Raw genomic sequence first — 112,301 nt, 5'->3', positions numbered from 1 at the left:
CGGCGATCAGCACCGCCCGCAGCCGGGCGGCGAGCCCGGCCGCCGGGAGCGGGGAGGTCGTCGGGGGCACGGCCCGATCCTGGCCCAACGCCGCGCCCGGCGACTCCCCCTGCGGCGCCCCGCTCCCCTCCCCCACGTGGGGGAGGCTGCTCGGCACCGTGGGGTGATCCGCCCGGGCCGGTCGGCCCGACACGCTCCGTGTCATGACTGCACCCCTCCCGTGGCGGCGACGCCGTCACGCCACCGACGGGCCGCGCGCATGATCCAGGTGCGCGGCCTCACCAAGGAGTACGGCACCACGTCCGTTCGCGGGACCAGCACCGTCCGGGCCGTCGACGACCTGACCTTCGACGTGCAGCCGGGCAAGGTGACCGGCTTCCTCGGCCCGAACGGCGCGGGCAAGTCGACCACGATGCGCATGGTCCTCGGCCTGGACCGGCCCACCGCCGGCTCCGCGCTGGTGGCCGGCCGGCCGTTCGCCACGCTGGCCGAGCCGCTCCGGACCGCCGGTGCCCTGCTCGACGCGGGCGCCGTCCACCCCGGGCGCAGCGGGCGCGACCACCTGCGGGTCGCCGCTCGCACGCACGGCATCCCGCTGCGCCGGGTGGACGACGTCGTCGACCAGGTGGGGCTCGGCCCCGCGGCCCGGCGGCGGGTGCGCGGCTACTCCCTGGGCATGCGCCAGCGGCTCGGCATCGCGACCGCGCTGCTCGGTGACCCCGCCGTCCTGCTGTTCGACGAACCGATGAACGGCCTTGACCTGGACGGCGTCCGGTGGATCCGCCGGCTGGTGCGCGGGCTGGCCGACGAGGGGCGGACGGTGCTGCTGTCCAGCCACCTGATGAGCGAGATGGAGCAGACCGCCGACCACCTGGTGATCATCGGCCGCGGCCGGCTGATCGCGGACGCGTCGATGCAGGAGGTCATGCGCGGCCAGGGTGCGCAGCGGTCGGTCCGGGTGCGGACGCCGTCGCCCGACGCCCTGGTCGGCGCCCTGCGCCGCCGACGGCTGCAGGTGCACCCCACCGAGGACGGCGACCTGCTGGTCGAGGGCACGACGGCGGAGACCGTCGGCGACGTCGCGCTGGAGACCGGTGTCGCGGTGCACCGGCTGGCCGAGGAGCACTCCTCGCTGGAGCAGGTCTACCTCGACCTCACCGGCGACAGCGTCCAGTACCGGGTCGCCGTCGCGCCCGAGCCGGCCGGACTGGTGCAGCGATGAGCGCGGCGGAGCTCGCCGTCCCGACGACGGGGACGGCGACCACCGAACCGGGGACGGCGACCGTCTTCCGGCGCGCCGCCGGCGCCGAGTGGCTGCGACTGCGCACGGTCCGGACGACGTGGTGGTGCCTGCTGGCGGCCGCGGTCACCGTCGTGGGCATCGGCGCCACCGCGGCCTTCGACGAGGCGACCGGACCGGCCGATCCGTTGACCGGCCTGCCGGCGACCTTCGCCGGTGAGTTCGGCGTCCTGCTGGGCCAGTTCGCGCTTCTGGTGCTGGCCCTGCTCGCGGTCACCCCGGAGTACGCCACCGGGTCGATCGGCCCGACCCTGCAGTGGACGCCGCGCCGGGGCGTGCTGCTGGCCGCGCGGGTCACCGTGCCGGTCGTCGTCGCCACCGTGGCCGGGGTGCTGCTCGCGCTGGTCGCCGACGTGGCCGCCTGGCTCATCGCGCCCGACCTGACCCTGACCCTGGCCGACCTGGCCGACAGCCTCGGCCGGGTCGCGGCGGTGCTGGCCGCCGGGAGCGTGCTGGCGATCGGCGTCGGCCTGCTGCTGCGGAGCACCGCCGGGGCCCTGGCCACGGTCTTCCTGCTCCAGCTGGTGCTGCCGGCCCTGCTGCCCGGGTTCGGTGTCGAGTGGATGGCCGACCTCGGGGAGCTGCTGCCGGGCACCGGTGCCGTCTGGCTGCTGCTCGGGGAGCCGGACATGACGGCAGCCGCGGCGGCGACGCTGCTGGTCGGCTGGTCGGGGGCGGCGTTGGCCGCCGGCGGCTGGTCACTGCTCCGCCGGGACGCCTCGTAGCCCGTGCGGTCAGCTCACCGGCCACGGCACGGGCGGCGGCCGGGGGCTCCCCCGGCCGCCGCCCGCGAGTCGTGCCTCAGGCCGAGGTGGACAGGCTGCGCACGCTGCTGGTCGTCGTGAGGGCGAGCCGGCGGCTGATCCGCAGCCCCTGGTCGGCCAGGGCGAACGTCGCCTCGATGACGTCCTCGGGCCGCACCAGCGCCGCCGGCACGATGCCGCGGACGATGGTCGTGATGCTCTGGACGAGCCCTGCGACGGCGTCCTCGCCACTGGTGGCGGCCTGCTGCAGCTGCCGCCGGGCACGCTCCTGCTCCTGGTCGCGCAGCTCGGCGAGCAGGCCGGCGCGGGCCTGCTCGAGCACGCGCTCGACCTGCCGGCGCTCCTCCGTGCCGTCGGGCCCGGACGCCACCAGCTCGCCCGCGACCAGCCGCCGGGCACGCTGTGCCACGTCCTCCTGGGTCCGGGCCAGCTCCCGGAGTTCGACGTCGGAGCCGGTGGACGCCTCCGGGGCGACCCGCTCCTCGGCCTCGGGTGCCGCGCTGGACTGGTCCTTGGTCGCCTGGCTGGACTTCGTCGTGCTCGTCGGTCCGGTCATGAGGTGCTCCTCCTGTGCTCGGTCCATCGGGACCCCCAGGCTCGGCTCGGCAGGTGAACGTCCGGGGGGCCGTGTACGGACAACCGGCGAGTCCGCTCCGAACTCGGGCGCAGCCCAGGCGTGTCGTCCGGTGTGTCGACGGCCGGCGCTCAGCCGGCCGACGGGGCCACCCGCTCGGGCTGGTGCCGGAGCCCGGCCGCCGTCCGCCGGTCGAGCAGCGCCACCACCGCCATGTGCGGGACGGTGAGGCAGAGGAGGACGGCCAGCGCGCCGGCCGTCCAGTCGGGTCGTTGCGCACTGAGGACGAGGAGTGCGATGCCGGCGAGGGCCACCCCGGTGGGGACTGCGGCCGCTGTGGCGTAGCGGAGCAGCGGGGCGCCGAGCCGGCCGGCCGCCAGGTCCTCGCCGTTGCGGGGGTCGAGCACGAGCAGGCGCCCGATGTGGCGGACGGCGTGCCAGCCACCGAAGTACGCCCCGAACGCCGCCGCCGGCGGAGCGAGGGTGAACAGCGCGGCCAGCAGGCCGGCCTCGGCCGCCCATCCGGGCCGGCCGCGGGCCAGCGCACCGAGGACGGTGCCGAGCAGGGCCACGCCGACGACGGCGAGCGCAGCCTGCCGGACGCCGGGTGTCAGCAACCCCGGCAGCTCCGGGGACAGTGTCGCCAGCACCCGGTCGGCCTCCTCGGGCCACCGGGCGAGCGGGACGGCGACGGGCACCCCGCCCAGACCCACGACGGGCGCGACGTCCCGCAGCGCGGGCCGCCACGGGGTCCCCGACCGCTCGGCGTCGAACGCCACCTCACCCATGCCGAAGTGCACCGCGGAGACGACGAACAACAGCAGCAGGCTCACGACCGGGGCCACCAGGAGGGCGCCCAGTGCGACCAGTGCGGTGACGGCGTAGCCGACCAGGACGCCCGGGCGCAGCATCCGCCCCGGTCGCCCGGCGACCCAGTCCGGGACCAGGTGGTCGACCGCACCGTGCGGCAACCCGACCAGCACCCCGACGGCCAGGACGCCCAGCCCCCACGCGGAGAGCCGGTCGGGCAGCAGCACGGCCGCCCCGACGACCGCGCCGACGACCCCGACCGACAGCCGGGTCGTCAGCGCGGTCACCCGCAGCGGTGCGCGTGCCGTCACGACGCCACCCGGCGGATCAGGCAGCCCGACCGGGAGCCGCCACGTCGGTGATGCCGCCGCGGGGCATGGTGACGTCGGAGGCGACGGCCGCGTCGTGGCCCTCGTGCTTGCTCACCTTCTGGGCGATGATCGCCAGCAGGATGCCGTAGACGACCTTGGAGGTGACGTCGGCGACGGTGTAGGTGATCTGCCGGGCGACCACGCCGTCGGCGGAGTCCCAGATCGCGGGCATCAGGTAGGCGCCGGGGTAGAGCATCCAGGAGACCAGCAGCAGCCACCACACGGCCTTGACCAGCGGGCGGACCTCCGCGGGCAGCCGGCCGACGTTGCCGTACACGGTGCGGTACACCAGCGCCAGGATCACCAGGAAGAACACCGTGCTGATCGATCCCCAGATCCAGAACGGCGCGCTGCGCTCGACCTCGTAGAACTGGCCGGCGTAGCCGGTGTAGATCATCCCCAGCCCGGCGACGGTGAAGACGATCCAGCCACGGCGGAACGCGGCGCCGGTCACCCCCAGGACGATCAGCATCTGCAGCAGCAGCACCGGCACGTCGATCGTCCAGTTCATGTACCGGTAGCCGTTGGAGAACAGCTCGCCCGTCGAGCTGAAGGCCTCGCCGTCCCAGCTGAAGGCGTTGTCCCAGCGCTGAGAGATCACCCACAGCTCCAGGAACGCCGACAGCATCACGACCGCGGACAAGGTGGAGGACAGCTGGTACCGGGGCAGCGAGTTCTTGCTGGTCAGCAGGAAGTAGACCAAGCCCGCCGCCATCGCGGCGTAGCCGAAGGTGAAGACGTGGGACACGATGGTGAACTGGAAGAAGTCGTAGCTGAAGGTGTTCTCGACGTTCACGTCGTCTCCTGATCCGGAAGGCGGTGTCGTCGCTCTTCCGTCGTCGGCGGCGCGGCGGATGCAGGCCGGCAGCCCAGCACCGGGCGCCGAGCCCGCCCGGCGCCGTGCGTCAGACGGGCAGGATGCCGCGCTCGTAGGCGGTGGCGACGGCGGCTGCCCGGTCGGTCACGCCCAGCTTGGTGAACACGTGCACCAGGTGCGTCTTCACCGTGGCCTCGCTGACGAACAGGCTCGCGGCGATCGCCCGGTTGGGCGTGCCCTGGGCGACCAGCCGCAGGACCGCCACCTCCCGCTCGGTCAGTTCCGTCCCGGACGTGCCGCGCATCCGGGTGACCACCTGCGTGGCCACCGCCGGGGACAGCACCGACTCCCCGTCGGCCGCGGCGTGGACGGCGGCGACCAGCTGGTCGCGGGGGGCGTCCTTGAGCACGTAGCCGGTGGCCCCGGCCTCGAGCGCCGCGCGCACGTCCCGGGCGGTGGCGAAGGTGGAGAGGACCAGCACCCGCACCGGGTCCTCGCGCAGCGCGACGATCGCGTCCAGCCCGTCACCCCGGGGCATCCGCAGGTCCAGCAGCAGGACGTCCGGCCGGAGGGCACGCACCAGGGCGACCGCCGCCACCCCGTCCCCCACCTCGCCGACCACCTCGACGTCCGGCACCGCGGCGAGCATGCCGCGCAGGCCGTCGCGCACCACCGGGTGGTCGTCGGCCAGCACCACCCGGACGGTGCGCCGCTCAGCCACGGGCCACCGGCAGTCGCAGCGAGACCGCCGTCCCACCACCCGGCTCGGACTCCACCAGCACCTCGCCGCCGACCCGCTCGGCTCGCTGCCGCATGCCGCGCAGGCCGAACCGGGCCCCCGCCGTCCCCGCGCCGACGGACCCGGTCGCCGGAAAGCCCACCCCGTCGTCCCGGACGTCCAGGAGGACCTCGTCGTCGAGGAAGGACAGCGTGACCCCGACGCGGGAGGCCCGGGCGTGCCGGGTGACGTTCGCCAGCGACTCCCCCGCCACCCGCAGCAGGACGGCCTCGGCGGCGTCGGGCAGGGGCCGGGCGGCGCCGGTGACGACCAGCTCGGCGCGCGCACCGGTGCGGGTCACCCAGTCCCGCACCAGCCGGTCGAGCGCGGCCGGCGCGTCGGCGTCATCCAGCTGGGACGGCAACAGCCCCTCCACGGACCGCCGGGCCTCCACCAGGGCGGCGCGGGCGAGCTCGGTCGCCGCATCCACCCGCTGCGCGACGGCGGCGGGGGCGGCGTCGCCGGTGACCGCCTGCAGCTGGGTGACCACCCCCACCAGGCTCTGCGCGATGGTGTCGTGGATCTCCAGGGCCAGCCGCTCCCGCTCCTCGTGCCGGCCCGCCTCCCGGGCGCGCTGCAGGAGCGCCGCGTGCAGGTCGGCGTTCTCGGCCAGCGCATCGGCCAGCCGGGCGTTGGTCCGCTCCAGCTCGTCGATGGTGGCGACCCGCGCCGCGGCGAGCGCGTGCTCGTCACGCTCCATCCGGACGAAGAACAGCACGAGCCCCGCGTTGAGCGCGAACAGCCCCAGGAACGCTGCGGCCTGGGTCCGGTCGGCCGGTGGCAGGCCGCCGGACTGCGCACCGGCCAGGGTGAGCGCGGTGAGGAGCACCAGCGGGGTCACCAGCCGGCGCGGCGCGTGCTCGACCGTGTCGAAGTAGCCGACGAAGGCGAAGGCCCCGAAGAACGGGTTGACCAGGACCAGGACGAAGGCGGCGACGGTGCGGGCGGAGACGTAGACCGCACTGAGCCGGTCCGGGCCGCCCGGACGGCGGTCCCACCGGCGGTCGACCACCCAGGCGTGCCCGGCCGCGATCGCGCCGACCAGCGCCGCCGCGGCAGCCCACGCTGCCGGCCCCCGGTCGAACAGGTGCATCGACGCGGCGGCGAGCGCGGAGGCCAGGGCGAGGACCAGGTAGGGGCCGCGCCGGAGCAGGAAGCGCCACCGCACCTCGACGGCGGCCGCCGGACCCGTCACCGGCCCCTCCCCTCCACGGAGCTCACTGCGCAGACCTCACTGCCAGCGGAAGCATCGCACCGCCAGGACCGACAGCACGACGGCCCAGCCGGCGACGACCAGCACCTGCAGCAGGGTCGGCAGCTCTCCGGCCTGGGCCCGGTCCAACGCCAGCGCTGCCGCACCGGTCGGCGTCGCGGCCACGACGTCGCGGACCAGCCCGCTCATCGCGCTCACCGGGTACCAGACACCGGCGGTGAACATGAGCGGGAAGAAGACGACGGTGCCCACGGTGGAGGCGGCCCGGGAGGAGGGCGCCGCCCCGGACACCAGCGCCCCGATGCCGAACACGGCGACCAGCGCGAGCAGGTAGGCCAGCGCCCAGGCCGGCAGGGCGGCGGGCAGCGGGACGCCGAACGCCAGCCGGCCGACGGCGAGCACGAGGACCACCGACACCAGCACCGCGGCCGCGTGCAGGGCGACCTGCGCACCGAGCACGTGCGCGGCCCGGGCCGGGGTGGTGGCGATCCGGCGCAGCACCTGACGTTCCCGGTAGGCGCTGATCACCGCCGGCATCGCCGTGACCCCGGCCATGATCGCGGCCAGCAGGCAGGACACCGGCACGTAGGCGGCCACGAAGCTGACCCCGCCGAACTCCGCGGACGGCTCGTCGAACCCCGGGACGAGGCCGAGCACGACCAGCAGCAGGGTGGGGAACAGCAGGATCCAGAACAGCGAGCCGGGCTCGCGCAGGAACAGCCGGGCCTCGGTGGCCAGGACGGCCCGGCCCGGGCGGGCCCGACGGCTGCTGGTGGGTCGGGTGGCGGTCACGCGGACTCCTGCAGGGTGGTAGCGGCATCTCGGCGAGGCAGGGCGGGGGCGACATCGGGACGGCGGACGAGGTCGAGGTAGGCGTCGTCGAGGGTGGTGGCGGAGACCCGCAGGCCGACCGGCTCCACGCCACGGGTCTGCAGTGCGTGGAGCACCGCGAGGACGCCGTCGTCGGTGCCGACGACCTCGAGCCGGTCACCGCGACGTTCGATCCCACCGACGCCGGGCAACCCGGACAGGGCCGCCGCGGGGAGGACGTCGGCGGGAGCGGTGAAGGACATGAGCGTCGAGTTCGCCGAGCGGGCGACCACCTGCTCGGGCGTCCCCTCGGCGACGACGCGGCCGGCGGCCATGACGGCGATCCGGTCACAGAGCTGCTGGGCCTCCTCCATCAGGTGGGTGACCAGCACGACGGTGGTGCCGCCGTCGCGGACCTCCCGGACCAGCTGCCAGGTGTCCCGGCGGGCCTCCGGGTCCAGCCCGGTGGTCAGCTCGTCGAGCAGCACCACCCGGGGCCGGCCGACGAGGGCGGTGGCGATCGCCAGTCGCTGCTGCTGGCCACCGGAGAGGTGGGCGTACCGGGTGTCCGCGACCTGCCGCAGGCCGAGGCGCTCGAGGAGCTCGCCCGGATCAGCGGGGTCGTCGTGGAAGGCGGCCACCATGGCCACCGCCTCACGGGCGGTGAGCTTGGCCTGCAGCCCGGAGCTCTGCAGCTGCACGCCCAGCAGGCGGGTGACGGCGCGACGGTGCTGCCAGGGCACGTGCCCGGCCACGCGGACCGTGCCGTGGTCGGGACGGGTGAGCCCGGCCATGCACTCGACCGTCGTCGTCTTGCCGGCGCCGTTGGGCCCGAGCACGCCGACGATCTCGCCGTCGTGGACGTCGAGGTCGACGTGCTCGACGGCCACGGCGGAGCGGTACGTCTTGCGGAGGTCGCGGACCTCGATCAGTGGCATGGCACGACACTGGCAACGGCGCCTCGTCGTGCCATCGACCGACCGGCTGGACCCACCTCCATCGATCGGCGCCGGAGCGGCTCTCCGGCGCGGCGGCGGGCAGCGATGACCCCCGCGGTCCGGCCGAGTCGAGGAGGCAGCACCGACCGATCCGACTGGAGACCCCTGTGCCCGACAGCACCACCCCCGAGCGCCTGTGGGCGGCAGCCCACGCCGAGCGCGCCGCCCTGGCGGACGACCTGGCCGAGCTGGACGAGGCGCAGTGGGTGCAGCCCTCGCTGTGCGGGCGGTGGAGCGTCGAGGAGGTGGTGGCCCACCTCAGCGCAGCAGCCAGCACCGGGCGGGCGCGCTGGCTGGTCAGCATGATCGGTGCGCGCTTCGACGCCGACGTGCACAACGCCCGACGGCTGACCGAGCACCTCGGCTCCACCCCCACCGAGACGCTGCAGCGCTTCCGCACGGTCGTCGACAGCACCACCGCCCCGTCCGGGCACACCGCGGCCTGGCTCGGCGAGGTCGTCGTGCACGCGCAGGACGTCCGCCGCCCGCTCGGTCTGCCCGGCCGGCCCCCGGTGCCCGTGGTCACCGAGGTCGCCCGCTTTTACGCCGCCCGGGACTTCGCCGTCAACAGCCGCACCGCCGCCGCCGGCCTGCGCCTGCAGGCCAGCGACGGGCCCTTCGCCGCAGGGGCGGGCCCGCTGGTCACCGGCACGACCCTGGCCCTGACGATGGCCATGGCCGGACGCGCGGCCTTCTGCGACGATCTGACCGGCCCCGGCGTGCGTGTGCTTCGAGAACGGTGCACACGCCGCTGAGCCACGGGGAACCGCTGGACCGCGTGGGGACGTTGTCCCGGGAGCCGGCACACCGCCCTGGACGAGGAGCACCATGACCACCCCGCTGCCGACCGGCCCCGCCGGTGCCCTGGACGTGCGGGCCGACGAGGAGCTGACCTGGCTGCTCTCGCTGGACCCCACGGTGATCGCCGTCCTCGGTGGCGTGCTGGTGACGTTCCTGCTGATCGCCGTCCTCGCCGGGTGGCTGGTCGTCCGGCGGGTCCGGCGCAGCCCACTGGTGGCCCGGAGCCGGGAGATCGCCGCCCGCAGCCGTGAGCTGGGCATGCAGGGCGCCACCGCCGTCGCGGCCCGCCGCCTGCCCCCGGGGCAGCGGCGCTCCTGTGCGGAACTGCAGCTCGAGGTCTGCCGCGCCCGGGATCGGCTGCGTCGCCAGGTGGCGACCGCGCAGGCCGCGGGCGCCCACCTCGGCGAGATACCGGACCTGCTGCCGTCGCTGGAGGCCGAGGGCAGTCGGTTGGAGCAGCGCCTGCGGCAACGGGCGCTGGTGCCCGAGCCGACCGCCCGGGACGACCTGGAGCTGGAGGCGCGGGCCCACCTGGACACGCTCGCCGACGTCTGCGACGCGGTCCGGCAGGCGGAGCGGGTGGCGTCCACGGCCAGGCGGCCGACCACCGAGGTCGCCGATGCGGTCACCGCACTGCGGGCGCACACCAGCGCCTACGAGGAGCTCATCGCCCCGCCGGTGGCGCCTCCGCTTCCTCAGCCACCGGCCGGGGCGCCCACCCAGGACCAGCCGCTGCGTGCCGAGGACCGGGCTCGCTGAGTCCGCGGATCAGCGGCCTCGGTCCGAGTCGGCCGGTGCGCAGGTCCCGGCACTGCCGTCTCCCGGCGGCGCCGCCATCGTGGCCAGCAGCGCGGACAACTGCCGCTGCTCCTCCCCCGTCAGGCGGCCGAGCCGGTCGGCGGGGAAGTCGAAGGAGCGCCGGACGGCGCGGTGCTCGCGGCGCCCGGCCGGGGTGATCGAGACCTGCTTGACGCGCCGGTCCGCCGGGTCGGGCACCCGGGTCACCAGTCCGCGGGCCTCCAGCCGGGCGACGAGCTGGGTGACGTTGGACGGGTCGCAGAGCAGCTCGACGGCGAGCTCCCCCATCGACCGCTCCCCCATGGTCAGCTGGCCGAGCAGGCAGGCCTGGGCAGCGCTCAACCCGACCGCCTGCGCCGCGCGGTCGTACGCCGCGTCGTAGGCGTACACGAAGTCCCACATCTGCTGCTGCAGCGTGCTCGCGTCGTCTGCCACGGCGCCGAGGTTACTTGATGGACTGAAGTAGTCGTGCCACCATGGCGACAGGAACTTGAGTGACTCAATCAATTGGAGGAGTTCCCCACGGTGGTCGAACACGCAGGCACGACGACGACCCGGGTCCTCGTCACCGGGGTCCGCGGGAAGACCGGCGCCCCGCTGGCGGAGCTGCTCGTCGCCCGGCCGGGCGTCGAGGTGCTCGGCGGCAGCAGCGACCCGGCGACGGTGGACGTCGCCGGGGTCCGGCCGACCGAGTTCTCCTGGGACCGGCCGGCCGGCTGGCCCGCGGCGACCGACGGCGTCGACGCGCTCTACGTCGTCCGGCCCGATCGTGCGGACGCGCCGGAGCTGATCGGGGCGCTCCTGGAGGTGACGCCACCCCGGGCGCACGTCGTCCTGCTGTCCGAGCAGGACGCCGACTCCACCGGGCCGGCCGGGTGGGCGCCGGCGGCCGAACGCGCGGTGCGGACCGGCGGCCACAGCTGGACGGTGCTGCGGCCGAGCTGGTTCATGCAGGTGCTCACCGACCCCCGCTTCTACCTCGACCAGCTCACCGGCACCGGCGAGCTGCCGTTCGCCAGTGGGGGCGCGAGCCTTGCCTGGATCGATGCCCGGGACATCGCCGCCGTGGCCGAGCGCGCCCTGCTCGACGAGGGGCACGCCGGTCAGGTGTACGAGCTCACCGGTCCGGCGGCGCTCTCGCTGCCCCGCACCGCGGAGCTGATCTCCCGGGCCATCGGGCGTCCCATGACCCACCGGGAGATCACCATCGACGAGGCGCTGGCCGGGAGCGAGGGCTTCGAGCGGGAGATCACCGCGGTGACGTTCGAGCGCGTGCAGGCCGGCAGCTTCGCCGTCGTGACCGACGCCGTCCTGCGCGTGACCGGGCGTCCGGCCAGGACCCTGGAGACCTTCCTCGCCGACGCGGTACCCGTCCTGCGGCGCGCCGCCTGACCCCGGCCCGGGGCGCTGTCTGCACGACCACGTCCAGCCCGAGGGACCCCGGACGATCCAGCCCCCACGGCAGGCACGCCGTGAGGGCTGGATCGTCTGGTCAGGCGCGTACGCGGTTGCGCGGCCGACGGCGGCGGGCGAAGAACCGCTCCACCCGGCGCCACCGGTTCGGCGTCTTCTCCCGGTCCATCACCTCGGACTCGGCGAGCGCACGGTCGACCGTGCCGAGCTCCGGCGGCTCGAACACCACCAGCGAGCGGCCGGTCTCCCTGCGCAGCCGCTCGATGCCGCGCACGAGCGAGCCGGTGTCGGTGATCGCGGCGGCGACCTCGTCGGGCGTGCACCCCAGGTGCTCGGCCAGCAGCCGGTGCCGGAAGTCGACGATCGTCGCGGCCACCCGGTCGGCCCCCGGCTGCCCCTCGACCGCCTCGATCGCCAGGTCGCACTCGGTGTCCAGGCCCATCGACCGGTTGTTCAGGTTGCTGGAACCCAGCCGCAGCAGGCGGTCGTCGATGACGGCCACCTTGGCGTGCACGTAGATGGGCTCGCGCTGCTCGGTCACCGGACAGTAGAGCCGGAACCGGTCGTGGACGTCGGCCTCGCGGATCAGTTCCAGCACCCGGGCGCGCGCCGTGCCCATCGCCTTCTCCGAGAGCCAGCCGTCGGCGGTCCACGGGTTGAGCACGACGACGTCGGGACCGTCGGGCTCGCGCAACCGCTCGGCGATCGCCTCGGCGATCCGGCGGCTGGCGAAGTACTGGCTCTCCACGTAGATCGAACGACGGGCCGCGGCGATGCCGGCGAGCCACAGCAGCTCGATCTCGTGGACCAGCTCCACGCCGCCGTGTTCCGGGCGGGTGCGGGAGATCGCGACGTCGACGTCGGTGAGCAGCGGCTCGACCTCCTCGGGCCAACACTCCCGCCCCTCCGGCAGCGGCTCGAGCCGCTGTCCGGTGCCGCTCTCCCACCGCGTGCGGGCGAGCTCGGCGACAGCTCGGGCGGCGGGCCCGGTCAGCATGCTGGTCGCGTCGTGCCACGGCCCGGCGAGCCTGCCCTCGGCGCGTCCAGCGGCCGGCGACCGTCGGTGCGGGTTGGTGTCGGCGTGGTCGGAGGTGTCCCAGCGGTCGGCGGTGACGTCGATGCCGCCGGTGAAGGCCAGGCAGTCGTCGACGACCACGATCTTCTGGTGGTGCGCGCCCCCGACCGGGTGGTGGGTGTCGATGGCCAGGGTGAGGCGGTCGGAGGTGCGCCGGTCCAGCAGCACGATCGGCTGGAGCCCCCGGCCGAGCGCGCGCAGCATGCCCAGGTCCCACTGCAGGACCCCGACCTCCAGCTGCGGGTTCTGCTCCACCGCGTGCTCGAGCACGGCCCCGAGCCGGTCGTCCTTCGGCCGGCCACCGGCCAGCGGGTCCAGGCGGATCCGCGGGTCGAAGTCCCAGCCGATGAACAGCACCCGCCGCTCGGCGCGCAGCACGGCTCGCTTGAGGGTGGCGAAGTACTCGGCCGCGTCGACGAAGACGGCGAAGCGGGTGGCCCGCTCGATCCGCCAGCAGGTCTCCCCGGGGATCAGCAGGGGCGCGCCCTGCTCCGGCGGTCCGGCGTCCCCGCCACGGGGGGCCGGGAGCCCGGCACCAGGGTCGGTGTCGGGGTCTGTCGTCGCCTGGCCGTCGTCCATCACGTCGGGAGTGTGCCCGTCGTCCCGCACACCTCCAAGGACCGACTCCCTCGAACCGGGGACACGGCTGCGGCACGACGCCGTCCCCCGGACGCGGAACTCAGGTGCTGATCGGCCCGGCAGCTGGGAAGGTGCTCGCCGACCGGGCCCGGCCGGCTACCGCCGGACCGGGGACCACACCAGCACAGGCAGGGAGGCCCGATGGACGGCGACACCGGCCCCACGGACGACGCCCGGTCGCTGCGCGCAGCGCTGCGCACGGAGCTCGTGGCCGCGATGCGGGCCCGCCGGGCCGACGCCGTCGCCGCGCTCCGCAGTGCCCTGGCCGCGATCGACAACGCCGAGGCCGTCGTCGCGCCAGGGACCGCGACCGGCGCCACGAGCGCACACCTCGCCGGCACCCGGACCGGGGTCGGTTCGACCGAGGCGGACCGCCGCGCCCTGTCCCTCGGCGACGTCCGCGCTCTGCTGCGCGCGGAGATCGCGGAGCGGCGGACCGAGGCCGACCGCTACGACGCCCTCGGGCAGCACGAGGCCGCCGGCCGGCTCCGGCGCGAGGCCGAGGTGCTCGACCACCACGCCGACGGGTGACCGCGCGTATCCCGGCTGCGCGGCTGACCGGCCGTCAGCGGCGGGCGAGGACGGCCATGGCCGCCGCGCACCCCCACCCGGCCACCACCACGGGGGTCTCGACCGGGTCGAACCCGCCCGGGCTGACCCGGAGGCGGGTGCAACGCTCGCTCAGGTAGCCGAACGTCAGCCCGGTGCCGAGCCACCGGAGCACCCAGCGGGCCCGGTCGTCCGGCCCGCGGAGCAGCCGGGCGGTCGCCCAGACCTGCGGCCCGAGCAGGTACGGGGGTGCGCTGAAGGCCGTGCCGAACCAGAGCCAGTCCCGGACGAGGTGGTCCGGGCTCCCCACCAGGAAGGGGACGTCGAAGTGCTGGCGGCGGCGCAGCGCGACGACGTGACCGGCCAGCTGAGCGGCCAGCTGGGTCGCCGAGACGGCCAGGAGCGTCGATCGCTGCACCATGCCCCCGCACGGTAGGGCGCCCGGGCGGTCCAGCGACGGCTCAGCTCAGCTGGTTGATCCGGATCAGGTTGCCCGTCGGGTCGCGGAAGGCGCAGTCCCGCACGCCGTAGTCCTGGTCCGTCGGCTCCTGGAGCACCTCGGCGCCACTCGCCTCGATCTTGCCGAAGGTGCCGTCGAGGTCGTCGGTGCCCAGGGTGAGGGCGGCGTAGTTGCCCTTGGCGATCAGCTCCAGGACGGTGCGGCGCTCGTCCTCGGTGATGGTGGGGTCGGCGGCCGGCGGGTGCAGGACGACGGAGGTCTGCGGCTGGCCGGGTGGGCCGACGGTGATCCAGCGCATGTCCTCGTAGCCGACGTCGTTGCGGACCTCGAAGCCCAGGACGTCGCGGTAGAAGGCCAGCGAGGCCTCCGGGTCGGTGTGCGGCAGGAACGCGTAGTGGATGGTCAGGTTCATGGCGTCGACGCTAGGGCCGGCACCGGCGCCCGGGCTTCTCGATTCCTGACCGGTCTGGTCACCTGTTTCGCCAGGCACGGCGGGATCCCCGCGCTCCCCCGGGCGGCCTGCTCGCGGTAGACGCTCGGGGGCATCCCGACCAGTTCGGTGAAGCGGGTGCTGAACGTGCCCAGCGACCCGTAACCGACGGCGAAGCAGACCTCGGTCACGCTGAGGTCGCCCCGCCGCAGCAGGGTCATCGCCCGCTCGATCCGCCGGGTCATCAGGTAGGCGTAGGGCGACTCGCCGTAGGCCCGCTTGAACTCCCGGCTCAGGTGCCCGGCCGACACGTGCACCCCGCGGGCGAGCGCGTCGACGTCCAGCGGCTGGGCGTACTCGCGGTCGATCCGGTCCCGGACCCGGCGCAGCAGCACCAGGTCGGCCAGACGCTGCTCGGAGACGGGTCCACCGGCCATGACCAAGATCGTAGGGACGTGCCGGGACAGCACAAGCCTCCCGGCGCAGGAGGTCGCGGTGGCCCCACCGCAGCGGGTCGGGCGGGTGTTGGTAGAAACCGGCCGGTGAGCACCGAGGCGACGCTGTTGCTCACCCTCGACCTCGTCGGGACGTTCGCCTTCGCGCTGAACGGTGCGCTGACCGCGCTGCGGGTGACCCGGCTCGACATCGTCGGCGTCGTCACGCTGGGGATGACCACGGCCCTCGGGGGCGGGATCATCCGGGACGTCCTGCTCGGCAGCCTGCCGCCGGCCACGTTCAGCGACTGGCGCTACCTCGCGGTGGCCGCCGTCGGCGGGCTGGTGGCCTTCGTCTTCGGGCCCGGGTTGGACCGGCTGAACACCCCGATCACGGTCCTGGACGCCGCGGGACTGAGCCTGTTCGCGGTCACCGGCGCCGCCAAGGCCCTCGCGCTGGGACTCGGCCCGGCGCAGGCGGTGCTGCTCGGTGCCCTCACCGGGGTGGGTGGCGGCACGCTGCGCGACGTCCTGATCGGGCAGGTGCCGTCGGTGTTCCGCAGCGGCCTGTACGCGATCCCGGCACTGCTCGGGGCGACGGCCACCGTGGTGGTCATCCAGCTCGACGCGTACGGGGTGGCCACCGCCGTCGGCGCGGCGGTCCTCTGCTTCACCGTCCGGATGCTCGGTGTCCGGTTCGGCTGGAACGCCCCGATGCCCCGCACGCCGCGCGCGCAGCGCCCGCTCGGCGACTGACCACGCCGGGCCCGCGACCGCAGGGGTGCCCGCGGCTCGACGAGGTCGGGAGCCGCAGCGCTGTCGCGCGGGACGTCACCGTGGCACGACACCGGCACGACACCCCGGCACCGGCGCGCCGCACGAGGGCCGGCGGGGACGACTTGACGAGAACGTCACACCCAGGGTCTTCCGACGAAACGTGAGCTGAGGCACTCTGTCCGCCACACCGCGCGGCCACTCCCCTCGTCGCGCACCCGCATTCGTCAACATCCGTAGACGTTCCGAGGTGCAGCCATGACCACCACCCAGCTCCAGCTGACCCATCCGCTGGACCCCGTCCAGTCCGAGGAGATCGAGGAGGTCCGGCGGGTCACCGCCGCGGCCGGCCTGGTCGCCGACAGCACCCGCTTCGTGTACGTCGGCCTCCAGGAACCGCCCAAGCAGGAGGTGCTGGCGCACCGTCCCGGGCAGCCGGTCGCCCGGCGTTTCCGGGTGCTGCTGCTGGACCTGGCCTCCCAGGTCTCCCAGGACGTCGTCGTCGACACGACCGCCGGCGAGGTCGTCTCGGCCGTCGAGCTGGACACCGCCACCTCCGGCCAGCTCCCGGTGCTGGACGAGGAGTTCGAGCTGGTCGAGCAGCTGCTGTCCACCGACGAGCGGTGGCTGGCCGCCCTGGCGGCCCGGGACCTGGACGTCGCCCAGGTCCGGGTGGCCCCCCTGTCGGCCGGTGCCTACGAGGAGTACCCGGACGAGGCGGGGCGACGGGTCCTGCGCGGCCTGGCGTTCCTGCAGGAGACGCCGACGGACTCCGCCTGGGCGCACCCGATCGACGGTCTGGTGGCCTACGTCGACACGATCAACCGGGTCGTCGACCAGGTGATCGACACCGGCGCCGTCCCGGTGCCCACCGGCTCGGGCAACTACGACGACCCGGCGGTCACCGGCCCGCCGCGGACCACGCAGAAGCCGATCGAGATCACCCAGCCCCAGGGGTCGAGCCTGACCCTGGAGGGCAACCTGCTCACCTGGGAGAAGTGGTCGCTGCGGGTCGGCTTCGACACCCGCGAGGGCCTCGTGCTGCACCAGATCGGGTTCGACGAGGGCGCCGGTGTGCGGCCCGTCGTCTACCGGGCCTCGATCGCCGAGATGGTCGTCCCCTACGCCGACCCCAACCCGGTGCGCTCCTGGCAGAACTACTTCGACACCGGCGAGTACCTGGTCGGCCGCTACGCCAACGCCCTCGAGCTCGGCTGCGACTGCCTCGGCGACATCACGTACATGGACGCCGTCATCGCCGACGAGCAGGGCAACCCCCGCACGCTGCCCAACGCGGTCTGCATCCACGAGGAGGACTACGGGATCCTCTGGAAGCACACCGACCTCTGGAGCGGCTCGCAGCAGACCCGCCGGCAGCGGCGGCTGGTGGTCTCCTTCTTCACCACCGTGGGCAACTACGACTACGGCTTCTACTGGTACCTCTACCTCGACGGCACCATCGAGTTCGAGGCCAAGGCCACCGGCGTCGTCTTCACCTCCGCGCACGCCGGCGGCGACTACGCGTACGCCTCGCAGGTCGCCCCGGGGCTGGGTGCACCGCTGCACCAGCACCTGTTCAGCGCCCGCCTGGACATGACGGTCGACGGCATCGCCAACCGGGTCGACGAGGTGGAGGTCGTCCGGGTCCCGATGGGGCCGGACAACCAGCGCGGCAACGCGTTCACCACCTCGTGCACCACCCTGGCCACCGAGTCCGCGGCCCAGCGCGATGCGTCCCCGGCCACCAACCGGGTGTGGCACATCGTCAACCCCGAGCGGCTCAACCACGTCGGCCAGCCCGTCGGGTACGCCCTGTTCCCGGAGGGGCTGCCGACGCTGCTGTCGGACCCGGACTCCTCGATCGCCCGGCGGGCGGCGTTCGCCACCCGACACCTGTGGGTGACCCGCTACGACCCCGCCGAGCGGTACTCGGCCGGGGACTTCGTCAACCAGCACAGTGGGGGCTCCGGGCTGCCGGAGTACGCCGCGCCCGACCGGGACATCGACGGCCAGGACCTGGTGGTCTGGCACACCTTCGGGCTCACCCACGTGCCCCGGACGGAGGACTGGCCGATCATGCCGGTCGACTACACCGGGTTCACGCTGAAGCCGTTCGGCTTCTTCGACCGGAACCCCACCCTCGACGTGCCGGCCTCGACCTCCGCGCACTGCGCGGGCGGCGCCGCCTCCTGCTCGACCACGGAGGTCTCCGGTGAGTGAGCGCCCGACCACCTCGAACGGCGCGACCGCGCTGACCTCCCCCGGTGAGCCGGCCGGCCGGGGCAGGGACGGCGAGCAGCTGAAGTCCGGCCGGCTCGGCGTCCTCGGCATCGTCTTCTTCGTCGTCGCCGCCGCGGCCCCGCTGGTCGGCATGACCGGCGCCGTGCCGGTGGCCATCGCGGCCGGCAACGGCGCCGGCGCCCCGGGCGCCTACGTCGCCGTCGGGATCGTCCTCATGGTGTTCGCCTCTGCCTTCTCGGCGATGAGCCGGGTGGTGACCAACACCGGGGCGTTCTTCGCCTACGTCGGCCGCGGCCTGGGCCTGTCCGCCGGCGTCGGCTCGGCGTTCGTCTCCGTGTTCGCCTACCTGACCATCCAGCTGGCGGTCTACGGGTTCTTCGGCGGTCTGATGGCCGGGCAGATGGACGCCACCTTCGGCATCGACGCCCCGTGGTGGCTGTGGACGCTCGCCGCCTGGGCCCTGGTGCTCGCCCTCTCGGTGGTCAGCGTCGACGTGGGCGCCAAGGTCCTCGGCACGCTGATGGTGCTGGAGCTGCTCAGCCTGGCCGTCGTCGCCGTCGCCGTCATGCTCGAGGGCGGCGGCCCCGACGGGGCGAACCTGGTCGAGTCCTTCGCCCCGCAGAACGTCTTCGTCGGCGGCCTGGCCGGCTCGGCCGGCATCGCGCTCGCGTTCGCGTTCGCCTCCTACATCGGCTTCGAGGCCACCGCGATCTACGGCGAGGAGAGCAAGGACCCCGAGCGCACCGTGCCGCGGGCCACCTACGCCGCGGTCGGGCTGATCACCGTCATCTTCGCGGCGGCCTCCTGGGCCGTGGTGAGCGGACTGGGCACCGACGACGTCGTCGCCCGGGTGCTCGAGGAGTCCTCGGTGGACGGCGTGCCGCTGGCCGACCCGGCGGCGGTGCTGTTCTCCGTCGCGGCCAGCTACGTCGGCGACTGGCTGGCCACGGTGATGAGCTGGCTGGTGCTCTCCAGCCTGTTCGCCGGGCTGCTGGCCTTCCAGAACTGCAGCGCCCGCTACTTCTTCTCCCTCGGCCGGGCCGGGGTCTTCCCCGGGGCCCTGCAGAGCACCAACCGGCACGGCGCCCCCGGCATCGGGGCGATCGTGACCAGCGTCCTCACCGGCGCGGTCATCGTGGTCTTCGCCCTGGCCGGCCTGGACCCGGTGCTCAACCTCTTCTACTGGTCCTCCGGGATGGCGGTCATCTCCGTCGTGCTGGTGGAGATCCTCGTCTGCCTGGCCGTCCTGGTGCACTTCCGCGGGACGGGGCGCGGGGGCCACTGGTGGTCGACGCTGGCCGCACCCGTGCTCGCCGCCCTCGGCCTGGCCACCGGGCTCTACCTGCTGATCGGCCGGTTCGGCCTGCTGGCCGGCACCGTCCCCGAGGGAGTCGACCCGGCCGTGACGGCCTGGCAGCTCAGCGCCACCGGCTGGACGCTGGTGCTGCTGCCCTTCGTGCTGTTCCTGGTCGGGCTGGTGGTCGGCGCAGTGCTCTCCCGGAACGCCGACCAGCGCCCGGCGCTCCGCGACGTCGTGGGGTGACCGATGCTCCTCTGAGCACCCCCGCGTCCCGAGGAGCCCCGTGCCGAAGATCGTCGACCACGCCGCCCGCCGCACCGAGATCATCGAGGCGGTGTGGTCGCTGATCGTCCGCAAGGGGTTCATCGCGGTCACCATGCGCGAGCTGGCCGCGGAGGCCGGGTACGCCAACGGTGCGCTGGCCCGGTACTTCCCGGACAAGGACGCCGTGCTCCGGGCGGCGTTCCAGCGGGCGTTCGACGCCACGAACGAGCGGGCCCGTGCCGCGATCGGTGACGGCGGCGGGCTCACCGCGTTCCGGCTGCTGTGCCTGGAGATCATGCCGCTGGACGAGGTCCGGCTCGCCGAGGCCCGGGTGGTCATCGGCTTCTGGGACTACGCCGCCGGCCAGCCGGAGCTCGTGGAGTTCTACGACAGCGCCATGGAGACCTGGCGCGAGGAGATGCGGATGTACCTGGGACAGGCCCGGGCCGCCGGCGAACTGGTACCGGGCCGGCCGCACGACCGGATCGTCGACGCGGTGCTCGCGCTGACCATGGGGATGCAGATCAACGCCTGCTTCTCCCCCCGCCACAACACCCCGGAACGCCAGACGGCCGTGCTCGAGGACTTCCTCGCCACGATCAGCCGCCCGGCCTCCTGACCTGCGCCGCCCCGGCGAGGAGCCGGGGCGGCGCGGTCCAGCGTCAGTCGAAGACGATGACGCCGCGGATGTTCTTGCCGGCGTGCATGTCCTCGTAGGCCTCGGCCACCTGGTCCAGCGTGTACTCCCTGGTCACCAGCTCGTCGAGCTTCAGCTGACCGGCCTGGTACATGCGCAGCAGGGCGGGGATGTCGTGCCGTGGGTTGGACTCGCCGAACAGCGACCCCTGGAGCCGCTTCTGCATGAGCGTCAGGTCGCCGAGGGCGATGGGGGCGCCGGTGGCGGTGACGTCGCCCAGCCCGGTGAGCACGACGGTGCCGGCCTTGCGGATCGCGGCCAGCGCCTGGGCCACGTGCTCGCCCTGCACCACGCCGATCGTGATGATGACGGCGTCGGCGCCCTGCCCGTTGGTCATCGACCGGGCGTACTCGGTGGCCTCCTCGATGCCGGCGAAGGCGTGCGTGGCGCCGAACTCCTTGGCCTTCTCCTGCTTGAACGGGACCGGGTCGACCGCGATGACCGTGCTGGCGCCGGCGTGCACCGCACCCTGCAGGGCGTTGGCGCCGATGCCGCCGATGCCCATCACGATCACCGTGGCGCCCGGCTTGAGGTTCGCCGAGCGGACCGCCGAGCCCCAGCCGGTGGGCACCCCGCAGCCCACCAGGGCGGCGGACCTCAGCGGGACGTCCTTGCTGATCTTCACCACCGAGTCGACCGAGGCGGTCGTGTACTCGCTGAAGGTGGAGATGCCGCACTGCTGGCCGACGGGGTTGCCGTCCTCGGTCATCCGGAAGCTGGTCGGGTCCTCGGCCCGGGCGCCGGTGAGCAGGGAGGCACCCAGGTCGCAGAGGTTGCTCTGCCCCTGGGCGCAGGGCTCGCAGTGCCCGCAGGCGGGCAGGAACGAGAAGACGACGTGGTCGCCCACCTCGTAGCCGGGGGTGTTCGGCCCGACCGCGGTGACCACACCGGCACCCTCGTGGCCGCCGACGTAGGGGTAGACGGCGACCGGCACGTCCCCGGTGGCGACGTGGTCGTCGGAGTGGCACAGCCCGGACGCGGCGAGCTTGACGGTGACCTCGCCCTGGCGTGGGTCGTCGAGCTCGACGGTGGCCGTCTCGTAGGTGCCGGGTGCCTTGCGGACGAGCGAGACGCGGGTGGTGACGGGCACGGGGTGCTCCTCTCCGAGCGCGGAGGATGCGGCCGGTCGGGGAGCCAGCCGCTCCTCCCGAGGTCTTCCTGACCGCGCGGTCAGGAACACCCGCAGCCTAGGTGGCCGGAGTGGCGCACGTCACTGTCCGGCCGCGTCGCCGGTGACCCCTGACGGCGGTGGGCCACCGAAGATGGCCAGCAGTTCGTCCACCTCGTGGGCCGCCGCCGCGGGGTGCCGGAACGGCTGGTGCGGCTGCACGGTGTAGTGCGTGCGGCGGCCGACCCGCGTCCGCCGCACGTACCCGGTGTCCTCCAGGTCGCGGAGGATCGCCAGCGCAGCGCGGGGCGAGATGCCCACCTGCGCGGCGATCTCCGCGACCCGGAGGTCGGGTGCGCCGGCGACGGCCAGCAGGACGTGCCCGTGGTTGGTCAGGAACGTCCACCGCCGCTCACCGGTCATCGCCCGCCGTGCCCCTCTCCCGTCGCGTCCACCCGCTGCCGTCGCCAGGTCGGCTCCAGCGCCGCCGTCTCCTCGGCCGAGGCGACCCGGAAGGGCGCAGCGGCCCCGGATGCCACCGGCGCCCGGCCCTGACCACGCGTCGCCCGCAGGCTGGCCACGACCGACACCCCGATGATCGTGGCGACGACGGCCAGGGAGACCGTCGTCGGCACGTAGAACAGGTCGACCTTCAGCATCATCTTGACCCCGACCCAGACCAGCACAAGTGCCAGCCCGGCCTTGAGGTACACGAACCGGTGCATCAGGTCGGCGAGCAGGAAGTACATCGCGCGCAGGCCCAGGACGGCGAAGGCGTTGGCGGTGAACACCAGGAACGGCTCGTCGGTGACCGCGAAGATCGCCGGGATCGAGTCGACCGCGAAGACGACGTCGGTGACCTCGATGACCACCAGCACGGCGAGCAGCGGCGTGGCGACCAGTCGCCCGCCCATCCGCACCACGAGGCGCTGGCCGTGGTAGGCGTCGGTCATCGGCACGAAGCGGCGGAAGGCGCGCAGCGCCCGCGACCGCTCCGGGTCCAGGTGCTCGTTGCGCTGCCGGGCCATCCGGACGCCGGTGACCAGCAGGAACGCCGCGAAGACGTACAGCACCCAGCTGAAGCTGGCGATGAGCACCGAGCCGGCGGCGATGAAGATGCCGCGGAACACCAGGGCACCGAGGACGCCGAGGAAGAGCACCCGGTGCTGGTACTCCCGGGGCACGGCGAAGTACGTCAGCACGATCGCCCAGACGAACACGTTGTCCACGGCGAGCGACTTCTCGATCAGATAGCCGGCGAAGTACTGCTGGCCGTACTCACTCCCCGCCTGCCACCAGACGACGGCGCCGAACGCGACGCCGAGCGCCACCCAGACGGCCGACCAGCCGGCGGCCTCCCGCACGCCGATCACGTGCGCGTTCCGGTGGGCGAAGAGGTCGACGGCGAGCATGACGAGGATGACCGCCAGCACGGCGAGCCAGATCCAGAGGGGGACGTCCACAGGGCACCTTCCGGTCAGGTTGCGACCGGAGGTCTCCCCCGCTCCCGGACACCCGCCCAGGAGCTCCATCCCGCCGGGCCACGAGGGCCGTGCTGACGACGAGGTGGCGTTGGGGTACTCCCCTCCACGACGAGGACAAGTGAAGCAGACTTCACCTGTCTGCGCCAGAGCGGAGTCCTGGCAGCTGGGCGAGCACGTCCCGGTCGGGCCCGAGGACCCTGCCGGGACGCCGCCGAGGGCTCTACCGTCGGGGACGCACCGCCGAAGGACACCGCTGGGGAACTGGAGGAGCCGTGCAGGTCAGGGACGTGATGACACACGAGGTGGTGACCGTGGGGCCGGACACCTCGGCGAAGTACGCGGCCGAGGTCATGGCCGAGCGGGGCTTCGCCGCCCTGCCGGTGGTCGACGACGGCGGCACGGTGATCGGGATCGTCGCCGAGGCCGACGTCCTCCGGGACCGCCTGCCGCCCGACCCGCGGCTCCACCTCCGCCGGTCGCCCGTGCCCGACGCGCCACCGGCCCTGCTCGTGCGCGGGGTGATGACGACGTCGGTCCACACGGTGCCGGTGACCGCGGACGTGTCCGACGTGGCGCGGTTGTTCGTGGACGCCCGGCTGCGCAGCGTGCCGGTGCTGGACGGGGAACGACTGGCGGGCATCGTCAGCCGCCGGGACCTGCTGCGCCCGCTGGCCCGCCCGGACGAGGAGATCCGGGCCGACCTGCTCCGGCTGGTGGAGAGCTACACGCAGGAGACCGGCAGCTGGGCGGTGGAGGTCGCCGAGGGCGTCGCGACCGTCCGACGGTCCCGCGGCACCCCGGACACCGACGACGAGCGGGCCACCGTCGAGACCCTCGCCCGGACCGTCCCCGGCGTGGTGGCAGCGCGCGTGCCCACCGACGTCCTCGGCTCCGACACCGACCCAGGCAGCGCCACACCGCAGTGATCTCGGGGGGGTCCCCGATGCGACGCCCTCCCCGCAACTCCCGAGCAAGGCGACTCCACGCGCTGAGACCGATGAACTGATCCGTGGCGTCGCGGATTCGCCACCCTGCACCACCCACTGGTCCTGACGCCGCAAGGCGGCTGGGTCACTCGGCGGGGACGTTGGGCGGGATCCGGTGCGGCCCGGCCTCGGCCGGCCGCGGCCGGTCCTGTGGGTGCAGCCGGACGGCGATGAGAGCCACGTCGTCGTCCGGTGTGCCCGGGAGCATGCGGGCGAGGACCGTGTCGCACAGCTCGTCGAGGTCTGAACCGGCGAGTTCGACCAGGACTGCCTGCAGCTGTGCGGTGCCGGTGTCGAGGTCCTGGTCCCGACGCTCGACCAGCCCGTCGGTGTACAGCAGGAGGACGCTGTCCCGCCCGACCTCGACCTGCGACTCCCGTCGCGCGGTGGACGGGTCGACGCCCAGCATCAGGTCAGCGCGGTCGTGGGCCAGGATCTCCACGCGCCCGTCTGGATGGATCACCATCGGTGGCGGATGCCCGGCGTTGGACCAGTGCACCCGGGTCGTGCCGGCTGCCCGTTCCTGGTCCGTCTGCTCCAGCCTGGCGACCGCAGCGGTGGCCAGGATGTGTGACTGCAGGGTCTCCATCACCTGGTCGGCCTGGCTCAGCACCGTGGCAGGTCCGTCGTGGTCATGGGCGCCCAGGGTGCGCACGATGGTGCGCAGCTGCCCCATCGCCGCCGCCGCTTCGGTGTCATGGCCGGCGACGTCCCCGATGGCGAGCACAACCGCCCCGTCGGGTTGGAGGAACGCGTCATAGAAGTCCCCACCGACCTGCGCGGCCTGGGAAGCCGGCACGTAACGCACCACGATCTGCCCGTGGTCGGGCTGCGGGGGTGCGGTGAGCAGGGACCGCTGCAGTCCCTCGGCCACGTCACGCTGCTGCCGGTACAGCCGGGCGTTGTCCAGCACCAGACCGGCGCGGTCGGCGATGTTCCGCGCGGTGACCAGGTCCTCGGGGGCGAACGCGCCACGGGCGGTGCCGTTGGCCAGGGTGAGCAGCCCCACCGGGCCGTCGCGCCCGGGCAACGGCAGGACGGCGACGGCCTCAGGGGCCAGGTCGGCGAGCAGGTCACGCACCGGGCCGGCAGTGATCATCGGCAGCACCTGCGCGGTCGCGCCGGAGTCGACGAGCTGCATCTGCCCGCTGGTCAGCGCGCGGACGAGGATGGAGTCGTCATCCAGCGAGCTCAGCCACGCCTCGGCGTAGGCGGAGGTGGTGTCCCGACGATCGGGGTCGGTGTGCCAGCACGACGCCGTGCGCATCCCGCGACGGGAGCCGGCGGCCCGGTCGTCCTCGCTGCCGGTCACGACGCACCAGTCGGCGACCGCTGGGACGACCAGCTGCGCCAGCCGCTGCGCGGCCTCATCGCCGTCCAGGGTCGCCGACAGGTCCTCGGTGATGCGGGACAGCAGCTGCTCCCGGGCAGCCACCTGCTCGGCCTGCTGCTGGGCCACCACGCGGGAGGTGATGTCGACGAAGTGCAGCACCAGACCCGACGGGCTGGGCACCGCTCTCACCTCCACCCAGATGTTCAGAGGTCTGGGGTAGTAGGCATCGAAGACCACCGGCTGTCCGGTGGCCGCGGCGGTCCGGTAGTTGTGCTCGAAGACGCTCCCCACCCCGGCAGGGAACACCTCCCACATGTTCTGACCGAGCATCTGCCACCGCGGGAGGCCGAGGATGCGCTCGGCCTCACGGTTGACGTGGGTCATCACCCAGTCGGTGCCCAGTGCTATGAACCCGACAGCCATCTCGTCCACGATCTGAGCCGCCCGCTCCTGCGGCTCGCGGGTCGAGGTGCTGTCGTGCACCACGCCGACCAGCCGCCGACCCGACTCCCCGTCGTCACCGACCACCTCGCCGCGGGCGGCGACCCACCGGTGCGAGCCGTCGGCCAGGGCGATGCGGTACTCCGCTTCGTAGGTGCCGCCGGCCTCGATGGCGTACCGCACCCCGGCGACGACGTCGTCGACGTCGTCGGGGTGGACGTGGGCGTAGACGTCGTCGGGGCGACCGGAGAACGAGGCCCGGTCCATCCCCGACAGCTCCAGCAGGCGGTCGTCGACGGTCAGTGCACCGGAACCCAGGTCCAAGGCGAAGGTGCCCACCTGACCGGCGTCCAGAGCCAGCGTCCGCACAGACCGGTCGGCGTCCTGCTCCGCCCGGAGCTCCCGCGCTTCGGCCGCGGCCACCGCGGTGCGGTGCTGGGCTTGGCGCAGCTGCAGCTCCGAGCTGCACGCCCCGGCCAGGTCGGTGAGCACCGCCAGGTCCTCATCCGTCCACGTACGCGGCTCGCTGTCGATGGCGCACAACGACCCCACGACCACACCGTCGGCGTCGGTCAGCGGGATCCCGGCGTAGGCGATGACGTGGAGGTCGGGGATCGCCAGGTTGTCCGCGACCAGCGGGTCGATGCGAGCGTCGCCGATCACCAGCGGCTCGCCCGATCGGACCACGTGCTGGCAGAACGAGTGGCTCAGCGGAGTGCATCGCGTCGATTGCCAGGGTTCGGGCAGCCCGATCGCTCCGGGGAAAACCTGCTCGTGCGCCGACACCATCGTGACCAGCGAGACCGGCACGCCCAGCTGCCGGCGGACCAGTCGGGCGAACCGCTCGAACGCCGGATCAGATGCGGCGGGTAGGGAGGAGATCAGAGGCAGCGAGCCGGTCACGCGTCCCCTTCGCGGGCGGACACCCATCAGCCGACGTCCCGTCCAGTGGCCTTCGATGTTACCGGCACGATCAAGCCGCTGGGCCGTCGGTCAGCAGGCCGAAGACCAGACCGCGTTTCCAGGAGGGACCACCGTCATCCAGGACGCCGCGCCGGTGGCACTCCAGCAGGGGGACTGGCCGAGAGCTCCGTGGTCCTGGGTGGCGGCCGTTACGCGTTCCGGCCTCATGGACGGCGGTGCAGAGCCCGCCGTCCATGACCTCAGGCGGCGGTGTCCACGTTCACGTAGGCCCACACGTGCTTGCGGTCTGCCGTGACCGACCAGCCGTAGTCACCGCACAGCCGAGAGATGAGGTGCAGGCCGAGGCCACCGAAGGCCGGATCCCGGTCCACCGCCGGGGTCGGCGCATGGTCAGGCGCGGCGTCGGTGACGTCGATCAGCCAGCCGTTGCCTGCGGCAGTGACCGCTGCCTGGACCGGCGGCTGCCCGTGCCTGAAGCCATTGGACGCGAGTTCCTCGTAGGCCAGCAGCAGGCACTCGATGTCCTCGGATATGTCACCCGGTGGCACGCCCGCGCCCAGGACATTGGCTCGAAGGTCCAACCGCGAGCGGGTCAAGTCGGCGGCCTGTTGCAGGTCCCACGCCCACGGCGGTAGTTGATCTCGTAATGGCTGCGGGAGTGCTCGTTCCGACCAGAGTGGTGCATCCATGTGTTCGCGCGCTCCAGATCCCACGATGTGGTGGGAGTTCATCCGACGAGAGAGCCAGTACAAGCTTCCCGAGCCGTAGGCTTGACTCATCGGCTGCTCGCCGTCGGTAGTTGCGACGCTACGCTAGCGGGGAAGCGGCACCGGCAGAGTCCGCTGCGCTGCCATTCCGACCTGATCCTGAGCCCGGGAGCAGGTCGACCACCGCAGTGTTCCCGCCGGACCCATCCAGAACGCCGACGCCCGGACCGTCCCGGGCGTCGTGGCCGCGCGCGTGCTGCCCGAGGGCCAGGGACAGGGCAGCACGCCCCCGCGCTGATCGCCCCGACGCAGCCACGGGTCGAAGGTCCTGGGCAGCCGGGACCCGGGACCCCGGCGCGGACCGCCCCGGTGCGCCGACGCTCGCAGGAGCACGCCCGTCCGGTCCGCTGCCGAGAGGAACGACGATGAGCACACACCCGCCGCGGGTCCTGGTGACCGTCGCGAGCCGGCACGGCTCCACCGCCGAGATCGCCGCCGCGGTCGTCCGGCACCTGCAGGAGTCGCCGGCCGGTCGTCGCTGCGGACTCCGCGCGGTCGCCGTCCCGGTGGAGCGCCGCCCCGACCCCTCGTCCTACGACGCCGTCGTGCTGGGCAGCGCGGTCTACGCCGGCCGGTGGCTGGAGCCCGCCCGGCACTACGCCGCCGAACACGCCACCGCACTGCGGGGCCGGCCGGTCTGGCTGCTGAGCAGCGGTCCGATCGGCGCACCGCCCTTCCCACCGGACGAGCCGCACGACGCCGAGCCGATCGGCGCGTCCGTGGGCGCCCGTGGACACCGGGTGCTGCCCGGGCGACTGGACCGGGCCCTGCTCGGGATCGGCGAGCTGGCCATGGTGACCGCGCTGCGCGCCCCGGTCGGCGACTTCCGCGACTGGGCGGCCACGCAGGCGTGGGCGGAGGAGATCGCCGAGGCGCTCGCCGGCGCGGTGAGCTCCTCGGCGCCGCCCTCCTCGCCGTCCTGAGGCCAGCTCCGTCGCCGTCCTGAGGCAGCTCCGTCAGGAGCGGTGGACCGGGCGCGTGGCCTGGCCGGTGGTCCGGTCGACGGGCTGGTGGCCCGCGGCGGCGGGCGGGAACACCACCGGGACGCCGGCCTCGTGCGCCAGCCGCTCGGCGACGCTGCCCAGCAGCCGGCGGGAGAAGCCCCGTCCGCGGCGCCCCAGCACGAGGACGTCGGCGGCCTCGGCCCGGGCGATCTCCAGCAGCACCCGGGCGGGCTGTCCGCAGCCGATCTCCAGCACGGCACCCTCGGGCAGCCAGCCCGCCCGGTCGGTGAGCAGGTCGTGGGCGGCCCGCCGCCGGGGGTCGTCCGGGAACTCGGCCACATCGGGGTCGAGCACGCTCACCAGGACGAAGGCCGCCCCACCGCCGGCGAACAGCCGCCCCGCCTCCCGTACCGCCTGGTCCGACTCGGCGGAGCCGTCCACGCCCACGACGACGGTCAGCCGGTCCGGGTCCTCGTTCCGGGGGCTCCCCTCCCCGCGCTCCAGCACCGCGACGTCCCGCCGGGCCCGTTCGGCGGCGATCGGGATGAACAGCGGGCCCAGCACGGCGCCCATCAGGTACCACCCCCAGTGGCGGTAGCCCTGCCGGGCGAGCAACACCACCACGGCGGCGAGCCCGGCCAGGACCCAGAGGGCGATGACGATGGCGACGTAGGCGACGGTCTCCACGAGGCGCTCCGTTCCAGTGCGACGAGTCGGGCCGGACGGCGGCGGGTGCGCTGCCGCCCGCAGCCTCCAGGCTCCCCACCCCGGGGACCGGGCACAGGGGGCACTCGTCCTGCCTGCCTGGGACGTTGGCCCCTGCCGGTCGGCACCCAGCACCGGGATCGTCGACGCCGACACTCCCGTCGTCGAAACGGAGATCACCATGAAGGCCGCCGTCGTCACCGAACTCGGTGCCCCCCTCCAGGTCCAGGACGTGCCCGTCCCCCAGCCGGGGCCAGGTCAGGTGCTGGTCCGGATCGAGGCCAGCGGCCTGTGCCACACCGACATCCACGCTGCGCGCGGCGACTGGCCGGTCAAGCCCACTCCCCCGTTCGTGCCCGGGCACGAGGGGATCGGCGTCGTCGAGGAGCTGGGCGAGGGCGTGACCTCCCGGGCGATCGGTGACCGCGTCGCGATCGCCTGGCTGGGGTCGGCCTGCGGGGAGTGCCGGCACTGCATCGGCGGCTGGGAGACCCTGTGCGAGTCCCAGCAGAACTCCGGCTACTCCGTCGACGGGGCGCTGGCCGAGTACGCCGTCGTCGCCGCCGACTTCGCCACCCCGGTCCCCGAGGGCGTCTCCAGTCTGGACGCCGCACCCCTGACCTGCGCCGGGCTCACCACCTACAAGGCGATCAAGGTGGCCGACGTCGCCCCGGCCGAGACCGTCGCCGTCTTCGGCATCGGCGGGCTGGGCCACCTGGCCCTGCAGTACGCCCGGATCGCCGGCGGCTTCGTCATCGCCGTCGACGTCCAGGACGACAAGCTGCAGATGGCCCGCGAGCTCGGCGCCGACGAGGTGGTCAACGCGGCCACCACCGACCCCGTCGCCGCGATCCAGGCGCTCGGCGGCGCCGACGTCGCGGTCGCACTCGCCGCCGCACCGGCGTCGTTCGACCAGGCCTACCGGTCGCTGCGCCGCGGCGGCCGGCTGGTCTGCGTGGCCCTGCCCGCCGACGGCACGATGCAGCTGCCGATCTTCGACACCGTGCTGTCCGGCAAGTCCGTGATCGGCTCGATCGTCGGCACCCGCAACGACCTCGCCGACGTCTTCGCCCTGCACGCCGCCGGCCGCACGAAGGTGATCACGGTCGACCGCAAGCTCGACGACGTCAACGAGGCGATGGCCGACGTGCTCGCCGGACACGTCCCCGCCCGCATCGTCTTCCAGTTCTGACCGCCGCGGCGCCTGATCGGCGCGGCGCCAGGAGGCGTCGGGTGCCGGTCAGTCGCCGAGCAACCGGCGCAGCGACGTCCGGACCGACCACCGGGCCACCCGCAACGGGACACCCGCCGCAGCGATCGCCAGGTGCACACCCCACCGCAGCAGGTCGCTGTACTCCGCCGGAGGCGCATGCCCCCCCGGTGCGGGCCGGGGATCAGGCGCCGGCTCGGCCGCGGGTGCAGCCGGCGGTGGGGCGGGGGCGAGCACGTCGAACGCGGTGCGCCGCCGTGGGTCCCGGAGCGACTCGAACGACGGGATCGCCGGCGCATCCGGCGACTCCTCCTCGACCGGCTCCGGCTCCGCGGCCCTCACGGAGCCGGTGGACGGCTCGGGCACCACGGCGCGGATCGCCGCGAGCGACCCCGGGCCCAGGCCGGCGATCGCGGCCAGCTCGGCCCGGGTGAGCGCCGCCAGCTCGGCCACGCTGTCGACCCCCGCGCGGTTCAGCACGGTCACCGTCCGCGGCGGCAGGCCCAGCTCGCGGAGGGTCGCTCCGGGCACACCGCTCGGCGTCCTGTTCGACATGGGGCCAACGTAACGCCGCCGGACGCCACCTGGACGCGCGCCCCGGCCCGCCGACGACGTCGGATCGCCGTCCGGGCCGACTCCTGCCACCCTGACCGCGTGACCGGGGTCGAGCGCGAGACCATCCAGCGGACAGCGAGCGACCGGTCCTACGCCGGTCACTCCGTGCACGCCGCCCCGGGGGTGCACGAGTACGCGGTCACCCTGGTGCAGGCGGCCCTCCCGGACGGCGGGCGGGTGCTGGAGGTGGGCGCCGGGTGCGGTGCGCTGGCGCTGCGCCTGCGGGACGCCGGCTTCGAGGTGGTGCCGACCGACCTCGAGCCGCCGCACGACTGGATCGCCCGGCTCGACCTGGACCACCCGGAGCTGACCGACGAGACGCGCGGCCCCTTCGACATCGTGGTGTGCGTCGAGACCCTGGAGCACGTGGAGAACCCGCGGCAGGTGCTCCGGTCGATCCGGTCGATGCTGCGGGTCGGGGACCGCCTGCTGGTGAGCACCCCGAACGTCACCCACCCGCACTCGCTGCTGAAGACGGTGCTGCGGGGCGCCCCGGTGTTCTTCGGACCCGGGCACTACTACCAGCCCGGGCACATCACGCTGCTCCCCGACTGGATGCTGACCGAGCACGTCCGCCAGGCCGGGTTCGACCAGCTGGAGGTCCGGACCGCCGGCTCGATGGAGTACCACGGGCTCCGCCGCCTGGTCCACCGGGTGGAGCTCCGGCTGCTCCGGCTCATCGGGCTGCGGGCACACCCCGCGGACGGCGAGGGGATCTGCGTGTTCGTCACCGCCGTCGCGGTCTGACCACCGGGCGGGTCAGCCGGGCGCGGGGAACGAGCGGTCGCCGAAGAGGATGCGCCGCGCTGCGGCCTGTCCCACCGGGGTGCGCAGCGCGGTGAAGGCCGCGGTCGCCATGGCCGGGGTGCGCACCTGGGCCAGCCCCCGGCGCAGCAGCAGCCGCCCGCGGAAGCTCGTGCGCAGCGCCGCGCCGTCGTACCGGTCGAGCGCCTCGGGCCGGCCGGTCCGCAGGGCCTCGTCCAGCACGTCGGCGGCGTGCTCGGACAGTCGCAGGCAAGGGTCGAGGCCGCCGGCGGTGAGCGGGGAGACCGCGCCCGCGGCGTCCCCCACGAGCAGCCCGTCGGCGCAGCCGATCCGGCGCAGCAGCCCGCCGACCGGGATCGGGCCCCCGCGCAGTTCGACGTCGTCCGGCCGCGGCACCCCGGACAGGCCGGGGGCACGGGCGCCGAACCGCTGCACGGCCCGGCGGAGCCCGTCGGGGAAGCGGTCGGCATAGCCGGCCACCCCCACGTGGGCGTGGTGCCCGTCGTTGACCACCCAGGCCAGGTAGCCGGGCGCCAGGGAGGGGTCGAGCACGCAGTGGAAGGCCGGGGGCTCCGCACTGCCGGGCACGGCGAAGACCTCCTCGGCGCCGACCAGCAGGTGCCGGTTGCGGTCCAGGCCCAGGTCCCGCGCGACCCGGGAGCGGGCGCCGTCGGCACCGACCACGAAACGGGCGCGCACCCGGACCGGGCCGTCCGGGCCGGTCAGCAGCGAGTGGTCCGCCCCTCGACCGGAGTACCGGGTGCCGAGCGCCAGCCGCACGCCGGCGTCGGTCGCGGCGCGGGCGGCGGCCCGGTACAGCCCGCCCATGTCGCCCACCCGGTACTCGTCGCGGCCGCTGTCCAGTGTCACCGGGCGGCGCAGTGACGGCGGGTGGAGCACCACCCGCCGGATCGGCGGCCCGAGGCAGTCGGGCGGCAGCGGGAAGTCGTCGAGGGTCTTGCGGACGAAGATCCCGGTCGTCCGGATCGCGCCGCTGAGGCCGGGACGCCGCTCGGCCAGCAACACGTCGTGGCCGCGCCGGGCGAGCAGGGTGGCGACGTGCAGCCCGGCCAGCCCGGCGCCGACGACCAGGACGTCGACCGTCTCGGCGCGCAGGGACCCGCCGGAGCCGGATCCCGGACGCCGGGACGGTGAGGCCGGGGGTGGTAGCACCGGGCGGGGATCGGTCGACATGCATTGATCCTCAACTGCAACCTATCGAGAGTCAATCGACACGCCACGACGTCGGCCTGCCCGTGGCGGCACCGGCGGGCCACCAGGGCCGCGGGACCCGCCCGTCGACGACGACTGTCCCCGGACACCGGCCCATCGGGCGGGGCCGGGCTCCGGTGGCCGGTAGCGTGCCGGGGATGTCGGCGGACACCCTCCAGCGGGACCCTGCGCGGCGACGGCTGGACGCGTTGACCTTCGGGCTGTTCACCGTCGCCCTGGGCACCAACATCCCCACGCCGCTGCTGCTGGTCTACCGGCGCACGCTGGACCTCTCCGACGCCGACGTCACTGCCGTCTTCGGCTGCTACGCGATCGGCCTCATCGCCGCGCTGACCCTGTCCGGGCCCGCCTCGGACCGGTTCGGCCGGCGGGCCCTGGTCCTGCCGTTCGCCGTGCTCGCCGGCCTGGTCTCCCTGCTGTTCCTGCCCGCCGTCGACCACCTGCCGCTGCTCTACGCCGGGCGGCTGCTGCAGGGCGTCGTCTCCGGGGTGGTCTTCTCCGTGGCCAACGCCTGGCTGCAGGAGCTGGCCGGCCCGGACGGCCAGCAGTCGGCGGCCACCCGGGGCGCGGTGTCCACGTCGCTGGGCTTCGCCGTCGCACCGGCGATGAGCGGGCTGCTCGCCCAGTACGGCCCGGCTCCGACGACGCTGCCGTACCTGGTGCACGTCGCCGTCCTGGTCGTCGGGCTGGGTGCGCTGGCCACCGTGCCGGAGACCGTGCAGGCGCGCCACGGCGGCAAGCTGATGACGCTGGGCCTGCCCCCGGAGGCCCGTCGCCCCTTCTGGGCGGTACTGGCCCCCACCGCCGTCGGGGTGTTCGCCTTCCCCACGATCGCGGCGACGCTGCTGCCGCTGCTGGTGGTCCCCGACGGGGTGGGCGTCGCCTACGCCGGGCTGGTCGCGGGGCTGGCGCTGGGCGCCAGCGCGGTCGCCGCCCGGCTCGGCCGGCGCGCGGCCCGGGGCGCGGCACCGCTGGGGATGGTGCTCGCCGCGGCCGGGCACGCCCTCGGCGTCGCGGCGATCGTCACCGAGTCCGAGGCGCTGCTGCTCCCCTCGGCGGCGCTGCTCGGCGGTGCGGGTGGGCTCTGCCTCACCGCTGGGCTGACCCTCACCGCCCGGCTGGCGCCCCCGCACGCCCGGGGCGCGATGAACAGCGCCTTCTACGCCTTCGCCTACGCCGGGTTCGGCACCCCGCTGCTGCTGGCCTGGCTGGGCTCGACCTTCGGCACGGTCCCGGCGATGAGCGGCTTCCTCGCCGTCCCGGTCGCGCTGGCCGGCTGGCTGTGGCTGGAGCTCCGGCGTCGCGGCTGACGGCCCTTGCCTCCCCGCCGTGTGGCCCACGACACTCCCGGGATGGCGAACGCACCGCTCGTGGTCGGCACCGGCCCCCGGAAGGTCCTGGCACTGCACGGCTGGTTCGGCTCGGCGACCGGGTGGGGCCCCTTCGCCGACCTGATCGACGAGGAGCGGTACAGCGTCCTGTACCTCGACTACCGCGGGTACGGCGCACGCCGGTCGGAGGACGGCGAGCACACGCTGGCCGAGATCTCCGCCGACGCCCTGGCCGCCGTCGATGCGCAAGGGTGGTCGTCGTTCGCCGTCCTGGGGCACTCGATGGGCGGCAGTGCGATGCAGCGGGTGCTCGTCGACGCCGGCGGCCGGGTCACCGGCCTGATCGGGGTGAGCCCGGTCCCCTCCACCGGTGTCCCCCTCGACGAGCAGGCCGGACAGCTCTTCCGGGGCGCCGCGGGCGACCGGGGCAACCGGTACGCGATCCTCGACCTCACCACCGGCGGCCGGCTGAGCCGTACCTGGCTCGACCGCATGGTGCAGTTCTCCCTCGACCAGTCCGACCCCGCCGCCTTCGGCGCGTACCTGGACGCCTGGGCGGGCACCGACTTCTCCGCCGAGGTGCAGGGCAACCCAATCCCGGTCCGGGTCGTGGTGGGCGAGCACGACCCGGCGCTGAGCGCCGCGGTGATGGAGCAGACCTTCCTGCAGCAGTACCCGAACGCCTCGCTGGAGGTGCTGACCAACGCCGGCCACTACGCGATGTTCGAGACGCCCGTGGCGCTGCTGACCACCGTGGAGCGCTTCCTGGACGACCTGTGACCCAGCCGCAGGAGATCGCATCCCTCCTGGACCCGGCCACCTACGAGACGGGCCCACCGCTGGCGGAGCTGGCCCGGCTGCGCGCGGCAGGCCCGGTCGCCTGGGTCGACGAGCCGGCCGGTCCCGGCTGCTGGCTGGTCCTCCGGCACGCCGAGGTCGAGCAGGTGTTGAAGGACCCGGCCACCTTCTCCTCCTGGCTCGGGGCCACCCAGGTCCAGGACGCCGGGGACCTGCCCTGGGTCCGCCGGATGATGCTGAACATGGACCCACCGGACCACTCCCGGCTGCGCCGCCTGCTGACCCGGTCGTTCACCCCGCGCGCGGTGGCCGCACTCACCGCCTCGATCGAGGCCACCGCGGCCGCACTGGTCGACCGGATGATCGACGGTGCCAGCGAAGGCCGGTGCGACTTCGCCAAGGACGTCGCCGCCGACCTCCCGCTGGTCACCCTGGCCGACGTGCTCGGCGTCCCGGCCGAGGACCGCTGGCTGATGTTCGACTGGTCGAACCGGGTGATCGGCTGGCAGGACCCCGACTACGCCTCCTCGGCGGCGTTCGACGCCAGCAGCGGCACGGCCATGGCCCGGCAGGCGGTGGCGCTGCGCCCGGTGCCCGACGCCGACGGGCGGCTGCCCGACCCGCGCACCCGCGCCGGCATGCCGGACCTCTACGCCTACGCGCGGCTGCTGGCCGAGGAGAAGCGCCGCGCGCCCGGGCGGGACGTCATGTCGATCCTGCTGGCCCAGACCGACGGGGACGACCCGCCGGTCAGCGACGCCGAGTTCGAGAACATGTTCTGGCTGTTCGCGGTGGCCGGCAACGAGACGCTGCGCAACGGGCTGCCCGGCGGGCTGATCGCGCTGCTGTCCCACCCGGAGGCGCTGGCCCAGCTGCGCGCCGACCTCGGGCTGCTGCCCGGCGCGGTCGAGGAGATGCTGCGCTGGTGGACGCCGGTGATGGTGTTCCGGCGGACGGCGACCCGCGACGTCACGATCGCCGACACCCGGGTGCGGGCCGGGGACAAGGTGGTCGTCTCCTTCACCTCGGCCAACCGGGACGAGCGGGTCTTCGCCGAGCCGGAGCGCTTCGACGTCCACCGGGCGCCCAACCCGCAGCTGTCCTTCGGCCACGGGCCGCACTTCTGCCTGGGCGCCCAGCTGGCCCGGGTGCAGATGCGGTCGCTGTTCGCCGAGCTGCTGCGGCGCACCAGCGTGCTGGAGCCGGCCGGGCCGCCGGCGCTGCTCCGGTCGAGCTTCCAGCGCGGGGTGAAGCGGCTGCCCATCCGCTGGGTCGTCGGCTGAACCGGGCATGCTCGTGGCCGCCGGGTGTCACATCTGCGGCCCCGGCGGTGCTGTGAGGGCATGGACCTCGTTCGGTACGGAGCCCCGGCGGCGGTACGGCTGCCGATGCCCGGGCGCACAGCGGGTCGGGTCGAGAGGGAGGACAGGACGGTGGCGGGTGCCGTGTCCGGTGCCGTGCGGTCCGACCTCGGCGAGGTGTTCCGGCGCGACTACCCGCAGGTCGTGGCCGTGGCCGCCCGGGTGCTCGGCTCGCGGGACGAGGCCGAGGACGTCGCCCAGGAGGTCTTCCTGGCCTTCGGCCGGTCCACCGTGCCGGCCGCGGAGGCGCCCGGCTGGTTGTCCGTCGCCGCCGTCCACACCGCACTGAACCTGATCCGCTCCGGGCGCCGCCGCGCGTCCCGGGAGGAGACCGTGCACCGCCTCGGCGACGTCACCACCCCCGACGTCGCCGAGGCGGTGCTCACCCGCGAGGACCGCAGCCGCGTCCGGGCCGCGCTCGGCGGGCTGCCTCACAAGCAGGCCGTGGCCCTCGTGCTCCGGCACAGCGGCCTCAGCTACGCCGAGGTCGCCGCGGCACTCGACATGTCCCCCGGCAGCGTCGGCACCACCGTCCGACGCGCCGAATCCGCACTGCGCAAGGAGCTGACCCGTCATGCGTCATCCGACTGAAGGCACGCTGCGCCGCCTGCTCGACGAGCCGGCCGGCGTCCCCGACCCCGACCGGGCGCACGTCGCCGGGTGCCCGCAGTGCCTGGCCACGCTGGCCGCCACCCGCCGGGACGCCGACCTCGTCGGCGCCGCGCTGGCGACCGAGGGCAGCTCCGACGTCGACGCCGGCTGGCGGCGGCTCACCGCGGCCCTGCCCGCTGCCGCGCCGGCCGCCCGTCCCGAGCGGGTCCGGCCGAGCCGGTCCCGCGGGTTCCTGCGCCGGCCGGCCGCCGCGGTGCTCGCGGTCGGCGTCGTCCTGGCCGGTGCCGGGACGGCGGCCGCCAACGACTGGCTGCAGGTCTTCCGCACCGAGGAGATCGCCCCGCTGAGCCTCACCACCGACGACCTGGTCGCGCTGCCGGACCTGAGCGCCTACGGCGACGTCGAGCTCACCGGCGACCCGGACGTGCACCAGGTCCCCGACGCGGCCACCGCCGCGGAGGAGTCCGGGCTGGACGTGCCCGAGGTGGCCGACCTGCCCCGCGGGGTCACCGGCGAGCCGATGATCTCGGTGGGCGGCCAGCTCAGCGCCACCTTCACCTACTCGGCCGAGCGCGCCGCGCAGGCCGCCGCCGCGGCCGGTGAGGTGCTGCCCCCGCCGCCGCCCGGCCTGGACGGCAGCTCGGTGCGGCTGGTCGCGGGGCCCGGCGTCGCGCAGGTCTGGTCCTCCGAGTCCGGGCTCCCGGCCCTCGTCGTGGGCCGCGCCGTCGCCCCGTCGGCGTACTCCTCCGGCGTCCCGTTCGAGACGGTCCGCGACCACCTGCTGTCGCTGCCCGGCCTGCCGGACGACGTCGCGGCGCAGCTGCGGAGCTTCACCGCCGACGGCTCGACCCTCCCGCTGCCCGTGCCCGCCGAGCTGGCCACCAGCTCGACGGCGGAGGTCGACGGCGAGGAGGCCACGGTGCTGACCGGCAACGACGGCGCGATGGCGGCCGTGGTGTGGGTCTCCGACGGCGTGGTGACCGCGGTGGCCGGTTCGCTGGACGCCGACGAGCTGCTGTCCGTGGCGCGGGACCTGCGCTGAGCATGAGCACCGTGGACAGCGGTGCCGGGGTGCAGGCCGCCGCCGACCTGGTGGCCGGCCTGCCCCCGGCACCGGCGGCCTGGTGCACCGGGCTGCGCAAGCAGTACCGCAAGCACCTGGCCGTCGAGGACGTGTCGCTGCAGGTGGGCCGGGGCGAGATCGTCGGGCTGCTCGGGCCCAACGGTGCGGGCAAGACCACCGTGATCAAGATGCTGCTCGGGCTGGTCCGCCCGGACGCCGGGGAGGCGATGCTGCTCGGGCAGCGCTCCGCCGACCCGGCCGCCCGCGCCCGGGTCGGCTACCTGCCCGAGCTCTTCCGCTACCAGCCTTGGCTGACCGCGGCGGAGGTGCTGGCGCTGCATGCCCGGCTCTCCGGCGCCGGGGTGCCCGCCGCCGAGCAGCGCGACTGCCTGGCGCTGGTGGGCCTGTCCGGCCGGGGCGACGACCGGGTGGGCGGGTTCTCCAAGGGCATGCAGCAGCGCCTCGGGCTGGCGGTCGCGCTGGTGGGCCGGCCGGAGTTCGTGGTGCTGGACGAGCCGACCAGCGCCCTGGACCCGCTGGGCCGCGCCGACGTGCGCGACATCGTGCTGGAGCTGCGGTCCCGGGGGGTCGCGGTGCTGCTCAACTCGCACCTGATCGGTGAGGTCGAGCGGGTCTGCGACCGGGTCGTCGTCCTGGACCGCGGCCGGGTCGCCGCCTCCGGCACGCTCGCCGAGCTGCTCGGCCAGCGGGAGGTGCGGCTGCACCTGACCGACCTCTCCCCCGCCGCGCAGCAGCGGCTGGCCGCCCTCGGCCGGGTCGACCGGGAGGGCGAGTGGTCCACGGTCGCGCTGTCCGCCGACGACGACGGGACGGCGGTGCCCGACCTGGTGCGCGACCTGGTCTCCCTCGGGGCGCGGGTGCACGCGGTCGAGCCGGTGCGGATCAGCCTCGAGGAGCGCCTGCTCGGCATCCTGCGGGACGGCGCCGCGAGCCGTGCGGCGGGCCCGTCGTGAGCACGGCCCGGACGGTGCTGACCATCGCCGCGCTCACCCTGCGCGAGGCCTCCCGCCGGCGGGTGCTGTTCGCCCTCGCCGCGCTGACCGTCGTCCTGCTCGGGCTGAGCAGCTGGGGCTTCTCCCGGCTGGCGGCCGAGTCGCTGACCAGCGGCGAGGCCCGGCTGACCGCGTCGATCCTGCTGAACCTGGTGATGTTCGGCTACAGCCTGGTCGCCGCGCTGGGCACCGCGTTCCTGGCCGGTCCGACGCTGTCCGGGGAGACCGAGTCGGGCATCGCGCTGTCCATGCTCGCCCGGCCGATCCGTCGCTCGGCGTTCCTGCTGGGCAAGTGGCTGGGGCTGGTCGCGTTCGGCAGCGGCTTCGTCGTCCTGGCCGGGCTGGCCCAGATCGTCGTCGTCCGGGTGACCGTCGACTACTGGCCACCGGCGCCGGCGACCGCGCTGGCGCTGCTCGCCGCCCAGACGGTGGTGCTGCTGACCCTCACCGTGCTGCTCGCGACCGTCATCTCGCCGATGGCGTCGGGCGTGGTGGCGGTCGGCCTGTTCTGCACCACCTGGGTGGCCGGGGTGGTGGGCGCGATCGGCGAGGCCCTGGGCAACGACGCCGTCGGCCGGGTCGGGAGCGTGTCGCGGGTGCTGCTGCCCACCGACGGGCTCTGGCGCGGGGCGATGAACGCCTTCCAGGACCCGTCGGCGATCGTCCAGTTCGGCGGGGCCGACGAGGGCGCCGGGGCCTTCCCGTTCCTCAGCACGGCGCCGCTGACCCTCACCTACCTGGGCTGGGCGGTGCTGTGGGTGGCGATGGTGTGGGCGCTGGCCGCGATGTCCTTCGTCCGCCGGGACCTCTGATGGCCGACCCCGGCGCGGTCGTGCTGCAGCTGCCGTTCCGGGGCACCTGGCGGGTGGAGAACAGCCCGGCGCGGCGGGTGCCGAGCCACGGCACGCACCTGTTCGCCACCACGTACGCCATCGACTTCACCGCCGTGCGGGGACGGCGGACGGCGACCACCCGGGACTGGCGGTCGCTGTTGAGCACCGAGCCGGTGGACCGGTTCGTCGCCTTCGGGCAGCCGGTGCTGGCCCCGACTGCCGGGCGGGTGGTGTCGGTGCTCGACGGCGAGCCGGACGGCGTGGCGCGCCGCTCGCAGGCCGCCCGGGTGCCCTACGCCCTCACCCAGGCGGGCCGCGCCCGCGGCGGCGCCGGCGCCCTGGCCGGCAACCACGTCGTGCTCGAGCTCGAGCCCGGGGGCGCCCACGTCGTGCTGGCCCACCTGCGCGAGGGGTCGCTCCAGGTGCGCCCTGGTGACCCGGTGACGGCCGGTCAGCAGCTGGCCGAGTGCGGCAACTCGGGCAACTCCACCCAGCCGCACGTGCACGTCCAGGTCATGGACTCCGCCGACCCGTTCACCGCGCGCGGGCTGCCGCTGGCCTTCCGTGACCACCGGTCCTGGCCCCGGGACGGGGGCCCGCCGGTCGTCGTCCCGCTGGGTGTCCCCGCGGAGGGCGCGGTGGTCGAGCCGGTGTGACGGCGCCTCACCAGCTGCCGCCGCCCCCTCCCCCGGCCGCGCCGCCGACGTAGGTCGAGCCGCTGCCCGCGGTCGCCGGCGGGGAGAGCGCCGGGTTGTCCGGGGCGGAGAACGCCAGCAGCGCCGGCCACACGCCGACGTACCCGGCACCGTGCGCGGGCACGTACCAGGCGGGGGTGGCCCCGCGGCCGTCCGCCTGCACCGCGGTGGTCCACTCCTCCGCCACCCCCAGGGCCACCGCGTGCGGTAGGTACCGCACCCGGAGGTCGGTGCGCGCCTGGTCGGCAAGGCCGGCCAGCTGGTCTGCGTCGGCGGACCACGGCCCGTCGGAGGTGGCGAGCTGGTCGCGGAAGGCGGCTGCCCGCTCGTGCACCAGGGCGCCCTCCGGGGTGCGCTGCGGCATCCGCCCGGCCAGCCCCAGCAGGACCAGCCCGGCCAGGACGACGCCGGTACCGGCCAGTGCCCAGGTGCTGGTGACGGCCAGGACGACGGTCAGCACGACGCCGGCGACGAGCACCCCGGTGCCGAGGGCGTACCAGCGACGCCGGACCGCGGCCGGGTCGGCGCGGAACCAGCCGAGCTCCACCACGTCCCGGTACATCGCCGCGCAGGCCCGGGCCGCGATGGCCGGGAACCGTGACTGCAGGTCCGACAGGAGGACGACCTCGCCGTCGGCGAAGACGTCGTCGAGCAGCAGCTGCTCGTAGGGGCGCAGCCCCCGCTGGTCGACCGGCGTGCGGACCAGCCGCCAGTCCGGGGCGACGTCGGTGTCCGGCTCGTCGTCGGCGGGGTCGACGGCGACCTCCTCGATCCGCAGCTGGCCGCGGACGGCCAGGTCCAGCAGGGTGGCGAGGACCTCGTGCCGCTGGGCGTGGCCGTCGAGCACCGTGCCCAGCTGGGCCGGGCGGGCGTCGTGCGGCGGGGTGAGCTGCGGCGCCAGCGGCCCGGATCCGGCCGGGCGGCTCCGCCGTGCCCGCAGCAGCGGCGGGACGACGAGGAGCAGCAGCCCGCCGACGGCCAGCCCCGCGGTCGCCGGGGTGAGGCGGAAGGCCTGCGCCGGGCTGAACGTCTCCTCGAGCACCGGCTCCGCGCCGGCGAAGGTGCCCGCCGGGTAGGTGGCGCTGACCGTCACGCCCTCCCCCGGGTCGAGCCCGGTGGCCTCCGCGCGCAGCGCACCGACGGCCTCGATGTCCATGGGGCAGGCGATCAGGGCGTCGTCCGTACCGACCACGCAGTCCCCCGCGACCGGCGCCGCGCCCGACGGGCCGGTCAGCCGGACGTCGACCTGCTCGATCGGCACCTCCCAGCCGGTCCCGACGGCGTTCCAGGCCAGCCGGTCGCCGTCGTCTCCCGGGTCGGCGACCCCCTCGACCCGGTAGCTGAGCACGTAGGTGTGTTCACCGGTGACCTCGGTGTCCTCGTCCCCGACCCGGACGGTCAGCACGCCGTCCTCGCTGGTGACCTCGGTGTCCGCGGGCGCACCCGTGGGGCTCTGCACGACGACGTCGCTGATCGGGTAGAGCCGGTCGCGGGTCTGCTCGAAGGGCGCCCGCTCGGGGATCAGCCGCTCGATCCCGTGCCGCTCCTCGTCGCCGAAGTCGTAGGCGATCGTCTCCTCGACCTGCAGCGAGCCGTCGGCGTCGGCCACCAGGTCGACCTCGTAGGAGCGGATGGCCTCGGCCTGGCCGTCGCCCGTGCACCCCGCCAGCAGCAGGGCCGGGAAGGCCAGCCCGGCCACCCTGGCCGCTGTCCGCCGTCCGTCCGCGCTCATGTCCCACCGTCCTCGTCTCGACCGCCGTGCCCAGGTGAGGGCGGGCAGAGTCTCCCGGACGTCCGGGGTGTCCGGGGACGAGGCGCGGCCGCGCGCTCGCCGGAGAACTGTCGGCACCCCGTGCTGGCATGGCCGGGTACGGCACAGCACACACGCATCCACCGGAGGCTGTCGATGAGGATCGTCGTCACCACCCCGACCGGGCACGTGGGCTCCCGCGTGGTCCGGCTGCTCCTGCAGGCCGGGCTGCGGCCCACCCTGCTGCTGCGCTCCCCGGAGAAGCTGGACCCGCAGACGCGCGAGCTGGTCGACCTCGTGGTCGGTGACCAGGGCGACCTGGACACCGTGCTGCGGGCGACCGAGGGCGCGGACGCCCTCTACTGGGTCGACCCGCCGACGCCGGACGACGACCCGGTCGCCACGTCCACCCGGATGGGCGCGGTCGCCGCCCGCGCGGTGCGGGAGAACCAGGTGTCCCGGGTCGTCTTCCAGAGCAGCGTCGGCGCCGAGAAGCGCAGCGGTGTCGGGATGATCGACGGGCTCGCGCGCACCGAGGAGCAGCTGGAGGAGACCGGCGCCGCGGTGCTCCACCTGCGCTGCGGGTACTTCTTCAGCAACCTGCTGTCCGACCTCGACGGGCTGCGGGAGGGCGTGCTGCGCACCACCATGCCGATCGACCGGCCGATGCCCTGGGTCGACCCCCGGGACATCGGGGAGGTGGCGGTGGCCAACCTGCTGTCCCCGGGCTGGTCCGGCCGACGGGTGCTCGCCGTGCACGGGCCGGAGGACCTGAGCTTCGAGGGAGTGGCCGGGATCGTCGCCGCCGCCACCGGCCGGGCGGTCCGCGCCGAGCAGATCGGTGACGACGACCTGCGCGCGGGCCTCCGGGCGGCGGGGCTGACCGAGGCCCAGGTGGAGGGGTTCGTCGGGATGTCCCGCGGCCTGCGGGAGGACTTCGTGCCCGCCGACCCGCGCTCGGTGCTCAGCACGACGCCCACCACGCTGCGCTCCTGGGCCGTCGACCAGCTGGCGCCGCAACTCTGAGCCGACGCTGCGGCGACTGGCCGCTCCCGGGATCCGACGTAGCCTCGGTGGGGTGAGTCTCGCACCGGCACAGACCCTCAGCCTGGATCACCGCTTCGCCCGGGAGCTGCCGGAGCTGGCCGTCGCCTGGCAGGCCGACGACGCCCCGGATCCCCGGCTGCTCCTGCTCAACGAGCCGTTGGCCGCCGAGCTCCGGCTCGACCCCGTCACGCTGCGGACCGCCGAGGGGCTGCGCCTGCTGGTCGGCACCGCCGTCCCGGCCGGGGCCACCCCCGTCGCCCAGGGCTACGCCGGGCACCAGTTCGGTGGCTTCGTCCCGCGGCTGGGCGACGGCCGGGCGCTGCTGCTCGGCGAGCTGACCGACGTGGAGGGCCGGCTGCGCGACCTGCACCTCAAGGGCTCGGGGCGAACCCCGTTCGCCCGCGGCGGCGACGGGCTGGCCGCGGTCGGCCCGATGCTGCGCGAGTACGTGATCAGCGAGGCGATGCACGCCCTCGGCATCCCCACCACGCGCTCCCTGGCCGTGGTCGCGACCGGACGCTCGGTGCGCCGGGAGACGCTGCTGCCCGGCGCCGTCCTGGCCCGGGTGGCGAGCAGCCACCTGCGGGTGGGCAGCTTCCAGTACGCCCGGGTCAGCGGGGACGCCGAGCTGCTGCGCCGGCTGGCCGACCACGCGATCAGCCGGCACCACCCGGACGCCGCGCAGGCCGAGAACCCGTACCTGGCGCTCTTCGCCGCGGTGGTCACCGCCCAGGCCGAGCTGGTGGCCCGGTGGATGCAGGTGGGGTTCGTGCACGGGGTGATGAACACCGACAACGTGACCATCTCCGGCGAGACGATCGACTACGGGCCGTGCGCCTTCCTCGAGGCGCACGACCCGGCCACGGTGTACAGCTCGATCGACCACGGCGGGCGCTACGCCTACGGCAACCAGCCGATCGTGGCCGAGTGGGACCTCGCCCGGCTCGCCGAGGCGCTGCTGCCGCTGTTCGCCGAGGAGCAGGAGCGGGCGATCGAGCTCGCGGTGGCGGCACTGGGCGAGTTCCGGCCGCAGTACGACGCGGCCTGGTCGGCCGGCATGCACGCCAAGCTGGGCCTGCCGGAGGGGCTGGACGACGAAGTGGCCGCGCCGCTGGTCGAGGAGTTCCTGACCCTGCTGCAGGCCGGCCACGTCGACCACACGTCCGGGTTCCGGCTGCTCGGCGCTGCCGCCCGCGGCGACGTCGACCCGGTCCGCAACCTCTTCCTCGACCTGGCCTCGTTCGACGCGTGGTCGGAGCGCTGGCGCGCACTGGCTCCGGATGCCGACGCCATGGACCGGGTGAACCCGCTCTACATCCCGCGCAACCACCTCGTCGAGGAGGCGCTCACCGCAGCGACCGCAGGCGACCTCGCCCCGCTCGGTCCCCTGCTCGACGCCGTGACCCACCCGTACGCCGAGCGGCCGGGCCTGGAGCGGTACGCCACCCCCGCCCCCGCCGACTTCGGCGCCACCTACCAGACCTTCTGCGGCACCTGACCCGCGACGACAGAAATGGCCATTTCTGTCGGTCAGGGGTCGGTCGTCAGGCGGGCCAGTTCGACGACGGCGGCGACCAGCTGGTCGCCGTCCAACAGGACGGCGTCGTTGTGGTCGGCGCCGGGCACCTCGACCATGCGGTGCAGCTGCCCGGCGGCAGCGGCCACCGCCCTGCTCTGCTCCGGCGGCACGATCGAGTCGGCGGTGCCGAGGACGACGGTGGTGGGCACCTCGACCCGGGCGACCTGCTCGGCCACCGGGTACTGGTCGCGCAGCAGCAACCGGACCGGCAGGAACGGGTAGTGCTCGCTGCCGACGGCGGCCAGGTCGACGAACGGGGAGCGCAGCACGAGCCCGGCCGGCGGGTGGTCGACGGCCAGCTCGGTGACGACGGCGGCGCCCAGGCTCTCCCCGTAGTACAGGAGCCGCTCTGCGGGGACCCCGCCGTCGGCCAGCAGCCAGTCGCGCGCCGCGCGGACGTCGAGCGCCAACCCGGCCTCGGTCGGGCTGCCCGGGTTGCCGCCGTACCCGCGGTAGTCGAACAGCAGCACCGCCAGCCCCGCTGACGACAGCGCCCGGGCCAGCGGCGCCCGGACCCCGCGGTGGCCGCCGTTGCCGTTGGCCACCAGCACGGCCGGTGCGTCGGCCGTCGGGCCGGGCACGAACCACGCGCCGAGGGTCAGCCCGTCGGCGGTGGTCAGCTCGACGTCCCGGCCACCGGGGACGGCCTCGGCAGCGGGCGGCACCGGACCGGCGTCGGGCAGGTACACCAAGCGGCGCTGAACCGTCCAGAGCAGGCCGACCACCACGACCAGCACGATGGCACCGATCAGCGCGGCCCGGAGCACCGACCGCAGCACCACCCCATGGTGGCGCGCTGGGGGCCGGCCGGGCCAGCGCCGTCTAGCGGTAGTTGACGTGCGGGTGGTCGAAGTGGTTCGCCGTCACGCTGCCCCGGTCCTCCATCTGCTTCCAGGAGCCACCGGGCGAGGAGAGCATCCGCTGCTCCCAGATGATGTAGTCGACGCCGAGCTCAGCCCAGTTGGCCACGTGGTAGGCGACGATCGCATCCCCGAGGGCGGCGTTGGACATGACCATGTAGTCCACCGCCAGCCCCGACGGGTGACCGTGCGGGTCGGCAGCGCTGGGCCGGGTGCCGCCCAGGGTGATCGAGCCGGCGCCGGGCACGTTGCTGACCACGGCGTTCGCGGCCGCCTGCGCCTGCGGCTTGATCGGTCCGGCGGAATTGTTGATCTTGGCGATCGCGGACACCGCGGTGCCGGGGCTCGCGGCCGCCGCGGCGGAGGGCTTGGCCGCGGCGGCGGCCCGTGCCGGAGCGGCGGCGGCTGCCTGCGCCTCGGCCTCGGCCGCAGCAGCGGCCTCGGCGGCGACCCGAGCGGCCTCGGCCTCCGCGGCGGCCGCGGCCTCGGCGGCGAGGCGTGCTGCCTCCGCCTCCGCTGCCTGCTGGTCGAGCACGGCCTGGTCGGCCGCGGCCTGGGCCTGCTGGGCGGCGGTCTGCTCGGCCTCCCGGGTGGCCCGGCTGGCTGCCAGCTCCTCGAGCGGCCGGAGGTCCTCGGTCCCGTCGACGGCGCCGGATTCGGCGGCCAGCCCCAGCTGCTCGGCGACGCTCACCGGCTGGGACGCCACGGGGTCGGCCTGGGCCGCTGGGCCGACGCCGACGACGACGTTGACCAGGACGGCTCCGGCCGCCGCGATGCCCAGGTACAGCCCGGGGCGGCGGATGCCGGCCGGCGGGCGGCGTCGGCCGGTGGCGGCAGAGGTGGTGGTGCGGGCGCGCATGGGCAGGAGTGCTCCGTACAGGTGTCTTCCGTGTGCCGCCTACCAGGTCAGCTGACGGGTTCGGGCGGGAAGCAGCCCTACCCGGCCCGGACGGTCGTCCGGGCGCGGGATTCACCCCAGTGGTGCGGTGGGTCCCCGGCTCGCCCCGGAGGGCGACTCGGCGGCGTCCGGCCGGGCTCCCCGGGTGGGGACGTGGCGACCGACTGGACCCGGCCAACCTAACGGCGTTATGTAGTCGTGACAATCGGTTGCGGGCATTTCATCGGGTGACGGTGGTCGCGTCACTCTCCGGACACACGCGTCCCATCCGTCACCACCGGCGGTGTCCGGTCAGCGCGCCGACAGCTCGACGACGGACCGGCTCCCACCCCCGGCGGCGGTGGCCGCCCAGGCCTCCTCGACCCGCGCCAGCGGGAGGACGGCGTGCTCCACCCGGAGCTGCCCGGCCGCGGCGTGCCGCAGCACCGCGGTCAGCGCGGCCGCCCGCTGCTCGCCGGTGAGCGCGTTGTTGGTGTAGCCGAGCACGTCGATGCTCCGACTGCGCAGCACGGCGGAGGAGAACTCGGCGGCGTCCCCGGCCGCGCCACCCAGGTTGACCAGCCGCCCGCCGGGCGCCAGCACCGAGCACGCGGCCGCCGCCACGGCGCCGAACACCGGGTCGACGACGAGGTCGACGTCCGAGCCGACCGTCTGCCGGATCCGCGCCGCCAGGTCGCCGCCGTCCCCGGTGAGGACGACGTCCTCGGCGCCGGCCCGGCGGGCACGGTCGGCCGCGGACGGCGACCGGCAGACCCCGACCACCCGCCCGGCCCCCAGCGCGCGGGCGGCGCCCAGCGCGGCTTGGCCGACCGCGCCCCCGGCGCCGAGCACCAGCACCCGCTCCCCGGGCTGCAACCGGCCGCGCCAGGTCAGGGCCATCCAGCCGGCGACCGCCGACAGGCCCAGCGCCGCCACGACCGGGTCGGGCAGGTCCCCGGCGAGCGGGACGACGTCGGCGTCCGGCACCGCGCAGAGCTCACCCAGGCTGCCGTCGCCCGGGCTCATCCCCGCCGAGGTGGCGAACCAGACCCGGGTGCCGGGCGCCAGCACCGCCGACGACACCACGACCCCCACCCCCTGCACGCCGGGCACGTAGGGCACGGCCGGGCGGCCGAAGTACGACGTCCCGGAGGCGCAGAGCAGGTCCAGCGGCACGACCGGGGCGGCGGTCACCCGGACCAGGGTCCGGCCCTCGCCGGGCACCGGGTCCGGGTGGTCCGCCAGGGCGGGCGGCTCGCCCGGCGAGGTCAGGATGGCGGCGCGCACCGGCTCAGGTCGCGATGTCGGGGTAGGGCATGGAGACGTGCTCCATCGCCTTCCCGTAGGCGCGCTGGTACTCCATCGGCCCGTGGTCGCGTTCGAACAGCGCGATGAAGAGGGTGAGCGTCAGGAACGGGTGCGCGCCCATCTGGAACAGCGCGACGTGGTCGTGCGCGGCCAGCGCCCGCCGCTCCTCGTCGGTGAAGGCCAGCCAGGTCGTCTTCTCCGCGGGGATGCAGTTGAGGACGGTGTTGGCCATCTCGGCCTCCCACCAGGTGACCGTGCCGGCCGGGTCCTCCCGGTAGCGCTCGGTCAGCTCGGGGTCGCGGTCGACGGTGAACAGGAACTTGTCCAGCAGGTACTTGCTCATGCCGACACCCCCGCGCTCGGGACCCCGTTGGGGTACCAGGTGAAGTACGCCTCCATGGTGTGGAACAGGTCCAGGGTGTCGACGTGGTCGGCCTTCGCGCCCTCGCCGGCTACGCCCATCATCAGCATGAAGTCCATGAACCCGTGGGTGGCGTTGCCCGGGTGGTGCAGGGACTCCAGGGAGACCTCGGCCAGGCACCCCTCGATGTCCCCGCTGGCGATCCACTCGACGGCCTTGCGGTCGAACTCCGGGTCCGGCCCGTGCTCGCCGAACTGCCGCGGCCCGCCCAGCTCCAGGGACAGGTGCCCGGTGCCGATCACCGCCACCCGCTTGTCGCTCTCCCAGGACTCGACCATCTCCCGGATCGCCCGGCCCAGCTGGACGAAGCGCTTCGGCTGCGGCAGCGGCGGGGCGAAGATGTTGGTGTAGACCGGCACGATCGGCAGGTCGGCCTGCGGGCGCAGTGTGATGATCGGGCAGGTGATGCTGTGGTCGATCCGCAGCTCGTTGCTGAAGGCCAGGTCGAAGTCCCGGTCCAGCCCGTCCCGCAGCAGGTGCGCCGCCAGGTCCTCCTCGCCGCGCAGCGTCATCTTCGGCAGCCCGAACTCGCGCTCCTCGTTGTGGAAGTTGGCGTCGAAGAACGGCGCCTTGCCCACCAGGAACTGCGGCATGTTGTCCAGCCAGAGCTGGTGGAAGTGGTCGCTGCCGACCATCACCAGGACGTCGGGCTCCGCGCGGGTCAGCGTCTCGCGGAACGCCTCGATCTTCGCCACCCACTCGTCGGCGAACGGCGGCCGGTCAGCGCCGGTGGCGGTGCTGGCCCGGTAGTAGAAGGGGTGGTGGGTGGACGCGATCACCGCGGCCAGTTCAGCCATGACTGTCTCCGTTGAGGTCAGGGAGGTACGGGTCGGGGGCGACGGACCGGTTGTTGAGGTCCACGGACAGGAAGACGTCGTTGGCCACCGGGTGCCGCAGCTCCTCGGCCAACTGCCCGATCAGCCCGGCCGTGCGGGCCAGCAGGGCGAAGCCGCGCAGCAGCTCCAGCGGCAGGCCCAGGTCGGCCAGCGCGGCACCGCACACCCCGGCGCCGTTGAGCGGCAGGGTCTTGCCGAGCACCTGAGGGTGCACCCGGCCGATCGCGGCGAACAGCGACAGGTGCGGGCCGAACAGCCCCTCCTCGGTCGCGATCTCGAACAGCCGGGGGGTGCGCGGGTCGCCGTCCTTGTGCACGTGGTGGCCGAGCCCGGGCACGAAACGCCGCGCCGCCCGCTGGGCGGTCACCGTCTCCAGGGCCAGGGCGTCCCAGCCGGCGTCGTCGGTCGGCAGCTCACCGTCCACGCCCTTCAGCACGTCGTCCAGGAACCGGCCGGAGTCCTCGGTGACGCCGAGGAACCGGGAGCCACCGCCGAGCAGGCCGGCGGCGAGCGCCCCCTGCACCGAGTCCGGCGCCGACAGGTAGGTGAGCCGGGTGACGATGGCGGTCGGGGTGAAGCCGTGGTCGGCGAGCGCGGCCAGCACCGCCTCGAAGACCCGGGTCTCCCCCGGTGTGGGCCGCCGCTGGGTGGCCAGCCAGAAGGCCAGCTCACCGAAGCCGACGGTGCCCATGACGTCGCGGGCCAGGTCGGTGCCCAGCAGCGTGATCGACTCGCGGCTGGAGGCGCCCAGCGCGGTCGGGTACTCGGGGGTGGTCACGCGTCCTCCTCGGTGGCCAGCCACCGTCGCAGCTCGGCGCCGTGCTCGTCCAGGGCCGGCGGCGGCAGCCGGTAGTCGGCCGGGGTCTCGGAGAAGGTGATCGGGTGGCGGACCGACGGCACTGCCGCCTCGCCCTCCCCCACGGTCACCACCGGGTCCAGGCCGATCGACTCGGCGAAGGCCACACCCTGGTCGACGGTGTTGATCGGCCCGCAGGGCACGCCCGCGGCGATGATGTCGTCGAACCAGTCCCGCTTGGACCGGGTGCTCAGCCGCTCGACCAGCAGCGGGCGCAGCTCGTCCCGGTTGGCCGTGCGGTCCTCGTTGCGGGCGAACCGCGGGTCGTCGGCGAGCTCGGGCACGCCGAGCACCTCGACCAGCCGGCGGAACTGGCCGTTGTTGCCGGCGGTGATGATCAGGTCGCCGTCGGCGCACGGGAGCGGCTCGTAGGGGAACAGGCTCGGGTGGCTGTTGCCCATCCGGAACGGGACGACGCCACCGGCGACGACGGCGCTGGCGTGGTTGACCAGCCCGGACAGCGCCGAGGACAGCAGGTTGACCTCGACGTGCTGGCCGCGGCCGGTCTCGTGCCGGACGTTCAGCGCCGAGAGCACGCCGATGGTGGCGTGCAGCCCGGCCATCACGTCGAAGACGGAGATGCCGGCCCGGAACGGCTCGCCCTCGGGGTCGCCGGTGAGGCTCATCAGGCCGGAGATCGCCTGCACGATCAGGTCGTACCCGGGCAGCGGCGCCCCGGCCGGCCCGCTGCCGAAGCCGGTGATCGAGGCGTAGACGACCCGGGGGTTGGTCGCGCTGACGCTCGCGTAGTCCAGGCCGAAGCGCCCCAGCCCGCCGGTCTTGAAGTTCTCGATCACGATGTCGGCGCGGCGAGCCAGCTCCTGCGCGGCAGCGGCGTCGGCGGGGTCTTTGAGGTCCAGGGCGATGGAGCGCTTGTTGCGGTTCACGCCCAGGTAGTAGGTCGACACCCCCTCGCGCACCGGCGGCGCCCAGCTGCGGGTGTCGTCGCCGCCGGGGCTCTCCACCTTGACCACCTCGGCCCCCATGTCGGCCAGCAGCATGGTGGCGTAGGGCCCGGCCAGGACCCGGGAGAAGTCGGCCACCAGCAGGCCGGAGAGCGGCCCCCGGCCCGGCGAGCTGCCGGGCGGCAGTGGGTGTCCAGTCATCGGGTGTGGCCCCTCGAGCGGTGCAGCGCCGTCAAGCGGACGGGCGTCCGGAGTGACGCCGAGTCTCGACACGTCCGACAGCCGCTGTCAACTGGAAGTCGTTGGAGCCCCGCTTGTCTTGACATGTGGTCGCAGTCACCCTGACAGTGGGCCGGTCGCCAGGCTGACCGTTGTGCGGACATTCGTCCGCGACAGTCCGGTGACGGCCTGGAGGTAGACGATGTCCCAGCCCGACACCGACGTCGCGGGGCAGGCGACCGACCGCCCGGTCGTGCTGCGCAACGGCACCGTGCTGACCATGGACGAGGCGCACACCGTGCTGCCCGACGCCGACGTGCTGGTCGTGGACGGGAAGATCGCCGCCGTCGGTCAGCAGCTCGACGTCCCGGCCGGGACGCTGGAGATCGACGCGCAGGGCGGCGTCGTGATGCCCGGCATGATCGACACCCACCGGCACATGTGGCAGACCGCGATGCGCGGCTACGGCGCCGACTGGACGCTCACCCAGTACTTCGTCTGGTACTACCTCGAGCACGGCAAGGCCTTCCGCCCCGAGGACGTGTACGCCGGCAACCTGCTGTCGGCCTGGGACGCCGTCGAGGCCGGGGTGACCACCACCGTCGACTGGTCGCACGGGCTGCAGACCGTCGACCACGCCGAGGCCGCCGCCGACGCCCTGCTCGCGGTTCCGGGCCGGTTCCTGCTGGCCTACGGCAACATCCAGGCCGGTCCCTGGGAGTGGGCCACCGACCCGGCCGTGCAGGCGTTCCTGAAGCGTCGCCAGGACGAGGGCAAGCTCGGCCTGCAGCTGGCCTTCGACGTCACCGGTGACCCGGCGTTCCCGGAGAAGCCGGCGTTCGAGGTGGCGCGCGAGCTGGGCCTGCCGGTCACCACGCACGCCGGCGTCTGGGGGGCCACCGGCGACGAGGGCATCCGGCTGATGCACGAGAACGGCTTCATGACCCCCGAGACGGTCTACGTGCACGCCGCCACGCTGACCACCGACTCCTACCACCGGATCGCCGCGACCGGCGGCTCGATCTCGGTGTCCACGGAGTCCGAGCAGAGCGCCGGGCAGGGCTACCCGCCCACCTGGCAGGTGCGCCGGCACGGCATCCCGGTCTCGCTGTCCATGGACACCAGCGTGTGGTGGAGCAGCGACCTGTTCTCCGCGATGCGCAGCACGCTGGGCGCCGACCGGTCGCGGGAGCACCTGGAGGCGCACGCCCAGGGGCAGACGGTCACCCAGGTGCACCTGCGGGCCGAGCAGGTCGTCGACTGGGCCACCCGTGGCGGCGCGCTGGCGCTGGGCCGGGACGACCTGGGCAGCCTGGAGCCGGGCAAGCAGGGCGACGTCGTGCTGATCAAGAACGACCGGTCGCCGGTCTCCTTCCCGCTGCTGAACCCCTACGGGCACGTGGCCTTCCAGGCCCAGCGCGGCGACGTGCACACCGTGCTCGTCGGCGGCCGGGTGGTGAAGCACGAGCACCAGCTGGTCGGTGCCGACCTGGCCGCGGTGCGGCGGACCGTCGACGCGACGGTCGAGCACCTGCAGTCGACCCTCGGCCCGGAGGCGTGGGCGGCGGGCATGAACCCGGCGCTGCCGGACGACGACGTGCTGGACAACCCGTACACCTACACCGAGTACAAGTCCCACTCCACCCACGGAGCGCGGGGCAACGTCTTCGGCGAGCCCTCGCTGGACCAGCACAGCTCGCACTGAACACCCGTCGCACCGCGCCGGCCCGGCGCGGTGCGACGCACCAGCAGCAACGGGACGGGGAGGTGGCACACAGTGGCAGGACGGGGCACGGGGCCGGACTTCGTGGAGGCGCTCGCGCGCGGGCTGGACGTGCTGGCCTGCTTCGACGCCGACCACCCGGTCATGTCACTGAGCGACGTCGCGACCGCCGCCGGGCTGGCCCGGCCGACCGCGCGACGGCTGCTGCTCACCCTGGAGGAGCTCGGCTTCGTCCGGTCTTCCGCCGGTGCCTTCCGGCTCACCCCGAAGGTGCTCACCCTCGGCATGGCCTACGTCGGGGCGCTGGGGCTGTGGGAGATCGCCCGCCCGCACCTGGAGGCGCTGGTCGCACAGACCGGCGAGTCCTCCTCGATGGCCCAGCTCGACGGCTCGGACATCGTCTACGTCGCCCGGGTCGCCGTCCCGAAGCTCATCACGCTGCGGGTGGAGATCGGGACGCGCTTCCCCGCCGTGCAGACCTCGCAGGGCAAGGTGCTGCTCGCCGGCCTCTCCCCCGCCGAGCTGGAGGCCACCCTCGCCCAGCCGAGCCGGGCCGGGTTGCCGACCTACATCGGTCGCTCCGCCGACCACCTGCAGACCGAGCTGACCGAGGTCCGCGCCCGTGGCTGGGCACTGGCCGACGAGGAGCTGGCCCCCGGCGTCCGCTCGGTCGCGGTGCCGGTCCGGGACGGCGCCGGCGCCGTGCGCGCCGCGATGAACGTGACGGTGCACGCCGCCGAGACCTCGACCGACCGGCTGCTCACCGAGCACCTCCCCCGGCTGCTGCGCACCGCCGGGGACATCAGCGCCGAGTGGGCGCTGTGGCAGACCCGGCCGCACGTCGAGGTCACCCGCCGGCCGGACGGCTCGACCGCCGCCGGCTGACCGCGACTCCCGCGGGGAGGCGTAGGACCGCAGGCCGTGGACCGGGTCAGCGGGTCCCGCCCGGTCCAGGGCGCGTCACGGAACAGGGCCTACTGGCCGGTGGCGGCAACCGCCTCGGGCGAGGTGCCGTCGGCTGCGGTGTGGACGAGCCGACCGGCGAAGTAGGTGCGCAACACCCGGGTGGCGTGCACCTGGGCGATGTCGACCTCGAAGAGGTGCCGGTCCAGCACGATGAAGTCCGCGGACCGACCCGACGTCAACCGGCCGGTCACCTCACCCAGCCCCATCGCCTCGGCCGGGGCGCTGGTGAAGGCCGTGATCGCCTCCTCCAGGGTGATCGCCTGCCCGGGGTTCAGCGAACCTTCGATCGACGGATCGGGACTCCGCCGGGTCACCATCGTCTGCAGACCCGTCCACGGGTCGGGCGTGGGGGCCGAGCACGGCCAGTCGGAACCACCGGCGACGGCCGCGCCGGAGTCGAGCAGGCTGCGGAACGGCCAGGAGGCCGCCACCAGCTCCCCCGGGACCTGCTGCTGGATGCTCTCCTGCAGCACGCTGGGGAACCAGATGAACGGGGAGGCGTCGGCGACGACCCCCAGCGCCCCGAACCTCGGGACGTCGTCGGGGTGGATGAACTCCACGTGGGCGATCTGGAACAGCGGCCCCGGGCCACGCTCCCCGCGCACCTGCTCCACGGCATCGAGCACCAGGCGCACCGAGGCGTCACCGGTGGCGTGGAACTTGGCGCCCATCCCCAGGTCGTAGCACCGCTCCACCTGCGCGACCAGGTCCTCGAGGGTCCAGTAGATCTCCCCGGTGGTGTCCGTCTGCCCGTGGGAACAGAGGTAGGGCTCGAGCAGGGCTGTGGTCCGGGTCATCGGCACCCCGTCGAGCACCACCTTGACGAAGTCCGGCCGCACGATCGTGCCGGGCCTGGCACGGACCTCCGCGATCAGTTCGTCACCGGTCGTCCCCTCCTCCAGGAACTGGCGGACGGGCGCGGACGTGACGACCCGGGCGGTGAGCTCTCCGGCGTCCTCCAGGTCCCGCAGCATCGCGTAGGCCAGCCCCATCGTGGCGGCGTCCTGCGCGGCGGTGATGCCGTAGGAGTTCAGCACCTGCACCGCGGTTGCCACGGCGGTCCGGGTCCGGGTCCGCTTGTCCGGGATGGAGGCGGCGAACGCGCTCTCGGCCACCGAGGAGGTCAACTCGTACAGCAGCCCGGTGAGATGTCCCTCGGCGTCCCGGACGTAGCGGCCGCCCTCCGGGTCCGGGGTCGACGGGCCGACCCCCATCAGCTCGAGCGTCCGGCTGCTGACCCAGCGGTTGTGCATGGAGTCGTCGCGCAGCAGCACCGGCCGACCCCCGCTGGCCTCGTCGAGCAGCTGCAGGAAGCGCCGGTCCGCCAGCGTGTCCAGCAGGGTGGCGCCGACGATGCCGCCGACGACCCAGTCGTCCGGCCCGAGCCGGCTCGCCCAGTCGCGGACCTTCGCCAGCACGTCGTCCAGGCCGTCGGTGGGGAGCAGCGGCAGCTCGAAGGCCGCCTGGGCGCCACCGAGCCCGAGGTGCACGTGCCCCTCGCTCAGGCCCGGCATGACCATCGCGCCGTCCAGGTCGACCACCTCGGTGTCCGCACCGACGTGACCGGCGACCTCCTCGTCCGCGCCCACCGCCACCAGGGACCCGCCCCGGACGGCGAGCGCCGTGGCCCACGGGCGCTCAGGGTCCTGCGTCCAGATCCTGGCGTTGCGGACCACCAGTTCGGCGCCGCTCTCGGTCGTCTCGTCCATCGGATCTCCTCTCTGGACCGGGCAGCCACCTGCTGCCGCGGGGCGTGCTCGAGGTGGTTCCCGTTCCCGGGCGGGGGTAGAGGCTCGCCCCGGATCGACGCCCGGGTCATCGACTGGTCGCTGTTCGTGCGATCGGGCCGACCGCGGTCGTGCGACGCGGTCGGCCCGACTGCGGGCGGGAGGTGCGGTCAGCTCAGGCCGAGCGCCCGGTCGACGCTCGCCTGGTCCCAGTACCGGTCGGTGGAGGTGATGCGTCCGTCGCGGAGCCGATGGACGTCGCAGAACGGGACGGCCAGGCTCCGGCCGGTGGCCGGGACCTCACCGTCCGGGCCGGCGAGGGGGCCCGAGTTCACCCCGCGGGCGATGAAGCGGCCGACGGCGAAGTCCTCTGCGGCCAGCACCTCGATCTCGGTGCAGAGGCCGTCGGGGAAGGGCTTGTCCCAGTTGCGGTAGTTCTGCGCCATGCCGTCGGGCCCGGTGAAGGTCTCCCCCGACGGCGCGTTGTGCCAGGTCGCGTCCGGGGTGAACGCGCCGACCCAGCCGTCGAGGTCCCGGCGGTTCCAGGCGTCGTAGAGGGCGCGGACCGCCTGCTCGTTCGCTGCCGCGCTCACGCCTGCACCGCCGGCTGGTCGGTCGCCTCGAAGACGGTCCGGCCCTCGAAGACCGTGCGCAGCACCTGGGTGCCACCGATCTCGTCGGCATCGACCTCGAGCAGGTTGCGGTCCAGGACGATGAAGTCCGCCGACTTGCCGGGCTCGATCGAGCCTTGCCGTTCGGCGCGTCCCACTGCCTCGGCGCCCGCGATCGTGAGCGCCCGCAGTGCGTACTCGAGGTCGACCGACTGGTCCCGGCGCTGGAGCATGCCCTGGAGGGCGGGGAACAGGTTCGGGTCCGGCGTGATGATCCAGTCCGAGCCGACCGTGAGCCGGGCATCGGCCTGCCGCAGCGTCGCGAAGCGGTACCCCTCCCCCAGGACGGCGTCGTACTCCGGGATCTGCCAGATGGCCGGGGACATCTCGGCGACCACGTCCAGCTCGGCGAACCGCGCGTAGTCGGCATCGTCGATGTACGTGCAGTGCGCGATCTCGTGCGTCGGTCCTCCTGGGCCGTTGACCCGACGCACCTCGGCGAAGGCGTCCAGCGCCACCCGGACCGACCCCGTGCCGGCACAGTGCACCTTGATCTGCAGCCCCTGCGCGTCGAAACGCTGCAGCGCCGGGTGCAGGTCCTCGTCGGAGACGACGATCTTGTCGCGCACCACGTTGCCGTCCTCGTCCATGCCGGCCTCGGTGAAGTGCGGCGGCAGCGGGGCCCCGTCCAGCCAGAGCTTCACGAAGCGGGTTTCCACGTGCGGGGAAGCGAAGTCGGCCCGCTGCTCGATGAGGCGCTCGAGGTCGGCTGCGGACGCCATGCCGAAGCCCTCCTCACGCCAGACCAGGTGTGCGGCGACCTGCAGGGGCAGCTCACCTGCGGCGTCGAGCTCGTTGAGCGCGCGCAGCTCCTGCCAGCCGGCGGACGCCTCCTGCACCGAGGTGATGCCGACGGAGTTGCAGACCCGGGCCGCCCATGCCACGGCGTCTCGGTAGGTCCGGGCCGGGTAGTCGGGGATGGCGCGCTGGACCGGCCACGTGCCCCGCTCGACCAGCTCGCCGGTGAGCTCGTCCGAGCCCTCTCGCCGCATCAACCGGCCTCCCGCCGGGTCCGGCGACTGCGCGCTCAGCCCGGCCAGCTCGAGCGCACGGGAGTTGGCCAGACCGTGGTGGATCGAGTAGTCGTAGAGGAAGACCGGCCGGTCCGGGAACGCCTCGTCCAGGGCGGCGCGGTCGGGCCGCCCGTTCTCGAAGGCCGGCGGCATGAACTCACCGCCGACGATCCAGCCGCTGAGCTGCCCGTGGTCGTGACCGGAGCAGTCGGTCAGGTCGGCCACCACCTGCTGGGCGTCGGCCATCGGGGTCAGCCGGCACTCGTGCTGGAACTTCAGGCCGCTGAACAGCAGGTGGGTGTGTGCGTCGTGCAGACCGGGCATCGCCATCCGCCCGTCGAGGTCCACGAACTCCGTGCCCTCGGGTGCGACCGCACGGATCTCGTCCTCGGTGCCGACGGCGGTGAAGACGCCGTCGGTGACCAGGACCGCCTCGACCCAGGGCGCCCCTGGGTCCACGGTGTAGATCCGGCCGTTCGTGTACGCGGTGGGCATCGGGTACCTCTTCCTGTTCGGGCGGACAGGGTGTCGCGCCTCGTGGTGGACGAGCGGTCCGGACGTCCCGGGTGGACGACGGGACGGGAGACGGACCGCGGCCGGGCGGAGGCCCCGGCTGCGACCCGCCCGGTCAGGGGGTGGCCACCGGCGCCGGGGCGTCGGCACCCACGGCGACACGGGGGTCGAAGCCGATGGCGCCCGGCTCGACGGCGACGAGCCCCCCATCGACCGGGAGGACCGCGGCGTTGACGTAGGAGGCCTTCGGCGACAGCAGCCAGGCGATCACCTCGGCGACCTCCCGGGCATGCGCCGCCCGTCGCGACGGGACGAACGCGGTGGCCAGGCGGTAGGCCTCCTCCCGGTCCACGCCCGCGGACGTGCCGGCCTCGGTCATCTCCATGTCCGCCATCTCCGTGCGCGTCCACCCCGGGCACACCGCGTTGGCGCGCACGCCCATCGGCCCGTAGTCGACGGCGACCGACTGCATGAGCATCGCCAGGCCGGCCTTGGTCGCGTCGTATCCCGCGATGCCGGCAGTCGCTCGCAGCGCGGCCGCCGAGGCCACCCCGACGATGGCGCCGCGGACTGCGAGCAGGTGCGGGAGTGCCTCCCGGGTGAGCAGGAACGGGCCGGTGAGGTTGGTGCTGACCATCGCCTCCCAGTCCTCGTCGGTGAGGTCGCCGACCGGACCGGGGAGGACGATGCCCGCGTTCAGCACCAGGCCGTCGAGGCGTCCGTACCGTTCGACGGCCGCGGCGACGAGTGCCCGGATGTTGGCCGGCCGGTCCATGTCGGCGACGACGGGATGGGCACCGGTCTGGTCCGCCACCGTCCGCAGGGCCGCTTCCCGGCGGCCGCAGATGACGACGTCCCACCCGTCGGCCGCCAGCGCCGCAGCACTGGCCGCGCCGATGCCCGAACCGCCCCCGGTCACGATGGCGGTGCGCTGAACTGGATGCCTGGGTTCCATGGCTGTTCCCGTCGTTGGGATGGGCGCGGTGGCGATACCGCGGCACCGCGAGGAGAGCTGATGTTCCGTCCGGTGAGCAGTCAGCCGAGATCGGCCGGTGCAGCGGTCCTGGGATCCGGCTGACCCACCAGGTGCGTCGTGTCGTTGAAGCTGCGCAGGCGCCAGACGCCCCCGGATGACCGGATCAGCGTCGTGAACGAGGCGTTCTCGACGTGGATGAAGGCGAACCGCTCGCTGCCGGTCACCTGGTGGCAGAGCTCGGCGATCACGCCGCCGTGGACGACGGCCACGGCGGTGGCATCCGGCCCGGTGACCTCGGCGACACGCTCGAGGCCACGGCGAACCCGCTGTGCGAAGGCGTCCATCGACTCGGCACCGGGGATCACGTCCCATCGCTGCGCGGCGAAGGCCTCGGCCAGCACCGTGTCACCGGCCCGACGTCGCCGCTCGAACTCGCCACCCTCCAGCACCCCCAGCGAGACCTCCCGCAGGTCGGCCACGACCTCCGGGGACAGCTCGAGCGCCTCGGCGAGCGGGGCGGCCGTCTGGTGCGTGCGCTGGAGGGTCGTCACGAAGAGACGGTCGACCGCGACCGGCGCCAGCCGTCGCGCCACGGCCCGCGCCTGGACGACACCGGCCGCCGTCAGCGGAGAGTCCGCTTGGCCCTCGATGGCGCCGTCACCGCCCGGCGACGGCGCGACCCGGTGCTCCGCAGATCCGTGCCGGACCAGCACCACCTCGGTGGCGCGGTCCGGGCGGAGGAAGGGTGCCTGCAGGTCCGCCGGCACGTCGGGGGGCGGACCGGTCGGCGCCGATGAGCTCACCGCCGGACCCGCTCGAGCTGCCGTCCGAAGTCGTCGGCGTCCAGAGCACGTCGCAGTCGGCGGCAGCTGCTCGCCAACTCGCCTGCGTAGTCGTAGTCGTCGTTGGTGTCGGCCATCGAGAGCGCGACCATCCAGAGCCCCAGGGAGGCCCAGTCGGCCGCGACCGCGAACAACCGCGTCCGGGCCACGGTCTGCTCGTCGACGCCTCCGACGTAGGACTCGCAGAGCCGGTTGACCTGGTCGACGTCCATCTCGCAGTAGGCGCTGGCAAAGCCCAGGTCATAGCACCGGTCGCCCATGCCGGACAGGTCGTAGTCGATCAGCCGGATGCCCTCGGCGCACTCGAGGATGTTGGCGCCGTAGAGGTCGTTGTGGCAGGGCACGAACTCGTTGACCCGCAGGTCGAGCACCTGCTCGACCCGCGCGACCTCGCGCTGCAGCTCGGCGATGTCGTCGGGGAAGGCGGCACCGCGATGCCGGGCGACGGAGAACATCTTCCGGTTCTCCGCGAACGGGTTGTAGTCGTTGGCGAACTGGATGCCCGAGTCGTGCAGCTGGCGGGTCTTCGCCGCCAGCCGGGGGATCCAGCCGTCGCCACCACGGTCCATGACCTGACCGGGCAGGAAGTCGATCACGAGCGCGAGTGGCTCCTGGACGACGGCGACCACGGGGGCCCCGATCCCGATCGCGCCGGCCTCCCGGGTGTTGTGGAAGACCACCGGCGCGGGAGGCACGACCGCCACGCCCTCCCACATGCAGTTCCACAGCTTGACGACGACCTGCCGGTCACCCGCGGTCACGAGGAAGTTCTTGTGCGCCCCTCCCCCGCTCAGCCACCTCCAGCGCGTGTCCTCGCCCTCGAAGCCGGGCAGCTGCGCCAGTACCGACCGGATCTCCTGTTCCGCCTGCGCCTCCTCGGCCGAGGCTGTGGCCGTCGTCCCGGGCTGCTGGGCCTCGACCTCGTCGGTCGAGGCTGGGGGCGGCGTTGCGTGGTCCATGGGGGTCTCCTGTACGTCCACGACGATGGGGGCGGAGCCGGGTCAGGCGGTGACCGGCGAGATCTCGAACCGGGTCGGCTCGAAGATCCCGAGATCCGGGCGGGCCGTCCCGGCGGACAGGTCGGCGAGGGCCTGCCCGACGACCGGGGCGTACCGGAAGCCCCGGCCGTTGCAGGCCGCTCCGTAGGTCACGCGGTCGCTGTCCGGGTACCGGCCGATGAGCCAGTGCCCGTCCGTGGCCTCGGTCCACATGCAGACCGTCGTGCGCAGCGGCTCGCCCGAGACCTCCGGCACCCGGTCGCGGACGACGGCGAGCACCCGCTCGAGATCGGCCGGCGTCACGTCCTGCGCGAGGTCCTCGGGGGCGATCACGTCGCCCTTGCCGACCACGCTGAACTTGAACGTGCCGTCCGGTTCAGGACAGCCGTAGCTGGGCGCCGAGTCGTCTCCCGGGGGCGCTGCGAAGTACATCGAGGGCAGCCGCGGGGCGCCCGGGTCGACCGCGAAGTTGGCCAGGACCTGACGCTCGACGCTGGTGGGCAGGTCCAGGCCCAGGAGCTGGGTCGAGAAGGCGCCGGCCGTCACGATGAGCCGCTCGGCGCGGTAGGTCCCCTGCTCGGTCCGGACGGTCACGCCCGACTCGTCGGTCGCCCAGTCGCGCACCGGCTCGTCGAAGCGGAACTCCGCACCCGCCTCACGGGCGAGCCGCTGCATGGCGCGGAGCGCGGCGGGCACCTGCCCCACCGAGCCGCGCGGTTCCCACACGGCCAGCTCGCCGTCGCCGACGCGCAGCCGCGGGAAGCGCTGCCGGGCCTCCGCCGTCTGGAAGACCTCGTGCTCGAAGGGCGAGGCCGCGAGGTTGGCCAGCGTGTTGTCGAACCACCGGGAACCCGGTGCGCCGACGAACACGTTGCCGGTCTCGATCATGACCTCCTCGCCGGTGCGCGCGGCGATCTGGTCCCAGATCTCGAAGGCGCGCTGGGTCAGCTCCACGTACTGCGGTCCGGTGCTGTTGGACTGGCGGACCAGGCGCGTGGCCCCGCCGTGCGAGCCGTGCTCGTGCGGCGGGTGGAAGGCGTCGATGGCGAGCACCCGCTCCCCCCGCTCGGCGAGGGCCCATGCCGTGGCCCCTCCCCAGGTCCCTGCTCCGATGATGATCACGTCGTAGGTGCTCATGGCGGCTCCTCCTCGTTCTGCGTCTTCGGTCGGTCGGTCACCCGCGGAGCGCGAGCACTGGGTCGAGGTGTGCCGGGTCGTGGGTCCAGTCGCCTGCAGGCGCGAGCGACTGGAGCCGGGGAGGTGCTGGAGGTCAGTTGATCTTCTGCCGACCGATCCGCGCGTAGACCTCCGGACGCTTCGACCGGTAGAAGAGCGCGAGCAGGATGCCGCCGAGGAACACGGCCCAGATGACGACCTGCAGGGCGATCGCCGTGCCGCGGTCCCCACCGGTCAGCAGCGCGAAGTTGGTGAACGCCAGGTAGAGGGCGGTGCCCAGGGCGGCCATGGCCAGCAGCGGAGCGATCAGCGTGTGCCAGGGGGTGGAGTCGTCGATGTCCGCCCGCGACCGGTGGAAGAAGACGACGACGGACACGCTGGTCAAGAACATCAGCAGCAGGAGGGGGAAGCCGCCGGCTCCGGCCAGCCACGAGTAGGAGATGGCCGGATCGGTGCCCGAGAAGGCCAGTACCCCGATGAGGAACAGACCGGTGAGCACCAGCGAGCTGATGTAGGGGGACCCGTGGCGGGGGTGCACGCGTCCCAGGACCGGCGGCAGGGCCCGGTCGACGCCGAGCGAGTAGCCGTAGCGGGCGACGATGTTCTGGCAGGACAGCACCGCCGCGAAGGCGGATGTCACGACCAGGACCGAGATCACGTCGCGCGCCCACGTCCCGACGAACTGGTCGGCGGCGTCGGTGAACATGCCGGGCGCGTTGGCGCCGGCCACGTCCGGGGCGTTCGAGGTGCCGTAGGCGACGATCATCAGCCAGGTGGTGAGGATGTAGAAGAGGCCGATGAACACCACCCCGAGGTAGGTCGCCCTGGGGACCGTCCGCCGCGGGTCCTTGGTCTCCTCGCGGAAGATCGCGGTGGCCTCGAAGCCGATGAAGGTGACGACGGCGAAGAGCACCGCGACCCCGACCGTCCCACCGGTGAAGGACCCCCAGGCGAACGGGGTCAGCGAGCGCCCCTCGGGGCCGCCGTCGGCTGCAACGGCGACGTCGAAGACCAGCACGATGGCGATCTCGACGACCATGACCACGGAGAGCACTCGCGCCGAGAGGTCGATCCGGAAGTAGCCGAAGACGCCGACGACCACCACGAGGGCGAGCGAGTACAGCCACCACGACAACGTGGGCCCGCCGAAGGTGGTGGCCACCAGGTCCTGGGCGACGATGCCGAAGAACAAGGTGATGCCGAGGCCGATCATCAGGTAGCCGAGGACCGCGATGAAGCTCGCAGCCAGCCCGAACACCCGGCTGATCCCAGCACTGATGTAGGCGTAGAACGCTCCCGGGTTCGGGAGGTAACGGCTCATCGTGGTGTAGCCGACCGAGAACAGGAGCAGCATCACCGTCGCGGCGGCGAAGGCCAGTGGCGCTCCGACACCGTCGAACAGGATGACCAGGGGCAGGACGCCGACCACGCTCGCCAGCGGCGCAGCGAAGGCCAGGACGGTGAGCGCGAGCTCGACCACCCCCATCCGGCCGCGGAGCTGGGGTGCCGAACCGTCGTCGGCAGCGGTCGCCGGCCCGGCGGCCGTGGCGCCCAGAGCTGTGCTCTCACTCATGTCAGGTCCTGTCTCGCGGGTCGGGTGATCGGGGGGAAGAGGACGTGGACGACGTCGTCGCGTGCTGCCGTGGACGCGCCGGCTGAGCGTGGTGCCGGGACCTGCCGCACCGGCCCCGGGTGCACCGTCGGCCGCGCGGCGGTCAGACCAGCTGGGCGCGCTCCGACAGGAAGTCACGAGCGAGCCCGACCACCACCGGCGTCACGTGCTCGGCGATGAACTCGGCGGTCTCGTCGCCGCGGCGCTCCGCTGCCCAACCCAGGTAGGTGAGCCCACGGGCGAGGAGCATCCCGGTCCACAGGCGCAGCTGGTCCTCACCCAGCGGGCGGCGGGACCGGTAGCCGGCGATCGCGGCGTCGGAGTACTCGGTGAACCGGGGGTGGGGGCGGTAGAAGAAGAGGATCGTGGCGAGCTCGAACAGGTGCCAGCCCTCGCCGAAGTCGTCGAAGTCGATCACCACGAGCTCGTCGCCGCGGACCAGGATGTTCTCCGGGGTGAAGTCGGCGTGGATGACGCCGTACACCTCCGGCCCGGAGCCCAGCGTCGCGAGGTCCACCGTCAGACCGGCGATGGCACCGCTCAGGACTCCCCGGTCCCCCGCCGACATCCCGTCCAGCGCCATCGGGTTGCCCCACAGGGCCGCTTCGCCCACGAGCCCGTCCGTGTCCCAGGCCGCACGGCTGAACCCGGGCAGCCGACCCAGTTCCTGCAGGTGCCCGTGCAGCTCGGCTGCCAGCTGTCCCAGGCGGTGGCAGTCCGCCGGCTGCAGCTGACTGCTGCCGTCGAAGGCCGCCCCGATGTCACCCAGCGGCTCAGCCCCGTCGACCCAGCGCTGCACGTCGACCTGGTGCGAGGCGCCGGTCTCGTCCTCGACGATGCAGACGACCTCGCCGGACACGGTCGCCACCGCCCGGGACACCGGGAACCCGCGATCGCCCAGCGCGACCAGGTAGTCGAGTTCGGTCCGCACCGCGTCGGTCGAGTGGACACCGCGCCGGTGCAGTCGCACCGCGAAGGACTCGCCGCCGTGCTCAGCCCGGAAGACGTAGTTCTCCCGGTACTTCACGAAGTGGAGCGCCGCGCCGGCCAGCCCGTAGGCACCCAGCGCTGCATGGGCCAGCCGGCGGGCCGCGGTTTCGTCGATGAGCGCCACGTTGTCCTCCTGCCCGGCCACAGCCGGTCTCGCGTCGTTGCGATGACCGCGGACGTCGGGACGGTTGTGTGCCCGGCGTCACTTTGACGCGAGAAGACTGGCAGCGCATGAACGGCCCGTCAATACTTTGGACTACGCGTTCACATGGAGACATGGCGATTTAACAATCAGCGACGTCTGCGGGCAGGGGATCCCCCCGGCTGGGCAGCGTCAGCGCACCGATCGAGCACCTGGTGAACCTGCCCAGCTCCCGAGCGCAGCCCTCGGGGCGGGCTCCGGCCCGGCCGGTCACCGGTGACCGCTGCAGATCTGTCGCACCACGTCCGCCTGGATGCACGGGGCACCCGACCGACGCCGAGGCTCAGCCGGATCGGGACGGCGGCCCAGGATCGCAGCAGGTGGGACACCGCGGCCTGCCGACGCTCAGCGCAGGAGGCGTCAGGTCACTCGGCTCGGCGCAGGAGGCCCGTCGTCAGTGCGGCGATGCCCGCGAGGAGACGCTGGCTCCCCGTGGGGTCGGTGGCGACCGCGGCCAGGCCCGCGCGCATCGCGCCCACCAGCAGCACGGCCATGGTCTCCGGCTCCACCGCGGTGTCCACGGCGCCGGCGGTGCGCGCCTCGGAGATGTCCTCGGCGAGGAGCTCGACGTAGATGCGGGAAGCGTGCCCGCGGACCGGCACGAGCGCAGCCTCCACCGTGGGGTCGCTGTTGGCGTAGAACTGACCGATCAGTGGCCGGGCGCCGATCTCGAGCAGCGGCCTGGCGAGCGCGACCACCCGGTCGACCAGCCCGGAGGCTGCCGCGTGCTCGGCCTTCGCGAGCTCGATCAGCTCCTCGTTGATCTCCTCGTAGAGCTCGCGGAAGAGGTCGTCGCGCCCTGCCGGGAAGTAGGCGTAGAGGGTCACCTTGGAGGCACCGGCCTCGCTGGCGATGGCTTCGACAGCGGCCCCCGCGAATCCCTTCGCGGCGAACACCTTCAAGGCCGCGTCCAGCAGTTCCCGTCGGGTGCGGAGACGGTTGCGCTCCCGCAGCGAGCGGGGAGCGTCCGCTGGACGGGTCGCCTGCGGGTCCGTCATCCGGTCGGCTCCCTCGGTGGTGCGGGCAACGGGCGCCGGGTCGCCGCGCGCCACGGGCGACGGAGGACGAACCGGGTCCGGGCGTCGCCGGGACCCGCTCATCGTACGAACCCGGGGCCGCCACCGCGCACACGGTGGCGACCCCGGGCACGACGGGTGCCTAGAGGACGATCGTGACGACCTTCTCCTCCGTGTTGGCCAGGATGCTGCTCCAGCCCAGCTCCCGGCCGATGCCGCTGGTCTTGACGCCACCCCAGGGCAGCGCGGGGTCGATGGCGGCCCACCCGTTCACCCAGACGGCTCCAGCTCGCACCTTGTGCGCCAGCGTGTGGGCCAGCGTCACGTCACCGGTCCAGATGGTCGCCGCGAGGCCGTACTCCGTCTCGTTCGCGATCTCGATGGCCTCCTCGACGTCGTCGAAGGGCATGACCGCACCGACCGGGCCGAAGACCTCCTCACGGGCGATCGTGGACTCACGGGTGACGTCGGCGAAGACGGTGGGCTCGACGAAGTAGCCCGCACCCCGCGCCCTGCCGCCACCGGCGACGAGCCGAGCGCCTTCCTCCTTCGCCCGGTCCACGTAGGACAGGACGCGGTCCAGGTGCTCCTGGCTGATGAGCGCACCCATCGTGGTCTGCGGGTCGAAGGGATCACCGACCACCTGGCCGTTCGCAGCACCGGCAAGCGCCTCGACGACCTGGTCGTACAACGACCGGTGCACCAGCACCCGGGTGCCCGCGGCGCAGACCTCGCCCTGGTTGAAGAACAACCCCATGGCGATGCCCTGGACCGCCGCCTCGACGTCGGCGTCCGCCAGCACGATCTGCGGGCTCTTCCCGCCGAGCTCCAGGGTGACGCGCTTGAAGGACTCCGCAGCGACCCTGCCGATCTGCCGCCCCACCTCCGGGGACCCGGTGAAGCTGATCTTGTCGACGTCGGGGTGGCGGACCAGGGCCGCGCCGGCCTCCTCCCCCAGACCCGCGACCACGTTGACGACGCCCGCCGGCATGCCGGCCTCCTGGATCAGCTCGGCCAGGTGGAGGATCGACAACGGCGCGTCCTCTGCGGGCTTGACGACGACCGCATTGCCGGCGGCCAACGCCGGTGCGAGCTTCCACGCAGCGATCATCAGCGGCGTGTTCCACGGGATGATCGCTGCGACGACGCCGATCGGCTCGCGGACGGTGTACGAGTGCGTGGGGCGGCCGAAGTAGCCATCGGTCGGGATCGTGCTGCCGGTGATCTTGTCGGCCCATCCGGCGAAGTGGCGGAAGGTGGCTGCGGCGTTCGGGATGTCGAGCATCGCCGGCTGGCCCACCGGCTTGCCGATGTCGATGGCCTCCAGGCGCGCCAGCTTCTCCGCGTCCCGTTCGATCAGGTCGGCGATCCGGTGCAGCACGGCAGCCCGGGCGGTGCCGGTGGCCTGCCCCCACTCGCCCTCGAACGCCCGGCGGGCGGACCGCACGGCGTCGTCCACGTCCGACTCGTCGGCCGCCGCGACCCGGGTCAGCAGGCTGCCGTCCGCGGGGTTGAGGACGTCGAAGGTGCGGGAGCCCGAGCGCCAGCGACCGTCGATGAACAGGCCGGTGCTCACCCCGACGTCGGGCGTTCCGGCGTCCGATCGGACCGCGTCGGGCGTCCCGGCCCTGGACACGAGCCCTCCGTGCGCCTCGACGTGCTCGAGCTCGTCGAGGCTCGCGGTGAGGCGGTCGACCAGCAGGTCCATGTGCTCGTGCTCGAAGACCATGGGCGGCCGGATCTTGAGCACGTTCTCGCGCGGACCGATCTTGCTGATGAGCACGCCCCTGCGGAGCATGTCCTCCACGACCCACTTGGCACGCGCGGCGCCGATCCCGCCTTCGTCGTCCTCGAACTCCAGGCCGAAGAAGAGACCACTCCCACGCACCGCATGGACACTCGGCCGCTCGGCCGCCAGCTTGTCCAGCACCTCCCGGGCGTGCCGGCCGAGCTCGGCGGCGCGGCTCTGCAGCTCCCGCGTCGCCGTCTCTCGGAGCACGGCGATCCCGGCCGCCGCGGACACCGGGTTGCCGGCGAAGGTGTTGAAGTAGAGGTTCGCGCCGCCGAACTCCTCGAGGAGCGCTGTCGTGGTCACGACCCCGCCCAGGGGGTGCCCGTTGCCGAGCGGCTTGCCCATCGTCACCAGGTCGGGACGGATGCCGTGGAGGTCGTGCCCCCAGAAGTGCGACCCGGAACGGCCCAGGCCCGACTGCACCTCGTCGGCGATGACCAGCCCGCCGGCCTCGTGGACGAGCGCCACCAGACCCTCGACGTAGCCGGCCGGCGGCTGGAGCAGCCCCTCGGTGGAGAAGAGCGGGTCGAACAGCAGCGCGGACAGGCCGTGGCCGGCCGCCTGCAGTGACGCGATCGCCGCCGCCGCCTCCTCGATGGCCTCGGCGAGGACGACGCTCGCGGGACGGGAGTCGGACAGCACATCCGGGATGTGCAGCGCACGGACGTGCGATCCCAACGGCTCCTTGACGGGCAGGCCGGTGGTCAGCTCCGCCAGCGCTGTCGTGTTCCCGTGATAGCTGAAGTCGGTGACCAGGACACCTGTCGCGCTGGTGTGCTGCCGCGCGATGCGGAGGGCCAGCTCGTTGGCCTCCGAGCCGCTGTTGGTGAGGAAGACCTTGTCCAGGTGCGCTGCGAACGTCGCCAGGAGCATCTCCGCGTACTCGACGACCGGCTCGTGCAGGTAGCGGGTGTGCACGTTCAACGTGGCCGCCTGCTCCGAGATGGCGCGGACCACCTCGGGGTTGCAGTGCCCGACGTGCGGGACGTTGTTGTAGGCGTCGAGGTACTCGACGCCGTCAGACCCGGTCAGCCACACGTCGTGGCCGGACACGACGTGAAGCGGCTCGTCGTAGAACATGGGCGAGTACGGCCCGATCACCGCCGCACGTCGGGCGCGCAGCGCCCGGGCTTCCCACACGCTGCTGGTCGACATGACGCCTCCTGTCACCGAGCGAGCCTCCATGTGGCGGAGACCACCATCTCTCTGAACGCAGAGTACAGACTTTTAACGGCTCGTCAACGGCGCGCCTCGGCGTCATCTCTGTGGCCACCCCGTGCGCAGCACCGGCCGCAACCGCTGGCTCGGCTGCGCGACCACCGTCGCCAGGTGCCTGCCCAACGCCCGGCCGGCCCGGGTCGACAGCGCGCGGTCCGCGGGCACCCAGGAGGTGGCCCTGCGGACAGCGACAGCGCTCAGTTCGTCGGCGGCCAGGTCTTCGCGACCATGGTGAGCACGTCGTAGGTGGCCACCGGCTGCCCCTCACCGTCGACGATGACGGCGTCCCAACGGACCTCGCCATGGTCGGCATCGCCACGCGGGGTGATCTGCTTGCAGGTGAGCGTGACCGTCAGCTCCGCGCCGGGCTTCACCGGGGTGAGGAGGCGCAGGTTGTCGACCCCGTAGTTGGCCAGCACCGGGCCCGGGTCCGGGTCGACGAACAGCCCCGCGGCCCAGGAGACGATCAGGTAGCCGTGCGCGACCCGCCCGCCGAACAGCGGGTTGGCCGCGGCGGCCGCCTCGTCCATGTGGGCGTAGAAGGTGTCGCCGGTGAACTCGGCGAAGTGCTCGATGTCGGCGAGGGTGACCGCCCGCGGTCCGGCGGTGACCGAGTCCCCGATCCGCAGCTCGGCCAGCGACTTGCGGAACGGGTGCACGCCGTCGTCGGTGCGCGCGGCGCCGGTCACCCACCGGCGACCGATCGTGGTCAGCATGTCCGGTGAGCCCTGCACGGCGGTGCGCTGCATGTGGTGCAGCACCCCGCGGATCCCGCCGAGCTCCTCGCCGCCGCCGGCCCGCCCGGGGCCACCGTGCACCAGCACCGGCAGCGGGGAGCCGTGGCCGGTGTTCTCCCCGGCGTCGTCCCGGTCCAGCACCAGCACCCGGCCGTGCGCGTGCGCGGCACCGAGCACGAACTCCCGGGCGACCGCCGGGTCGTGGGTGACGATCGAGCCCACCAGGCTGCCCTGCCCGCGCGCAGCGAGCTCGACCGCGTGCGCCACGCCGTCGTAGGGCAGCACCGTGCTGACCGGCCCGAACGCCTCCACGTCGTGCGGCTCCCCGGCGGAGAGGTCGTCGCAACGCAACAACATCGGCGGCAGGAAGGCGCCCCGGTCCCGGTCGGCGCCGACCACGGAGAAGTCGTCCGGGTCGCCGGCGACCAGGTCGGCCACCCCGCGCAGCGCCTTCACCGCCCGGAGCACCTCCTGCCGCTGGTCCAGGCTGGCCAGCGCGCCCATGGTCACGCCCTCGGCGCCCGGAGCACCGACGACGACCTCGGCGAGCTTCGCCCGGGTCGCCTCCACGACGTCGTCGGCCAGCTCGCGCGGCACCAGCGCCCGCCGGATCGCGGTGCACTTCTGCCCGGCCTTCACCGTCATCTCGGTGACCAGCTGGTCGACGAACAGGCCGAACTCGGGGGTGTCCGGGGTGGCGTCGGGGCCGAGCACCGCGCAGTTGAGCGAGTCGGCCTCGGCGTTGAACCGCACCGAGTTCGCCACCACCGCGGGGTGGCTGCGCAGCTTGCGGGCGGTGGACGCCGAGCCGGTGAAGAACACCAGGTCCTGACCGGCGAGGCCGTCCAGCACCCCAGCCGCGCTGCCGGCCAGCAGCTGCACGCTGCCCTCCGGCAGCAGGCCGCTGTCGATGATCGAGCGGACGACGGCCTCGGTCAGGTAGGCGGTCTGGCTGCCCGGCTTCACCACGGTCGGCACGCCGGCGATGAAGGCGGGGGCGAACTTCTCCAGGAAGCCCCAGACCGGGAAGTTGAAGGCGTTGACCTGCACCGCCACTCCGCGCAGCGGCGTGTACAGGTGCTGGCCGAGGAAGGTGCCACCCCGGCCCAGCGGCTCCGGGGCGCCGTCGAGCACCACGGTGTCGTCGGGCAGCTCCCGACGCGCCTTGCTGGCATAGGAGAGCAGGGTGCCGAAGCCGCCGTCGACGTCCACGGCGGTGTCCCGGTCGGTGCACCCGGTGCGCCGGGAGAGCGCGTAGAACGCGTCCTTCTCCGCCATCAGCCGCTGGCCCAGCTGCTTGAGCAGCGCCGCGCGCTGGTGGAAGGTCAGCTCACGCAGCGCCGGGCCGCCGACCGAGCGGGCGTGGTCGAGCATCGCCGGCACGTCCAGCCCGGTGCTGGACACCCGGACGACGGTCTCGCCGGTGACGGCGTCGGCGATCGGCGTCCCCTCGTCGGGGGCGGTGTACCAGCGGCCGGCGACGTAGCTGGGCAGCATCGGTGCGGTCATCGGAGTGCCTCCGGGGGGACGGGTGCGGCTGCGGTGCGCAGGCCGCTGAAGGTGGTCGTGACCAGCGCGTCGGCCAGCGCCTCGGCGTCCAGGCCGCGACCGGGGCGATACCACTCGGTGAGGGAGTTGACGGTGCCGAACAGCAGCCGGCTGGTGACCGCGGGGTCGACGTCGGGCCGCACGTCGCCCTCCTCCTCGGCCGCGCGGACCAGGTCGGTGACGATCCGGTCGAACTCGCGGCGTCGGCCCAGCGCCTCCGACTCGACGGCGGAGTTGCCGCGCACCCGGAGCAGCAGGGTGACGAACGGCAGGTGGGTGGTCAGCACGCGCACCGACCCGCGGACGACGTGCTCCAGCCGGTCGATGGCCGGGCCGGTGAGCGCTCCCGGCTCGTCCAGGACGGCGAAGAGCGCGTTCAGCGCCCGGTCCAGGGCCAGCCGCAGCAGCTCGACCTTGCTCGGCACGTGGTGGTAGATCGCCGACTTGGTGACGCCGAGCCGGGCCGCCAGCTCGTCCATGCTCGTCGCCTCGTACCCGCGCTCGATGAACACGGCCACCGCGGTGTCCAGCAGCGAGTCCAGCGAGTGCCCGGGCCTCCCCCGCCGCGCCGGGATCGCCGGCGAGGTGGCGGTCATCAGCGCTCCCGGCGGTCGGTGAGCCGCTGCAGCTTGCCCACCGAGCGGGCCAACGTCTCCGGGTCGACGACCGACACCTCGACGGTGATCCCGATGGTGTCCTTCACGGCCGTGCCGACCTCCTGCGCCGCGACCGCACGACGGTCGGCCGGGCAGTCCGGCCGGGCCTCGACGTGCACGGTCAGGTGGTCCATCCGGCCGCGGCTGGTCAGCTCGAGGGAGAAGTGCGGGGACAGCCCCGGGGTCCGGAGAACGACCTCCTCGATCTGGGTCGGGAAGACGTTGACCCCGCGCAGGATGATCATGTCGTCGGTCCGGCCGGTCACCTTCTCCATCCGGCGCATGCCCGGCCGGGCGGTGCCCGGCAGCAGCCGGGTCAGGTCACGGGTGCGGTAGCGGATGACCGGCATCGCCTGCTTGGTCAGCGAGGTGAACACCAGCTCGCCCTGCTCGCCCTCGGGCAGCACCTCGCCAGTGTCCGGGTCGATGACCTCCGGGTAGAAGTGGTCCTCCCAGATGTGCAGGCCGTCCTTGGTCTCGACGCACTCCTGCGCGATGCCGGGGCCCATCACCTCCGACAGTCCGTAGATGTCGATCGCCTCGATGTCCAGGCGCTCCTCCATCTCCCGGCGCATCTCCTCGGTCCACGGCTCGGCGCCGAAGATGCCGATCTCCAGCGAGCAGGCACGCGGGTCGAGGCCCTGCTTCTCGAACTCGTCGATGATCGTGAGCAGGTAGGACGGCGTCACCATGATCACCCGCGGCTGGAAGTCCTGGATCAGCTGCACCTGGCGCGGGGTCATGCCACCGGAGACCGGGATGACCGTGCAGCCCAGCTTCTCCGCGCCGTAGTGCGCGCCCAGCCCGCCGGTGAACAGCCCGTAGCCGTAGGCGTTGTGCAGCTTGTCCCCGGCCCGGCCGCCGGCCGCGCGGATGGAGCGGGCCATGACGGTGGCCCAGGTGTCGATGTCGTCCTCGGTGTAGCCGACGACGGTCGGCCGCCCGGTGGTGCCCGAGGAGGCGTGCACCCGGCGGACCTCCTCCTGTGGGACGGCGAACATCCCGAACGGGTAGTTCTCCCGCAGGTCGGCCTTGCCGGTGGTCGGGAAGCGCGCCAGGTCGGCCAGCTCGCGGCAGTCGTCGGGGTGCACGCCGGCGGCGTCGAACGCCGTCCGGTAGTGCGCGACGTTCGCGTAGACGTGCCGCAGGGTCCACTGCAGACGCTCCAGCTGCAGGGCGCGCAGCTCGTCGACGCCCATCCGCTCGGCCGGGTCGAGCAGCTCCGGGTCGGGCGCCGAGCCCAGCCGGCGGGCGCTCTCGTCCGTGCCCGTGGTGCCGGTCGCTGTCGTCATGCGCTGTTCCTCCGCGGTCGCCGAGCGTCGTTGCCGGCCGGCCGGCCGGGCGCACGCGGCACCCAAATACCGTCCAGGTGGTCAGTAACCAACTCCTCACCGGGACGGCTGTCAACCCGCGCCGCGCCGCCCGGCCGGGACGGGTTGTGCCTCGCCGCGCGATGGTGGACACTCAATACCGACCGCATGGTCAGTAAATGATCGCCCGACGAGGGGACGACATGTCTGCACCCACGCTCGACCGCCCAGCTCCGGACGAGGCCGTGCTGCAGGAGCAGTTCGACGCCACGATCGCCGCCGACCACCGCATCGAGCCGCGCGACTGGATGCCCGAGGGCTACCGCAAGGGCCTGATCCGGCAGATCGCCCAGCACGCCCACTCGGAGATCATCGGCATGCAGCCCGAGGGCGACTGGCTGCTCGCCGCGCCCAGCCTGCGGCGCAAGGCGATTCTGCTGGCCAAGGTGCAGGACGAGGCCGGCCACGGGCTGTACCTCTACTCGGCCGCCGAGACCCTGGGCGCCGACCGGGCCGACCTCACCGACAAGCTGATCGAGCGCAAGCAGAAGTACAGCTCGATCTTCAACTACCCCACGCTCACCTACGCCGACGTCGGCGTCATCGGCTGGCTCGTCGACGGCGCGGCGATCTGCAACCAGGTACCGCTGTGCCGCAGCTCCTACGGGCCCTACGCCCGGGCGATGATCCGGGTCTGCAAGGAGGAGTCCTTCCACCAGCGGCAGGGCTACGAGCTGCTGATGACGATGATGCGCGGCACCGACGCCCAGCGGGCGATGGTGCAGGACTCCGTCGACCGCTGGTGGTGGCCGTCGCTGATGATGTTCGGCCCGCCGGACGACGACAGCCCCAACTCGGCCCAGTCGATGGCCTGGGGCGTCAAGCGGCACAGCAACGACGAGCTGCGCCAGCGCTTCGTCGACATGACCGTGCCGCAGGCCGAGGTGCTCGGCGTGACCCTGCCCGACCCCGAGCTCGCGCTGGACCCCGAGACCGGCCGCTACCGCTTCGGCGCCATCGACTGGTCGGAGTTCAAGCAGGTGCTGGCCGGCAACGGCCCGTGCAACGACGAGCGGATCGCCCGCCGCCGGGCCGCCCGCGACGACAACGCGTGGGTCACCGAGGCAGCGACCGCCTACGCCGACAAGCACGCGGCCGTGAGCGCCTGATGAGCGAACAGGACGCCGGCGGGCCGATGGGCGACGTCACCGCCGAGGGTGGGCACGGCGCCGTCCCCACCGGGCCGGGCGTGCCGGTGGCCGACCAGCCGGCGGTGAGCAAGCGCGACTGGCCGCTGTACGAGGTGTTCGTCCGCGGCAAGCGCGGGCTGAACCACGTGCACGTCGGCTCGCTGCACGCCCCCGACGACGAGATGGCCGTGCACGCCGCCCGCGACCTCTACACCCGGCGCAACGAGGGCGTGAGCATCTGGGTGGTCCAGGCCGGCGACATCACCGCCTCCAGCCCGGACGAGAAGGACCCGCTGTTCGCCCCCAGCGGCGACAAGGTCTACCGGCACCCGACGTTCTACGAGATCCCGGACAACGTCCCCCACATGTGAAGGACCCCCTCGCCCCCCACTCGCCTCGTTCCTCGGCGAGCGGGCCCCTGCGAGGGGGCCGCACGACGGCGCATCCGTTCCGGATGCGGCGGGCTGGCCTCGACGGGAAGGGAGCACCTCGTTGGCACACGAAGAGACCGTGTACGAGGCGTTGGACCATGCGCACGGGGGCGAGGGGCAGTGGGCCTTCGGCACCGGCTTCGACGAGCCGCTGGCCGGGGTCGACACCACCGTGCCCGAGGGCATCGACCCGGCTGACCTGGGCGCCTACTGCCTGATGCTCGGCGACGACGCGCTGGTGCTCTGCCAGCGGCTCACCCAGTGGGTGACCAACGCCCCCGAGCTCGAAGAAGAGGTCGCGCTGGCCAACTGCGGGCTGGACCTCCTCGGCCAGGCCCGGCTGCTGCTGGCCCGGGCGGGGTCGGTCGGCGTGCTCGGCCGCAGCCGCGAGCGGGCGACGGCGAGCATCCCCGACGAGGACGCACTCGCCTACTTCCGCGACCCCGACGAGTTCCGCCACTCCGGGCTGGTCGAGGCCCCCAACGGCGACTTCGGGCAGACCGTCGTCCGACTGCTGGCCGCCTCCGCCTGGCGGCTGGCACTGTTCGCCCGGCTGCGCGAGTCCCGGGATCCGGTGCTCGCGGCGATCGCCGCCAAGGGCGTCCCCGAGCTGACCTACCACCGCGACCACGCCGCCCGCTGGGTGCTCCGGCTCGGCGACGGGACGCCGGAGTCACACCGCCGCACCCAGGCCGGCGTCGACGCCGTCTGGCCGCTGCTCGCCGACCTGTTCACCGCCACCGACGTCGAGACCCGGCTGACCGCCGCCGGGGTGGCCGTCGACCCGGCGGAGCTCACCGACGAGGTGCGCGACGTGCTGACCCTCGTGCTGGAGCGGGCGACCCTCACCGTGCCCGAGTGGCCCACCCCGCAGCCCAGCCGCGGCCGCGCCGGTGAGCACAGCGCGGACTTCACCACGCTGCTGACCGAGCTGCAGGCCACCGCCCGCGAACACCCGGCCGCGACCTGGTGACCGGCCCCGCCACCCACCAAAATGGCCATTTTGGTGGGACCACCGACACGACTGCCCGGCCGGACGCGCGGGCGGTGGCGGAGACGGTCACCGACCCCGAGCTGCCGATGCTGACGCTGGCCGACCTCGGGGTGCTGCGCGACGTCCGGGACGAGGACGGCACGGTGGTCGTGGAGATCACCCCCACCTACTCCGGCTGCCCGGCGATGGGCGTCATGCGCGCGGACCTGGTGCACGCGCTGCACCGGGCCGGGTTCGCCGACGTCGACGTCCGGACCGTCCTCTCCCCCGCCTGGAGCACCGACTGGATCAGCCCGGCGGGCCGTCGCAAGCTGGCCGCCGGCGGCATCGCACCCCCTGGCGACGCGCCGGTACGCCACACGGGCCCGGTGCCGCTGCAGCTCGGCCCGTCCCGGCGGACGGCGACCTGCCCGCAGTGCGGGTCGGCCGACACCGAGGAGATCAGCGAGTTCAGCGGGACCGCGTGCAAGGCGATGCGCCGCTGCCGGGTCTGCCTGGAGCCCTTCGAGCACCTCAAGGAGATCTGATGACGGCCCCCGCCCGCCGGCGTCCGCAGTTCCACCCGCTGAAGGTCGCCCAGGTCGAGCGGCTCACCGACGACGCCGTGGCGGTGACCTTCGACGTCCCGGCCGAGCTGGCCGAGGACTACTCGTTCCGCCCCGGCCAGGCGCTGACCCTGCGGCGGGTGGACGGCGACCGGGACGAGCGGCGCTCCTACTCCATCTGCGCGCCGGTCGGTGCCGCGCCGCGGGTCGGGGTCCGTGAGGTGCCCGGCGGCTTCTTCTCCGCCTACCTGGTCAACGAGGTGCGGCCGGGCGACGAGATCGAGGTGCTCCCCCCGTCGGGCACCTTCACCGCCGACCTGTCGGTGCCCGGCGATCACGTCTTCGTCGTCGCCGGGTCCGGGGTCACGCCGGTGCTCTCGCTGGCCGCCACCGTGCTGCGGGACGGCGAGTCGACGGTGACCGTCTTCTACGGCAACCGGCGCACCAACACGGTGATGTTCGCCGACGAGCTCGCCGACCTGAAGGACCGCTACGGCACCCGGCTGCAGCTGGTGCACGTGCTCTCTCGCGAGCCGCGGGACGCCGAGCTGACCAGTGGCCGGCTGGACGGCGACCGGCTGCGCACCCTGGTCGACGCCTTCACCGACGCGCCGCAGGTCGACCACTGGTGGCTGTGCGGCCCGCACGGGATGGTCACCGACGCCCGCGAGCTGCTCACCGAACTGCGCGTGCCGACCGAGCGGGTGCACCAGGAGCTGTTCTACGTCGACGATCTGCCGCCGGAGCCGGTCCGCGGCGACGACCAGACCGTCGAGGGCCCGAGCAGCTCGGTGACGATCGTGCTGGACGGCCGCACCACGACGCTGACCCTGCCGCGCGGGGTGCCGGTGCTCGACTCGGCGCAGCAGGTGCGCGGCGACCTGCCGTTCGCCTGCAAGGGCGGGGTGTGCGGCACCTGCCGGGCCCGGGTGACGGACGGCGAGGTGGAGATGCGCCGCAACTACGCGCTGGACCCCGGCGAGGTGGACGCCGGGTACGTGCTGACCTGCCAGTCGCTGCCGCAGACCGACGAGGTCACCGTCGACTACGACGCCTGAGGTCGCCGGCTGCGAGTGGGGAGCCCCCACCCGCAGCCGGCCAGACCGTCAGTTGTCCAGCATGAACACCGTGGTGCTCTGGTACTCCTCGCCCGGCAGCAGCTCGGTCGAGGGGAACTCGGGCTGGTTCGGGGAGTCCGGGAAGTGCTGGGTCTCCAGCGCCAGCCCGTCACCCTGCCGGTAGACGCTCCCGCCCGTGCCCACGATCGTGCCGTCGAGGAAGTTGCCCGAGTAGAACTGCAGGCCCGGCTCGGTGGTGGCGATCGTCAGGGTCCGGCCGCTGTCCGGGTCGTGCAGCACGGCGGCCTTCTCCAGGGCGTCCTCGCTGTCCGAGCCCTCGCGCGCGCCGTTGTCCTCGCGGTCGAGCACCCAGTTGTGGTCGTAGCCCTGGCCGTACAGGATCTGCTGGTCGGCCACCCGGATGCGCTCCCCGATCGCGGTGGGCTCACGGAAGTCGAACGGCGTGCCCTCGACCGGCGCGATCTCCCCGGTGGGGATGAGCGTCTCGTCGACCGGGGTGTAGGCGTCGGCGTCGATCTTCAGCTCGTGGTCGTAGATGGTGCCGGACCCCTCGCCGCCGAGGTTCCAGTAGGTGTGCTGGGTGAGGTTCACGACGGTCGGTGCGTCGGTGGTGGCCTCGTAGCGGACGGCCAGCCGGTTGTTCGCGTCCATGGCGTAGGTGACCGCGGTGGTGAGGGTGCCGGGGAAGCCCTGGTCCCCGGCCGGGCTGACCAGCTCCAGCCGCAGCGCCGCCACGCGGTCGTTGCCGACGGGGGTCGCCGTCCACACCCGGTCGTCGAACCCGTCGGGCCCGCCGTGCAGGGTGTTCGGGCCGTCGTTGAGCGGCAGCTGGTAGGTCTCGTCCTCGATGTCGAAGGTGCCGCCGGCGATGCGGTTGCCGTAGCGGCCGATGAGCGAGCCGAAGTACGGGTCGGCGTCCGAGGCGTAGCCGGCCACGTCGGGGAAGCCCAGGACGACGTTCTCCACGTCCCCGTTCTCGTCGGGCACCTCCAGGGTCTGGATGACACCGCCGTAGGTGAGCACCCGGACCGTCATGTCGCCGTTGCTCAGCGTCCAGCGCTCGACCGGGGTGCCGTCGGGCGCGGTGCCGAAGGGCTCGACGGTCGTGCTCGCGTTGCCGCGGTCGGAGCCGCCGCCGCGCCCGTGGTGCCCCTCGCCCGCGGCGGCCGGTGCGGCCGCGCTGCCGACGAGGAGGCCGGTGCTGAGGGTGGCCACCAGGGGCCAGTGACGCCGTCGGTGCCGTCGGGTCGCCGCGGCGGCCGGCTGACGGGAGGAGGGCAGGGTGGCGCGTCCAGGCATGCGGGACTCCGGTGTCCGTGGTGGTCCACCGGCGTCATCGCGCGGTGGCGGGGGCCGTGCCCCGCAGCACCAGGAACGGCGGACGGGGTCGTGCCCTCGGTCAGTCCGGTGGAACGCGCCCGACCGTAGGGAGGTCAGCGGAATGGTGTCAATGGGACGCCTGGGGCTGCGCGCCTGGCCCGGGACCACCCGGAGTCGGCTTCCACGTCTGGATCGCGCCCGGGCTGGGCATGGAGGTGGTCGACCCGGGCGAGCCGAGCCCGGGGACCCGAGCCCCTCCGGCGGCCCGGCGTGGCCCTCGGTCCACGAGTGCGCCGCGGTGGGGCTCCCGTCCTGGGAGGAGAGACCCATGGCCGACACCCCCGACTCCGGTCACTCGGACGAGCCTGGACTGCGCCAGCAGATCGCCAACGGCGGCTGGCAGCTGTACGCCCTGGAGTTCGTCGCACTGCTGGTCGTCTTCGGCTGGCTGTTCGTCACCGTGTACTTCGGCGGCGGGGAGGGCCCTTGGTGACCCGGCGCTGCGTTTCAGGCCGATCTCCCCGGGCACGCACCCGTCGTGCGTGAGATGGACCCCAAGGACCCCAGCACCCTCTACGCCGAGGGGCCCGTCGCCGACGAGCCACCCGACGACGACGTGCCAGAGTCGTCCCCCGTCCGCGACTCCGGGGGCACCGGGCCGGGGCCGGACGACCTCGACCGGCTGCTCTGACCGACGTCCCGCCCGACGCGGACGACGCACCTGCGGGAGACTGGGGTGTGACCGAGGCACCCGTGGCACTGGCGACCACGAACTGGGCAGGCAACCACACCTATCGCGCGACGCAGCTGCACCGGCCGGAGTCGCTGGCCCAGCTGCAGGAGACGATCGCGAACGCCCGGCAGGTGCGGGTGCTGGGCTCTCGGCACTCCTTCACCGCCATCGGCGACAGCGCCGAGCTGGTGTCGCTGGAGGCGATGACCTCCGACCGGGTCGACGTGAGCAGCGACCGGCGCACGGTCACCGTCGATGCGGGCCTCCGGTACGGCGAGCTGGCTGCCGCCCTGCACCGGGAGGGTCTGGCGCTGCACAACCTGGCCTCGCTCCCGCACATCTCGATCGCCGGCGCGGTGGCCACGGCCACCCACGGCTCCGGGGTGGGCAACGGCAACCTGGCGACGGCGGTCGCCGGCCTGGAGCTGGTGACCTCCAGCGGGGAGCTGGTCCGATGTGCCCGCGGCGACGCCGACTTCGACGGCATGGTCGTCGGGCTGGGCGCGCTCGGGGCGGTCACCCGGATGACCCTCGACGTCGAGCCGACCTTCGAGGTGCAGCAGCGGGTGTTCGAGCAGCTGCCCTGGGACGCGCTGTACGGCAACCTGGACGAGGTCCTGTCGGCCGGCTACAGCGTCAGCCTGTTCACGGGGCTGGGACCGAGCGTGGACATGGTCTGGGTGAAGTCCCGCACGGACGCCGCCGACTCTCCCGCCGGCGACCTGTTCGGCGCCGTCGAGGCCGCCGCCGAGCTGCACCCGCTGCCCGGCATCGACCCGGCGCCCACCACCGCGCAGCTGGGCAGCGCCGGCCTCTGGTCGGACCGGCTGCCGCACTTCCGGATGGGCTTCACCCCGAGCAACGGCAATGAGATCCAGTCCGAGTACCTGCTGCCCCGCACCGCAGGGGTGGAAGCGCTGGAGGCGCTGCGCTCGCTGGCGCACCGGATCCGGCCGCTGCTGCAGATCTGCGAGGTCCGCACGATCGCCGCCGACGAGCTGTGGATGAGCACCGCGTACGGCGAGCCCACCCTCGGCCTGCACTTCACCTGGCTGCCCGCCCAGGCCGACGTCGAAGAGCTGCTGGCCGAGCTGGAGGCCCAGCTGCTGCCGCTGGGCGCCCGCCCGCACTGGGGCAAGCTCTTCCTCGCCGACGCCGCCACCCTCGCCCCGCGGTACCCGCGCCACGCCGACTTCCTGGCCCTGGTCGACCGGCTCGACCCGCGCGGCGCCTTCCGCAACGACTGGCTCCAGCGGCACGTCCTCGGCGACGCCTAGGTCGGCGACCTCCGCCCTGCGGCTGCGACGCAGACAGCCGGCTCAGCGCCCTGAGCGGCCCACTCAGGGACCCCGGGCGGGTCACCTCACCTCTCTTGTGCCTGGCGCAGGTGGACGGCGTCCTGCTGGACTGCCCGGGACCAGGAGTGATCTGGAGCGGTGACGGGCGGGAGGCCGATTCGATGTGGGTGTGGGCGGGACCGAGATGGACACGCCCCGGTGGTCGATTCAGCCGGGCCACGTGGCTCGCCAGCCTGCCCGTGGCGGCGCTCCTGATCTGGTTCGGGTGGACCCACATGGACGCCGGATCTGCCGCCGGGGGCGTGGGCTTCCTCGTCGCATGGACCGTGGGCATCGTCGCCATCACGGCCTGGAACTTCCGCACCATGTACCTCGGGCGAGGCGCGCGCGCCGAAGCCCTGCAGCGCGCAATCGAAGAGCATGACCCACGCTGAGTCCGTCGAGAGCACGTCTGGCGGATGTCGCTGAGGCCACCTTCGGGGTCGACATGGCCGGGTGCGGCACCGTCGACCCGGCTGAGCCTGCAGCACGAGAGGCGGCCGCCGCGGCCGGCTCAGGGGACGATGTGCTGGCTCTCCTTGGGCGGCCGGAGGCAGTCCTCCTCCACCGGCGATCGGGGCGGCAGCTCCGGCGCGGGCGGGGTGAGGCCTCATACGGCACCTGGCTCAGCGCGTGGGCCATCACGTTGAGCCGGGCCCGCTTCTTCACCTCGGCCTCGACCACCCACCGGGGCACCTCGGCGATGACGGGTCAGCGGGAGTCGCGTCGTTGGCTCCGGAGAACCCGCCCCGTCGCCCTCAACGGTCCCTACGGGACACCGCAGTCGCGCTGGTGCTCAGTCCCGCGGGCGGTCCACCGGCTCGGAGAAGCGGCCGGCGCCCAGTTCTCTGAGTGTTGACGTCCGCCGCAGTTCTTCGAGGGCCGCCTCGTCCAGCCACTCGGTCCTCGCACCCAACTCTCGCCAGAGGACGAGCCCGGGGGCGGCAGCGGCCACGGCGAACCGTGGGTCGCTCACCTTGATCGTGCCGGCGCACTTCCAGTCCGGCAGCCGCAGCCGGATGACGGTCTGTCGCCACTCATGCCGCGAAGTGGCCGCGACGAGGTACTCGAGGTCCTCCACTGACACCCGGTCGCGACCGTGCCAGTGCCAGACGGACAGGCGGCCAGCCGCGTCAGGCGCGTTCACGCACTCATGATCGGCTGCGCGATCGCGTCTCTCCAGCCGGCCGGCTCACTCGTCTCGTAGCGGGCCACTCAGGGACGACCTGACCGTCGTGGTCCTGGCTACGGCAAGACCCGAGCCAGTCCGGCGGGATCGTTCATCCAGGCAGCCGACTCGCGTTGGTCCTGCGGGACCTCGTCCAGCAGTCGGGTCGCGAAGTCGCGGACCGAGTACGTACCAGCGATGTGGCCGTCAACTGGGTGGACGGCGATCCCCACGTCGGCATCCGCCCAGCGACGCAGGCTGCTCACGAGCTCGTCCAGCGGTCGTTCGAGGACCCGCTCACCCGGCTCGCCGTCGTCCTGGTTCTCCGAGGACGCAGATGCCTCGTCAGGCCACAACGGAAGCAGTGTGTCCCCGTTGCGGTCCTCCCACGGCGTGACTCCTTCGTCGGTCCCCCAGCTGAAGCAGACACCCTGCTCGACCACGTGGCGAAAGAAGGCTGCGGCCCTGGACTTGTTGGCGGCCACCCGTTCGAGGGGCCTGGGAGGCATGCCACCGACCGTAGCCCCGGCGGAACCGTCGTCCCGGATGCCTGCGGCCCGTGTCCCTGCGCGAACCACTTCGGTTGACTCACTCCACCCGGAGGGCTGCCCTACGCCGAGCCTCTGCGAGGCGCCGTTCGAGTCGCTGGGCGGCTACCTCCCAGGCGTGCATCGGCGTGAACCCGTGGTCCTCGTACACCCACCAACCGGTTGGGTCGGCTTCCTGTGTCTCGATGGACTCCTCCAGGTAGACCGTCAGCCAGCTGGCTGACGCCTCCTCGTCAGAGAGACGGTCACCGCAGGCACCGCCTCTTTCGGCGCCCGCATCCCGCAGGAGTCGGAGGAGCTGGTCCTGCTCGAAGCGCAGTCGGATCGGCTCCCCATGACGTTCGAGTTCGACGACGCCCTGCTCAGGAACGAAGCTGCTCAGCACCTCGTGGACTTCCCGCACCGTCTCGCTTGCGCCCGCATCGACGGAGTAGGTCACCTCCACCTCACTCCCGAGCATGTCTGCGAAGCGACGCAGCACGCCCTCAGCCTCGGCATCCACGGCGACAGCGTGAGTCTTCTGCGCGGATCTGTCACTCAGGGCGATCTCTGCGTGTTGGCGCTCGAGCCACCCTCTGGGCGAGCCGGCGGTGGCGCCTCTCAGCGGCCCACCAAGGGACACCGCCCGCTTCCCATGCAAGACCGGTGTGCACCCATAGATTGACCGCATGGTGCGCCGACGTCCAACGCGCAGGCAGTCCTTCGCGCAGGTCGTGGACCAGTTGGACCCGGCGCAGCCGGGCGCAGATCAGTCAGCGCCAAACCCCAACCTCGCTCTGCAGCCCGAGTTCACCGACCGCAGCGGAGTCACGTGGATCCGGCGGGGAGGACTCATCACCGAGAAGCGTCTGCGGAAGTTGCTGCACGATCCTTCGGTGCGAGTGCTGCATGACCATCTGGGTGAGACGACGGAGGTGCCGGCCGACGGGCGCGAGACGTTCTGTCAGTCGGCGCGGGAGCTTTCGCGCCAGTCTCCGTACTCGCAGTTCACATGTTCGGAGTTCAAGAGCGAGGGTCGGCACCTCTTGGTCGTGCACGAGGACTGCTGAGCGCGCGAGTTCCCCCGAGCGTGAGGGACGCTTCCGAAGCCGCCCTCTGGGCGAGCCGGCGCTCGTGCCCGTGAGCGACCAATTCAGGGACTCCGGGGGCGTGGAGAGGCTCGCACCTCACATGCCCGTCCGCTGCTGTAGCTCGACGGTGAGCTGGGCGGCCGAGAACAGCAGACTGGTGTTCACCGTCAAGAGCGAGAAGACGTTGGTGGGCGGGTGGTAGTCGAGTTGACGGACTTGTCCGCGGACGTCCGCGGGTGTCTCGACCAGGTCGTAGTCGTCCTCCCACTGCCACACCTGTACGTCGGTGAACCGAAAGACGGCGACGGGAGTGGCGCGAGCCTCGACTGGAGTCCACTCGGGATCGTCGTAGACGAAGCGCATGGTCAGCGTCGGTTGTTGGACTCGGTAGTCAAAGCCAGCGAACTGCATCTCGTGCAGGCGAACCCAGATGCCACCCTCGGTCTGGAACTCGTAGGGCCTGAAGTCCGGGTGATCCAGACTGCTTCGTGCCACTCCCTCGTACTTGACCGGCGCCCGCTCCACCTGCGGCCACGCGTGCAGTGACGACTCGACGGGTGCGCTCGGCTTCATTCCTCGTCGGAACAGGCTCACGGTCAAGAACGCTAGCCGGTCCCGACCGCACGCCTGCCTGCCCGCGCGGCCCACTACTGACGACGCCGTCCTCGCCCTACGCTGATCGATCGATCAGCTGGCGCGCCTCACGAAGAGAGTCAGCTCGTCCGCACACCTCAAGCGAAATGCCCGTGCGACCAGATCAGGCGGGCGCGGCCGACGAACTGTGGATGAGCTCCGTGTACAGCGAGCCCACCCTTGAGCACAGATTCCGGGGCCGAGGGAGTCGCCGGACCACTGGGCGACGGGTGGAACGGTGTCGGACGGGGCGGCCCCCTGCCCCTCGCGTATGCCGTGCAGTGGAACGGGTAGCGAGTGGCATGTCCCAGTTCGAGATCACCGCCCTTGTCCTGGCCGAGCACGAGGTCTTCCGGCGGGAGTTCACCGCGCTCGACGACCTGCCCGCCGAGGAGCTCGCCGCCGCCTGGGAGGCGCTGAACGCCAAGCTCGAGGTGCACGCCGTCGCCGAGGAGCAGCTGTTCTACCCGCTGCTCGCCCAGGAGGCGGACGCCGAGCAGGAGACGGCGGAGGGCGTGCACGACCACAACGAGATCCGGCACGCCGCGGCCGCCGTCGGGGAGCAGCAGGTCGGCAGCGAGGCGTGGTGGGAGGCAGTCCGGAACGCCCGCCAGGTCAACGCCGACCACATGGCCGAGGAGGAGACGGACTTCTTCCCGCCCTTCAAGGAGGCCGTCGACGACGAGCAGCGCGAGGCCCTGGGGATGCAGTGGCTGGCCTTCCACGACGAGCACGAGCAGGCCGAGGGGTTGTCCGGCGACGACGCGGAGGTGGCCGAGGTGGTCGCCACCGAGGTGCCGGAGGGTGACCCGTCCCGCTAGGGACGCCGACCCGGCGCGGCTGCGGCGCGGAGGGCGAGCCCCGCAGTCACGCTCAGGGGACGATGTCGGGCACGATGTGCTGGCTCTCCTTGGGCGGCCGGAGGTAGTCCTCCTCCACCGGCGGTCGGGGCGGCAGCTCCGGCGCGGGCGGGGTGAGGTCCTCGTACGGCACCTGGGTCAGCAGATGGGCCATCACGTTGAGCCGGGCCCGCTTCTTCACCTCGGCCTCGACGACCCACCAGGGCGCCTCGGGGATGTCGGTGGCCGCGAACATCGCGTCCTTGGCCCGGGAGAAGTCGACCCAGCGGTTCCGGGCCTCGAGGTCCATCGGGCTGAGCTTCCAGCGCTTGGTCGGGTCCTTCAGCCGCTTCTGGAAGCGTTTCTCCTGCTCGGTGTCGCTGACGGAGAACCAGTACTTCACGACCGTGATCCCGCTGCGCACCAGCATCCGCTCGAACTCCGGGCACGACCGGAGGAACTCCTCGTACTCCTCGTCGGTGCAAAAGCCCATGACCCGCTCGACGCCGGCGCGGTTGTACCAGGACCGGTCGAACAAGACCATCTCCCCCGGGCCGGGCAGGTGCGCCACGTACCGCTGGAAGTACCACTGCCCCTTCTCCCGCTCGGTCGGAGCCGGGAGCGCGACGACATTTGCGTGCCGCGGGTTGAGGCTCTCGGTGATCCGCTGGATCGCACCGCCCTTGCCGGCGGCATCTCGGCCTTCGAAGAGGACGACGACCCGCAGGCCCCGCGCGCGGATGTGCTCCTGCTGCTTCACCAGCTCCGTCTGGAGCCGGGACAGTTCCTTCTCGTAGTACTTCGTGTCGACCTTGCCGGTGGACTCCGGCGTCTCCTCGACCGACGACGTCGGACCCGGTGCACTGACCATGTGACGAGCATCATGCGCCGACCGTCCGGCGGCAAGCGGTGTGCCGTCGGGCTGCGGGACCCCGTGGCCCCGCAGCCCGGCGGGTCAGGCGCCGCTGGAGAAGGCGGCGTCGAAGGCGGCAGCCGGCGGGTCGAACGCCAGCCGGCGGACGAACTCCAGCGCCTCGGGCGCCCCGACCAGCCGGTCCATCCCGGCGTCCTCCCACTCCACCGAGATGGGGCCGGCGTAGCCGATGGTGTTGAGCATCCGGAAGCAGGCCTCCCACGGGACGTCGCCGTGCCCGGTGGAGACGAAGTCCCAGCCGCGCCGCGGGTCGGCCCAGGGCAGGTGCGACCCCATCCGGCCGTTGCGCCCGTTGCCGACCTGCTTCTTCGCGTCCTTGCAGTCGACGTGGTAGATCCGGTCCTTGAAGTCCCAGAGGAAGCCGACCGGGTCCAGGTCCTGCCAGACGAAGTGGCTGGGGTCCCAGTTCAGCCCGAACGCCTCGCGGTGGCCGATCGCCTCCAGGGTGCGCACCGTCGTCCAGTAGTCGTAGGCGATCTCCGAGGGGTGCACCTCGTGCGCGAACTTCACCCCGACCTCGTCGAACACGTCCAGGATCGGGTTCCAGCGAGCGGCGAAGTCGGCGTAGCCCTCGTCGATCATCGACTCGGGCACCGGCGGGAACATCGCCACGGTCTTCCAGATCTTCGACCCGGTGAACCCGACGACGACGTCGACGCCCAGCGCCCGGGCCGCCCGCGCGGTCGCCTTCATCTCCTCTGCCGCGCGCTGCCGCACTCCCTCGGGGTCGCCGTCCCCCCACACCCGGGGGTGCACCATGCCGCGGTGCCGCTCGTCGATCGGGTCGTCGCAGACCGCCTGGCCGTTGAGGTGGTTGGAGATGGCGAACACCTGCAGGCCGTGCCGCTCGAGCAGGTCCAGCCGCTCCTTGACGTAGCCGGGGTCCTCGGCGGCCCGGACGACGTCGAGGTGGTCGCCCCAGCAGGCGATCTCCAGGCCGTCGTAGCCCCACCCGGAGGCCAGCCGGCACACCTCCTCGAACGGCAGGTCGGCCCACTGGCCGGTGAACAGGGTGACGGGGCGGGGCATCAGCGGTCTCCTCAGATCTCGGTGAAGGCGGAGTTGTCGGCGGCGCTGCGCTCCACGGCGGCCAGCACCCGCTGCACCTGCAGGCCGTCGGCGAACGACGGCGTCGGCTGCTCCCCCGCGGCCAGCGCGGTGACCAGGTCGACCACCTGGTGGGTGAAGCCGTGCTCGTAGCCCAGTCCGTGGCCGGCCGGCCACCAGGCCCCGACGTAGGGGTGCTCGGCTTCGGTGACGACGATCCGCCGGAAGCCGGCCGTCGTGGCCGGCTCGCCGCCGTCGAAGAAGTGCAGGACGTTCATGTCCTCGAAGTCGAAGGCCAGGCTGCCGGCCGAGCCGTTCACCTCGATCCGGATGGCGTTCTTCCGGCCGAGGGCGAAGCGGGTGGCCTCGAAGGTGCCGAGCGCTCCCCCGGTGAACCGGCCCAGGAAGACGGCGGCGTCGTCGACCGTCACCTCCCCCATCCCCTCGCCGCCGACCCCGCCGAGCCGGCCGCTGCTGGCCGGTAGCGGCCGCTTGTTCACGAAGGTCTCCAGCAGCGCGCTGACGCCGGTGAGCGTCTGCCCGGTGATGAACTGGGTGAGGTCGACGATGTGCGCCCCGATGTCACCCAGCGCGCCGGACCCGGCCTTGTCCTTCTCCAGTCGCCAGGACATCGGCGATGCGGGGTCGGTGAGCCAGTCCTGCAGGTACTGGGCCCGGACGTGCCGGATCTGTCCCAACCGCCCCTCGGCGATCAACTGCCGGGCCAGGGTGATGGCCGGCACCCGCCGGTAGGTGAAGCCGACCATCGCCCGCACCCCGGACCGGGCGGCCCGTTCGGCGGCCTCGGCCATCGCCTCGGCCTCGGCGACGGAGTTGGCCAGCGGCTTCTCGCAGAGCACGTGCTTGCCGGCCGCCAGCGCGGCGATCGCCATCTCGGCGTGGGTGTGGCCGGGGGTGCAGATGTCGACGAGGTCGACGTCGTCCCGCTCGAGCACGCGGCGCCAGTCGGTCTCGGTGTCGGCCCAGCCGTACCGGGCGGCCGCGGCGGCGACCCCCTCGGGGTCCCGACCGGCCAGCACGGTCAGCTCGGGGGTCAGGGGCAGGTCGAAGAAGCGCGGCGCGGTGCGCCAGGCATGGGAGTGCGCCGCGCCCATGAAGGCGTGGCCGATCAGTCCGACGCGCAGCGCCGGCCGGGCAGGGAGGGTCATCGCAGGCTCCAGGGGTGGGACCGGCGCCGCCGGTGACCGGAGGGGGTCACCGACGGCACCGGTCGGGGAGGTCAGGACTCGAACGCGTCGTCGATGTACTGGTCGACGTTCTCAGCCGTGACCACCGGCGCGTTCAGCACGATCTCCCGCGGCACCTCCTGGGACACCAGGTCGGACATGCTCTTGCCCTGGGCGATCAGGCGGGCCAGCGCGATGCCGTCGGCGGCCTGGGTCGCCGGGTAGATGACGGTCGCCTCCAGCACCGAGTCACCGGACTGGATGTCCCGCATGGCGTTGGCCGAGCCGGCCCCGCCGACCATGAAGAACTCGTCGCGGCCGGCGTTGTTGATCGCGGCCAGCACGCCGACGCCCTGGTCGTCGTCGTGGTTCCACAGCGCGTCGATCTGCGGTGCGGCCTGCAGCAGGTTGGCCGCCACCTCCTCACCGGACTCGACGGTGAACTCCGCAGCCACCCGGTTGTCCACGTCCAGGCCGCAGTCGGCCAGTGCGTCGGCGAAGCCCTGGCTGCGCTCCTGGGTCAGCGGCAGCGAGTCGATGCCGGCGATCTCGGCCACGACGGCGTCGGGCTGGTCACCCAGCCGGGAGCAGATGTACGTGCCGGCGGAGACGCCCATCCCGTAGTTGTCGCCGAGGATGGTGGCGCGGGCGGCGAACGGGCTGGAGAACTCGCGGTCGACGTTGATCACCGGGATACCGGCCTCCATCGCCCGCAGCGCCACCGGGGTGAGCGCGGCGCCGTCGAAGGGCAGCAGCACGATCGCGTCGACGCCCTCGTTGATGAACGTCTCGACCTGCGCGATCTGGGCGCCGACCTCGTTGGTGCCCTCGGCGACGACCAGGTCGATGTCCTCGTGGCGGTCGGCCTCAGCCTGGGCGGCGTTGCTGATGCCGGCCATCCAGCCGTGGTCGGCGGCCGGCGCGGAGAAGCCGATCCGCACCGTCTCACCGGTCTCGTCGTTGGAGCTGGCGACGACGTCGCCGCCGCCCTCGTCGGAGCCGGAGCTCTCCGGCGTGTTGCTGGTACAGCCGGCCACCAGGGCACCGGCCCCCACCACGCAGACGGCGGTGGACAGCAGGCGACCGTACGGACGCTGCCTCGTTGCAGACATGTTCTCTCCTCGCAGATCGCCGCCCTGGCCGCGCAGCCAGGAGTCGGGGGTTCGGGGTGGTTCGGGTGGTGCGCCGGAGGCCGGGCGAGCCGGCCGTCGGTGCTGATCCCGCCGCAGCGGGCTCAGTGCGGGGGGCGACCGCCGGAGTCGCCGGGGCGGGCGCCGGCCGGCCCGCCGTCGGCGGCCGACCCGCCGGGCTGGGCACCGGTCGGGTTGCCGGGGGCAGCGGCGCCGCTGGGGCCGCCGCGGGCCTTCTTCCGCGGCCGGGCACCGCCGAGGGCCAGCCGCTGCTGCAGCAGGACGGCGATCACGATGATCACGCCGCGGGCCACCTCCTGCGCCGAGCTGGAGAGGTTGTTCAGCGTGAAGACGTTGGCCAGCGTGGTGAAGATCAGCACGCCCAGCACGGTGCCGACGATGGTGCCGCGGCCGCCGACCAGCAGGGTCCCGCCGATGACCACGGCGGCGATGGCGTCGAGCTCCAGCAGGGTGCCGTGGGTGGAGCTGCCGGTCGTCGTCCGGGCCATCAGCAAGACCGCGGCGATGCCGCAGGTGACCCCGGACAGCACGTACAGCCACACGGTGTGCCGCTGCACCCGGATGCCGGCCAGCCGCGCGGCCTCGGCGTTGCCGCCGACGGCGAAGGTGCGGCGGCCGAACGTGGTGCGGTTGAGCAGCACCCAGCCGGCCGCGGCGACCAGCGCGAAGACGATCACCAGCGAGGGGATGCCGAACACGTCGCCGGCGAAGAAGTCGATGAAGCCGCGGTCCTGGACGATCTGGGTGCGCCGGTTGGCGATGATCTCCGCCAGGCCACGGGCGGCCGCGAGCATCGCCAGGGTGGCGATGAAGGCGACGAGCTTGCCGTAGGCGATGACGATCCCGTTGACCAGCCCGGCGCCGGCGCCGACGGCGATCGCCGTGAAGACCATGACGATCCAGTGGAAGTCCTCCGCCATCGCCTGGGTGGCCAGCGTCGTCGCCCAGACCGAGGAGAGCGCGACCAGCGCGCCCACCGACAGGTCGATCCCGCCGCCGATGATCACGAAGGTCATCCCGACGCTCACCACGCCGATGACGGCCGCCGCCCGCAGGATCGTCAGCACGTTGTCCACGTCGACGAAGCGATCGGGCGCAGTGATGGCGCCGACCACGCAGAGCACCAGCAAGGCCACGACCAGCCCGAGGTTGCGGCCCAGCGGACCGCCCAGCAGGCCGGGCGCCTTGCCGCCGCCGTCCGATGCGCCGGCAGCGCTGCCCGCCGGCGGAGTCGCAGTGGTGGTCTCACTCATCACGCCACGTCCCCTTCGCGTGCGGCGCCCGAGGTCGGGGCCGCTCCTTCCATGACCATGTCGAGCACCCGGTGCTCGTCGAGCTCGTCGGCCGGGCCGCGGGCGACGATGGCGCCGTCGGCGATCACCAGCACCTGGTCGGCCATGCCGAGCACCTCCGGGATCTCGCTGGAGACGACGACCACCGCGACACCGCGGTCGGCCAGCGCCCGGATCAGCGCGTAGATCTCCGAGCGCGCGCCGACGTCGACGCCCCGGGTGGGCTCGTCGAGCAGCAGCACCTTGCAGTCGCGCAACAGCCAGCGGGCCAGCACGACCTTCTGCTGGTTGCCGCCGGACAGCGTGCGGACCTCGCGGTCGACGTCGACCGGCCGCAGGTCGAGCGCCTCGGCCTGGTCCCGGGCGGCCTGCTTCTCCGCCCCTCCGGACAGGAAGCCCCCGTTGGCGAAGCGGGCCAGGCTGGCCAGCGTGATGTTGCGGTAGATGGGCTCGCCCAGCAGCAGGCCCTGGCTCTTGCGCTCCTCCGGCGCCAGCCCGACCCCCGCGTCGACGGCGGCGGCCACGTTGCCGGACCGCAGCCGGCGCCCGGCGACCTGCACCGTGCCGGTGGTGGCCCGCCGGGCCCCGTAGACGGTCTCCAGGATCTCCGACCGGCCCGAGCCGACGAGCCCGGCCAGGCCGAGCACCTCCCCCGGTCGGACGGCGAAGGAGACGTCGCTGAACGTGCCGGCCAGCGAGAGGTCCTGCACCTGCAGCACCGGCTCCTCGGCCTGGCCGGGGAACTCGCGGCGCTCCGGGAAGACGTACTCGATGGTCCGGCCGGTCATCAGCGTGATGACCTCCCCGGTGGAGGTGTCGGCCGCCGGAAGCCCGGTGGCGACCGTCCGGCCGTCCTTGAGCACGGTGATCCGGTCACCGACGTCCCGGATCTCCTCCAGCCGGTGGGAGATGTAGACGACGGCGACGCCCTCGGCGGTGAGGTCGCGGATGACCTGGAAGAGGTGCTGGACCTCCTCGCTGTCGAGCACCGCGGAGGGCTCGTCCATCACGATCAGCCGGGCGTCCTGGGACAACGCCCGGGCCATGCTGACCATCTGCTGGGACGCCGCGGACAGCGAGCCGACCTCGGCGGTGGGCCGGATCTCCGGGTGCCCCAACCGGGCCAGCAGCTCACCGGCGGCCCGGTTCGCCTGGGCCGGCCGGGTGATGCCGAGGTGGGACCGCTCGCGGCCCAGGAACACGTTGTCCGCGACGGTCAGCCCGGCGACCAGGTCGAGCTCCTGGTAGATCGTGGCGATGCCCCGGGACATCGCCGCCTGCGGGTCGCCGAGGGTGATCTCGGCTCCGTCCCAGGTGATCCGGCCCTCGTCGGGCTGGTGCGCGCCGGCGAGCACCTTGATCAAGGTGGACTTGCCCGCGCCGTTCTGGCCGAGCAGGCAGTGCACCTCACCGGCCCGGACGTCGAGGTCGACGCCGTCGAGGGCGCGGACGCCGGGGAACTGCTTGACGATGCCGTGCATCTCCAGCAGCGGCGTCGCCGACGGAGCGCTCACGCAGAGACCCCGTGCCGGGCGAACAGGACGCCGGTCATGCCACCACTCCAGACTTATGCTCAGCACTGAACAGAAGTACGTCAGGCGGGACACTATGTCCGGCGTCACACAGGGGTCAAGAGACCGCGGCGGCGTTACCGAACCGCAACCGCAGCCGGGCAGCCGCGAGCCCGGCCCGTAGGCCTGGGAAGCGACTGCCCGAGGGAACGAACCCCGAGGTCAGCGGGCGGTCGGGGCCTCGGCGGAGGCGGCGTCGGCGCGCGCCACCTGGTAGGCAGAGTCCTCGTCCAGGAAGCCCTCGATCGCCATCAGCGCGGCACCGAGCCGCCCGGACAGGTCCGGCGCCGCACTCACCGAGATGTCCAGCGTCCGGGCGGCCAGCGGCAGCGACCGGCCGTAGACGGCCTCCCGGATGCCGGCCAGCAGCGGCGGCCCGGCCTGCGCCACCCCACCGGTCATCACGATCCGGTGCGGGTTGAAGAAGTTCACCAGGCTGGCCAGCACGGTGCCGATCGTCCGGCCGGCGTTGCGGACCAGCTCCAGGGCCGGCCCGTCACCGTGCGCGGCCAGCTGCACCAGCTCGCGCGTCGTCGTCACCGGCAGGCCGGCCGCCAGCGCGTCGCGGAGCAGGGCGCCGCCACCGGCGATCGCCTCGAGGCAGTTCTCGTTGCCGCACCGGCAGAGCACGGGCTCCCCGTGCGGCGGCGGGACGGAGATGTGCCCGATGTCGCCGGCGCTGCCCTGCGCGCCGCGGTAGACCTGCCCGTCGACGACGATGCCGCAGCCGATCCCGGTGCCGACCTTGATCACCAGCACGTCCTCGGTCGACCCGGCGATGCCCATCTCGCCCAACGCCATCACGTTCACGTCGTTGTCGGCGAAGACCGGGCAGTCGTACCGGCCGAACGCGCTGGGGATCGGGTGGTCGTGCCAGCCCGGCATGATCGGCGGGTGCACCGGGCGGCCGGTGGAGAACTCCACCGGACCGGGGACGCCGACGCCGACGGCGCACACGTCGGCCGGGGTCAGGCCCGCCTCGGCCAGCACCCCCTGGGCCAGCCGGTCGACCTCCGCCAGCACCGGGCCGGGCCCCTCGGCGATGTCGATGGGGTGGCCCACCGTCGCCAGGATCTCCGCCGACAGGTCGGTGACCGCGACGTCCACACTGGTCACGCCCAGGTCGACGGCGAGCACGCACCCGGCCTGGCTGTTGAAGCGCAGCAACGTCGGCGGCCGCCCACCGGTGCTCCAGCCGCGGCCGCCCTCCTCGAGCAGGTTCGCCGCGATCAGCTGGTCGACCCGCGCGCTCACCGTGTTCCGGGACGAACCGGTCAGCGCGACCAGCTCGGCGCGGCTCCGCGCCCGTCCGGTGCGCACGTGGTGCAGCAGCGCGCTGGCCGAGGCGGAGGTGGAAGACACGCCGTCATGGTGGCACGCGCGGCGGTGACCCGGCGGCGGTCATCGTGCGCGCGCTGTCACAGACCGACCGCGACCGTCGCCGCCAGCTCCCGGCACGCCTCGAGGTCCTCGGCCACCGGCGCCCCGGTCAGGCTCAGCGGTGCCGCCACCTGCCGCCAGCCCAGCGCACCGGTGATCCGCTGCACGCTGGTCAGGGCTCCGGCCGTGTCGTCGTTGCCGTGCACGTAGACCCCGTACGGCAGACCGGCCGTGGCGTCCAGGCACGGGTAGAAGACCGTGTCGAAGAAGTGCTTGAGCGCACCGGACATGTACCCGATGTTGGCCGGCGTCCCGAGCAGGACGCCGTCGGCGGCGAGCACGTCCGCCGCCCCCGCCGACAGGGCGGGCCGCACGGTCAGCTCGACCTCCTCGACCAGCGCGACGCCCTCGCGGACGGCGGTCAGCACCGCCTGCAGGGCCGGCGAGGGCGTGTGGTGGACGACCAGCAGGCGCGGCATCCCGGCATCCTCCCCCGCTCAGGGCTCCGTCCGCACGGCCTCCAGTCGCTGCGTGAAGTGGGCCGCGAGCGCGTCGGCGACCCGCTCCAGGCACAGCTCGCCGATGGCGGTGGAGAGCCCGTGCGCGTCGCCCATGACCCCGGTGTCGGAGATCGCCCCGATGCCGCCGGTGAACATCCGCTGCAGCAGGGCGTCGTCGACCGGCCCGGTGTACCCGCGGACCAGCCGCTCGGAGCGCACCTGCCCGGGCCGGAGGACGGCGTAGACGGACGACTCCGCGACGTCGGCGTGCCCACCGACCCGGTCGGGGTCTCCCCCGGCGTCGGCGACGGCGGACCGCCAGAGGTCGACCAGGCCGAGGAGGTCGGAGTAGACGACCACCCGGCAGTCCGGTCCCACGGCGGCGTCCAGCCGCTCCGCCATCTCCGCCAGCGGGGCGAAGTTCCCGCCGTGGGCGGAGAAGCAGAGGATCGACCGGAAGCCGTGCGCGGCCAGGCTCTGGCAGTAGTCGGTGTAGACCGCCTCGAAGGTCTCCGGGCGCAGGCTGATCGTGCCGGCGAAGCCCATGTGGTGCGGCGAGACACCGACCCGGATGGTGGGGGCGACCAGCGCCGTCCCGAGGCGTTGCGCCAGCTCCACCGCCAGCCGGTCGGCGTGCACCGCGTCCACGTCCAGCGGCAGGTGCGGGCCGTGCTGTTCCACCGCGCCGCACGGCACGATGACGTCGCACCGTCCGTCCGCGAGCGCGGCCTGCACCTCGGCTGAGGTCATCGTCTCGAGCAGCACGTCGTCTCCTGGAGGTTCTCGGCGGGGAACGGGTTCACGCGGTGATGCGGACGACGGCTTCGATCTCCACGGCGATGTCGAACGGCAGCTCGGCCATGCCGACCGCCGACCGGGCACCACGGCCGGCGTCGCCGAGCACGTCGACGAGGAGGTCCGAGCAGCCGTCGATCACGGCGGGCGTGCGGTTGAACCCGGGCCGGCAGTTGACCATCCCGAAGAGCTTCACCACCTGCCGCACCCGGCCGAGGTCACCCAGCTCGGCGCGCAGCGCGGCGAGCAGCTGCAGCCCGGTGAGCCGGGCGGCCTCCCGCGCGGTCTCCAGGTCCAGGCCACCGTCGCCGACCTTGCCGGTGACCAGGGTGCCGTCGGGCCGGACCGGGCCCATCCCGGAGAGGAAGACCAGGTCCCCGGCGGCCATGGCCGGCAGGTAGTTGCCGCCCGGCCCCATCGGGGTGGGCAGCTCCAAGCCCAGGTCGCGGAGCCGTGCGTCGACGTCCATGGGCGCATCCTGGCCTGCGGAGGCCCGGAACGGGAGTCCTCCAGCCCATCGGACTGGGAACATGACCGGGTGCTGCTCGCCGACGTCCTCGCCGCGTCCACCGCGGTCACGGCCACCCGGTCCCGGACCGCCAAGGCCGCGGCCATCGCCGCACTGCTGCGGGCCGCCGCCCCCGACGAGGTCGTGCCGGTCACCGGGTGGCTGGCCGGCGAGCCACGCCAGGGCCGGCTCGGCGTCGGCTGGCGCACCCTGTCCCGGCTGGGCGGGGGCACCGCGGCCGCGCCGTCGCTGACCGTCGCGGCGGTCGACTCGGCGCTGACCGAACTGGGCGGGACGTCCGGGGCCGGGTCCGCGGCGCGGCGTGACGCCGTCCTGGGCGGGCTGCTCGACGCGGCCACCCCGGAGGAACAGCAGTTCCTGGTCCGGCTGCTCACCGGTGAGCTCCGGCAGGGTGCGCTGGAGGGCGTCGTGCTGGATGCGGTCGCCGCTGCCGCCGAGGTGCCGGCCCCCGTCGTCCGCCGGGCCTTCATGCTCTCCGGCCGGCTGCCGGAGACCGCCGCGCTGGCGATGGCCGACGGGGCCGCGGCGCTGGCGGGCGTGCGGCTGGAGGTGGGCCGCCCGGTGCGGCCGATGCTGGCCAGTCCCGGGTCGTCGCTGGACGCCGCGCTCGACGACCTCGGTGCCGACGTCACCGTCGAGTTCAAGCTCGACGGCGCCCGGATCCAGGTGCACCGGGACGGCGACGTCGTCCGGGTGTGGACCCGGTCGCTGCGGGAGGTGACCGACGGCGTGCCGGAGCTGGTCGAACGGGTCCGGGCGCTGCCGTGCGACACCGCCGTGCTCGACGGGGAGACCCTCGCGCTGGACGACGACGGCCGGCCGCGCGCCTTCCAGGACACGATGAGCCGCTTCGGCAGCGAGTCGGCCGACGCGGGTGTCCTGCTGAGCCCGTTCCTCTTCGACGTCCTGCACCTGGACGGCCGGGACCTGCTCGACGAGCCGCTGGCGGTGCGGCTGGACGCGCTGGCCGGACTGCTGGCCGACGACGCGCACGCGGCGCTGCGGATGCCCGGGGTGCGCCGGCCCACCCCGGAGGAGGCGGCCGGCGTCCTCGACGACGCGCTGACCGCCGGGCACGAGGGCGTGGTGGTCAAGGCGCTGGACGCGCCCTACGCCGCCGGTCGCCGCGGCAAGGCGTGGCAGAAGGTCAAGCCGGTGCACACCCTCGACCTGGTCGTGCTCGGCGCCGAGTGGGGCTACGGACGACGAGCGGGTTCCCTCTCCAACATCCACCTCGGGGCCCGCGACCCCGACGGCGGCGAGGCGGTGATGGTCGGCAAGACGTTCAAGGGGATGACCGACGAGCTGCTGGCCTGGCAGACCCGGACGTTCCCCGAGCACGCCGCCGAGCGCCCCGACTGGGGCGTGCTGCTGCGCCCCGAGCTGGTGGTCGAGATCGCGGTGGACGGTGCCCAGCGCAGCACCCGCTATCCCGGCGGCGTGGCGCTGCGGTTCGCCCGGGTACTGCGCTACCGCCCGGACAAGACCCCGGCCGAGGCCGACACGATCGACGCGGTGCGTGCCCTGCTCGCCGGTGGCCCGACGGCCGACTGACCGGGGCCGGTCAGCGGCGGTGCCAGTGCGCGGCGCCGGCCGCGGCCAGCCCGAGCACGGTCATCGACAGCCCCACGCTCCGGTCGGCCACGTCGCCGCCGCGCCGACCGACCAGCACGGCCGCGCCGTCCAGCGCGGTGAGCAGCAGGGTGACCTCCGTGGTGCGCCGGGCCTGGGGCACGGGGGTGACCAGCAGGGCCGCGCCCATCGCGATGTTCCGGGCGGCGATCAGCCGCACCAGCAGCGGCAGCGCGATGTCCTTGCCGGTGGCCCGCTCGTCGACCCCCAGCGCCCGGGTCATCGCCCGCGGCGCGAACAGGGCGCCGGTGCCCAGCCAGATCGACAGCGTGCCGATGCTCTTCCGGGTCACGTCCCAGTTCAGCGTCATGCCCGGCTGGTGCCCGGCCGCCCGGCTCGGAAACCGGTGGCCACCAACACCAGCACGAACGCCAGGTACGGCAGCGTGGCCGCGCTGGCCACGACGTCGCTGACGGTGGCCACCGCGAAGGCACCGATGTCGGGTGAGTCCAGCGGCCCGAGCACCCGGCCGGCGCCCAGTGCGGCGATCGACACGGGCAGGGTCAACAGCGCCGACACCGCCCCGCCGGTGACCACCCCGGCCAGCACCGTCCCGGGCGCACGCCGCGCCGCCCGCACCGCGAGTGCGGCCCCCCGACGCAGGGCACCGGCTGGGGTGAGCCGCCCGCTGTCGAGCAGGCCGACGAGCGCACCGGTCACCCACAGCTGGGCGACCAAGGCGGTCAGGAAGCCGACGACGTCGACGGCGAGGGCGGCCCACAGGCGGGGGTCGTCCCAGACCAGCACCTGCCGCAGCACGTCGGGGACGGTGTTGACGGCGGTGGCGATGACGGAGGCGAGGAAGGCGGCCGGGGCGTGCCGGCGGAGCAGCCGGAGGGCGGCGGCGAGCGTGCCGGTCGTGGAGTGCCCGGAGCCGTCCCCCGGCGCGGTCACGACCGGGTGGCGACGAGCGCCGTCCAGCAGCCGGCCAGCCGGGTCTCCTGCGCGGTGACGGTCAGTCCGGCGGCCCGGCACGCCTCCGCCAGGGTCGCGGGGGTGGGGCGGTCGCCGTCGGCCGGGTGGGCGGAGACCGCGCGGAGCACCCGGCTGTCGATGAACCGGGCGGTCATCTCGCAGGAGTAGAAGCGGCCGCCGGGGCGCAGCACCCGCGCGGCCTCGGCGACCACCGCCCGCCAGTCCTCGGTGTGGTGCAGCACGTGCCAGCCGAACACCGCGTCGTAGGCGGCGTCGTCGGCGCTCAGCCGGGTCGCGTCGCCCTGGCTGACCTGCACCCGGTCGCCGAGGTCGCGCACCGCCGCGCGACAGTCCGCCACGCTGGCCGGGAAGATCTCGACCCCGTCGGCGTGCGCGGCGCCGAAGGTGTCCAGCGCCGACCGCAGGCCGGTGCCGCGCCGGCCGGTGCCCAGCTCCAGCACCCGGCCGTCGAGCACCGGGCCGCCGAGCCGGCGCAGCAGCCGGGCCTCGATGCGGGCCTGGACCAGCGCGCGCAGGCGGGCGTCGACCCACAGCCGGGTGCCGTCGACGAAGGTGGGTGGGACGCCGGGCGCCCGGCCGCTGCGTGCGGTGGCCGGGCCGGACGGGGAGTGTTCGGGGAGGTCACGCACGCCAGCCGGTGTGCCCGCCGGGGACCGCACGAAACGGGACGGCGCCGTCCCGGGGCGGTCGCGCGGATCAGCTCGCGGGGGTGTCGGCGTGCCGGCGGCGACCCCCGCGTGCCGTGGAGCCCGGGTCGGCCAGGAGGAGCAACGCCCCGATCCCGACGAGCAGCCAGAGGCTGACCAGCCGGTAGACGAGCACGGCCGGCACCGCCTGGCTGGCCGGGAGGCCGACGGCGACCAGCGCCGAGGCCAGCGCCGCCTCCACGACCCCGATGCCGCCCGGGGTGAGCCGCGCCGAGGAGACCAGCGCACCGGCGCCCCAGGCGAGCAGCAGCCCCTGCCACGGGATGGGCGCGCCGACGGCCACCAGCGCCAGCGCCAGCGCGGCGACGTCCAGCACCCAGTTGGCCAGCGCCAGCAGGCCGGCGGCGGACGCGGCACCGAAGGACAACCGGAAGGCACCCAGGGAGGTCAGCAGCTCCTCGATCCGCCGCTCCACCTGCCTGCCCCGCAGCGAGCGCACCCAGCGGCCCAGCGTCGTGACGACGCCGGTGGCCAGCCGGACGACCACGGTGCGCGACCGCTCGTGCCGGAGGACCAGCACCAGCCCCACCACCGGCAGGACGCCGGCCGCCGTGGCGAGGAAGGCACCGAGGGAGCCCCAGAGCGAGCCGGTGGCCGCGGACCCGACGGCCAGGACCACCGCCAGCGTGGCCGTGGCCGCGATCCCGGAGACCGCGAGCGCCCAGCCCACGAGGGCGGGACTGTTGCCCAGCGCGTGCAGCCGGCGGTAGGTGTACGCCGCGCTCGCCGCGGCCCCGGCCACCGGGACCGTGGAGGCGATGGTGTTGCCGGCGTAGATGGTGGTCGAGGCGTGACGCAGCGGGACGTCGCCGCCGCCCGCGCGCACGAGCACCCGCTGCTGCAGCGCCAGGCAGTGCAGGGACAGCAACTGGGTCAGCGCGGCGAGGACGACCCAGGACCAGGTGACGCCCACCAGGCCGTCCCACCACTCGGCGAGCCGGTCCCGGAAGACGACGACCGCCGCACCGACCGCGACCAGCAGGACGACCCTGAGCAGGGCGCCGACCACCTTCCGGCGACGACTCCGCAGGCCCGCCGGTGAGGCACCGGAGGCAGGGTCGGGCGCCTGTGGCGCTCCCGACTCTCCTCTCTCGCCCACCCACACATGTTCCCCGTCCACACACATCCGGCACACCTCAGGGGTCGGCGAGCGGTCGGGCACCTCCAGATGATGTGCGCTGGCGGCGGGTTCCGTGACCGGGACCCGCCGTCAGCGCACAGTGCTCAGGAGCGGGCGGCCGGGGTCAGGCGCCGGTGACCTTCGGCGCCACCTCGGTGCCGAGCAGCTCGATGCCGCGCAGCAGGTCGGCGTGCGCCAGCCGGGGGTTGGTCATCTGCAGCGAGATCCGGTCGACCCCGCCGAGCTGCCCGGAGATCCGCGCCAGCTTCTCGGCGACGGTGTCCGGGTCGCCCATGAAGAAGGCCCCGTTCGGCCCGCTGGTGGCGTCGAACTGCGCCCGGGACGGCTGGGAGAAGCCGCGCTCGCGGGAGATCTTCGCGAACATCTCGTGCCACCCCGGGTAGATGGTGTCCGCGGCAACCTGGTTGCTGTCGGCGACGTACCCGAAGACGTGCAGCCCCACCTGCAGCTTCTCCGGGGCGTGCCCGGCCTGGGCACCGGCGCGGCGGTAGAGGTCGATGAGCGGCGCGAACTGGCGGGGCTCGCCGCCGATGATCGCGACCATCAGCGGCAGCCCGAGCAGGCCGGCCCGGGCGAAGGACTCGGGGCTGCCCCCGACGCCCACCCAGATCGGCAGCGGGTCCTGCAGCGGCCGCGGGTACACGCCCTGGCCGGTCAGCGCCGGGCGGTGCCGGCCGGACCAGGTGACCTGCTCGGAGTCACGGATCTGCAGCAGCAGGTCGAGCTTCTCGCTGAACAGCGTGTCGTAGTCGCCCAGCGAGAGGCCGAACAGCGGGAAGGCCTCGGTGAACGAACCGCGCCCGACCACCAGGTCGATCCGGCCCTTGGCGATCAGGTCGAGGGTGGCGAACTGCTGGAAGACCCGCACCGGGTCGGCGGCGCTGAGCACGGTCACCGCGCTGCCGAGCCGGATCCGGGACGTCCGCGCCGCGGCGGCCGCCAGGATGACCGCCGGCGCCGAGTCGTAGTACTCGCTGCGGTGGTGCTCGCCGATCCCGAAGGAGTACAGCCCCACGCGGTCGGCGAGCTCGATCTCCTCCAGCAGGTCCGCCATCCGCTCCTCGGGGCCGACGAGGCGCTCCGTGGTCGGGTCGGTCACCGCTGAGACGAAGCTGTCGACGCCGAGGTGCATGGGGTCCTCCTGAGGGCTCGCGGACGACGCGGGTCGGCGTCCGTCAAGCGCTCAACCACCCGTTCCCCTGGATCGTTCCCCACCGGACCGCCCGGGTGGCCCGGCACCGGGTAGACACGGCACATGACCGACCACGCCGACGCCCGGATCCCCCGCCCGGCCGACCCCGCCCACCTGGACCAGCTGCGCGCGGCCACCGACCGCGCGGCCGCCACTGCCGAGCCGCTCGCCTCGGCCCACGACGGCGCCCCCGAGGAGCTGCTGGCCCGGGCCGAGCAGGCGATCGAGGCGGCGTCGGCGGACCTGCTGGGGCTCAGCCACGACCTGCACGCCCATCCCGAGGAAGGGTACGAAGAGCACCGGTCCGCCCGGGCGGTGGCCGACCTGCTCGCCCGCTCCGGGATCGAGGCCGAGGTCGGCGTCTTCGGCCTGGAGACGGCGCTGCGGGCCCGCGTCGGCAGCGGCGGGCCGACGGTGGCGGTGCTGGCGGAGTACGACGCGCTGCCCGGCATCGGCCACGGCTGCGGCCACAACGTCATCTGCGCATCCGCCGTGGGCGCCTTCCTCGGCCTGGCCGCCGTGCTGGCCGACGGCGGGGTCGCCGGGACGGCGCTGCTGCTGGGCACCCCCGCCGAGGAGGGCGGCGGCGGCAAGGAGGTGATGGCCCGCGCCGGCGCGTTCGACGGCGTCGACGCCGTGGTGATGCTGCACCCGTTCTCCTACGACGCCGCGGTGCAGCCCTTCCTCGGCCGCCGCCAGCTGCGCGCTGTCTACACCGGCATCGCCGCGCACGCCTCGGCCCAGCCGTTCATGGGCCGCAACGCGCTGGACGCCGTGGTGGCCGGTTACAACGGCGTGGCGATGCTGCGCCAGCACGTCCCGGACACCGACCGGGTGCACGGCGTCATCACCGACGGCGGGCAGCGGCCCAACGTCGTCCCGGAGACCGCCGAGGCGCTGTACTACGTGCGCTCCGCGACCCCGGAGACGCTGGCCGACCTCAGCCGCCGGGTGGAGGCGGTCATGGCCGCCGCGGCGGAGATGACCGGCTGCGGCTACGAGCTGTTCTGGGACGAGCTGCCGGCCTACCTGCCGATCCGGGCCAACCTCGAGCTCGCCGCCCGGTGGACCCGGCACCAGGCCCGCCGGGGCCGCAGCGCCCTCCCGCCCGGCGTGACCCCGGCGTCCCTGGCCGGGTCGACCGACCTGGGCAACGTGAGCGTCCGGGTGCCCTCGATCCACCCGATGATCGCCATCGCCGGGCCGGACACCTCCATGCACACCACCGGCTTCGCCGAGGCCGCCGCCTCCCCGGCCGGTGACCGGGCGGTGCTGGACGGCGCGGTGGGCCTGGCGCTCACCGCGCTGGACGCGCTGGTCGACCCGGCCGTGCTGGCCGCGGCGAAGGCGGAGTTCGAGGCGGACGGCGGCGTCCTGGAGCTCACCGACCTGCTGGGGTGACGGGACCTTCGACCCGGGCGCCCGGCGGCCCGGTCCGCGCACGATCGGACCGCGCCGACCCCCGGCGTTCACCCGCGACCGACAGTGTGGAGCGCATGACCGAGCAGGCGACCGCGACGGTGCACTACCCCGACGACGAACTCGACCTGGACCTGCGCTGGTGGGCCGCAGCCAACTACCTCACCGTCGGCCAGATCTACCTGCGGGACAACGCGCTGCTCGCCCGGCCGCTCGCGCACCCCGACGTCAAGCCGCGGCTGCTCGGCCACTGGGGCACCAGCCCGGGCCTGTCGGCGCTGTACGTGCAGCTCAACCGGCTGATCCGGCGCACCGGCACCCCGTGCCTCTACGTCGCCGGGCCGGGGCACGGCGGTCCGGCGCTGGTCGCCGCCACCTACCTGGAGGGCACCTACAGCGAGGTCTACCCGCAGGTGAGCCGGGATGCGGAGGGGGTGCACCGGCTGTTCCGGCAGTTCTCCACCCCCGGCGGCGTCCCCAGCCACGTGAGCGTGCAGACCCCGGGCAGCATCCACGAGGGCGGCGAGCTCGGCTACGCGCTGGTGCACGCCGCTGGGGCGGCCTTCGACTCCCCCGACCTGCTGGTGGCCTGTGTGGTCGGGGACGGCGAGGCGGAGACCGGCCCGCTGTCCGGCTCCTGGAAGATCCCCGCCTTCCTGGACGCCCGCCGGGACGGCGCCGTCCTGCCGGTGCTGCACCTGAACGGGTACAAGATCAACAGCCCGACGGTCTGGGGTCGGTCGTCGGACGGGGAGATCGCCGACTACCTGAGCAGCCAGGGCTGGGCGCCGGTGTTCGTCTCCGGCGACGACCCGCGCGCGGTGTTCCGGGACCTGGAGGCCGCCGTGCGCACCTCGCACGACCGGATCCGGGACATCCAGGCCGCCGCCCGCGGCGGGGCCGAGGACGTGCGCCCGGGCTGGCCGGCGATCGTGCTGCGCACGCCCAAGGGCTGGACCGGCCCGGCGCAGGTCGACGGCGTGCAGATCGAGGGCACCTTCCGCGCGCACCAGGTGCCGCTGTCGGGGGTGCAGACCGACGGCGCGCACCTGGCCCTGCTGGAGGACTGGCTGCGCTCCTACTCCCCCGAGACCCTCTTCACCGCCGAGGGCGCGCTGGTGCCCGAGCTGGCCGCGCTGGTCCCCGAGGGCGACCTGCGGATGGGCGCGACGCCGTACGCGAACGGCGGGCGCCGGCGCACCCCGCTGGACCTGCCCCCGCTGGAGCCCTACGCCGTCGACGTCCCCGCGCCGGGGACCACCTACGCCCAGACCACCCACCCGCTCGGTGAGCTGCTGCGCGACGTCTACGCCCGCACCACCACCGACGACGGTGGCGGGACGTTCCGGCTGTTCTGTCCCGACGAGACGGCCAGCAACCGGCTCCAGTCGGTGTTCGAGGTGACCGACCGCTGCCTGCAGGCCGAGGTGCTGCCCACCGACGACCACCTCTCCCCGCACGGCCGGGTCATGGAGGTGCTGTCGGAGCACCTCTGCCAGGGCTGGCTGGAGGGCTACCTGCTGTCCGGCCGGCACGGCCTCTTCGCCACCTACGAGGCCTTCGCCATGGTGAGCGCCTCGATGGTGGTCCAGCACGTGAAGTGGCTGCAGCACGCCGCGACGCTGCCCTGGCGGGCGCCGGTCTCCTCGCTGACGATCCTGCTGACCAGCACCTGCTGGCGCAACGACCACAACGGCTTCAGCCACCAGGGCCCCGGCCTGCTGGACACCGTCATCCCGCTCTCCCCGCAGGTGGTGCGGGTGTGGCTGCCGCCGGACGCGAACACCCTGCTGTCGGTCGCCGAGCACTGCCTGCAGAGCACCGACCACGTCAACCTGCTCATCGCCGACAAGCAGCCGCACCTGCAGTACCTGACCCTGGAGCAGGCGCACGCGCACGCGGCGGCCGGGGCGTCGGTGTGGGACTGGGCCGGCACCGAGGACGACGGGCAGGGGGAACCGGACGTCGTCCTCGCCGCGGCCGGCGACGTCCCGACGATGGAGACCCTGGCGGCCGCCGAGCTGCTGCGGGAGTGGGTGCCCGCGCTGCGGGTCCGGATGGTGAACGTGATCGACCTGATGGGCCTGCTCCCCCCGGACGACCACCCGCACGGGTTCTCCGACAAGCACTTCGACCAGCTGTTCACCGCCGACACCGACGTCGTCTTCGCCTTCCACGGCTACCCCCGCGCCGTGCACCAGCTGCTGCACGGCCGCCCCGACCCGGCCCGCTTCCACGTGCGCGGCTTCGAGGAGCAGGGGACGACGACCACCCCCTTCGACATGGTGGTGCTCAACCGGATGAGCCGGTACCACCTGGTGATCGAGGCGCTGCGCCGTTCCCGGCGGGCACCGGAGCGGGGCGCGGAGCTGGTCCGGTTCTGCCGCGCGCAGCTCGACCGGCACCACGGGTACGTCCGCGAGCACCTGGAGGACATGCCGGAGGTCCGGGACTGGACCTGGGGCGCGGGGGCGGCACGGGGATGACCGACGGCGCCGTCCTGGCCGTCAACCCCGGCTCCCGCTCCCTGAAGGCCGCCGTGCACGACGCGGCCGGGCAGCGGCTGCTCGACGTGCACGTCACCCGGCCGGTCGACGACGCCCGCACCGCGGTCGCCGAGCTGGCCGACCGGGTGGCCGCCGAGGGCATCCAGCTCGTCGCCGTCGCCCACCGGGTGGTGCACGGCGGGCCGGAGCACGTCCGCCCGGCGCTGGTGGACGACGAGCTGCTCGCGTCGCTGCGGGCGCTGGCGCCCTTCGCCCCGCTGCACCTGCCCGGGGACGTCGCGGAGATGGAGGCCGCCCGGGCGCAGTGGCCGGACCTGCCGCAGGTCGCCTGCTTCGACACCGCGTTCCACGCCGACCTGCCCGCGGAGGCCCGGCGGCTGCCGCTGCCGGCCGAGGTCGACGCCCTCGGGGTGCGGCGCTACGGCTTCCACGGGCTCAACCTCGAGCACGTGGTCGACACCGTCCCCGAGCTCGGCCGGGCGGTGATCGCCCACCTGGGCGGCGGCTGCAGCGTCACCGCGGTGGTCGAGGGCCGGTCGGTGGCGACCTCGATGAGCTTCTCCCCCACCGGCGGCGTCCTGTCGGCGAGCCGCAGCGGCGACCTGGACCCCGACGCGCTGCTGTTCCTGGCCGACCGCGGCTGGTCGGTCGAGGAGCTGCGCGACCTGGTCGACCACCGCTCGGGGCTGGCCGGGATCGCCGGCTCCACCGACGTCCGGCAGATCACCGAGCGGGCGGACGCCGGGGACGCCGACAGCCGGCTGGCCCTCGACGTCCTCAGCCGATCGGTGGCGGTCGCCGTCGCCGGGTACACCGCGGTGCTCGGCGGCCTGGACACCCTGGTGTTCACCGGCGGCGTGGGCGAGCACTCGGCGACCGTGCGCGCCGCCGTCGCCGACCGGCTGGCCCACCTCGGCGTCGTCCTGGACCCCGCGGCGTCCGCCCCCGGGGACCTGTCCGCCGCGGGAGCGGCGGTGCGCACCCTCGTCGTCCCGGCCGACGAGGAGGTCGTGCTGGACCGGCAGGCCCGCCGGGTGCTCCGCGAGCTCAGCCGCTGACCTCGGGGGCGTCGCGCAGCTCCCGGTACAGCCGGGCCAGGTCGGGCAGCTGGTGGTGGGCGTTGAGCCCGCTGGGGTTCGGCGCGACCCAGGTGGTCACCCCGCCGACCCGCTCGGGCTGGCGCCCCAGCGTGGCCCGCGGGCGGTCGAACGCCTGTCGCCAGGCGGTGACCCCGAGGACGGCGAGCACTCGGGGCCGGTACCGGACCACGAGCGCCTCGAGCGCCTCCGCACCGGCGCGCAGCTCGGCGGGGTCCAGCTCGGCCGCCGTCCGGGTCGGCCGGTCGACGACGTTGGTCACCCCGAGCCCGTGGCGCAGCAGCTCCGGGCCCTCCGCCGGGGTCAGCCGGCGCGGGGTGAGGCCGGCCAGGTGCAGCGCGGGCCAGAACCGGTTGCCCGGCCGGGCGAAGTGCTGACCGGTCTCCGCCGAGCGCAGCGACGGGTTGATCCCGCAGAACAGCACGTCCAGGCCGGGGGCGATCAGGTCGGGCACCGGTTTCGACCCTCCGTGCGCTGTCATGGCGGCCAGTCTCCCGCCCCGGTGTGCGGCCGGGCCCGGCACGGGTGAGGCTGTCCCGGGCACATCGCCTGCGAGACCAGTCGACGGACAGAGGAGCACCATGGCGCGGGCAGCGGTCACCGGCAGCAGCGGGAAGCTCGGCCGGGCGGTGGTCACCCACCTGGTCGAGCAGGGCTGGGACGTCCTCGCCCTGGACCGGGTGCCCAGCCCGCGGGCCGACGTCGAGTCCGCGGTCGTCGACCTCACCGACTCCGGCCAGGCGGTCGAGGCGCTGGCCGGCTTCGACGAGCACCGCGCGCCGATCGACGCCCTGGTGCACCTGGCCGCCGTCCCGGCGCCCGGCCTGCTGCCGAACGCGGCCACCTTCGCCAACAACGTGACCGCCTCCTACAACGTTTACAGCGCCGCGCTGCGGGCCGGCGTCCGGAAGATCGTCTGGGCCTCCAGCGAGACGGTGCTGGGCCTGCCCTTCGACGAGGCCCCGCCCTACGTCCCGGTCGACGAGGAGTACGCGCCCCGGCCGACGACCACGTACTCGCTGGTCAAGACGCTGGAGGAGGAGCTGGCCCGGCAGCTGTGCCGCTGGCACCCGGACCTGTCGATGACCGGGCTGCGGTTCAGCAACGTCATGTACCCCGAGGACTACGCCGCCTTCCCCGGCTACGACGCCGACCCGGCCGTGCGGCGTTGGAACCTGTGGGGCTACATCGACGCCCGCGACGGCGCCCAGGCGGTGCGCCGCGGGCTGGAGCACCGCGAGCCCGGGGCCGACGTGTTCATCGTGGCCAACGCCGACACGGTCTCCGCCCGGCCGAACGACGAGCTGCTGGACGCGCAGTTCCCCGGGGTCCCGCGCCGCCGGGAGGTCGGCGAGCACGAGACGCTGCTGTCGATCGACAAGGCCCGCCGGGTGCTCGGCTTCGCGCCCGAGCACTCCTGGCGGGACACCGTCGGCCAGTGATCTCCCGGCTGCTCCTGCTCGGCGCCACCGGCGACCTCGCCGGCCGCTTCCTGCTGCCCGCACTCGCCGAGTCGCTCGCGGCGGGCCGGCTGCCGGGAGACCTGCAGCTGCTGGGGGCCGCCGAGCAGGACTGGGACGACGCCCGGTTCGCCGAGCACGTCGCCACCCGGCTGCGGGAGCACGCCGGTGACCTGCCGGCGACCGCCCGGCAGGCGCTGGTGGACGCCGCCCGCTACCGCCGGGTCGACCTGGCCGAGCCGGACACCGTCGCGGCCGCGGTGACCGCCTTCACCGGGACCGGGCCGGTCGCCGGGTACCTGGCGCTGCCGCCCGTGCTGTTCCCCGCGGCCGTCCGGGCCCTGGGGGCTGCCGGGCTCCCGCCGGGCAGCCGGATCGCGGTGGAGAAGCCGTTCGGCCGGGACCTGCCCGACGCACAGGCGCTGAACGCGCTGCTGGCGGCGGCGACCGGCGACGTCGAGGAGGCGGCCTTCCGGGTCGACCACTTCCTGGGCATGCCGGCGGTGGCCGCCCTGCAGGAGCTCCGGCAGCCCGGCGGCGTCCTGGCCGGGCGGTGGAGCGCCGAGCACCTCGCCCGGGTCGACGTCGTCTGGGAGGAGACGCTGGACGTCGGCGGCCGGGCCGGCTTCTACGACCGGACCGGCGCGCTGCGCGACGTGCTGCAGAACCACCTGGTCCAGGTGCTGACCGTGCTGGCGATGGAGCCGCCCGCGACGTCCGCCGAGGCCGACCTGCACCGGGTACGGCTGGACCTGCTCCGGGCGGTGCGGGTGCCCGAGGTGGGGGCCACCCGCCGGGCGCGCTACACGGCCGGCCCGTCCACCCGGGCCTACGTCGACGAGGACGGCGTCGACCCGGCCCGGTGCACCGAGACCTTCGCCGAGCTGGAGTTCACGGTGGACACGCCCCGGTGGGCCGGCACCCGGTTCGTGCTGCGCACCGGCAAGGCCCTGGCCGCGGACCGCAAGCACGTGGCGCTGCACCTCCGGACGCCGGCGCCCGCGGAGTGCCCGCCGGGGGTCGAGCGGGTCGCCGAGGACCGGCTGCAGGTCCCGCTGGACGGCGCCCAGCAGGCCGGCGCCGGGGTGGCGGTGCACGCACCGGGCGAGCGCAGCGCCTACAGCGCGGTGCTCACCGACGTGCTGTCCGGCAGCAGCCGCACCGCGGTCAGCGCCGCGGAGGCCGAGGAGGCCTGGCGGTTCGTCGACCCGGTGCTGCGGGCCTGGGCCGCCGGCGAGCCGCCGCTGCTGGAGCACCCCGCCGGCTCCGCCGGGCCGCCCGGGGAACGCTGACCACGGCCCACCGCCGGAGCTCCGGCGCCGGTCGGTGGGGGTCCACCGAGTGGTCCACCGCCCGGTCCACCTGGTGATCCACGAGTGGCATCGCCCGTGCGGAGCGACCAGACTCGCCGTCGTGTCCGTGGCCCTTCGGCTACCGGCGGTGAGCACGGCAGGCAGCGCCGGCGCTGAGGGGCGCACCGAACGCCGACCAGGAGGAGGACCGAGCGAGTGGACATCCCCGCGATGCGGGCGAGCTTCAGCAAGGCGGCCGCCCACGGAGACCAGGTCCCGCTGTGGTTCTACTCCCACCTGTTCCTGACCCACCCGGAGACGCGGGACATGTTCCCGGTGTCCATGGCGACCCAGCGCGACCGGCTGTTCGCCGCCCTGGGTGAGGTCATGGCCCGGGTCGACGACCTCGAGGCCCTGGTGCCGATCCTGCAGCAGCTCGGGCGGGACCACCGCAAGTTCGGCGCGCTCGCCGCCCACTACCCCGCCGTCGGGGCCAGCCTGCTGGCCACCCTCGAGCACTTCGACGAGGACTGGGACGACGAAGTGGCCGCCTCCTGGACCGAGGCCTACGGCCTGATCGCCGAGGTCATGATCGGTGCGGCCGACGAGGTGGCCGAGCAGCCGGCCTGGTGGGAGGCCGAGGTGGTCGCGCACGAACGGCGCACCCTGGACGTCGCCGTCGTGCACGTGCGCCCGCGGACGCCGCTGGAGTACCTGCCCGGACAGGCGATCTCGCTGGAGATCGACCAGCGCCCGCGGCTGTGGCGGTGGTACTCCCCCGCCAACGCCCCCCGGTCCGACGGCGTGCTGGAGCTGCACGTCAAGGCCCGGGACGGCGGCCCGGTCAGCTCCGCGCTGGTCCGGCTGACCCAGGTGGGCGACGTGATGCGGCTCGGGCCCCCGGTCGGGCACCTCAGCCTGGACACCGAGTCCGACCGCGACCTGCTGCTGGTCGCCGGCGGCACCGGGCTGGCGCCGCTGAAGGCGGTCGTCGACCAGGTCGCCCGGCACGGACCGGCCCGGCGGGTCGACCTCTTCGTCGGTGCGCGGACCGAGGACGCGTTCTACGACCGGGCCGACCTGCGCCGCCTGGAGCAGGAGCACCCGTGGCTGACGGTGACGCCGGCGGTCTCCCAGGAGAAGGGGTCGCCCTCCGAGCACGGGGACATCGGCGACGTCGTCCTCCGGCACGGCCCCTGGAACAGCCGGGACGTGTACATCGCCGGCAACCCGGCCATGATCGAGGACACCGTGACCCGCCTCATCCACTCGGGGGTGCCCATGGCGCGCATCCGCACCGAGGTGTTCGCCCCCAGCCGACCGAGCCCGACTCTCGACGGGAAGGTGACCGAATGACCACCAGCCACAACGGGTCCGGCTACGAGGCGGGGCCGCCCACGGCCGATGACCTCCGCGCCGTCCACTTCACCCCGGCGAGCATGCTGCACCCCGGCTACACCAACCGCGAGGTCGACGCCTTCGTGACCCGGGCGGCCGACGGGCTCGCCCAGCTCACCGACGAGAACGGCCGGCTCGCGCGGGAGAACGTCCAGCTCGCCGAGGAGAACGCCCAGCTGCGCGCGCACCTGCAGTCGCTGCAGGAGCAGGTGGACGCCGCGGCGTCCCGGCCCTCCCCCAGCGACCAGGCCGTCGGCATCCTGGCCACCGCGCAGCTGACCGCCGACGACTACGTGGCCGAGGCGGAGGACTTCAGCCGGCAGATGACCAGCGAGGCGCGCGCCCAGTACGAGGAGCAGCTCACCGCGGCGCGGGAGAAGGCCGGCGCGATCATCGAAGCAGCGCAGGAGGCCGCTGCGGCGATGCGCGGCAACGGCGTCCCGATGGGTGGCGCGCGCCAGCCGGAGTCCGAGGAGCTGCAGGAGCAGGTCGCCTACCTCAAGGCCTTCAGCCAGGCCTGCCGGGTCCAGCTGCGCTCCTACCTGGAGGCGCTGCTCAGCGACGTGGAGACGGAGTGGGGACGGGCGCACCCGGGCGCGCTGCCCACGCCGCCGCGCGGGACCCGGCCCCAGCAGCTCGAGCGCGGCCGGCCGGACGTGGCCTTCTCCGCCAACGCGACCGGCGAACCCGGCGACACCCCCGAGCCCGCCGGGGCCGTCCCGGCGTCCCGCTCCTCCGCCTGAGCCGAGCGGCGCCCCGCGGCCTGGCTCGGCCGCGGGGCGCCGATCGGACCAGAGTTCCGGTCAGACGAGGCCGTGCGCGTGGACGGCCTCGGCGACCTGCAGGAAGCCGGCCACGTTCGCGCCGAGCACCAGGTCGCCGGGGGCGCCGTACTCCTCGGACGTCTCGTGGCAGCGGGCGTGGATGGCCCGCATGATCTCCTCCAGCCGCTGCTCGCTGTGCTCGAAGGTCCAGCGGTCCCGGGAGGCGTTCTGCTGCATCTCCAGCGCCGAGGTGGCCACCCCGCCGGCGTTGGCCGCCTTCCCCGGGGCGAACGCCACCTCGCCGCCGCGGAGCTCTCGCACGGCGTCCGGCGTGGTCGGCATGTTGGCGCCCTCGACCACGTAGCGGCACCCGTTGCCGACCAGCGCGCGGGCTGCGTCGGCGTCCAGCTCGTTCTGCGTGGCGCTGGGGATGGCGACGTCGCACGGGACGTCCCAGATGCTGCCGCCCTCGACGAAGCGGGCCGAGGCCACCCGGTCGGCGTAGCCGCTGATCCGGGCCCGCTCGACCTCCTTGACCTGCTTGAGCACCTCGAGGTCGATGCCCTTCTCGTCGACCACGTAGCCGGCCGAGTCCGAGCAGGCCACCACCGTGCCGCCGAGCTGGTGCACCTTCTCGATCGCGTAGACCGCCACATTGCCCGAGCCGGAGACGGTCACCCGCTTGCCGTCGAAGGAGTCACCGCGCACCTCCATCATCGCCGCGGCGAAGAAGGCCGCGCCGTAGCCGGTCGCCTCGGTGCGCACCTGCGCGCCGCCCCAGCCCAGCCCCTTGCCGGTGAGCACGCCGGACTCGTACCGGTTGGTGATCCGCTTGTACTGGCCGAACAGGAAGCCGATCTCCCGCCCGCCGACCCCGATGTCCCCGGCCGGGACGTCGGTGTACTCGCCCAGGTGCCGGTAGAGCTCGGTCATGAACGACTGGCAGAACCGCATCACCTCGGCGTCCGACCGGCCCTTGGGGTCGAAGTCCGAGCCGCCCTTGCCGCCGCCGATCGGCATGCCGGTGAGCGCGTTCTTGAAGATCTGCTCGAAGCCCAGGAACTTCACGATGCCCAGGTTCACCGACGGGTGGAACCGCAACCCGCCCTTGTAGGGCCCCAGCGCCGAGTTGAACTCCACCCGGAAGCCACGGTTGATCCACACCTCGCCCCGGTCGTCCTGCCACGGCACCCGGAAGATGACCTGCCGCTCCGGCTCGCAGATCCGCTCGATCGTCTTCATCTCGGCGTACTCGCGGTGCCGGGCCAGGACGGGGACCAGCGAGTCCAGCACCTCCCGGACCGCCTGGTGGAACTCGGTCTCCCCGGGGTTCCGCTGCAGGACGTCCTGGTAGATCTGCTCGACGACCGCCGACACGTCGGTGTCCATGACCTGCTCCTGTCCTCGATGTGGCGTGCACCACACCACTGCCCCAGGTCTGCCCGCTCAACCCGCGCCCTCCGGCAGCGGGCGGGGACACGCCCGCTCCGTCAGGCCCCGCGGGCCAGCCGCAGCTGCTCGGCCAGGGCGGAGGCGAGCGCGGTGGTGTCCATGGCCGCGGTGACGATCGTGGCCCCCTGCGCCGCGTGGGACGCCGCCCCGGCCCCG

General features: G+C 73.7%; 111 protein-coding genes and 1 riboswitch (2 of these 112 cut by a window edge). Of the genes, 45 read left to right on the top strand and 66 right to left on the bottom strand.

Annotated elements, in window-relative coordinates; genetic code table 11:
- Positions 1–70, bottom strand: the 5' end (the start) of a protein-coding gene (locus O2W15_RS09680; RefSeq protein WP_269179252.1) for a sensor histidine kinase. 1,211 nt of this gene lie to the left of the window's left edge; 70 of the gene's 1,281 nt are visible here — the first part of the coding sequence; its start codon is at positions 68–70; the stop codon falls past the left edge of the window.
- A gap of 189 nt (positions 71–259) precedes the next feature.
- Between O2W15_RS09680 and O2W15_RS09675 the strand changes: the two genes are divergently transcribed.
- A complete protein-coding gene (locus O2W15_RS09675; protein WP_269163171.1) occupies positions 260–1,222 on the top strand; it encodes an ABC transporter ATP-binding protein in 963 nt (320 codons plus the stop codon).
- Positions 1,219–2,025 (top strand): hypothetical protein, encoded by an 807-nt coding sequence (locus O2W15_RS09670; protein WP_269163173.1) that lies wholly within the window; start codon positions 1,219–1,221, stop codon positions 2,023–2,025. The genes O2W15_RS09675 and O2W15_RS09670 overlap by 4 nt, the downstream gene beginning before the upstream one ends.
- A gap of 76 nt (positions 2,026–2,101) precedes the next feature.
- Here O2W15_RS09670 and O2W15_RS09665 read toward each other — a convergent pair whose 3' ends face one another.
- The 7 genes from O2W15_RS09665 to O2W15_RS09635 all read right to left on the bottom strand — a co-directional run bounded on the left by O2W15_RS09665 (position 2,102) and on the right by O2W15_RS09635 (position 8,375).
- Complete coding sequence (locus O2W15_RS09665; RefSeq protein WP_269179251.1) at positions 2,102–2,620, bottom strand: hypothetical protein; 519 nt, start codon at positions 2,618–2,620, stop codon at positions 2,102–2,104.
- Between the two features lie 149 nt (positions 2,621–2,769).
- Positions 2,770–3,759, bottom strand: coding sequence for a Brp/Blh family beta-carotene 15,15'-dioxygenase (locus tag O2W15_RS09660; RefSeq protein ID WP_269179250.1), 990 nt, complete (start codon positions 3,757–3,759; stop codon positions 2,770–2,772).
- A gap of 16 nt (positions 3,760–3,775) precedes the next feature.
- Entirely contained in the window at positions 3,776–4,615 is an 840-nt protein-coding gene (locus tag O2W15_RS09655) for a bacteriorhodopsin (protein ID WP_269163178.1), read from the bottom strand.
- Between the two features lie 109 nt (positions 4,616–4,724).
- The gene (locus tag O2W15_RS09650) at positions 4,725–5,357 is read right to left on the bottom strand and encodes a response regulator (protein ID WP_269179249.1); all 633 of its coding nucleotides are present in this window, start codon (positions 5,355–5,357) and stop codon (positions 4,725–4,727) included.
- Positions 5,350–6,609, bottom strand: coding sequence for a sensor histidine kinase (locus tag O2W15_RS09645; RefSeq protein ID WP_269179248.1), 1,260 nt, complete (start codon positions 6,607–6,609; stop codon positions 5,350–5,352). Before O2W15_RS09645 ends, O2W15_RS09650 begins: the two co-directional genes overlap by 8 nt.
- 36 nt (positions 6,610–6,645) lie before the next feature.
- Positions 6,646–7,419, bottom strand: a complete 774-nt coding sequence (locus O2W15_RS09640; protein ID WP_269179247.1) for an ABC transporter permease — start codon at positions 7,417–7,419, stop codon at positions 6,646–6,648.
- Positions 7,416–8,375 carry an ABC transporter ATP-binding protein gene (locus tag O2W15_RS09635; RefSeq protein WP_269179246.1) on the bottom strand — a complete coding sequence of 320 codons (960 nt, stop codon included), beginning with the start codon at positions 8,373–8,375 and terminating at the stop codon, positions 7,416–7,418. Before O2W15_RS09635 ends, O2W15_RS09640 begins: the two co-directional genes overlap by 4 nt.
- A gap of 167 nt (positions 8,376–8,542) precedes the next feature.
- On the opposite strand from O2W15_RS09635, the gene O2W15_RS09630 reads away from it, so the two are divergent.
- Both O2W15_RS09630 and O2W15_RS09625 read left to right on the top strand, forming a co-directional pair.
- Entirely contained in the window at positions 8,543–9,190 is a 648-nt protein-coding gene (locus tag O2W15_RS09630) for a maleylpyruvate isomerase family mycothiol-dependent enzyme (protein ID WP_269179245.1), read from the top strand.
- A 73-nt stretch (positions 9,191–9,263) separates the two neighbouring features.
- Positions 9,264–9,995, top strand: a complete 732-nt coding sequence (locus O2W15_RS09625) for a hypothetical protein (protein ID WP_269179244.1) — start codon at positions 9,264–9,266, stop codon at positions 9,993–9,995.
- Between the two features lie 9 nt (positions 9,996–10,004).
- Here O2W15_RS09625 and O2W15_RS09620 read toward each other — a convergent pair whose 3' ends face one another.
- On the bottom strand, positions 10,005–10,469 hold the full coding sequence (locus O2W15_RS09620; RefSeq protein WP_269163191.1) for a MarR family winged helix-turn-helix transcriptional regulator: 465 nt from the start codon (positions 10,467–10,469) through the stop codon (positions 10,005–10,007).
- A 90-nt stretch (positions 10,470–10,559) separates the two neighbouring features.
- Between O2W15_RS09620 and O2W15_RS09615 the strand changes: the two genes are divergently transcribed.
- Positions 10,560–11,426: an NmrA family NAD(P)-binding protein gene (locus tag O2W15_RS09615; RefSeq protein ID WP_269179243.1), complete on the top strand. Its 867-nt coding sequence runs from the start codon at positions 10,560–10,562 to the stop codon at positions 11,424–11,426.
- Positions 11,427–11,526: 100 nt separating this feature from the next.
- Here O2W15_RS09615 and O2W15_RS09610 read toward each other — a convergent pair whose 3' ends face one another.
- Entirely contained in the window at positions 11,527–13,101 is a 1,575-nt protein-coding gene (locus tag O2W15_RS09610) for a phospholipase D-like domain-containing protein (RefSeq protein ID WP_269179242.1), read from the bottom strand.
- Between the two features lie 201 nt (positions 13,102–13,302).
- Between O2W15_RS09610 and O2W15_RS09605 the strand changes: the two genes are divergently transcribed.
- The gene (locus tag O2W15_RS09605; protein WP_269179241.1) at positions 13,303–13,692 is read left to right on the top strand and encodes a hypothetical protein; all 390 of its coding nucleotides are present in this window, start codon (positions 13,303–13,305) and stop codon (positions 13,690–13,692) included.
- 34 nt (positions 13,693–13,726) lie between these two features.
- Here O2W15_RS09605 and O2W15_RS09600 read toward each other — a convergent pair whose 3' ends face one another.
- The 3 genes from O2W15_RS09600 to O2W15_RS09590 are packed head-to-tail and all read right to left on the bottom strand — an operon-like array spanning position 13,727 to position 15,037.
- The gene (locus O2W15_RS09600; RefSeq protein WP_269179240.1) at positions 13,727–14,131 is read right to left on the bottom strand and encodes a hypothetical protein; all 405 of its coding nucleotides are present in this window, start codon (positions 14,129–14,131) and stop codon (positions 13,727–13,729) included.
- A gap of 40 nt (positions 14,132–14,171) precedes the next feature.
- Positions 14,172–14,582: a VOC family protein gene (locus O2W15_RS09595; protein WP_269163199.1), complete on the bottom strand. Its 411-nt coding sequence runs from the start codon at positions 14,580–14,582 to the stop codon at positions 14,172–14,174.
- The gene (locus O2W15_RS09590) at positions 14,579–15,037 is read right to left on the bottom strand and encodes a helix-turn-helix transcriptional regulator (RefSeq protein ID WP_269179239.1); all 459 of its coding nucleotides are present in this window, start codon (positions 15,035–15,037) and stop codon (positions 14,579–14,581) included. The genes O2W15_RS09595 and O2W15_RS09590 overlap by 4 nt, the downstream gene beginning before the upstream one ends.
- Positions 15,038–15,142: 105 nt before the next feature.
- Between O2W15_RS09590 and O2W15_RS09585 the strand changes: the two genes are divergently transcribed.
- The 4 genes from O2W15_RS09585 (at position 15,143) to O2W15_RS09570 (ending at position 20,232) form a co-directional block, all read left to right on the top strand.
- Complete coding sequence (locus tag O2W15_RS09585; protein WP_269163201.1) at positions 15,143–15,790, top strand: trimeric intracellular cation channel family protein; 648 nt, start codon at positions 15,143–15,145, stop codon at positions 15,788–15,790.
- A gap of 276 nt (positions 15,791–16,066) precedes the next feature.
- Complete coding sequence (locus O2W15_RS09580; protein WP_269179238.1) at positions 16,067–18,028, top strand: primary-amine oxidase; 1,962 nt, start codon at positions 16,067–16,069, stop codon at positions 18,026–18,028.
- The gene (locus O2W15_RS09575; protein WP_269179237.1) at positions 18,021–19,592 is read left to right on the top strand and encodes an APC family permease; all 1,572 of its coding nucleotides are present in this window, start codon (positions 18,021–18,023) and stop codon (positions 19,590–19,592) included. The genes O2W15_RS09580 and O2W15_RS09575 overlap by 8 nt, the downstream gene beginning before the upstream one ends.
- Positions 19,593–19,632: 40 nt before the next feature.
- Positions 19,633–20,232 carry a TetR/AcrR family transcriptional regulator gene (locus O2W15_RS09570; RefSeq protein WP_269163204.1) on the top strand — a complete coding sequence of 200 codons (600 nt, stop codon included), beginning with the start codon at positions 19,633–19,635 and terminating at the stop codon, positions 20,230–20,232.
- Between the two features lie 43 nt (positions 20,233–20,275).
- Here the strand turns inward: O2W15_RS09570 and O2W15_RS09565 are convergent, their stop codons facing one another.
- From O2W15_RS09565 to O2W15_RS09555, 3 genes are all read right to left on the bottom strand, one after another.
- Positions 20,276–21,400 carry an NDMA-dependent alcohol dehydrogenase gene (locus O2W15_RS09565; RefSeq protein ID WP_269179236.1) on the bottom strand — a complete coding sequence of 375 codons (1,125 nt, stop codon included), beginning with the start codon at positions 21,398–21,400 and terminating at the stop codon, positions 20,276–20,278.
- 120 nt (positions 21,401–21,520) lie between these two features.
- Positions 21,521–21,841, bottom strand: a complete 321-nt coding sequence (locus O2W15_RS09560) for a winged helix-turn-helix domain-containing protein (protein ID WP_269163206.1) — start codon at positions 21,839–21,841, stop codon at positions 21,521–21,523.
- Complete coding sequence (locus O2W15_RS09555) at positions 21,838–22,881, bottom strand: TerC family protein (protein ID WP_269163207.1); 1,044 nt, start codon at positions 22,879–22,881, stop codon at positions 21,838–21,840. The genes O2W15_RS09560 and O2W15_RS09555 overlap by 4 nt, the downstream gene beginning before the upstream one ends.
- A 311-nt stretch (positions 22,882–23,192) precedes the next feature.
- Between O2W15_RS09555 and O2W15_RS09550 the strand changes: the two genes are divergently transcribed.
- A complete protein-coding gene (locus tag O2W15_RS09550) occupies positions 23,193–23,828 on the top strand; it encodes a CBS domain-containing protein (protein WP_269163208.1) in 636 nt (211 codons plus the stop codon).
- Between the two features lie 145 nt (positions 23,829–23,973).
- Here O2W15_RS09550 and O2W15_RS09545 read toward each other — a convergent pair whose 3' ends face one another.
- Together O2W15_RS09545 and O2W15_RS09540 are read right to left on the bottom strand one after the other, a co-directional pair.
- The gene (locus tag O2W15_RS09545) at positions 23,974–26,592 is read right to left on the bottom strand and encodes a SpoIIE family protein phosphatase (RefSeq protein WP_269179235.1); all 2,619 of its coding nucleotides are present in this window, start codon (positions 26,590–26,592) and stop codon (positions 23,974–23,976) included.
- Positions 26,593–26,825: 233 nt separating this feature from the next.
- On the bottom strand, positions 26,826–27,182 hold the full coding sequence (locus tag O2W15_RS09540) for an ATP-binding protein (RefSeq protein ID WP_269179234.1): 357 nt from the start codon (positions 27,180–27,182) through the stop codon (positions 26,826–26,828).
- Between the two features lie 536 nt (positions 27,183–27,718).
- Here O2W15_RS09540 and O2W15_RS09535 point away from each other — a divergent pair.
- Complete coding sequence (locus O2W15_RS09535) at positions 27,719–28,276, top strand: flavodoxin domain-containing protein (protein WP_269179233.1); 558 nt, start codon at positions 27,719–27,721, stop codon at positions 28,274–28,276.
- Between the two features lie 33 nt (positions 28,277–28,309).
- On the opposite strand, the gene O2W15_RS09530 is transcribed toward O2W15_RS09535, so the two are convergent.
- Entirely contained in the window at positions 28,310–28,984 is a 675-nt protein-coding gene (locus O2W15_RS09530) for a universal stress protein (protein WP_269179232.1), read from the bottom strand.
- A gap of 199 nt (positions 28,985–29,183) precedes the next feature.
- On the opposite strand from O2W15_RS09530, the gene adhP reads away from it, so the two are divergent.
- Complete coding sequence (gene adhP / locus O2W15_RS09525) at positions 29,184–30,194, top strand: alcohol dehydrogenase AdhP (protein WP_269179231.1); 1,011 nt, start codon at positions 29,184–29,186, stop codon at positions 30,192–30,194.
- A gap of 48 nt (positions 30,195–30,242) precedes the next feature.
- Here adhP and O2W15_RS09520 read toward each other — a convergent pair whose 3' ends face one another.
- Positions 30,243–30,767, bottom strand: a complete 525-nt coding sequence (locus O2W15_RS09520; RefSeq protein ID WP_269179230.1) for a helix-hairpin-helix domain-containing protein — start codon at positions 30,765–30,767, stop codon at positions 30,243–30,245.
- A 99-nt stretch (positions 30,768–30,866) separates the two neighbouring features.
- Here O2W15_RS09520 and O2W15_RS09515 point away from each other — a divergent pair, with 99 nt between their 5' ends.
- Positions 30,867–31,574 carry a class I SAM-dependent methyltransferase gene (locus tag O2W15_RS09515; RefSeq protein WP_269163215.1) on the top strand — a complete coding sequence of 236 codons (708 nt, stop codon included), beginning with the start codon at positions 30,867–30,869 and terminating at the stop codon, positions 31,572–31,574.
- 12 nt (positions 31,575–31,586) lie between these two features.
- On the opposite strand, the gene O2W15_RS09510 is transcribed toward O2W15_RS09515, so the two are convergent.
- Positions 31,587–32,786, bottom strand: a complete 1,200-nt coding sequence (locus O2W15_RS09510) for an NAD(P)/FAD-dependent oxidoreductase (protein WP_269179229.1) — start codon at positions 32,784–32,786, stop codon at positions 31,587–31,589.
- 176 nt (positions 32,787–32,962) lie between these two features.
- On the opposite strand from O2W15_RS09510, the gene O2W15_RS09505 reads away from it, so the two are divergent.
- The 8 genes from O2W15_RS09505 (at position 32,963) to O2W15_RS09470 (ending at position 40,492) form a co-directional block, all read left to right on the top strand.
- Positions 32,963–34,135 (top strand): MFS transporter, encoded by a 1,173-nt coding sequence (locus O2W15_RS09505; protein ID WP_269179228.1) that lies wholly within the window; start codon positions 32,963–32,965, stop codon positions 34,133–34,135.
- A 42-nt stretch (positions 34,136–34,177) separates the two neighbouring features.
- Entirely contained in the window at positions 34,178–34,936 is a 759-nt protein-coding gene (locus O2W15_RS09500; protein ID WP_269179227.1) for an alpha/beta fold hydrolase, read from the top strand.
- Complete coding sequence (locus tag O2W15_RS09495) at positions 34,933–36,237, top strand: cytochrome P450 (protein ID WP_269179226.1); 1,305 nt, start codon at positions 34,933–34,935, stop codon at positions 36,235–36,237. Before O2W15_RS09500 ends, O2W15_RS09495 begins: the two co-directional genes overlap by 4 nt.
- A gap of 150 nt (positions 36,238–36,387) precedes the next feature.
- A complete protein-coding gene (locus tag O2W15_RS09490) occupies positions 36,388–36,906 on the top strand; it encodes a sigma-70 family RNA polymerase sigma factor (protein WP_269179225.1) in 519 nt (172 codons plus the stop codon).
- A complete protein-coding gene (locus tag O2W15_RS09485; protein WP_269179224.1) occupies positions 36,890–37,969 on the top strand; it encodes a hypothetical protein in 1,080 nt (359 codons plus the stop codon). Before O2W15_RS09490 ends, O2W15_RS09485 begins: the two co-directional genes overlap by 17 nt.
- 2 nt (positions 37,970–37,971) lie before the next feature.
- Positions 37,972–38,964, top strand: coding sequence for an ABC transporter ATP-binding protein (locus tag O2W15_RS09480; protein WP_269167175.1), 993 nt, complete (start codon positions 37,972–37,974; stop codon positions 38,962–38,964).
- Positions 38,961–39,815 carry an ABC transporter permease gene (locus tag O2W15_RS09475; protein ID WP_269163223.1) on the top strand — a complete coding sequence of 285 codons (855 nt, stop codon included), beginning with the start codon at positions 38,961–38,963 and terminating at the stop codon, positions 39,813–39,815. The genes O2W15_RS09480 and O2W15_RS09475 overlap by 4 nt, the downstream gene beginning before the upstream one ends.
- Positions 39,815–40,492, top strand: coding sequence for a M23 family metallopeptidase (locus O2W15_RS09470; RefSeq protein WP_269179223.1), 678 nt, complete (start codon positions 39,815–39,817; stop codon positions 40,490–40,492). The genes O2W15_RS09475 and O2W15_RS09470 overlap by 1 nt, the downstream gene beginning before the upstream one ends.
- Before the next feature lie 7 nt (positions 40,493–40,499).
- On the opposite strand, the gene O2W15_RS09465 is transcribed toward O2W15_RS09470, so the two are convergent.
- The gene (locus O2W15_RS09465) at positions 40,500–42,263 is read right to left on the bottom strand and encodes a DUF2207 domain-containing protein (RefSeq protein WP_269179222.1); all 1,764 of its coding nucleotides are present in this window, start codon (positions 42,261–42,263) and stop codon (positions 40,500–40,502) included.
- A 174-nt stretch (positions 42,264–42,437) separates the two neighbouring features.
- Here O2W15_RS09465 and O2W15_RS09460 point away from each other — a divergent pair, with 174 nt between their 5' ends.
- Both O2W15_RS09460 and O2W15_RS09455 read left to right on the top strand, forming a co-directional pair.
- A complete protein-coding gene (locus O2W15_RS09460) occupies positions 42,438–43,307 on the top strand; it encodes an NmrA family NAD(P)-binding protein (protein WP_269179221.1) in 870 nt (289 codons plus the stop codon).
- A gap of 52 nt (positions 43,308–43,359) precedes the next feature.
- Complete coding sequence (locus O2W15_RS09455) at positions 43,360–44,826, top strand: protein adenylyltransferase SelO (protein ID WP_269179220.1); 1,467 nt, start codon at positions 43,360–43,362, stop codon at positions 44,824–44,826.
- A gap of 32 nt (positions 44,827–44,858) precedes the next feature.
- Here the strand turns inward: O2W15_RS09455 and O2W15_RS09450 are convergent, their stop codons facing one another.
- The 7 genes from O2W15_RS09450 to O2W15_RS09420 form a co-directional block, all read right to left on the bottom strand.
- Complete coding sequence (locus tag O2W15_RS09450) at positions 44,859–45,686, bottom strand: alpha/beta hydrolase (protein ID WP_269179219.1); 828 nt, start codon at positions 45,684–45,686, stop codon at positions 44,859–44,861.
- Positions 45,687–45,729: 43 nt separating this feature from the next.
- Positions 45,730–46,626 (bottom strand): hypothetical protein, encoded by an 897-nt coding sequence (locus tag O2W15_RS09445; RefSeq protein WP_269179218.1) that lies wholly within the window; start codon positions 46,624–46,626, stop codon positions 45,730–45,732.
- Positions 46,627–46,647: 21 nt separating this feature from the next.
- Positions 46,648–46,799, bottom strand: a riboswitch (cyclic di-AMP (ydaO/yuaA leader).
- Between the two features lie 157 nt (positions 46,800–46,956).
- Positions 46,957–47,931, bottom strand: a complete 975-nt coding sequence (locus O2W15_RS09440) for a quinone oxidoreductase family protein (RefSeq protein ID WP_269179217.1) — start codon at positions 47,929–47,931, stop codon at positions 46,957–46,959.
- Positions 47,932–47,935: 4 nt separating this feature from the next.
- Positions 47,936–48,295: a hypothetical protein gene (locus O2W15_RS09435; RefSeq protein WP_269179216.1), complete on the bottom strand. Its 360-nt coding sequence runs from the start codon at positions 48,293–48,295 to the stop codon at positions 47,936–47,938.
- The gene (locus tag O2W15_RS09430) at positions 48,292–49,170 is read right to left on the bottom strand and encodes an extradiol ring-cleavage dioxygenase (protein WP_269163238.1); all 879 of its coding nucleotides are present in this window, start codon (positions 49,168–49,170) and stop codon (positions 48,292–48,294) included. Before O2W15_RS09430 ends, O2W15_RS09435 begins: the two co-directional genes overlap by 4 nt.
- On the bottom strand, positions 49,163–49,987 hold the full coding sequence (locus O2W15_RS09425; protein ID WP_269163239.1) for a citryl-CoA lyase: 825 nt from the start codon (positions 49,985–49,987) through the stop codon (positions 49,163–49,165). The genes O2W15_RS09430 and O2W15_RS09425 overlap by 8 nt, the downstream gene beginning before the upstream one ends.
- The gene (locus O2W15_RS09420) at positions 49,984–51,171 is read right to left on the bottom strand and encodes a CaiB/BaiF CoA transferase family protein (protein WP_269179215.1); all 1,188 of its coding nucleotides are present in this window, start codon (positions 51,169–51,171) and stop codon (positions 49,984–49,986) included. The genes O2W15_RS09425 and O2W15_RS09420 overlap by 4 nt, the downstream gene beginning before the upstream one ends.
- Before the next feature lie 220 nt (positions 51,172–51,391).
- Here O2W15_RS09420 and O2W15_RS09415 point away from each other — a divergent pair, with 220 nt between their 5' ends.
- Both O2W15_RS09415 and O2W15_RS09410 read left to right on the top strand, forming a co-directional pair.
- On the top strand, positions 51,392–52,894 hold the full coding sequence (locus tag O2W15_RS09415; protein ID WP_269179214.1) for an amidohydrolase family protein: 1,503 nt from the start codon (positions 51,392–51,394) through the stop codon (positions 52,892–52,894).
- Between the two features lie 72 nt (positions 52,895–52,966).
- Entirely contained in the window at positions 52,967–53,797 is an 831-nt protein-coding gene (locus O2W15_RS09410) for an IclR family transcriptional regulator domain-containing protein (RefSeq protein WP_269179213.1), read from the top strand.
- An 89-nt stretch (positions 53,798–53,886) separates the two neighbouring features.
- Here the strand turns inward: O2W15_RS09410 and O2W15_RS09405 are convergent, their stop codons facing one another.
- The 14 genes from O2W15_RS09405 to paaK all read right to left on the bottom strand — a co-directional run bounded on the left by O2W15_RS09405 (position 53,887) and on the right by paaK (position 72,857).
- Positions 53,887–55,587, bottom strand: a complete 1,701-nt coding sequence (locus tag O2W15_RS09405) for an amidohydrolase (protein ID WP_269179212.1) — start codon at positions 55,585–55,587, stop codon at positions 53,887–53,889.
- A gap of 188 nt (positions 55,588–55,775) precedes the next feature.
- Entirely contained in the window at positions 55,776–56,198 is a 423-nt protein-coding gene (locus O2W15_RS09400) for an ester cyclase (protein WP_269179211.1), read from the bottom strand.
- On the bottom strand, positions 56,195–57,784 hold the full coding sequence (locus tag O2W15_RS09395; RefSeq protein WP_269179210.1) for an amidohydrolase: 1,590 nt from the start codon (positions 57,782–57,784) through the stop codon (positions 56,195–56,197). Before O2W15_RS09395 ends, O2W15_RS09400 begins: the two co-directional genes overlap by 4 nt.
- Before the next feature lie 133 nt (positions 57,785–57,917).
- Entirely contained in the window at positions 57,918–58,721 is an 804-nt protein-coding gene (locus tag O2W15_RS09390) for an SDR family NAD(P)-dependent oxidoreductase (protein ID WP_269179209.1), read from the bottom strand.
- Between the two features lie 116 nt (positions 58,722–58,837).
- Positions 58,838–59,581 carry a histidine phosphatase family protein gene (locus O2W15_RS09385; RefSeq protein WP_269179208.1) on the bottom strand — a complete coding sequence of 248 codons (744 nt, stop codon included), beginning with the start codon at positions 59,579–59,581 and terminating at the stop codon, positions 58,838–58,840.
- Entirely contained in the window at positions 59,578–60,579 is a 1,002-nt protein-coding gene (locus O2W15_RS09380) for a phosphotransferase (protein WP_269179207.1), read from the bottom strand. Before O2W15_RS09380 ends, O2W15_RS09385 begins: the two co-directional genes overlap by 4 nt.
- Positions 60,580–60,621: 42 nt before the next feature.
- Positions 60,622–61,755 carry an N-methyl-L-tryptophan oxidase gene (gene solA / locus O2W15_RS09375; protein ID WP_269179206.1) on the bottom strand — a complete coding sequence of 378 codons (1,134 nt, stop codon included), beginning with the start codon at positions 61,753–61,755 and terminating at the stop codon, positions 60,622–60,624.
- Between the two features lie 133 nt (positions 61,756–61,888).
- The gene (locus O2W15_RS09370) at positions 61,889–63,367 is read right to left on the bottom strand and encodes an APC family permease (RefSeq protein ID WP_269179205.1); all 1,479 of its coding nucleotides are present in this window, start codon (positions 63,365–63,367) and stop codon (positions 61,889–61,891) included.
- A gap of 142 nt (positions 63,368–63,509) precedes the next feature.
- Positions 63,510–64,520, bottom strand: coding sequence for a phosphotransferase enzyme family protein (locus tag O2W15_RS09365; RefSeq protein ID WP_269179204.1), 1,011 nt, complete (start codon positions 64,518–64,520; stop codon positions 63,510–63,512).
- Positions 64,521–64,963: 443 nt separating this feature from the next.
- The gene (locus tag O2W15_RS09360; RefSeq protein WP_269179203.1) at positions 64,964–65,596 is read right to left on the bottom strand and encodes a TetR family transcriptional regulator; all 633 of its coding nucleotides are present in this window, start codon (positions 65,594–65,596) and stop codon (positions 64,964–64,966) included.
- Between the two features lie 160 nt (positions 65,597–65,756).
- Complete coding sequence (gene styD, locus O2W15_RS09355; RefSeq protein ID WP_269179202.1) at positions 65,757–68,561, bottom strand: phenylacetaldehyde dehydrogenase StyD; 2,805 nt, start codon at positions 68,559–68,561, stop codon at positions 65,757–65,759.
- A gap of 260 nt (positions 68,562–68,821) precedes the next feature.
- Positions 68,822–70,870, bottom strand: a complete 2,049-nt coding sequence (paaZ, locus tag O2W15_RS09350; protein ID WP_269179201.1) for a phenylacetic acid degradation bifunctional protein PaaZ — start codon at positions 70,868–70,870, stop codon at positions 68,822–68,824.
- Positions 70,867–71,505, bottom strand: coding sequence for a TetR/AcrR family transcriptional regulator (locus O2W15_RS09345; RefSeq protein ID WP_269179200.1), 639 nt, complete (start codon positions 71,503–71,505; stop codon positions 70,867–70,869). Before O2W15_RS09345 ends, paaZ begins: the two co-directional genes overlap by 4 nt.
- A complete protein-coding gene (paaK, locus tag O2W15_RS09340) occupies positions 71,505–72,857 on the bottom strand; it encodes a phenylacetate--CoA ligase PaaK (protein ID WP_269179199.1) in 1,353 nt (450 codons plus the stop codon). The genes O2W15_RS09345 and paaK overlap by 1 nt, the downstream gene beginning before the upstream one ends.
- A gap of 221 nt (positions 72,858–73,078) precedes the next feature.
- Between paaK and paaA the strand changes: the two genes are divergently transcribed.
- The 5 genes from paaA to paaE all read left to right on the top strand — a co-directional run bounded on the left by paaA (position 73,079) and on the right by paaE (position 77,093).
- Positions 73,079–74,044, top strand: coding sequence for a 1,2-phenylacetyl-CoA epoxidase subunit PaaA (gene paaA / locus O2W15_RS09335; RefSeq protein WP_269179198.1), 966 nt, complete (start codon positions 73,079–73,081; stop codon positions 74,042–74,044).
- Positions 74,044–74,436 carry a 1,2-phenylacetyl-CoA epoxidase subunit PaaB gene (gene paaB, locus O2W15_RS09330; protein WP_442928872.1) on the top strand — a complete coding sequence of 131 codons (393 nt, stop codon included), beginning with the start codon at positions 74,044–74,046 and terminating at the stop codon, positions 74,434–74,436. The genes paaA and paaB overlap by 1 nt, the downstream gene beginning before the upstream one ends.
- Before the next feature lie 121 nt (positions 74,437–74,557).
- Positions 74,558–75,469, top strand: coding sequence for a 1,2-phenylacetyl-CoA epoxidase subunit PaaC (gene paaC / locus O2W15_RS09325; RefSeq protein WP_269179197.1), 912 nt, complete (start codon positions 74,558–74,560; stop codon positions 75,467–75,469).
- Positions 75,466–76,017, top strand: coding sequence for a 1,2-phenylacetyl-CoA epoxidase subunit PaaD (paaD, locus tag O2W15_RS09320; RefSeq protein ID WP_269179196.1), 552 nt, complete (start codon positions 75,466–75,468; stop codon positions 76,015–76,017). Before paaC ends, paaD begins: the two co-directional genes overlap by 4 nt.
- On the top strand, positions 76,017–77,093 hold the full coding sequence (gene paaE, locus O2W15_RS09315) for a 1,2-phenylacetyl-CoA epoxidase subunit PaaE (protein WP_269179195.1): 1,077 nt from the start codon (positions 76,017–76,019) through the stop codon (positions 77,091–77,093). The genes paaD and paaE overlap by 1 nt, the downstream gene beginning before the upstream one ends.
- 48 nt (positions 77,094–77,141) lie before the next feature.
- Here the strand turns inward: paaE and O2W15_RS09310 are convergent, their stop codons facing one another.
- Positions 77,142–78,413 (bottom strand): aldose epimerase family protein, encoded by a 1,272-nt coding sequence (locus O2W15_RS09310; RefSeq protein WP_269179194.1) that lies wholly within the window; start codon positions 78,411–78,413, stop codon positions 77,142–77,144.
- Between the two features lie 349 nt (positions 78,414–78,762).
- Here O2W15_RS09310 and O2W15_RS09305 point away from each other — a divergent pair, with 349 nt between their 5' ends.
- The 4 genes from O2W15_RS09305 to O2W15_RS09290 all read left to right on the top strand — a co-directional run bounded on the left by O2W15_RS09305 (position 78,763) and on the right by O2W15_RS09290 (position 80,899).
- Complete coding sequence (locus O2W15_RS09305) at positions 78,763–78,927, top strand: hypothetical protein (RefSeq protein ID WP_269163251.1); 165 nt, start codon at positions 78,763–78,765, stop codon at positions 78,925–78,927.
- A 45-nt stretch (positions 78,928–78,972) separates the two neighbouring features.
- The gene (locus tag O2W15_RS09300; RefSeq protein ID WP_164699637.1) at positions 78,973–79,125 is read left to right on the top strand and encodes a hypothetical protein; all 153 of its coding nucleotides are present in this window, start codon (positions 78,973–78,975) and stop codon (positions 79,123–79,125) included.
- A gap of 47 nt (positions 79,126–79,172) precedes the next feature.
- Complete coding sequence (locus O2W15_RS09295) at positions 79,173–80,444, top strand: D-arabinono-1,4-lactone oxidase (protein WP_269179193.1); 1,272 nt, start codon at positions 79,173–79,175, stop codon at positions 80,442–80,444.
- A gap of 260 nt (positions 80,445–80,704) precedes the next feature.
- Entirely contained in the window at positions 80,705–80,899 is a 195-nt protein-coding gene (locus O2W15_RS09290) for a hypothetical protein (protein ID WP_269163253.1), read from the top strand.
- 401 nt (positions 80,900–81,300) lie between these two features.
- On the opposite strand, the gene O2W15_RS09285 is transcribed toward O2W15_RS09290, so the two are convergent.
- The 3 genes from O2W15_RS09285 to O2W15_RS09275 all read right to left on the bottom strand — a co-directional run bounded on the left by O2W15_RS09285 (position 81,301) and on the right by O2W15_RS09275 (position 82,722).
- A complete protein-coding gene (locus tag O2W15_RS09285; RefSeq protein ID WP_269163254.1) occupies positions 81,301–81,651 on the bottom strand; it encodes a hypothetical protein in 351 nt (116 codons plus the stop codon).
- Positions 81,652–81,749: 98 nt separating this feature from the next.
- Positions 81,750–82,157, bottom strand: a complete 408-nt coding sequence (locus tag O2W15_RS09280) for a DUF2750 domain-containing protein (protein WP_269179192.1) — start codon at positions 82,155–82,157, stop codon at positions 81,750–81,752.
- Between the two features lie 103 nt (positions 82,158–82,260).
- Positions 82,261–82,722, bottom strand: coding sequence for a hypothetical protein (locus O2W15_RS09275; protein ID WP_269163256.1), 462 nt, complete (start codon positions 82,720–82,722; stop codon positions 82,261–82,263).
- Between the two features lie 166 nt (positions 82,723–82,888).
- On the opposite strand from O2W15_RS09275, the gene O2W15_RS09270 reads away from it, so the two are divergent.
- Positions 82,889–83,269: a hypothetical protein gene (locus tag O2W15_RS09270; protein WP_269179191.1), complete on the top strand. Its 381-nt coding sequence runs from the start codon at positions 82,889–82,891 to the stop codon at positions 83,267–83,269.
- Between the two features lie 117 nt (positions 83,270–83,386).
- Here the strand turns inward: O2W15_RS09270 and O2W15_RS09265 are convergent, their stop codons facing one another.
- Positions 83,387–83,884 carry a hypothetical protein gene (locus O2W15_RS09265; protein WP_269163258.1) on the bottom strand — a complete coding sequence of 166 codons (498 nt, stop codon included), beginning with the start codon at positions 83,882–83,884 and terminating at the stop codon, positions 83,387–83,389.
- A gap of 341 nt (positions 83,885–84,225) precedes the next feature.
- Here O2W15_RS09265 and O2W15_RS09260 point away from each other — a divergent pair, with 341 nt between their 5' ends.
- Entirely contained in the window at positions 84,226–84,744 is a 519-nt protein-coding gene (locus tag O2W15_RS09260) for a hemerythrin domain-containing protein (RefSeq protein WP_269179190.1), read from the top strand.
- Positions 84,745–84,796: 52 nt separating this feature from the next.
- On the opposite strand, the gene ppk2 is transcribed toward O2W15_RS09260, so the two are convergent.
- The 10 genes from ppk2 to O2W15_RS09210 all read right to left on the bottom strand — a co-directional run bounded on the left by ppk2 (position 84,797) and on the right by O2W15_RS09210 (position 95,088).
- Positions 84,797–85,633, bottom strand: coding sequence for a polyphosphate kinase 2 (gene ppk2 / locus O2W15_RS09255; protein WP_269179189.1), 837 nt, complete (start codon positions 85,631–85,633; stop codon positions 84,797–84,799).
- A gap of 84 nt (positions 85,634–85,717) precedes the next feature.
- A complete protein-coding gene (locus O2W15_RS09250; protein WP_269179188.1) occupies positions 85,718–86,725 on the bottom strand; it encodes a sugar phosphate isomerase/epimerase family protein in 1,008 nt (335 codons plus the stop codon).
- An 11-nt stretch (positions 86,726–86,736) separates the two neighbouring features.
- Complete coding sequence (locus O2W15_RS09245) at positions 86,737–87,912, bottom strand: Gfo/Idh/MocA family protein (RefSeq protein ID WP_269179187.1); 1,176 nt, start codon at positions 87,910–87,912, stop codon at positions 86,737–86,739.
- A gap of 71 nt (positions 87,913–87,983) precedes the next feature.
- Positions 87,984–89,042 carry a substrate-binding domain-containing protein gene (locus O2W15_RS09240; protein WP_269163263.1) on the bottom strand — a complete coding sequence of 353 codons (1,059 nt, stop codon included), beginning with the start codon at positions 89,040–89,042 and terminating at the stop codon, positions 87,984–87,986.
- Positions 89,043–89,164: 122 nt separating this feature from the next.
- Positions 89,165–90,334, bottom strand: coding sequence for an ABC transporter permease (locus O2W15_RS09235; RefSeq protein WP_269179186.1), 1,170 nt, complete (start codon positions 90,332–90,334; stop codon positions 89,165–89,167).
- Positions 90,334–91,887: a sugar ABC transporter ATP-binding protein gene (locus O2W15_RS09230; RefSeq protein WP_269179185.1), complete on the bottom strand. Its 1,554-nt coding sequence runs from the start codon at positions 91,885–91,887 to the stop codon at positions 90,334–90,336. The genes O2W15_RS09235 and O2W15_RS09230 overlap by 1 nt, the downstream gene beginning before the upstream one ends.
- Positions 91,888–92,106: 219 nt before the next feature.
- Positions 92,107–93,306: an ROK family protein gene (locus O2W15_RS09225; RefSeq protein WP_269179184.1), complete on the bottom strand. Its 1,200-nt coding sequence runs from the start codon at positions 93,304–93,306 to the stop codon at positions 92,107–92,109.
- 56 nt (positions 93,307–93,362) lie between these two features.
- A complete protein-coding gene (locus O2W15_RS09220) occupies positions 93,363–93,803 on the bottom strand; it encodes a flavodoxin family protein (protein ID WP_269179183.1) in 441 nt (146 codons plus the stop codon).
- A gap of 18 nt (positions 93,804–93,821) precedes the next feature.
- Positions 93,822–94,589, bottom strand: a complete 768-nt coding sequence (locus tag O2W15_RS09215; protein ID WP_269179182.1) for a creatininase family protein — start codon at positions 94,587–94,589, stop codon at positions 93,822–93,824.
- 34 nt (positions 94,590–94,623) lie between these two features.
- Entirely contained in the window at positions 94,624–95,088 is a 465-nt protein-coding gene (locus O2W15_RS09210) for a RidA family protein (RefSeq protein WP_269179181.1), read from the bottom strand.
- Between the two features lie 69 nt (positions 95,089–95,157).
- Between O2W15_RS09210 and O2W15_RS09205 the strand changes: the two genes are divergently transcribed.
- On the top strand, positions 95,158–96,702 hold the full coding sequence (locus O2W15_RS09205; RefSeq protein ID WP_269179180.1) for an ATP-dependent DNA ligase: 1,545 nt from the start codon (positions 95,158–95,160) through the stop codon (positions 96,700–96,702).
- 10 nt (positions 96,703–96,712) lie between these two features.
- On the opposite strand, the gene O2W15_RS09200 is transcribed toward O2W15_RS09205, so the two are convergent.
- The 5 genes from O2W15_RS09200 to O2W15_RS09180 all read right to left on the bottom strand — a co-directional run bounded on the left by O2W15_RS09200 (position 96,713) and on the right by O2W15_RS09180 (position 100,696).
- Entirely contained in the window at positions 96,713–97,090 is a 378-nt protein-coding gene (locus tag O2W15_RS09200) for a DUF4267 domain-containing protein (protein WP_269179179.1), read from the bottom strand.
- Complete coding sequence (locus O2W15_RS09195) at positions 97,087–97,674, bottom strand: hypothetical protein (protein ID WP_269179178.1); 588 nt, start codon at positions 97,672–97,674, stop codon at positions 97,087–97,089. Before O2W15_RS09195 ends, O2W15_RS09200 begins: the two co-directional genes overlap by 4 nt.
- Positions 97,671–98,345 carry a class I SAM-dependent methyltransferase gene (locus O2W15_RS09190; protein WP_269167216.1) on the bottom strand — a complete coding sequence of 225 codons (675 nt, stop codon included), beginning with the start codon at positions 98,343–98,345 and terminating at the stop codon, positions 97,671–97,673. Before O2W15_RS09190 ends, O2W15_RS09195 begins: the two co-directional genes overlap by 4 nt.
- Positions 98,346–98,412: 67 nt before the next feature.
- A complete protein-coding gene (locus O2W15_RS09185) occupies positions 98,413–99,432 on the bottom strand; it encodes a lysylphosphatidylglycerol synthase transmembrane domain-containing protein (protein ID WP_269179177.1) in 1,020 nt (339 codons plus the stop codon).
- A gap of 235 nt (positions 99,433–99,667) precedes the next feature.
- Entirely contained in the window at positions 99,668–100,696 is a 1,029-nt protein-coding gene (locus O2W15_RS09180; RefSeq protein ID WP_269179176.1) for an Atu2307/SP_0267 family LLM class monooxygenase, read from the bottom strand.
- Between the two features lie 123 nt (positions 100,697–100,819).
- On the opposite strand from O2W15_RS09180, the gene O2W15_RS09175 reads away from it, so the two are divergent.
- From O2W15_RS09175 to O2W15_RS09165, 3 genes are all read left to right on the top strand, one after another.
- Complete coding sequence (locus O2W15_RS09175; RefSeq protein WP_269179175.1) at positions 100,820–102,157, top strand: M20 family metallopeptidase; 1,338 nt, start codon at positions 100,820–100,822, stop codon at positions 102,155–102,157.
- 95 nt (positions 102,158–102,252) lie between these two features.
- Entirely contained in the window at positions 102,253–104,661 is a 2,409-nt protein-coding gene (locus O2W15_RS09170; RefSeq protein ID WP_269179174.1) for a phosphoketolase family protein, read from the top strand.
- Complete coding sequence (locus O2W15_RS09165; protein WP_269179173.1) at positions 104,658–105,740, top strand: acetate/propionate family kinase; 1,083 nt, start codon at positions 104,658–104,660, stop codon at positions 105,738–105,740. The genes O2W15_RS09170 and O2W15_RS09165 overlap by 4 nt, the downstream gene beginning before the upstream one ends.
- On the opposite strand, the gene mug is transcribed toward O2W15_RS09165, so the two are convergent.
- Positions 105,730–106,260: a G/U mismatch-specific DNA glycosylase gene (gene mug, locus O2W15_RS09160; RefSeq protein ID WP_269179172.1), complete on the bottom strand. Its 531-nt coding sequence runs from the start codon at positions 106,258–106,260 to the stop codon at positions 105,730–105,732. The genes O2W15_RS09165 and mug overlap by 11 nt on opposite strands.
- Positions 106,261–106,360: 100 nt before the next feature.
- On the opposite strand from mug, the gene O2W15_RS09155 reads away from it, so the two are divergent.
- The 4 genes from O2W15_RS09155 to O2W15_RS09140 all read left to right on the top strand — a co-directional run bounded on the left by O2W15_RS09155 (position 106,361) and on the right by O2W15_RS09140 (position 110,672).
- Entirely contained in the window at positions 106,361–107,221 is an 861-nt protein-coding gene (locus tag O2W15_RS09155; protein WP_269163282.1) for an NAD-dependent epimerase/dehydratase family protein, read from the top strand.
- Entirely contained in the window at positions 107,218–108,531 is a 1,314-nt protein-coding gene (locus O2W15_RS09150) for a glucose-6-phosphate dehydrogenase (RefSeq protein ID WP_269179171.1), read from the top strand. The genes O2W15_RS09155 and O2W15_RS09150 overlap by 4 nt, the downstream gene beginning before the upstream one ends.
- 216 nt (positions 108,532–108,747) lie before the next feature.
- The gene (locus O2W15_RS09145) at positions 108,748–109,887 is read left to right on the top strand and encodes a globin domain-containing protein (protein ID WP_269163284.1); all 1,140 of its coding nucleotides are present in this window, start codon (positions 108,748–108,750) and stop codon (positions 109,885–109,887) included.
- Complete coding sequence (locus O2W15_RS09140) at positions 109,884–110,672, top strand: DivIVA domain-containing protein (protein WP_269179170.1); 789 nt, start codon at positions 109,884–109,886, stop codon at positions 110,670–110,672. The genes O2W15_RS09145 and O2W15_RS09140 overlap by 4 nt, the downstream gene beginning before the upstream one ends.
- Positions 110,673–110,732: 60 nt before the next feature.
- Here O2W15_RS09140 and gdhA read toward each other — a convergent pair whose 3' ends face one another.
- Entirely contained in the window at positions 110,733–112,082 is a 1,350-nt protein-coding gene (gene gdhA, locus O2W15_RS09135; protein ID WP_269179169.1) for an NADP-specific glutamate dehydrogenase, read from the bottom strand.
- Between the two features lie 101 nt (positions 112,083–112,183).
- Positions 112,184–112,301, bottom strand: partial view of an HpcH/HpaI aldolase family protein gene (locus O2W15_RS09130; RefSeq protein WP_269179168.1) — the end only. The gene runs 614 nt beyond the window's last position; the window shows 118 of its 732 coding nt (coding positions 615–732); its start codon lies beyond the right edge, outside the window; it ends in the stop codon at positions 112,184–112,186.

The sequence above is a fragment of the Modestobacter sp. VKM Ac-2979 genome, assembly GCF_026967995.1.
Taxonomy (GTDB): domain Bacteria; phylum Actinomycetota; class Actinomycetes; order Mycobacteriales; family Geodermatophilaceae; genus Modestobacter.
The sequence above is the reverse complement of the archived record's forward strand: the minus strand, read 5'-3'. Positions and strand labels throughout refer to the sequence as shown.

What these genes read in the sequence shown, in the direction of transcription:
- O2W15_RS09675 (WP_269163171.1), top strand. Translation starts at nt 260, where the DNA reads ATGATCCAGGTGCGCGGCCTCACCAAGGAGTACGGCACCACGTCCGTT.
- O2W15_RS09670 (WP_269163173.1), top strand. Translation starts at nt 1,219, where the DNA reads ATGAGCGCGGCGGAGCTCGCCGTCCCGACGACGGGGACGGCGACCACC.
- O2W15_RS09665 (WP_269179251.1), bottom strand. Translation starts at nt 2,620, where the DNA reads ATGACCGGACCGACGAGCACGACGAAGTCCAGCCAGGCGACCAAGGAC.
- O2W15_RS09635 (WP_269179246.1), bottom strand. Translation starts at nt 8,375, where the DNA reads ATGCCACTGATCGAGGTCCGCGACCTCCGCAAGACGTACCGCTCCGCC.
- O2W15_RS09625 (WP_269179244.1), top strand. Translation starts at nt 9,264, where the DNA reads ATGACCACCCCGCTGCCGACCGGCCCCGCCGGTGCCCTGGACGTGCGG.
- O2W15_RS09610 (WP_269179242.1), bottom strand. Translation starts at nt 13,101, where the DNA reads ATGGACGACGGCCAGGCGACGACAGACCCCGACACCGACCCTGGTGCC.
- O2W15_RS09605 (WP_269179241.1), top strand. Translation starts at nt 13,303, where the DNA reads ATGGACGGCGACACCGGCCCCACGGACGACGCCCGGTCGCTGCGCGCA.
- O2W15_RS09600 (WP_269179240.1), bottom strand. Translation starts at nt 14,131, where the DNA reads ATGGTGCAGCGATCGACGCTCCTGGCCGTCTCGGCGACCCAGCTGGCC.
- O2W15_RS09595 (WP_269163199.1), bottom strand. Translation starts at nt 14,582, where the DNA reads ATGAACCTGACCATCCACTACGCGTTCCTGCCGCACACCGACCCGGAG.
- O2W15_RS09590 (WP_269179239.1), bottom strand. Translation starts at nt 15,037, where the DNA reads ATGGCCGGTGGACCCGTCTCCGAGCAGCGTCTGGCCGACCTGGTGCTG.
- O2W15_RS09580 (WP_269179238.1), top strand. Translation starts at nt 16,067, where the DNA reads ATGACCACCACCCAGCTCCAGCTGACCCATCCGCTGGACCCCGTCCAG.
- O2W15_RS09560 (WP_269163206.1), bottom strand. Translation starts at nt 21,841, where the DNA reads ATGACCGGTGAGCGGCGGTGGACGTTCCTGACCAACCACGGGCACGTC.
- O2W15_RS09550 (WP_269163208.1), top strand. Translation starts at nt 23,193, where the DNA reads ATGACACACGAGGTGGTGACCGTGGGGCCGGACACCTCGGCGAAGTAC.
- O2W15_RS09545 (WP_269179235.1), bottom strand. Translation starts at nt 26,592, where the DNA reads ATGGGTGTCCGCCCGCGAAGGGGACGCGTGACCGGCTCGCTGCCTCTG.
- O2W15_RS09535 (WP_269179233.1), top strand. Translation starts at nt 27,719, where the DNA reads ATGAGCACACACCCGCCGCGGGTCCTGGTGACCGTCGCGAGCCGGCAC.
- adhP (WP_269179231.1), top strand. Translation starts at nt 29,184, where the DNA reads ATGAAGGCCGCCGTCGTCACCGAACTCGGTGCCCCCCTCCAGGTCCAG.
- O2W15_RS09520 (WP_269179230.1), bottom strand. Translation starts at nt 30,767, where the DNA reads ATGTCGAACAGGACGCCGAGCGGTGTGCCCGGAGCGACCCTCCGCGAG.
- O2W15_RS09510 (WP_269179229.1), bottom strand. Translation starts at nt 32,786, where the DNA reads ATGTCGACCGATCCCCGCCCGGTGCTACCACCCCCGGCCTCACCGTCC.
- O2W15_RS09505 (WP_269179228.1), top strand. Translation starts at nt 32,963, where the DNA reads ATGTCGGCGGACACCCTCCAGCGGGACCCTGCGCGGCGACGGCTGGAC.
- O2W15_RS09500 (WP_269179227.1), top strand. Translation starts at nt 34,178, where the DNA reads ATGGCGAACGCACCGCTCGTGGTCGGCACCGGCCCCCGGAAGGTCCTG.
- O2W15_RS09485 (WP_269179224.1), top strand. Translation starts at nt 36,890, where the DNA reads ATGCGTCATCCGACTGAAGGCACGCTGCGCCGCCTGCTCGACGAGCCG.
- O2W15_RS09480 (WP_269167175.1), top strand. Translation starts at nt 37,972, where the DNA reads ATGAGCACCGTGGACAGCGGTGCCGGGGTGCAGGCCGCCGCCGACCTG.
- O2W15_RS09470 (WP_269179223.1), top strand. Translation starts at nt 39,815, where the DNA reads ATGGCCGACCCCGGCGCGGTCGTGCTGCAGCTGCCGTTCCGGGGCACC.
- O2W15_RS09465 (WP_269179222.1), bottom strand. Translation starts at nt 42,263, where the DNA reads ATGAGCGCGGACGGACGGCGGACAGCGGCCAGGGTGGCCGGGCTGGCC.
- O2W15_RS09460 (WP_269179221.1), top strand. Translation starts at nt 42,438, where the DNA reads ATGAGGATCGTCGTCACCACCCCGACCGGGCACGTGGGCTCCCGCGTG.
- O2W15_RS09445 (WP_269179218.1), bottom strand. Translation starts at nt 46,626, where the DNA reads ATGCGCGCCCGCACCACCACCTCTGCCGCCACCGGCCGACGCCGCCCG.
- O2W15_RS09435 (WP_269179216.1), bottom strand. Translation starts at nt 48,295, where the DNA reads ATGAGCAAGTACCTGCTGGACAAGTTCCTGTTCACCGTCGACCGCGAC.
- O2W15_RS09430 (WP_269163238.1), bottom strand. Translation starts at nt 49,170, where the DNA reads ATGGCTGAACTGGCCGCGGTGATCGCGTCCACCCACCACCCCTTCTAC.
- O2W15_RS09420 (WP_269179215.1), bottom strand. Translation starts at nt 51,171, where the DNA reads ATGACTGGACACCCACTGCCGCCCGGCAGCTCGCCGGGCCGGGGGCCG.
- O2W15_RS09415 (WP_269179214.1), top strand. Translation starts at nt 51,392, where the DNA reads ATGTCCCAGCCCGACACCGACGTCGCGGGGCAGGCGACCGACCGCCCG.
- O2W15_RS09405 (WP_269179212.1), bottom strand. Translation starts at nt 55,587, where the DNA reads ATGGACGAGACGACCGAGAGCGGCGCCGAACTGGTGGTCCGCAACGCC.
- O2W15_RS09395 (WP_269179210.1), bottom strand. Translation starts at nt 57,784, where the DNA reads ATGCCCACCGCGTACACGAACGGCCGGATCTACACCGTGGACCCAGGG.
- O2W15_RS09380 (WP_269179207.1), bottom strand. Translation starts at nt 60,579, where the DNA reads ATGGACCACGCAACGCCGCCCCCAGCCTCGACCGACGAGGTCGAGGCC.
- solA (WP_269179206.1), bottom strand. Translation starts at nt 61,755, where the DNA reads ATGAGCACCTACGACGTGATCATCATCGGAGCAGGGACCTGGGGAGGG.
- O2W15_RS09370 (WP_269179205.1), bottom strand. Translation starts at nt 63,367, where the DNA reads ATGAGTGAGAGCACAGCTCTGGGCGCCACGGCCGCCGGGCCGGCGACC.
- O2W15_RS09360 (WP_269179203.1), bottom strand. Translation starts at nt 65,596, where the DNA reads ATGACGGACCCGCAGGCGACCCGTCCAGCGGACGCTCCCCGCTCGCTG.
- styD (WP_269179202.1), bottom strand. Translation starts at nt 68,561, where the DNA reads ATGTCGACCAGCAGCGTGTGGGAAGCCCGGGCGCTGCGCGCCCGACGT.
- paaZ (WP_269179201.1), bottom strand. Translation starts at nt 70,870, where the DNA reads ATGACCGCACCGATGCTGCCCAGCTACGTCGCCGGCCGCTGGTACACC.
- O2W15_RS09345 (WP_269179200.1), bottom strand. Translation starts at nt 71,505, where the DNA reads ATGACCGCCACCTCGCCGGCGATCCCGGCGCGGCGGGGGAGGCCCGGG.
- paaK (WP_269179199.1), bottom strand. Translation starts at nt 72,857, where the DNA reads ATGACGACAGCGACCGGCACCACGGGCACGGACGAGAGCGCCCGCCGG.
- paaA (WP_269179198.1), top strand. Translation starts at nt 73,079, where the DNA reads ATGTCTGCACCCACGCTCGACCGCCCAGCTCCGGACGAGGCCGTGCTG.
- paaB (WP_442928872.1), top strand. Translation starts at nt 74,044, where the DNA reads ATGAGCGAACAGGACGCCGGCGGGCCGATGGGCGACGTCACCGCCGAG.
- paaE (WP_269179195.1), top strand. Translation starts at nt 76,017, where the DNA reads ATGACGGCCCCCGCCCGCCGGCGTCCGCAGTTCCACCCGCTGAAGGTC.
- O2W15_RS09310 (WP_269179194.1), bottom strand. Translation starts at nt 78,413, where the DNA reads ATGCCTGGACGCGCCACCCTGCCCTCCTCCCGTCAGCCGGCCGCCGCG.
- O2W15_RS09305 (WP_269163251.1), top strand. Translation starts at nt 78,763, where the DNA reads ATGGCCGACACCCCCGACTCCGGTCACTCGGACGAGCCTGGACTGCGC.
- O2W15_RS09270 (WP_269179191.1), top strand. Translation starts at nt 82,889, where the DNA reads ATGGTGCGCCGACGTCCAACGCGCAGGCAGTCCTTCGCGCAGGTCGTG.
- O2W15_RS09260 (WP_269179190.1), top strand. Translation starts at nt 84,226, where the DNA reads ATGTCCCAGTTCGAGATCACCGCCCTTGTCCTGGCCGAGCACGAGGTC.
- ppk2 (WP_269179189.1), bottom strand. Translation starts at nt 85,633, where the DNA reads ATGGTCAGTGCACCGGGTCCGACGTCGTCGGTCGAGGAGACGCCGGAG.
- O2W15_RS09250 (WP_269179188.1), bottom strand. Translation starts at nt 86,725, where the DNA reads ATGCCCCGCCCCGTCACCCTGTTCACCGGCCAGTGGGCCGACCTGCCG.
- O2W15_RS09245 (WP_269179187.1), bottom strand. Translation starts at nt 87,912, where the DNA reads ATGACCCTCCCTGCCCGGCCGGCGCTGCGCGTCGGACTGATCGGCCAC.
- O2W15_RS09240 (WP_269163263.1), bottom strand. Translation starts at nt 89,042, where the DNA reads ATGTCTGCAACGAGGCAGCGTCCGTACGGTCGCCTGCTGTCCACCGCC.
- O2W15_RS09235 (WP_269179186.1), bottom strand. Translation starts at nt 90,334, where the DNA reads ATGAGTGAGACCACCACTGCGACTCCGCCGGCGGGCAGCGCTGCCGGC.
- O2W15_RS09220 (WP_269179183.1), bottom strand. Translation starts at nt 93,803, where the DNA reads ATGCCGCGCCTGCTGGTCGTCCACCACACGCCCTCGCCGGCCCTGCAG.
- O2W15_RS09210 (WP_269179181.1), bottom strand. Translation starts at nt 95,088, where the DNA reads ATGGACGTCGACGCACGGCTCCGCGACCTGGGCTTGGAGCTGCCCACC.
- O2W15_RS09200 (WP_269179179.1), bottom strand. Translation starts at nt 97,090, where the DNA reads ATGACGCTGAACTGGGACGTGACCCGGAAGAGCATCGGCACGCTGTCG.
- O2W15_RS09180 (WP_269179176.1), bottom strand. Translation starts at nt 100,696, where the DNA reads ATGCACCTCGGCGTCGACAGCTTCGTCTCAGCGGTGACCGACCCGACC.
- O2W15_RS09175 (WP_269179175.1), top strand. Translation starts at nt 100,820, where the DNA reads ATGACCGACCACGCCGACGCCCGGATCCCCCGCCCGGCCGACCCCGCC.
- O2W15_RS09170 (WP_269179174.1), top strand. Translation starts at nt 102,253, where the DNA reads ATGACCGAGCAGGCGACCGCGACGGTGCACTACCCCGACGACGAACTC.
- O2W15_RS09165 (WP_269179173.1), top strand. Translation starts at nt 104,658, where the DNA reads ATGACCGACGGCGCCGTCCTGGCCGTCAACCCCGGCTCCCGCTCCCTG.
- mug (WP_269179172.1), bottom strand. Translation starts at nt 106,260, where the DNA reads ATGACAGCGCACGGAGGGTCGAAACCGGTGCCCGACCTGATCGCCCCC.
- O2W15_RS09155 (WP_269163282.1), top strand. Translation starts at nt 106,361, where the DNA reads ATGGCGCGGGCAGCGGTCACCGGCAGCAGCGGGAAGCTCGGCCGGGCG.
- O2W15_RS09140 (WP_269179170.1), top strand. Translation starts at nt 109,884, where the DNA reads ATGACCACCAGCCACAACGGGTCCGGCTACGAGGCGGGGCCGCCCACG.
- gdhA (WP_269179169.1), bottom strand. Translation starts at nt 112,082, where the DNA reads ATGGACACCGACGTGTCGGCGGTCGTCGAGCAGATCTACCAGGACGTC.